This is a genomic window from Hymenobacter ginkgonis (genome assembly GCF_009755225.1).
Classification (GTDB): Bacteria; Bacteroidota; Bacteroidia; order Cytophagales; family Hymenobacteraceae; genus Hymenobacter; species Hymenobacter ginkgonis.
Genome location: NZ_WQKZ01000005.1, coordinates 1 through 115343, shown reverse-complemented (window position 1 = coordinate 115343; position 115343 = coordinate 1). Strand labels below are relative to the sequence as shown.

Here is a 115343-nt window from a genome sequence, read left to right as displayed (position 1 = left end):
GGCACACGCTCACCGACGACAGCCGGGCAGCCAAAAAGAACGTTATCCAGTGCGTGGCTACTAGCGCGCCGGTACCTAGCAGCTTTAGGGTTTCGGGCCAGCTGCCAGCACTGCCCGGCCGCCGCCGTGCCAATAGCAGCAGGCCCAAGCCTAGCGTGGCTAGCCCCGTGCGCCACTCCACCAGCTCGACGGGGGGTAGGGACAATAGCCGCCCCAGTATGGCCGTGAAGCCCCAAAGTAGCACGATGAAGTGAAGGCGCAGGTAGTCTTTTAGCATAACAGATTTGTCCTTGCGAGGAGGAGCGACAATGAGTGCGGGCAGGCAGCCTACCCCCTTACTTCGGCACCACCCGGTATAGCCCCAGCCCAATTACGGTGAAAACCATGCCCGGCACCCACGCCGCCAGCATGGGGGGTAGGCTGCCCACCGACGCCAGGTTGCGCGAGAGCATCACGAAAATGATAAAGATAAACGCCAACACGAAACCCAGCGCAATTTGCCCGCCAACGCCGCCACGGCTTTTGCGGGCGCTCAGCACCACGCCGATGAGCGTGAGAATGATGATATCGAAGGGGTAGGCGTAGCGCTCATACTTCACGCTCAGGTACTGGGCCGTGTCGTTGGCGCCGCGCAGTATCTTGGTTTGGATGAGGTCGTTTAGCTGGGGCGAAGTCAGGGTTTCGGCCAGGCGGTAGGTGCTGGCAAAGTCCTTCGGGTAAAGATTGAGTGTGGTGTCGCGGGCCGGAATGGTTTGCAGCATTTCCTCCGTTTGCCCGCGGAAGGTGCGCACGATTTGCGGCGTCATGTGCCAGTCGTGCTTCACCGAATCCCAGGTGATGGCGTCGGCCGTGAGGCGGCGGCGCAGCACCGTGCTGTCGATGGTTTCGAGAGCGAAGCGAAAGCCGATATTGTGCACATTATCATAGCTTTCGAGGTAAGCGTAGCTGCGCGGCCCAATCTTAATGTGCACGTTGCGGCCCTCAAATTTCCAGGGCTCCTCCACGTGCAAGCTCTCAAAATGCACTATCTCTTTAGTACCCTTTGGGATAACCCAGCTGATAAGCCCAAACGTGAAAATGGCGATAATGCCCGCCCCTACCGTGTAGGGCAGCAGCAGCCGTTCAAAGCTCATACCGCTCGCCAGCATGGCCACCAACTCGGTGCGCGCCGCCAGCCGCGCCGTCACAAATACCACCGCAATGAAGATGGTAATGGGCGCTAGCAGGTTGGCAAAATACGGGAAGAGGTAGACGTAGTAGTGCGTGAAAACGTGCCAGAACGTCAGATTGTGGTGAATAAAATCGTCGTTCTTCTCGGTATAGTCAATCACGCAAATCACCGACACCAGCATCACTACCGTGAAAAAAAACGCGGTGAGAAACTTGCCAATGATGTATTTATCGAGAATCTTCATGAATCGCAGAGTTAGAGGCGCCGCATCAGCTTCTCGGCCATTTCGGTCTTCCAGGGGCCAAACGTGCCGGCTACGATTTGCTTGCGTGCTTCCTTCACCAGCCAGAGGTAGAAGGTAAGGTTGTGCTGCGAAGCAATTTGGGCGCCCAGCATTTCCTTGGCCTGCATGAGGTGGCGCAGGTACGCTTTGGTGTAAAACGTGCTGGCATGGCCGCCCAGTTCTTCGTCAATGGGCGAAAAATCGGCGGCCCACTTCTTATTTGTCACGTTAATAATGCCTTGCGTGGTAAACAGCATGCCGTTGCGCGCGTTGCGGGTTGGCAGTACGCAATCGAACATATCGACGCCCAACGCAATGTTTTCCAAGATGTTGGCGGGCGTCCCTACCCCCATCAAGTAGCGCGGCTTGTCTTGGGGTAGAATGTCGCAGACCAGCTCCGTCATCTCGTACATCAGCTCGGCGGGCTCGCCCACGCTCAGGCCCCCGATGGCATTGCCGGCGCGGCCCTGCTCGGCAATAAACTCGGCCGACTGCACGCGCAAATCCTTGAAAGTGCTCCCCTGCACGATAGGAAAAAGCGTCTGCTCGTAGCCGTAAAGCGGCTCGGTGGTATCGAGGCGCTCGATGCAGCGCTTGAGCCAGCGGTGCGTCATATCCAGCGAGCGGCGGGCATAGTCGTACTCGCAGGGCCAGGGCGTGCACTCATCAAAAGCCATGATGATATCGGCCCCAATGCGGCGCTGAATATCCATCACGCCCTCGGGCGAAAACAGGTGCTTGCTACCGTCGATGTGCGAGCGAAACGTTACGCCTTCTTCCTTAATCTTGCGCGTGCCGCTGAGCGAAAACACCTGGTAGCCACCGCTATCAGTGAGAATAGGCCGGTCCCAGCCATTGAATTTGTGCAAGCCGCCGGCAGCTTGCAGCACGTCGAGGCCTGGGCGCAAATACAGGTGGTAAGTATTGCCCAGAATAATCTGGGCTTGCACGTCGTGCTTCAGCTCGCGCTGGCCCACGGCCTTCACGGTGCCGGCCGTGCCAACGGGCATAAAGATGGGCGTTTCGATGCTGCCGTGCGCCGTAGTAAGCAGGCCGGCGCGGGCCTTGGTGCCCGCGTCGCGGGCTTGGAGGTCAAAAGTCATGGCAAGAAATAAAGATGGCCTCGCCCGCCACCTTCCGGCAAAGGTACGGCGGGGGTAGGGGCCGTTTTTTAAGAACTGGCTTAGCCACGGCTCCTACCCCGCCGTACCTTTGCGGGCTCGTCCCGTGGCATTACCCGTTCTCCTTTCTTTACCTCCTTGCTTGCTGCTGCTGCCGCTGCTCTTGGTGCAGCTGTGGTTTTGGGGGCGGTATTTCCGGCCCTTCACGCGGCGGCCGGCCGAGCTGCCCGCCGAGGCGCCAGGCCCCGACGACGAGCCGGTTTCCATCATGCTGTGCGCGCACAACGAGCTAGAAAACCTGCGCGAACTAATACCTCTGCTGCTGCGCCAAGACTACCCCGCCGGTTTTGAGCTGGTCCTCATCGACGACCGCAGCCAGGACGACACCTACCTCTACGCCCAGCAGTTGGCGCAGTACTACCCCACCCGGTTTCGGCTGGTGACGGTCACGCACACGCCGGCCGGCTTTTCGCCCAAGAAATACGCCCTCACGCTCGGCATCAAGTCGGCGCGCCACGAGCGACTGCTCTTTACCGACGCCGACTGCCGCCCCACCGGCCCCGATTGGCTGCGCCTGATGCAACGCGGCTTCAGCCAAAAAAATGGGGCCGATATGGTACTTGGCTTTTCGGGTTATGCCGAGCAGCCGGGCCTGCTCAACCAGCTTATCCGCTACGAAACACTTCTTACGGCGGCCCAGTATTTGGGGCTGGCGTGGGCTGGCCAGCCTTACATGGGGGTAGGGCGCAACTTGGCTTACACGCGCGCTACCTTTCAGAGCACCAAGGGCTTTGCCAGCCACATCCGCCGCCTCAGCGGCGACGACGACTTGCTGGTTCAGGACGCAGTGGCCCAGGGCGCCCGCGTGGCCGTAGTAGCCGACCCGCTCGCCCAGACCCTGAGCGTGCCGGCCACTACCTGGGCCGCCTGGTGGCGCCAAAAGCGGCGGCACCTGTCGGCCGGCAGCCGCTACCAGCCGGCCGACCGCCGCCGTTTGGCCTTTTTTATGGGCAGCAATGCACTTTTTTATTTACTCAGTCCTGTCCTGCTGGCGGCTGCAACTACGCCCAAAAATTTGCTATCTTTGGGATTAATCTGGTTGGCCCGAACATTGTGGCTGTTTGCGGCTTATTTACCGCTAGCGCGTCGGTTAGGCCAGCACCTACCTGCAGTAGCTATTCCACTGCTTGATTTTCTGTACTTTGTTCTTTATTGCGCCTGGGGCAGTTCCCTCCTTTTCCGGCGCCCGCTCCAATGGAAGTAAACTCCTCTGATATTCAGAAGCAATTTTCGTCCAAAGCCCGGCACGATTTTAAGCTCATTCGCGCGGCCGTAGACCACGGCGATGAGAAAGCCTATGCCGAGTTGATGCACATTTATAAGAAGCCGGTGTTTCACGTCGTGCTCAAAATGGTGCGCAACCCCGACGACGCCGAAGACCTCACCATTGAAGCCTTTGCCAAAGCCTTCAAAAACCTGCACAAATTCAACCCTGAGTTTGCGTTCAGTACCTGGCTTTTCCGCATTGCCACCAACAACTGCATTGACTTTATTCGCAAGAATAAAATCAAAACAATGAGTATTGATTCAGCCGTGAAAATGGGTGATGGCGACGAAATTCAGCTGGAGTTTCGCGACAATGACCTCAACCCGGCCGACACGACGATTAAGAACCAGAAAATCGAAATCATGCGCCACGTTGTGTCGCGCTTGCCCGACAAGTACCAGCGCCTCGTGAGCCTGCGCTACTTCGACGAGCTGAGCTACGAGGAAATCGCTACCGAGCTCAAAGCCCCGCTTGGCACCGTAAAAGCGCAGCTGCACCGCGCCCGCGAGCTGCTCTATGACATGGTGAAGGACAAAAAAGAGTTTATTTAATTCGATTGCTATTACTTGGCTTGACCATAAGAACGTCATGCTGAACAAAGGGAAGCATCTTGGCCGCTTCGTTGGATTAGCCCCCAATCAATGCGGCCAAAATGCTTCCCTTTGTTCAGCATGACGTTCTGCTTTAGCATTTCCCTACCCCCCGCTTTCACCCCACCTTGATGCAGCTTCTCACCCAGCACTTCCCAGCCCTCACCAAGCACCAGCTCGCGCAGTTTGCGCGCCTCGAAACCGAGTTTAAAGCCTGGAATGCGCAAATAAACCTGGTAGCCCGCACCGATACCGACAATTTGCTTGAGCGGCATATTCTGCATTCGCTGGGCATTGCTAAAGTCGTTGAGTTTCCGAAGGGTAGCGCGGTGCTTGATGTGGGTACGGGCGGTGGCTTGCCGGGCCTGCCACTGGCCATATTATTTCCGGAAGTGCGGTTTCACCTCGTCGATAGCATTGGCAAAAAGATTAGAGCTGTGCAGTTTATGGCCGCTGACCTGGGTCTGACGAACGTTACGGCCGAGCAAACCCGCGCCGAGCAGGTAAGCGAAAAGTTTGACTTTGTGGTGAGCCGCGCAGTGGCGCGCCTTGCCACCTTCCACCCCTGGATAGCCTACCGCTACAAAGCCAAGCCAGCCAAGGGCGCTGGCCTTTACTACCTCAAAGGCGGCGACTTGAGCGAGGAAATCGCCGAAAGTGGCCTAGTAGCCCGCGTAGTGGCGCTGAGCGAGTTCTTCCCAGAAGAATTCTTTGAAACCAAAAAAGTAGTGGTAGTGCCTGTATAACAGCCCTACCCCCTCCTGCTACGCCGAGGCTGCCTCTTGAGGCTTGGCCAGTAGCAGTTGTAGCTGCTCGATGAGTTGGTTGCGCACGGCGGCCTCTTGGCCCGGCAACGTGTAGACTTGGAAGGCCACCTGCATGGTAGCGCCTGGCTTGAGCGACACAATGCTGAGTTGAGGAGTAGGCGTATCGAGCACTTGGTCAAGGCCTTGCATAAGGGGTAGGGCTTGGTGGCGCAGGTCGGCGAGGTCGGTGGCGCTATCTAGCTCCAGTTGCACCTCTACCTGCGCCCGCTGGGGGTGCGCCTTGTTGGTGATTACGCCGTTGGAAGTAGCGCCATTGGGTAGAATTACGGTATCGCCTTGGGGCGTGAGTAGCAGGGTATTAAAAATTTGAATGGCTTGCACGGTGCCGCTTTTGCCCTGGCTTTCAATAACATCGCCCACCGTGAAGGGCTTGAAAATCAGGATGAGGACGCCGCCGGCGAAGTTGGCCAACGTGCCTTGTAGCGCCAAGCCCACGGCCAAGCCCGCTGCCCCAATAATAGCGACGAAGGAAGTCGTTTGGAAGCCTACCATGCCCGCCACCGTGATGAGCAGCATTACCTTGAGGGCAATGCTAAACATGCTGGTTAAGAAGGAACTAAGCGATACATCGAGCCGGTTGGTGGCGGCCGCTACCAACCGGCTCGCCCACCCAATAACCCACCAGCCAATTATCAGCAGCACAACGGCCGTCACTACTTTGGGTAAGTAAACAATGGCTATCGTTTGCAGACGAGCAATAAAACTATCTAGTTGGCTTGCAGAAACAACGGGGGCAAAAGGCATATTTTTCACGCTTATTAAAGAACACCTTGCGGCGCGCGGCAGGGGCAAAGCACCGTTTTACGACGCGGCTACACTACGGTTTTAGCAGCTCGACGCGCAGCATTTTATCGCCGATTTCGAGGCGCTGCACTACATCCAGGCCGCTCACAACTTGCGCAAAAATGGGGTAGCGGCCGTCGAGATGGGGGGTAGGCTCGTGGGTGAGGAAGAATTGGCAGCTCTCGGTGTCCTTGCCCGCCGAGGCTAGGCCCACTGCCCCAGCGCCGTAGTTGAGCTGCGCAAACTCGGAGCGCAGCGTGTAGGGTACCCCGCCCGAGCCGTCGCCGCGCGGGTCGCCGCCCTGGGCCACAAAGTCGGGCACCACCCGGTGAAAATATAGCCCGTCGTAAAAATGCTGTCGCACCAACGCCACAAAGCTGGCAACAGCGCCGGGTGCTTCGGCTACTTTCAACTCTAGTACAATGACGCCCTGCGTGGTCGCTACGCGCACCCGCTGGCCTACCGGCACGCTTTGTACCACCGCCCAATCAATGGGGTGCTGGCGAGCGGTGCCGCGCGGGGCGGGGGTAGGCGTCGCGGTTTTTTCAATTTTGTCCAGAGCTTGCTGCAAGCCAATCCAGGCTTCAATCTCGCGGGGAAGCACGAGTTTATCGCGGGCTTGGCGCAGGGCAGCCAAGTCGGCGGGCTGAGGCGCGGGCACCAGGGTAGGGTTGCCGAAGGCCTCAGCAGCCGTACTCAACTGGGCCTCGTCGCCGCCCGCCAGCGCCCGGCGCAGGGCAGCCGTAAAATCGGCCTGCCGGGCAACCGGAAAGCTTTTATTGCCCCGCAAGCTTACGAGCGCGGCCAGTGCTGTACCTGGCACTACGGTCGGCCCACTCGTGGCGGCCGCTTCTTTGGCCAGAAAACCGAACTGCTTCACGTCTTCGCCCAATGCCGCAAGCAGTGCGGCCTTTTCATACTGATTAGCGGTTTTTTGGTAACGCAGCCGAATGCTATCGGCTATAACCGAGCGGAAGGCCACACGGGCATGGCGCAGCGCGGCTTGCAGCAGCGTGGCACGGGCGCGCCAGTGCTGCACCCGCCGGACATCCGCAAAGTCACTGGACGCTATGGTAGCCGTATCTACCTGCACTTTCAGCAGCCACTCGGCGGCGGTCAGGGCCTCCTGGGCCAGCGGCCGAACCAAAGCTTCCTTGACTACGGCAAAGCTCTGTATAGAAGGCTCGCTGGGCAACGCCCGTAGCGCGGCAATGCGCACGCGATGGTCGGCGTCGGTATTTGCCGCTTTCAGCAAAGCCAGGTAGGCGGCGGGCCGCGCCACCCGGCCCAGGGCCGTGGCGCAATTGGCTCGCACGTAGTAGTTGGGGTCCGTGGTCACGTCTTTTAGGAGCACCGGCAGCGCTACGCGCGCCAGCACCGAGTCGAGGCCGCGCATGCGCGTGAAAGCGGCGGCAGCACCCATGCGAGCCGCCAAGTTTTGCTTAGGCTGGCTTAGCAGCTTAGTGGCTTGGCTAACTGCCTCAGGTGTAGCTAGTCCGCGCAGGGCAATTCGGTACATTGCCCAGGCGCGGCCGGGTGCGGCGGCGCTGTCGGGGCCAGGCGGCGCCATCGTCCACACCTGCCCCACCGAGCGCTTTGTGACGCAACGGCCCAGCGCCTCGTAGGTAGCGCGGCGGGCTGGGCTGTTAGGTTCAGGCTGCGCCAAGCGCTGAACCAGAGCAGGCACGGCGGTGCTGTCGCCGGCTTGGCCCAGGGCGTAGGCGGCGGCGCGGCGCACGGCGGGCGTGGCGTCGTGCAGCAGCGGCAGCAGGGCAGGCACGGCTTTGGTATCTTGAACTGAACCCAGCGCCTCGGCAGCGGCGGCCCGGTAGGCGGGGTTTTTATCGACGAGGAAGGGCAGCAGGGCAGTTGTTTGGCGCTCGTCTTGGGCGGTGGCGATGCGGCAGCGCGTGGCGTCGGCGTACGGGTGCGCGGGCTTGGTGGGCGGCGCGGCGGCCAGGGGCGGGGCCAGGAGCAGGGATAAGAAAAGATGAATCATCAGCCAAAAGACAGGTTTGCTTCCGCAAATAGCACCCGCGCGGCCCGACCTTTGCGCCGCCATGCCTACCCCCCCCAACCCGCGCGAGCTGCGCATCCAAGATTTTCACTACCATTTGCCCGCCGAGCGCATCGCGCCCGAGCCCCTGGCTGACCGCGCCGCCAGCCGCCTGCTGGTGAGCCGTGCCGGCGTTATCAGCGATAAAACCTTCCGCGATTTACCCGGTGAGCTGCCCACCGACTCACTGCTTATCTTCAACAATACGCGGGTGGTGCGGGCCCGGCTGCTAGCTAAGCGCCCCACGGGCGGCGCCGTCGAGCTGTTTTGCCTAGAGCCCGTGGCGCCGCATCGGGCCCTGGAACTAGCGTTGCAGCAAACCGAAAGCTGCACGTGGCGTTGCCTCGTTGGTAACGGCCGCCGCTGGAAAGAAGGCCCAGTTAGCCTCGCGTTCTCATTTGCTGGCCAGCCGGCCACGCTTTGGGCCGAGCGCCAGGCGGCCGAAGCTGGGGGCGAGAGTTTAATTGATTTTCGCTGGCAACCGGCTTCGCTGCCTTTTGCCGAAGTATTGCGCGCGGCCGGCCATCTGCCCCTACCCCCCTACTTGCACCGCCCCGATACGGCCACCGACGCCGTGCGCTACCAAACCGTGTACGCCGCCCACGAAGGGGCCGTGGCTGCCCCCACCGCCGGCCTGCACTTCACGCCCGAAATTATTGCCGAGTTAGCGGCGCGTGGCATTGCTACCGGGCACGTGACACTGCACGTGGGCGCGGGCACCTTCCAGCCCGTGAAGGCAGAAGCGATGGCCGACCATCCCATGCATTCCGAGCCGATTATTGTGCAGGCCAGCTTGTTGCAACAGTTGCTGGCGCACCAACCCCGGCCCGTCATGGCAGTAGGCACCACCAGCTTGCGCACTCTCGAAAGCTTGTATTGGCTCGGCGCCGCGTTGCTGCAAAATCCAGGTACTACACCCGCCGAACTGGAAGTAAGCCAGTGGCAGCCATACGCCGATGGGCTGGCCCCTACCCCCTCCGAAGCGTTGCAAGCGCTCCTGGCTTACCTAGATGCCACTGGCTCGGCGGCGATAGAGGCCCGTACGCGGCTGCTCATAGCGCCTGGTTATCGCTTCCGGTTGGTGCAGGGGCTAATTACTAATTTCCATCAGCCCGAAAGCACTTTATTGCTGCTAGTAGCTGCCTTGCTGGGGCCGGGCTGGCGGGCTGTGTACGACCATGCCCTGGCGCATGGCTACCGGTTTTTGAGTTACGGCGACTCTTCGCTGCTATTGCCGGGGTAGAAAAGATGCGCTCGTCAGGTTTGGCACGTGCTTTGGAAAGAGCCGGTTTGTGGGCCACTAGTTGGGCCGACAACTAACACTTTGGGAACCCGTAAAAGGACCTGAAAATACATTCTACCCAATTTTCACTCATGAAAAAAGTAACTTTGTTGCTCGCCGCCTGCGCTTTCGCTACTGCTTCGTTTGCTCAGACTACCCCTACTACTGAAGTTAAAGTGCGCGACAACGGCACCAAAAAAGTAGTTACCAAAACCGGCAAAACGAACGTAGGCCAAGCCCTCGAAAACACCGCTGATGCTGCTGGCAACGTAGCTTCTAAAGCTGGTCATGGCATCAAGAAAGGCGCTAAAAAAGCTAGCCACAGCGTAAAACGCACCACCCAGAAAGCTGGTAAGAAAACCGTAGAGGGCACCGAGAAAATGGAAGCCAAAAGCGAATAGTTTATCGCTCTTCGTCTATAAAAAAAGCCCGGGCTCAACAGCCCGGGCTTTTTTATGCACTGCTCACAGCTGTTGTTTTAAGCCACGCTCACTTTTACCATGTTCGTTTTGCCCTTTTCGTTGATGGGCATGGAGGCAGTGTTGATGAACACGTCGCCCTTCTGCAAATTGCCCGTGGTGGTGAGGGCGTATTTGATGTCCGAGATAGTGCCGTCGGTGCTCATCATGCGGTCGTAGTAGAAGCCGCGCACGCCCCACACTAGGCTAAGCACCGTCAGCAGGCTGCGATTGTCGGTGAAGACGAAGATGTTGGCTTTTGGGCGGTACTTGGCAATCTGGAAGGCCGTATAACCGCGGTGCGTCAAGCCCGTAATGGCCTTAGCCCCCGTGTTGCGCGACAAGTGGCAGGCTGCCGACAGCACACTTTCAGCCATAAAGCTCGGCGACTTGGAATCGACGGGGTGGAAGCGGTGGAAAATCTGGTCGGAGTTCATTTCCACGCTGCGGATGATGTTCACCATCGAGCGGATAACTTCTACCGTGTAAGCACCCACGGCCGTTTCGGCCGATAGCATCACGGCGTCGGTGCCATCGAGCACAGCGTTGGCTACGTCGTTGGTTTCGGCACGGGTAGGGCGCGGCGCCGTTATCATGCTCTCCATCATCTGGGTAGCGACAATAACGGGCTTGCCGGCCTTGTTGCACTTTTGGATAATCATTTTCTGGGCCAGCGGCACCTCGCCGCCGTTAATTTCCACGCCCAGGTCGCCGCGCGCTACCATTACAGCGTCGGTAATGGCAATAATCTCGTCGATGTTGCGTAGGCCTTCGGGCGTCTCAATCTTGGCAATCACGCGGGTTTGCTTACCCGACTCCGCAATCAGCGACTTAATAAAGCGAATGTCATCGGCACGGCGTGCAAAGCTGAGCGCCACCCAGTCCACGTCATTTGCCAAGCCAAATTGCAGGTCTTCAATATCCTTCTCCGTCATGCTCGGGGCCGACACGTCCGAGTCGGGCAGGTTGATGCCTTTACGGGGCTTCACAGTGCCACCATACACTACCTCTACATCTACCTCACGCTCGCGGTCGGTAGCCAGCACGCGCAGCTCCAACTTGCCATCGTCGAGCAGAATCATGTCGCCGGGCTTCACATCGCGCGCTAGGCCCATGTAAATGGTGCTCAGGCGGGTAGCCGTGCTGATTTCCTTTTCGCCGCACACCAGTTTAATCTTATCACCAGCTTTGATTTCAACCTGGCCGCCTTCTACATCACCCAAGCGAATTTTGGGGCCCTGCAAATCTTGTAGTAGGCCGACGTTCGTGCGCAGGTCTTTATTGAGGCGGCGCACGGTGTTAATCACCGAGAGATGCTCTTCGTGGGCGCCGTGCGAAAAATTGAGGCGAAAAACATCCACCCCTTCGCGAATCAGCACATTGAGCTTTTCGTAGGTGTTGGACGCGGGGCCCACGGTGGCCACGATTTTCGTGCGGTTGAAGGAGACGACGGGCGTCTGAGTGGTAGGTTCCATGAAAAGTGAGGTAGAAACGGCCGGCACACGCCGACCAGAGCAGGTTTCTTAATTTGAGAAAGCGAAGTACAGCATAGCTAGTTAAACTTGCCGGAAGTTAGAAAATTAAATTTTCCTTGTATTTGAGCTCCTGTGGGTCGAGTTCGCTGGCGTATTGCACGGCGGGTAGAGCGGTGAGGCGGTCAAGTAATTCGATACCCGCCAGCTCGTCGGAACCACCGTACACTTGCAGCAGATAGTCATACTCCCGAATATCAGGCGCTAAAAAAGGCTTGGGCAGCACTGAGGGCAAAATTGCCCGATTGCGCAATAATCGCAGCGTAATCGCCTCTGTACCATGCAAATAATAGCTAAAGGCTAATGGCCCTTGCTGCACTAGGTGCAGTACAAAATCGGGCTGGCGCACTAGGCGCAATCGTAAGCCTCCGTTCAGGCTCCAGGCCAAAGTGTAATCATGGGAGTTGGAAACCAGGCCAAAAAGCGCAAAATCACAGTCGTACTCAGCGTCCAGAGTCAGGGTTTTCATAACGTAGCGACGGGTAGCGGCAAGCCGCAAAGCTACGGCTTTTGGCAGGTAGGCAAAGTAGCACCAAAACCCGTGGGCCAAAATCTTGTACGTCGTATCAAGGGGGAGTTGGCGGCACGGTTGCGAAAAGTAGCGTTACTTTGCAGGCAAGTTTCCCCTTAACCACGACTGCAATGTCTGAAATCGCCGAAAAAGTAAAAGCCATCATTATCGACAAGCTGGGCGTTGAAGCCTCGGAAGTAACTCCGGAAGCCAGCTTCACCAACGACCTGGGTGCCGACTCGCTCGACACCGTTGAGTTGATTATGGAGTTCGAAAAGGAATTCAACGTCAGCATTCCTGACGACCAGGCTGAGAACATTCAGACTGTAGGACAGGCTGTTAGTTACCTCGAAGAGCACGCAAAGTAATCTTTTGCGGTACTTCGCCCGGCGAAGTATCCGAAGAATAAGTTGCCTATACCGGCCGGCTAGCCGCCGGCCGGTTTTGCTGTTTTAGCTTATCTGTGGTATTTAAATTACGCCGCCCACCGGCGCTTAGTCTATGTCGTCCATCCGACGCGTTGTCGTAACCGGCCTTGGAGCCATTACCCCACTGGGTAGCACCGTTTCCACCTACTGGGAAGGTCTTAAGAATGGGGTTAGCGGCGCTGCCACCATCACCCGTTTCGATGCTACCAAGTTCAAAACGCGCTTTGCGTGCGAAGTGAAGGACTACAATCCTGACACGTATTTTGACCGCAAGGAAGGCCGTAAAATGGACTTGTTTACGCAGTTTGCCGTTATCGCTGCCGATGAAGCTATTGCCGATGCTGGCCTGCTAACGGACGGGGTCGATAAGGACCGCGTAGGCGTTATCTGGGGCTCAGGCATTGGCGGGCTGCGCTCGCTGCAGGAAGAATGCTTCCAGTTTGAGCGGGGCGACGGTACGCCGCGCTACTCCCCTTTCTTTATTCCGCGCATGATTGCCGACTCGTCGTCGGGCAATATTTCCATCAAAAATGGCTTTCGCGGGCCCAACTTCGTCACTACTTCGGCCTGCGCCTCGTCGAACGATGCGCTGATTGCCGCCTTCAACAATATCCGCCTGGGCTTAGCAGATGCCATTGTGTCGGGCGGTTCCGAAGCGGCCATCACCGAGTCGGGGGTAGGCGGCTTCAACGCGCTCAAGGCCATGAGCGAGCGCAACGACGACCCCGCTTCGGCCTCGCGGCCCTACGACAAGGAGCGCGACGGCTTTGTGCTGGGCGAAGGCGCTGGCGCACTGGTACTTGAAGAGTACGAGCACGCCAAGGCGCGCGGTGCCAAGATGTACGCCGAAATTATTGGCGGTGGCATGTCGTCTGACGCTTACCACATTACGGCGCCCGACCCCACCGGTTCAGGCGTGGTGCTGGTGATGCGCAACGCCCTGCGCGACGCAGGCATCGAGCCGCAAGAGGTTGATTATATCAACACCCACGGCACGAGCACGCCGCTCGGCGACGGGGCCGAGATTAAGGCCATTGAAACCGTATTCGGCGAGCACGCTACCAAGCTCAATATCTCGTCGACCAAAAGTATGACCGGCCACTTACTGGGTGGTGCGGGCGGTATCGAAGCAGTAGCGTCCATTCTAGCTATCAAGTACGGTATTGTGCCGCCGACTATCAACCTGCATACGCCCGACTTGGATATCAACCAAGCGCTGAATTTTACGCCCAACGTGGCGCAGAAGCGAGAGGTGAATATTGCGCTGAGCAACACGTTTGGCTTTGGCGGGCACAACACGTCGGTGCTTTTCCGCAAGCTGGCCGAGTAGCTAGGTAGCTTTTCGCAAAAATTCAAAGAACGTCATGCTGAGCTTGCGAAGCATCTCTACCGCACCGTTAGCTTACCTAACCAGTAGAGATGCTTCGCAAGCTCAGCATGACGTTCTTTTTAGACTTACTCGGTAGCTTTTTGTAATTCAATTCATGTCCCTACCCCTCTTTGGCTTGTTTCGGCGGCTACTGGGCAGCGATAAGCAGTTTCGGCAAGCAGTAGCCACCCTTATCGGCCAAGACCCGCAGAATGCGCGGCTGTACCAGCTAGCATTTACGCACTCATCGGTGGTGAAACAGGACCCCAGCGCAGGCCGCCACCAGAGTAACGAACGGCTTGAGTTTCTGGGCGATGCGGTACTGGGCACGGTAGTAGCCGAGTATCTATTCCGCAAGTATCCGTATGAGCAAGAGGGCTTCCTGACTGAAACCCGTTCGCGCATCGTCAACCGCGAAAGCCTGAACGCCATCGCTCTCAAAATGGGCCTCGACAAGCTGGTGCAGCTCGATACCGCCCAGAGCCGCGTGGCCCGCTCGCGCTCTGTAAATGGCAATGCGCTAGAGGCGCTGGTCGGCGCCGTATACCTCGATTTGGGCTATAAAGCGGCGCGCAAATTCGTTTTGAAGGGTTTAATCAAGCCTTTTGTAGATGTTACGACGCTCACTACCACTACTTCCAATTACAAGAGTAAGCTTATTGAGTGGGCGCAGCGCCAAGGTAAAGCCGTGCGCTACGAAATAAGCGGCGAGCCCCGACCAGGCGGCGTAATGGAGTTTACCGCCACTGTGCTGCTAAACGAGGAAGTAGTGGCCACCGGCATGGGCCTCAATAAAAAGCAGGCCGAGCAACTGGCCGCCGAGCGAGCCTTACAGGCGCTGGGCGCTTAATTTGAGTACTAAAGAACGTCCTGCTGAGCAAAGCGAAGCATCTTGGCCGCTTCCTTGGTTACTATCCAAAGACGTGAGCAAGATGCTTCACTTTGCTCAGCAGGACGTTCTTTACTTTTAGTAATTCAGCTAGTATTTCTCTTTGTTTCTATGCGCATCGCCGGAGCCGCTCTCAACCAGATTCCCTTCGACTGGGCCCACAACCTACGCACCATCGGCATTGCCATTGAACAAGCTAAAGCTGCGGGCGTAGAACTGCTATGCCTGCCTGAATTATGCTTGAGCGGCTACAATTGCGAAGATTTGTTTCTAAGCGATTGGCTACCCGCCACGGCGCTGGCGCAGCTTCAAAAAATCAGGCCGCTTACCCAAGGTATTTGCGTGGTGGTAGGGCTACCGGTGCGGCTGCATCACCGTACCTACAACACGGCTGCGGTACTGCGCGACGGCCAGATTTTAGGCTTTGCGGCGAAGCAGTTTCTAGCCAACGACGGTGTGCACTACGAAACGCGCTTTTTTGTGCCGTGGGTGGCGGGCGAAACGACCACCGTGGAGCACGAAGGCGAAACCTGGCCGCTAGGCGACCTCATTTTTGAGCACCAAAGTGTGCGGTTTGGCTTTGAGATTTGCGAGGATGCTTGGCGGCCCGACGATGTGCGGCCTGCGTGCCGGCTCATGGGCAAGGTTGATATGATAGTAAACCCGTCGGCCAGCCACTTCGCCATGAGCAAAACCGACCTGCGCTACAAGCTGGTACTCAATGGCTCGCGCAAGTTTAACTGCACCTATCTCTACGCCAACCTGCTGGGCAATGAGGCGGGCCGCATCATCTACGACGGCGAAATACTTGTGGCGCGCAACGGGCATTTGCTCAAGCGCAACCAACTGTTAAGCTTCAAAGAAGTGGATATGGAGTGGGTAGACGTAGATTTTGCTACCCCCCTCGAACCGATTGAGCTTGTGCACCTGCCCGAGCCCGACGAGTACCGCGAGCTTAACCAGGCCATGAGCCTGGGCTTGTTTGACTATCTGCGCAAGGCTCGCAGCCGCGGCTTTGTGCTAAGTCTCAGCGGCGGGGCCGACTCGTGCTTTTGCGCCGTGGGCGTGGCCGAAATGGTGCGCTTGGGTGTAGCCGAGTTGGGCGAAGAGGAGTTTAAGTGGCGAAGCGGCGCTTTTGAAGCTGCTAAAACCGAGGTGGTGCAAGCAGGGGCGGGCGGGGCGGCCCATCAGCAAGCCACAGATGTAGATAACCCAGCGGAGGCGGAAAATCAGAAGCCAATTACTACTAACCAGCAGCTCGTCAACCACCTACTAACTTGCGCTTACCAGGGCACTGTTAATTCTTCGGATGACACCTTGAATTCGGCTAAGGAACTGGCTGATAGCATTGGGGCCCGCTTTTTCGACTGGACCATTGACGAGGAAGTGAGCGGCTACGTAGGCAAGATTGAGCACGCCCTGGGCCGCGAACTGACCTGGCAAACCGACGACCTGGCGCTGCAAAATATTCAGGCGCGGGTGCGGGCCCCCGGCATCTGGCTGCTGGCCAACGTGCAGAACTGCCTGCTTATCACCACCTCCAACCGCTCGGAGGCCAGCGTGGGCTACTGCACCATGGACGGCGACACGGCGGGCAGCATCTCGCCCATTGCGGGCGTCGACAAGGATTTTGTAAAGAAGTGGCTGCGCTGGGCCCAAACCGAGCTGGGCTACGAGGCCCTGCGCCACGTCAACGCCCTGCAGCCCACCGCCGAGCTGCGCCCGCTGGCCGATAAGCAAACCGACGAGCGCGACCTCATGCCCTACCCCCTGCTCAACCGCATCGAGCGGTTGGCCTTCTACGACCGCCTACCCCCCGCTGCGGTGTTGAGCCAACTCGTAGCCGAACAGCCGAGCTATGAGCTGGAGCAGCTGCGCACGTACGTGCGGCGCTTCTACACGCTCTGGAGCCGCAACCAGTGGAAGCGCGAGCGTTACGCGCCCAGTTTTCACCTCGACGACTACAACGTGGACCCGCGCTCGTGGCTGCGCTTCCCTATATTGAGCGGTGGCTTTAGTGAGGAACTGGCGGCGCTATAAAGGGAGGTAAACTAAGGCGTTTTGTTGTTGAATGTGATGAGCGAAGCCAGAGAAAAATACTTATTTTTCTCTGGCAGCCAATAGGTTATTTGCACAAATAAGAAAACTGCGCAAGTTTTGGGAGGAGATGGCACCTAAGCTTGCAGAACGCCGACCACTGGGCAGCACCAGCGCGGCATTTGCTTTCTCTCCTACTTGTTGCCTTGGTTTTTTATGGCTTATAGCCTATCGCTGCGCGCTACCTCTGAGCCGCCGTCGCTTGGCGCTGGCGCTTCGGCCGCCGACGCTTCCCTGGTAGCGCAGCTTCAGCAGGGTAGCGAGGCGGCGTTTCGCACCTTGGTAGCGCGCTTCCAGGACCGGGTGTATAGCACAGCATTTTCGCTGCTGCGCTCGCCCGAAGAGGCCGAAGACGTAGCCCAAGAGGTTTTTGTGGAGGTATACCAAACCGTTGACCGGTTTCGGGGGGAGGCAGCGCTAAGTACTTGGCTCTACCGGCTGGCCACGTCGCGGGCCTTGCAGCACCGGCGCCGCCTGAGCGCCCGGAAGCGGTTCGCTTTTTTCACTAGTCTGCTGGGTTTCGCCAACCACTCATTGCCCGAGCCGCCCGACCACGCGCACCCGCAGGCCTTGCTAGAAGGCGCACAGCAGCTACAGCAGTTGCAGCAGCACATTGGCCGCCTGCCGCCCCAGCAGCAAGTGGCCTTTACGCTGCGCCACGAGCAGGAGTTGAGCTATGAGGAAATAGCCGCCGTGCTTGGCACTACGGTTGCGGCGGTAGAATCCTTATTATTTCGGGCGCGCCAAACGCTGCGCCAGCACCTTCAGCCCTCCTTCCGCTATGTCTAATCCTGACTTTCGCCCCGGCTCCGATGACGAATGGGCCGGATTGCTGCGCCAGCTTCGGCTGCAAGCTAAGGCCCAGCCCCAACCCTTTTTTTACGCCCGGGTGCACGCCCGACTGGCGGCTGAGCGAAGGCCAACTATTGCTTGGCTACCTGCCTGGGTACGCCGCCCGGCCTATGCTGCGCTGCTGGGAGCGCTCGTACTGGCCATGAGCGGCGACGGCCCAGCCCTACGCCCGGCCTCACCGGCCAGCCAATACGGCGGCTACCACCCGGGCCAACCGGCCCCGCACTGATTGTGTAACTCGCCCAGCGGCTTTCGCGCCCGCCGCCCCTGCCCGAAGTACCTTTGACCCCTCTTGTTTTTCGCTACTTATGATTGCATCACTCGCCTACGTTACTTGGAACGTCTCCCCTATCATTGCCGAAGTCGGCCCGCTGCTGCTGCGCTGGTACGGCGTGCTGTTTGCCGCGGGTTTTGTGATTGGGTCGTTTGTGCTCACCCACATCTATAAGAGCGAGGGCGTACGGCCGTATTGGGTCGATGTCATCACCTTTTATATGGTGGTAGGCACGGTACTGGGCGCCCGGCTGGGCCACGTTTTTTTCTACGACTGGGCTTCGTACCGCGAGCATCCGGGCGAGATTCTTAAAATTTGGCACGGCGGCCTGGCCTCGCACGGCGCCACAATTGGCATTTTGCTGGCCGTGTTCATCTTTAGCGTTCGCAACAAGTTTGATTACCTGTGGGTGCTCGACCGCATCGTGATTGTGGTGGCCATTGGTGGCGCTTGCATCCGGCTAGGTAACCTGATGAACTCCGAGATTGTGGGCAAGCCGACTGATGCGCCCTGGGCCTTCGTGTTTCCACGCGATACCGAGCACCTGCAAGCGCCCGTAGCGCCGCTGCCCGCCGGCGCGGTGCTGGTGCAGCGCAGCCGCCTGCCCAACGGCGAAGACCACACCGAGATACTGCCTGCCAGCACTACCCCCACTCCCACCCTGGAGATGGCCGTGCCGCGCCACCCCACCCAGATTTACGAATCCCTGTTCTGCGTATTTCTCTTAGTGCTGCTCTACGGGCTGTGGAACAAATACAAGGAGCGCACGCCACGTGGCCTGCTCTTTGGCTTGTTTGTGGTGCTGCTTTTCACATTCCGCGTTTTGGTCGAATTCCTTAAGGAAAACCAGGTTTCGCAAGAGTCGGGCATCATTGCACAGTACCACCTCAATATCGGCCAGCTACTAAGTATTCCGTTCATCCTTATTGGCTTGTGGGTGCTACTGCGCGCCGGCAAAGACCCCAAGAACCCCTACGGCTTCGCTCCCCGCGACTTAGCTGAGGAAGAAGCCGCTGCGCTGCCAGTAAAGAAGTAGAGCCAACCAGAACATCATGCTGAACGCAAGTGAAGCATCTCTAGCGCACTAGTGGGTGACTAACCCAATCGGCGTGATAGCGATGCTTCACTCACGTTCAGCATGACGTTTTTTAAGTAAGCGGCACTTATACTACCAGTTTACAGCGGCAGCTCATACACCGAACCTTCCTCGGTAGTAATCAGCAAAGTATGCTCATCTTTGAAAGCGGCGCCTTCCGTTTGGCCGGCGCCCTTGAGGTCGATGTGACGGGGGGTTGCCTTCAAGATGGCGTCCCACGAATTGCCATCGAGCACGAATAGTTCTTGGCGGGCCATCAGTACTAGGCGCTGGCCGCTCGGCGACAGCGTAGCATCGGTGACTTCGCCCGGAATGGCGAGTTTGGTCACGAGCTTGGCCGTATAGGTGCCAGGCGTTTCGGGCACGCTGTACACCTTGCAGGTGCTGTGGGTAGCCCGGTCTTTGGTGAATAAATACACCTGGCCACCGTGCCAGAGGCTAGCCTCGCAGTCGAAGTTGCGCTCGCTCTTGCTGGGCGGAAACGCGGTTTGGTCAGGGTATTTGAAATTGATTTTGCCTACCTTATCAGGCTGCTCGGGGCGAAAACGTAGAATAGCCAAGTTTTGGCGGTCAGAGTTGTTATTGCCGCAGTCGCCCATAAAGTAGTTGCCGCTGCCATCGCGACTCAGGCTTTCCCAGTCGTGGTTGGGCGCGCCCAGCGTAAACTGGTCTACCTGCTGGCCCGTGGCATCGACGCGGTATACCAAGGGCTGCTGCCCATCGTCACCGAAGGTGAAATAAGTGCCCGCCTCCGGGGCTGCGCACAAGCCCGAGCTTTCCAGAATACCGTCGGTGAGCTTGCCTACGCGGCGTAGGTCAGTGTTAGCAATTTGCTTTTTATCACCTTTTTTGCCTTTGCCCTTTCCCTTTTTGCTCTTTTGGGCAGGCTGCGTAGCTTGGTCCGTTTGGTCGGGGGTAGCCCCCGCAGTGGGGCGGTCGCCCTGCGCTTGCGAGCAGGCGGCCAGCAACACGCTAGCCAATAGTAGCGGACGAACCGCGAAAGGAAGTTGCAGCATAAGATGCGTTTGTACGCAAAATGCCGCTTTGGGTCTAAGCTGGCTCTTACGGCACGGGGTCGTAGCCGTGCCCACCCCAAGGGTGGCAGCGCCCTATGCGGCGCAGCGCCAGCCTACCCCCCCGCCACGCCCCATACTTGCCAATAGCCTCGGCGGCGTAGGCCGAGCAAGTGGGCGTGTAGCGGCAACTAGGAGGCGTAAGCGGCGAAATAAACAGCTGGTAAAAACGAACCAGCAGCAGTAGCAAACGGCGAAACATGATTCATCAAGCTTAGCAAGGCCCCCAAAGTTCGCCGGAAAGCTTCTTAGCCAAGGGGTGCCCCTATACATAAATCGGGCTTTATTCGAGTACTACGGTTATATTTCGACTTTCTTTAACTGTTGTCTGCCTATGGTTCATTATTTACGTTTATTTATTTTTACTTTACTCTTCTCTCCTACTTTGCTGCTAGCCCAAGGCAACGGCCCGGCAGGGCACGGTGGCCGCGCCCTGGCCTTGGGCAATGCCTCGGCTACGCTAGGCGGCGATGTATGGGCCGCGACCAATAATGCTGCTGGCTTGGGCAGCCTTACCCGCCCCACGGCGGGAGTATACCTCGAAAACCGCTACCTCATCCCGAGCCTCAATGTGGCCGCCGCCGCTTTGGCTGTGCCGCTGGGCGCGATTGAGCCCGCCACGGCCGGCGTGCCAACCCGCGCTAGCCAAGGTGTAGTAGGCATTGAAGCGCAGCGCTTTGGCGGAGTTTTATATAATGAAATTCGGCTGGGTGCAGTCTATGGCTACCGGCTGGGGGTAGTAAGCGTGGGTGGGCGCCTCGACTTGCTGCAAACTAGCCTGCAAGACTTGGGCAGCCAGCGCACAGTAGTGGGCTCGCTCGGCGGGCAGGCCGACATACTGCCGCAGCGCCTCAGCTTTGGCGTGTATCTGTATAATATCACGCAGGCGAAACTAGCTGACTACCAAGACGAGCGCGTGCCTACCGTGCTGCGCGCTGGCCTAGCCTACCACCCCGCCAAACAAGTATTGTTGCTGGCCGAAGCCGAGAAAGACGTGGAGCACGATGCCGGTCTGAAAGCTGGTATGGAGTACCTCCCTACCCCCGCCGTGGCAGTGCGCCTGGGCTATACCAGCTTAAGCCAGCAAACTACCGGCGGCGTGGGCGTGCGGGCCGGCGACTTCCAGTTTGACTATGCCGTGGGCTGGCACAGTGCGCTGGGCCTCAGCCAATACTTCAGCACGAGCTGGCAGTGGGAGCGCAAGCCATGAGCCTGATTGCCAACACCAGTCAACTCGCCTCTGCCTGGCAAAGGGGGGTAGGGCTTGCCGCTGGGCTGTTAGCCTTGCTTTTGCCTAACTTGGGCGCGGCGCAGGACTACCCGCGCCGAGCGCCCAACTTCGACGGGCTGGCGCAAGAGCTTTTTGCTGAGGTGCAGTCCGACCAGATTCCCTATGAAGACCTCTACGGCACGCTGCTGCAATATTACCAGTCGCCGCTCAACCTCAATACTGCTAGCCAGGAAGAGCTGCGTGCCTTGCCCCTGCTCTCCGAAAAGCAGGTAGCGGCGCTGGTGCAGCACCGCACCACTACCGGCCCGTTGCTGAGCGTGTACGAGTTGCAAGCCGTGCCCAACTGGGATGTGCGCACCATCGCCCGGGTGGCGCCCTTCGTGACGGTGCAAACGACTAGCCCCAATGCGGCCCGCGGGTCGCTGAGCCAACGCATTAAAAATGAAGAGAATAATGCGTTCATTTTGCGCTACGAGCGCGTATTGCAGCAGCGCAAAGGCTACTCGGCCGTCGATACTTTTCAGGGGCGGCCCACGCAACGCTACCTTGGCTCGCCCGATGCCTTGGTGCTACGCTACCGCGTCAGCCACGCCCACGATTTTAGCCTGGGCTTCACGGCAGAAAAAGACGCCGGCGAACCTGTAGCTTGGCGGCCCGGCCACGGCCAATATGGACCCGATTTTTTGTCGGCGCACTTTGTGGTGCACGAGCAGGGCCGGCTTAAAACGCTGGCCCTGGGCGATTACCAATTACAGTTTGGCCAAGGCTTGCTTTTATCATCGGGGCTGGCGGCGGGCAAGGGCGCCGAAACTATCACCACGCTGCGCCGGGCCTCGCTGGGCGTGCGGCCCTACGCGGCGTTGCTCGAAAACACCTTCTTTAGGGGGGTAGCGGCTACTTACCAAGTAGCGCGGCGCTGGGAAGCAACGGCATTCGCTTCGCGTAAAAACATCGACGCCAATGCGCAAGTGCGCGCCGACTCGCTGGCGCAGTACGATGAGTTTAGCAGCAGCTTGCTATACACAGGCTTTCATCGCACTAGCACCGAAATCGCTAACCGCCAGCGCCTAGCCGAAACCGTGGGCGGCGGCCACTTCGGCTACCTCAGCGCCGACGGCAACCTCGCTATCGGCTTTACGGCGGTGGGCACGCACTACGGCATGGCATACCTCAAGCGTCCCGAGCCTTACAATCGCTACGAGTTTAGCGGCCAAAACAACCTGGCGCTGGGCGTGCATTATAGTTACGGTTGGCGCAACCTGCTGCTCTTTGGCGAAAGCGGGCGCAGCCAGGGCGGCGGGCTTGGTACCGTCAATGGTCTGCTCGCTAGCCTAGGCCCTGCTGTCGATGCAGCGGTGCTGGTCCGCCACTACGACGTGGACTTTCATACCTTCTACGGCAATGCGCTGGGCGAAAACAGCCGCAACATCAACGAAAGCGGCATTTACGTAGGGCTAAAAGTGCGGCCCATTGCCCGCTGGGAAGTGTCGGCGTACTTCGACCAGTTCTCGTTTCCGTGGCTGCGCTACCGGGTAGGCGCCCCCAGCCAAGGCCGCGACGGGCTGCTGCGCCTGGCCTTCACACCTACCAAAACCAGCGTACTCTACGCGCAGTACCGGGCCCGCCTTAAGCCGCTTGACCTGCCCAGCAGCTTGGGCCGGCCGGTGCCGCTACCGGGCCAGCAGCTGCGCCACTCGCTGCTCGTGTACTACGACGGCCAGCCTACCCCTCGCCTGGGGCTGCGCACCCGCTTGCAAGCCACCTACTTGCGTGCCGACGATGGCCAGCCCTGGCGACGCGGCTTTGTGCTCAGCCAAGATGCGTCGGTGCAATTGGCGCGCCGGGTGCAGTTGTCGGCTCGCTACGCCGTGTTCGATACCGACGATTACGACACGCGGCAGTACATGTTTGAGCAAGATGTGCTGTATGCCGTGTCCCTACCCGCCCTATACGGGCAGGGTACGCGCGCCTACGTTCTGGCGCAAGCCACTTTCAATAAGCATTTTACGGGCTGGTTGCGCTACGCCGAAACGCGCTACCGCCACCAAAATACCATCGGCTCGGGCCTGGAAGAGATACAGGGCGCGGCCCGCTCGGAAGTGACGGCCCAGGTGCGCTACCGCTTGTAGGCGGCAAGCCAGCGGCCGGCGCGTTAGCCTCGGCGGTGGCAGCTTTGTGCCTGAAAAATGCGTTTAAGTGCATGTCTCTCTTGGCAGACAAGTACTTAATCTCCTCCTTTCATTTCCTAAGTTCCTATGGAAAAGCCTATTTCCCGTCGTCAGCACGGCTTCACCGACTATAGCTACATTCCACTGGCGCTAGCTATTCCGAAGCTGGCGGGTTTCACCGACGAAAAAACGGCGACTACGATGACGCGCGTTTTGGCCGGCAATATTTTAGTTTCTAGCTTATTCACGCGGGCCGAGTGGGCGTATTCAAGAAGTTACCGTTTAAAACGCATTTGGTGCTAGATGTGGCCGTTGGGGCGCTGGCCACTAGCTCGCCTTGGCTGTTTGGCTTTGCTAAAAATAAAGCCGCCCGCAATGCCTTCTTGCTATTGGGCACCTTTGGTATCTTGGCCGGCACACTTTCCAAGCCCGAAGAAATGCCCCAACGCTAGTTTGGCTCAACAACTACTAAGGCCCTTCGGAGGCTGGCTTATCTGCATTAAGCAGACCGCCAGCTTCCGAAGGGTCTTACCAATTATTATAAGTTGGCTCACTTACGCGTCGTTTTTCATCAGTACAACTTGAGCGTGGTCGGCCTGGCTTATTTTGCGGCGAAAAGCCTGATACTCGGTGTAAGCAGCGGGCGGCAGGGTAGCGCCGGCGGGACGGCGGGTTTCGAGTTGACGCACGTATTGCAGAGTGCCATCGGGCAGGGCCGTGCAGGTGCTGGTATAGGTGCCGTAGGCCGAGGTAAGCTGGGTAGGCTCGGGCAGATTCTCGACGCGAAAGCCAGTAGGCAAGTGCAGCCGCACGGTATCCTGGCTGAGGCTGGCGGGCGGCAGCGCCAGCGGCGACTGGCGTGGCCCCACCTGGGCCGGCAGGGCACTGAGGCGCCCCAGCACGTTAGGCTCTACTAGTAGGCGGCGGCCAGCGGCCGTCGCCATCGCGGGCAAGTCAAGCCCTAAGGTTTCGACCACGGCCGGCAACGCTTGCGGGGTAGTGGCGGCGGCCAAGCGCAGGTTGGTAATGGTGAAATGACTCAGCCGCAAGTGGTTCGATACGTATTTTTTCTGCTCATCAGGGTCGGCACCGTGCAGAAGCTGAGCATAGAGGTCCTGGGCTAGGCCGACGCGGCGGGTGCGCACAGTGGCCTTGGCGCCACCAGCGGCATCAAGCCAGAGGTCGGTCCGGCGCTGCTGGCGGTTGGCTTGCGCGCCGTAGCGGGGGGTAGCCACCAAGCGGCCGCCCTCGGGCGTGAGCAACAGGGCGTGGCGATTGCCAGTGAAAGACCCCATGTAGCCAAACGCGTCGGTCTGGCTGGTGCACTCCAGCCAAACCGTGTCGGCGGGGGTAGCCCCGTGGGCGGCCAGCGGCATACACAAAATAGCGTGATTGAACTGGCTGCTCGGAAAACTGGGCCGCACGTCGGCATGGTCGGTGCCTGCCCCCACCAGCGCTACGTAGGCAGGCAAGCCCGCAGCTTTTAGCAGGGCGCAGGTGTAGTTGCTCAGCGCCTTGCAATCGCCGTAGCCGCCGCTGGCCACGCTACTAGCGGGGGCCGTTTGCCAACCGCCCAGGCCCAGCTGCACCGATATATAGCGCGTCGAGCTTTGCAACAGCTCATACACCTTGCGGGCTCGCTCGCGCGGGTCGGGAGCCGTTACCATCAGCTGGGCCATCTTGGCGGTGAGGGCGGGGGGTAGGGCATCGCGGCCCTGCCCGAGCTGGTACGTCCACAGGCCCAGGCTTTGCCACGACGCCAGCGAGCCGGCGTGGCCCTGCACCTCGAAGGTGGCCGGCGCCAGGCGCACGGCCGGCAGCAGCTCATCTAGCGAAGGCGCCAGTGGCTCTTCTTCTACGGCGGGGCGGGCGGGTAGCTGCCAGCGGTAGGTGGTTTGGCTGCCCACCACGGTGGGCGCGCTGGCCGCACCAGCCGGCAGCTGCTGTTCCTCAAAGCGTAGGGGCAGCGCGGTAGGAGTAACCACTTGCAGCGTAGCGCCTTCAAGCGACACTTTTTCGGCGCTTTGCGGCTGCCAATTGGGGTAAAACAGCGTATTCTCCGACACTACTTCGTAGTTAAACTCTACGGTGTAGGGCGTGGCTGGCTGGCGCAGGTCGGCGTAGCGCACGCGCAGGTCGGTCATGAAACTACCGCCGTCACTGCCCATGCCTTGGTCATGCACTTCGGCGGGACGCAGCTGGTGCAGCAGGTTGCCTTGGGCATCGTACACGGCCCCATGCAGGTAGCTGATGCGGTTGAGGGCATCGTAGCTCACCACTAGTTGGCCGTAGTCGTCGCTGCCTGCTTCATTCAGCACCGTCACTACTTTATGCACCGTCTTGACAAGTTGGCTCGCCGATTTCACCGTCACCACCTCGTCGTAAGCCCGCACCACAGCGTGGGCGTTCTCGCGCAAAGCCGGGGCAATGGCATCAGCCGGATACTTAGGGGCAGGTGAGCCCAGCAGGGTCAGCGAAGCGAATACCGGTAATAGCATAGGGGGTAGGGCCATAAGGTAAGAAGCGTAAAATTTTATCAGGCAGCAAAGCGTTAGCTGCCCGTCTTTTTAATCACCAAAGCTTCGGCTTGCTTCGCAAGCATTTGGCGGTAAAGCTCGCGTAGGCCCGCGTACTCGGCAGCACTGTACACGGGCTTATCCAGCGTGAGGCGGCTTAGGAGCTGCACCGTGCCAGGGGTAGGGCTGGTGGCCGAGTACACGTAGCGCCCCCCCTTATCGGGTAGCAGCAGCGTGGCCGGCTTGGGCAACTCGGCGGTGTAGCCGGGGGGTAGGGTTAGGGTGAGGGTAATGATATCTTGCTGCAACATGCCCACATCAACGGGGTAGGTGCGCTGCTCGGACCGAAATGGGTTTTGCCGTTCCCCAAATGCCTCTAGTGGATTGAGGTACAGCTCAGGGGCTGCCTTGCCTGTGCTAGCTGGTTGGCGCAGCTCGTAGTTTAGGGCCAGCGGCTGCGTTACTTCACCTTGCCCGCTAAATATGTAGTTTGGCACTTCCCAGCTGGGGTGCGTGCTAGCCAGTTCGCTCAGGTACTTCTTTTCGCCTAATTGCTGCAACTTTTCGCGCGCTTCAAGTCCTGCGTAGCCGCCGTGCTCTTCGTGCACCTGCCCGCTAAGGTTGCCCTGAGCATCGAGGGTTAGCTTCACTGCTTGGTAATGGTTGTAGCGTTCGCTTGGCACCAGGCTCACCCATCGGCCCTCCCCGGCGGCGGGCACCGTGTGCCCCACCGTGTTGAGGCAGCGTGTGGGCAGAACGTTGGCGGGCAGCAGCGGCTCGGTGGCATCAAGTAGCAGGTCGGGCTGGCCAGGTAGCTCTACCAGCGCCACAACGTAGTTAAACTGGTCTAGCTGCGGATATTCTTGGCTTACGCGCCCGTGCTGCCTCGTGCTCAGCAGCAGGGGTAGGGTGCTGAGGCCAGCTTGGCGCAGGGCCGCAATGAGCAGCAGGTTCACATCCGCCGACGTGCCCCGGTGCAGCTCGTAGCTGCGCTTGAGCGGCGCGCTGGCCGAGTAGTGGTTGGTGCCGTCGTACTTCACGACTTTAAGCACCAGCTCGCGCACAGCGGCCGCCCGGGCCGGCAAGTCGGGGTATTGGGCTACCAAGGGGTCGATGGCAGCCTCCAGAAAATCGACGTGCTGCAAGGCTTGCCCAAAAAATTCTTTACTCAGCAGCAGCTTATTCTTCTTCGGCCAACTGTCGCTCAAGTCATTATACTTCTCGTTGGGCCACTGCTCGCCGGCTAGCTCAAACGTTAGGCGCGCTAGGTAGTCGTCGGAAGCCGTCATGTAGGGCTCGCGCCGAAAGGCCGGCGCGTTGCGAATTATCCAGCGGTGCTGCTCGGTGCTCATGTTCACGCTCGCATTGCCCATCTCCGTGCCCGTGAGCACTCCCGACGTGACCCGATTAGTGAGTAGCATATTCACCGAGCCCACGCTCATTTCGTTGGTGGCCATCGGTAAGTACCCGTGGTAGAGCCCTTTGTAGTGATAGACCTGCGGAATACTAGTGCGGTACTCACTCCAGCGGGTGGGTATTTCGCGCTGAAACGTCCAGTCCTGAAAATTGGCGAAAAAAGAAGACGTCACGGTGTAGGCGTACTCTATCACGGCGCCTTCCTGCACGTGGGGTAGGGTAAACTTGAGCACCCGGAGGTAGTCGCTGCGCTTCTCTTCAAACACGCCGCTCGCATCAAGCTTGGTTTTAACTATTTTGCCGTCCTCCCCACGCAGGTAAGTGAAGCCGCGCAAGTTGCTTAGCTTCTCAGAAGCATCCCCGCTGTGGTACAGCGGCACCTCTACGGTGGCGTAGTCGTAGCCTGCCTTTTTCAGGATTTTAAGGCGGGTCGTGCGCTCCGAGATGACGTTCATATTGCCGGCCGTGCTGCCAAAGCGCGCCGTACCAAAATCGCACAGCACTACGGCTGCTGCGCCACTATCGGCCACAAAATTCTTAGCTTCGAAATCGGCCGCCTCGGGCTGGCCAAATTGCAGGGGTAGGGGCGCCACCTTGGGAGGAGCCAGTACCTGCGCGCTGGTAGCTAGCGGCAGCCCACAGGCCAGCACCAAGCTACCGGCCCACTTTAGGGAGCGTATCATGCAATAGTTCAGTAAGGCAAACACGACTTGTGCGGCCCCAGCTGGCGCACCGCGCTGGGGCCGCACAACTAGCCTATATTTTTTTCAAGACCAATGCCTCGGCCTGCTTGGCCAGCGCCAAGCGGTAGAATTCGCGTAGCGAGGTGTACTCTTGAGCACTATAAACCGGCTTATTCAGCGTGAGGCGGCTCATGAGCTGCACCGTGCTAGGGGTAGGGCTGGTAGCCGAATACACGTAGCGCCCTCCCTTCTCGGGCAGGTCGATAACGGCCTGCTTGGGTAGCTCGGCGGTGTAGCCGGGGGGTAGGGTCAGCGTAAGCATAATGACATCCTGCGTAGAGGCGCCAAAATCGATGGGATAGTTGCGCTGCTCGTGCCGGAAAGGATTCTGACCTTCGCCAAAGGCCTCTAAAGGCTTCAGGTACAACTCCTGAGCAGTTCCGGCCGTGCTGGCCTGCTGGCGTAGCTCGTAGGTGAGGCGCAGTGGCTGGCTCATCTCACTCACCGAGGTAAATGCGTAGCTCGGCACTTCCCAATTGGGGTGCTGGCTGGTGAGTTCGGTTACGTATTTTTTCTCGCCGAGCTGCTGCAGCTTTTCGCGGACTGCCGCGCCGGTGTAGCCGCTAAACTCGTCGCGCACCTGCCCACTGAGGTTACCCTGGGCATCCACAGTCAGTTTAATGTCCTGAAAGTGGTTGTGGCGCTGGCTGGGCGTAAGGTCTACCCAGCGGCCTTCCTCTTTATCCATCACTAGGCGGCCTACCTGGTTGAGGCAGCGCGTGGGCAGCACGCCGCAGGGTAGCAGCGGCTCGGTAGCATCGAGCAACAGTTCCTGGTTGTCGGGCAGTGGCAGCATACCAATCACGTAGTTGAACTGCTCCAGCAACGGGAAAGTCTGGTTTACGCGGCCGTGGGCCCGCGTGCTCAGCAGCACGGGCTGGGCTGGCAAACCCGCCTGGCGCAGCGCCGCAATAAGCAGCAGGTTGATGTCGGCAGCCGTGCCGCGGTGCAGTTCGTAGCTATGCTTGAGCGGGCCACTAGCCGAGTGGTGGTTGGTGCCGTCGTACTTCATCGACTTCACTATCAGGTCGCGTACGGCGGCGGCCCGAGCGGCCGGGTCGGGGTACTGCGTCATCAACGGCTTCACGGCCAGCGCCAAGAAGCTGGCGCGGTTCAACTGGCCGCCAAATTCATCACTGCTTAGCAAGTCAGCATTGATTTTCTGCCAGGTGCCGGCCACGTTGTGGTAGCTTTCGCCGGGCATGCGCCGGCCCGCCAACTCGAAATTGATGCGCGCCACGTAGTCCCGGGGCGTCGTCATATAGGGCTCGTCGCGCAGGGCCGGCACATTTTGCATAGCCCAGTGGTAGTTGGTTACCTTGGGCGTGATAGTTTCGGCACTGGCCGCTACCCGACCTGTATTCCCCGAAAGTGCGCTCCCGCCACCTTCCACAAAGCCGCCCTGCGACCGAACGGTGTACTGCGCAATGCCGTCTTCGCGCGCCTGCAAAGCCAGCGGCTCGTAGCCTTGCATCAGCATTTTGTAGTCAAAATATTCGGGAATAGTGGCCCGGAACTCGCTCCAGCGCGTGGGTATTTCGCGCTGAAATGTCCAATCCTGAAAATTGAACAGGAAGTCCGACGTCACCGTGTAGGAGTATTCTATCACGGCGCCTTCGCGCACGTTGGGCAGCGTAAACTTGCGCACCCGCACGTTTTTGGTGCGTTCCTCTAAAAAGGAATTGCTGGTTTCGAGCTTCACTTTTTCGAGCTTGCCGCCCACCTCGTTGTAAGTGAAACCCCGCAGGTTCGTGATTTTCTCCTCGCTACCATCGCGGTGGTACAGCGGCACCTCCACGGTGGCCACATCGTAGCCAGCTTTTTTAAGCACCTTAATGCGCGTCACCCGCTCCGATTCTAGCTGAAAGCTATTGCCATTGAGCTGGAAGCGCGTGGCGCCGAAGTCGTACAGCACCACGGCGGGCGCTGCGCTGTCGGCCACGAAATTTTTGGCCACAAAGTCGGCCGGCTCGGGCTTGCCAAATTTTATTTCTACCACCTTCACCGGCGCTTGCTGCGCACTAACGGCTCCGCTTAGTAGCGCTGAAATTCCTACCGAAACTTGGGTTAGAATAAGTATTTTTTTAATCATAAGCAGAAAGAGATGTAGGGAGTGAGCAAGAATTGTATATAGCCCACCACAGCCTGGCAAATGTATGTGGCGGCTAATCAATTACCAACTTCTGCTCACCCTAGCTACACCACTTCTTCGGGGGCAGCTACGGCCATCGCCTTGGCGGCTAGATTGGTACTATCGCTGGGGCCACCAGGCTGGATGCGCACGCCCAGCAGCAAATAAATCAGCGCCAATAGCACACTAGCCAAGCTTAGGGCGTGCACCCAGGGTAGGCGGGCAGGCTGGTTGTCAAAAATCCAGCCGGCCAGCAGGGCCCCTACCCCTATGCCTAGCTCCAAGGCAATGTACATGGTAGCCACGCCCCTACCCCGGCGCTCGGGGTGGCTCAGGTCAATAGTCCAGGCATAGAGCGTAGGCGAATTCAGCCCCGTACCAATGCCAAAAACGATGGCCCCCGCCAAGAAAACCGGCACCGACGGCGACCATACCAGCACCGCCAACCCCAGCGCCAGAATGCCCGACGACCAGCGCAGCACCGGCACCCGCCCGTGGGTGTCGCTAGCCTTGCCGGCCACCAGCCGCACCCCCAGCGAGGCCACCGTGTAGCAGATGTAGAACAAGCCTTTGGTGGGGCCGGCTAGGCCCAGCAGCCGGCTTTGGTCGGGTATTACGGTGAGCACTGCGCCATACGGAAACAAGCACAGCAGCGTCACCAGCGCCGGGTGCAGCACGCGCGGCTCCAGCACTTCGTTCCACTTCAGCTTTAGCAGGCTCAGGCTAAAGCTTCGGCGCTGGGCGGGGGGTAGGGTTTCGGTGAGCGTACCCTGCACCAGCACTGATAATAGCGCCGCCGCGCTCGAGCAGTAGAACATGGTATTGAGCGAAAAATGCTCGGCCACCCACGAGCCAAAAGCCGGCCCCGCGGCCATGCCCAGGCTACCCGTAACGCCGAGCAGCCCCATGGCCTCGCCCCGCTTCTCGACGGGTACGATGTCGGCAATAAACGCCGCCGTGCCCGTGGGCTTGAAGCCCGTGCTGAAACCGTGCAGCAGCCGCAGCAGCAAAAAGCTGCTTACCGTGAGCGCCCAAGGGTAGGCAAAGCCGCACACAAAGCACACAAGCGAGCCAAATACCATCACCGGAATGCGCCCTACGGTGTCGGCCAGCTTGCCCGAAAATGGCCGCGAGATAGCCGCTGTCAGCGTAAATAAGGCAATGATAAAGCCTTTATACTCGCCCCCGCCTAGCTGCGTGAGGTGGTCGGGCAACTCGGGTAATAAGAGGTTGAACGATAAAAAAAACAGAAACGACGACAGGCACATCAGCCAGAAGCCGCGCGAATACGAGCTAGACATAAGTCCTGCAAAGGTCGAGGAATAATGCGTAACGGGGAGTAACAACTGCTTACTGACGGCCGCCGCAACTACCAGCCATCCCTTCACTGAGCAGTGGTTACTCCTTGTTAGCCATTGGTACTGCTCTGCCAAAACGGCCACTTCCCTACCCCGGCCCCAAATGTGCCATATCATTAGCCTATGTCTTGGTTAACTTCTTTAGTAACAAAAATCTCTGCCAAAAACCCCGGCCACTCGCGTGGCGCCGACAAGCCTGCGGTGAGCGTGCGCGAGCGGGTTTCGGCCCTGCGGCACCTGCCCGCTTTTCTCAAGCTTATCTGGCAAACTTCGCCGGGCCTTACACTGGGCAACATTGCGCTACGCCTGCTGCGGGCGGCGTTGCCGCTGGCAATGCTGTATATCGGCCGGCTCATCCTAGATGACATTGTGCAGCTGAGCCGGCTGCCAGCCGCCGGCCGCGCCCTACCCCCCGTATTTGGGTTGGTGGCCCTAGAGTTTGGCCTCGTGCTGCTGACCGATGCGCTCGGCCGGGCCGTGGCCCTGCTCGACTCGCTGCTCGGCGACCTGTTTGCCAACGCCAGCTCGGTGCGCCTAATGCGCCACGCGGCCGAGCTGGACCTCGACCAATTTGAAGACAGCACCTTTTACGACAAGCTGGAGCGCGCTCGCCGCCAAACGCTCTCTCGCTCGGTGCTCATGAGCCAAGTGCTGGCTCAGGGCCAAGATGCCGTTACGCTGGTGCTGCTGGCGGGCGGGCTGGTAGCCTTCCAGCCCTGGCTGCTGGGCTTGCTATTGCTTGCCGTAGTGCCCGCCTTTCTGGGCGAGAGCCACTTCAACGAACGCAGCTACTCCCTCTCGCACTCTTGGACGCCCGAGCGCCGCGAACTCGACTATCTCCGCCAAACCGGCGCCAGCGACGAGACAGCTAAGGAGGTCAAAATCTTTGGCTTATCTGACTTTCTAATCGCGCGCTTCGAAACGCTGTCTGACCAGTTTTATACCCAAAACAAAGCGCTGGCGCTGCGCCGCGCCAGTTGGGGCACGGTGTTCGCGGCCATTGGGGCGGCGGGCTACTACGGCGCCTACCTCTACATCATTAAGCAAGCAGTGGGCGGCACCATTACCATTGGCCAACTCACGTTTCTGGCAGGTTCGTTTGCCCGGCTGCGAGGCTTGCTCGAAGGCATTTTGAGTAGGTTTAGCCAAGTAGCTGACGGGGCGCTCTATTTGCAGGATTTCTTCGACTTTTTCCAGATTGAGCCGCGTATTGTTCGGCCCACCGTTGGGCAGGCGGTGCGGGCATTTCCGCGGCCCATCCGGCAAGGCTTCACGTTTGAAGACGTGGGTTTTAAGTATAAAAACGCCGAAAAGTGGGCGTTGCGCCACCTCAGTTTCGAGCTGCGGGCCGGCGAGAAGTTGGCGCTGGTAGGGGAAAACGGCGCCGGTAAAACCACGCTCGTCAAGCTGCTGGCCCGCCTCTACGACCCCAGCGAGGGCCGCATTTTGCTCGATGGCCACGACCTGCGCGAGTACGACCCCGCCGAGCTGCGCCAGGAAATCGGCGTTATTTTTCAAGACTTTGTGCGCTTTCAGCTGCCCGCTGGCCAAAACTTGGCCGTGGGCCGAATAGAGGAGCGTCAAAACCAACCGCGCATCGAGCAGGCCGCCCATCAAAGCCTAGCCGATACGGTGGTTGCCAAGCTGCCCCTGGGCTACGACCAGATGATTGGCCGACGCTTCAACGGGGGGGTAGACCTGAGCGGCGGCGAGTGGCAAAAAATCGCGCTGGGCCGTGCCTACATGCGCGAGGCGCAGCTGCTCATCCTCGACGAGCCCACGGCCGCCCTCGACGCCCGTGCCGAGTACGAAGTATTCGAGCGCTTCAAAGAATTGACCCAGGGTAAGACGGCCGTACTTATTTCGCACCGCTTTAGCACCGTGCGCATGGCCGACCGCATCTTGGTAGTAGAGCACGGCCGAGTGCAGGAAATCGGCTCGCATGAAGAGCTGCTGGCCCAAGGCGGGCGCTACGCCGAGCTATTCCAACTGCAAGCGGCAGGCTACCGCTAAGGCCCTTATAAGCTGAGCAGTAGCGCAAAAATAAATTTATTGGCGTAGCTTAGGGTATTCTTCAGAATTCCCTACCCTACCTCCATGAAGCTTACATCTACTCTCGTTTTTGGCTGCTTGTTAAGCCTTGTGCTGCTCTCCGGCTGCTTCACCTCCCGCGAGGCGCGCATCGAATCTAGCTACAGCTACCGGGGCCGTTTTCGCCACTACCGCACCTATGGTTTCCTAACCGGGGCGGGCCTCATGGCCGATAGCACCCGCCTGAGCGAAGCCCTGCGCGATGCCATTCGGCAGCGGATGCGCCTGCAAGGCTACCGCTACTCCCGCAAAAACCCCGACCTGATGGTGAGCTACAAGGTGTTTGAAGGCGATATGCGCTTCCCCGGCTTTCATCAAGAAGACATTACGCAGTGGGTGAAATACAACGAGGCCGAAGACGAAGAAACGCCCGAAGAGCAGCGCCACGCTTACCAGCCTACCCGTATGCTCCTACTCGACGGCACCCTCATGGTGACGCTCATTGACACCCGCACCGACAACGCCATTTGGAACGGGTTTGCCTCGGGCGTAGCCGTGCCCGAAGGCGTGCGCGGCGAGTACGTGTTGGTACGCTCGGTGCGCTCCATCTTCGACCGCTACCGCATTTTCACCGAGAATTATTTTAACGGCGGCAACCTCGACGGTGCCATGAACGGCGAGCCCAGTGGGCCGCAGCCCACCGAAAACCCCCATTAGGCGGCTACTTGCTACCCCCTACATTTTTGCTCAAACCGGCGCCGGTGTACCTTTGCCTGTCCGCGCCAGTGCGCCCGTTTGCTAACCAGCTGACTCTTATGCTTCTCGCCGTCAATTCTTCTTACCAGCCCAGCGACTACCTGCCCATTCTCATTCAGTTTGGGCTGGCTGTAGCTTTCGTAGCCTTCGCCATGGTGGTTTCGCACCTTGTGGGCCCCAACCGGCATAGCCGGGTAAAAGACGCTTCATTTGAGTGTGGTATCGAGAGCGTGGGCAATGCGCGCACGCCCATCTCGGTAAAATATTTCCTTACTGCCATCCTCTTCGTGCTGTTTGACGTGGAGGTTATTTTTATGTATCCGTGGGCTGTCAACTTCCGCCAGCTTGGCACGGCTGGTTTTGTGGAGATGATAATCTTTATGACCTTGCTCATGGCGGGTTTTGGCTACGTTATCAAAAAAGGCATTTTGCGCTGGAACGAAGCAGTTCCTACCCAAACTTTCGCTGCAAAACCGGTGTTGGCCAAGCAGCCTGCTGAAGTTGCGCAGGCCGCTTAATTCGCTATAGTCTCTATGGATACCCGCGTTCCTGAAATTAAATCTGTGCCGGCCCCCGAGGGCGTCGAAGGCGCTGGCTTCTTTGCCACGTCGCTGGAGAAAGTAGTGGGTATCGCCCGCGCCAACTCGCTGTGGCCCCTGCCCTTTGCTACCTCTTGCTGCGGTATCGAGTTCATGGCTACCATGGGCGCACACTACGATATTTCCCGGTTTGGCTCCGAGCGCCCCAGCTTCTCGCCCCGCCAGGCCGACCTGCTGATGGTGATGGGCACCATCGCCAAGAAAATGGCTCCCATTGTGAAGCAAGTGTATGAGCAAATGGCCGAGCCCCGCTGGGTGCTGGCTATGGGTGCCTGCGCTTGTTCGGGTGGCATTTTCGATAGCTACTCGGTGCTGCAAGGCATCGACCGTATCATTCCGGTTGATGTATACATTCCGGGTTGCCCGCCCCGCCCCGAGCAAGTGCTTGATGGTTTAATGCGGGTGCAGGACCTCGCCAAAAACGAAAGTATCCGCCGCCGCAATTCCCCCGAGTATCAAGCCTTATTGGCCTCCTACAATATTAAGTAAGCTGCTAGCCATTAGCCGGGGCCACTAGGCGGCCCTTAGCTGTCGGTTTCTATTTTAGAAGCTCAGCTAAAAAGCTACATTGCTATTAGCTAACAGCTCTTAAAAAATGGCTGACCCCACGAAAGAAGAATCTACTGCTGCGCAGGACACCGCCGCTGCCCAAGATCCTACTGCGCAGCAAAATGCGCAAGTATTGTCGCTGCTTCACAGCTTGTTTGGCGAGGCTACGTTTAGCGACGTGCACGAGCCCTATGGCTTGCTTACCGTCACTACCAAGCGCGAGCATATCCATAATATAGTGGCTGGCTTGCAGAAAGATGAAACACTCAAATTTCACTTTCTGACCACGATGTGCGGCATCAATTATCCCGACAACCTGAATCAAGAGTTGGGAATGATTTATCACTTGCACAGCTTAATACATAATATTCGGCTTCGCATCAAGATTTTCTTTCCGGTAGCTGACCCAGTAGTGCCTACGCTTACTGACCTCTATGCTACCGCCAATTGGATGGAGCGGGAAGCCTACGACTTTTACGGCATCATCTTCACGGGCCACCCCAACCTGCGCCGTATCTTGAATGTGGAAGACATGGACTATTTCCCCATGCGGCGGCAATATCCGCTTGAAGATGGCACCCGTGAGGACAAAACGGACCTTTTCTTCGGTCGCTAATCTATTCTGTCATGCTGAGGAGCCAGGCATCTTATCACCGCTACCCTCCTCAGGTTTACTAAGCACTGCGGCGCGAATGTGATAAGGTCCTTCGCTCGCTCAGGATGACAACTATTCAAATGGCAGTAAACGACGCCTTGGCAGGCACTCATAAAATTATTCAGGAAGCGCAGGAGCAACAGGGCGGCCAGCTCGTACCGACGCTCAACGACTTCTCGCAAGAGCTAACGACCCTCAACCTAGGGCCCACGCACCCGGCTACGCACGGTATTTTCCAAAACATCCTGCAAATGGATGGCGAGCGTATCATCTCGGGTGTACCAACCATTGGGTATATCCACCGGGCTTTTGAAAAAATCGCCGAGCGGCGGCCTTTCTACCAAATCACGCCGCTAACGGACCGCATGAACTACTGCTCGTCACCCATCAACAACATGGGCTGGCACTTGACGGTAGAGAAGCTTTTAGGAGTGCAAGTGCCTAAGCGTGCGCAGTACATGCGCGTGATAATGATGGAGTTGGCTCGTATAGCCGACCATCTTATCTGCAATTCCATCTTGGGGGTAGACACTGGTGCTTTCACCGGTTTCCTCTACGTATTTCAGGAGCGCGAGAAGATTTACGAGATTTACGAAGAAGTCTGCGGCTCGCGCCTAACCACCAATATGGGTCGGGTAGGCGGCATGGAGCGCGACTTTACCCCGGTAGCTATCGAAAAGCTTCGCAAGTGGCTCAAGGAGTTTCCGGCCGTGATGAAGGAGTTTGAGGAGATGTTCAACCGCAACCGCATTTTTATGGACCGCGTGGTAAACGTGGGCCCTATTACGGCGGAAAAGGCGTTGAACTATGGCTTCACTGGTCCTAACCTGCGGGCGGCGGGTGTTGACTACGACGTGCGGGTGATGAACCCTTATTCGTCGTACGAAGATTTTGAATTTGATATTCCGGTGGGTACCAACGGCGACACCTACGACCGCTTTATGGTACGCAACGAGGAAATTTGGCAGAGCTTGCGCATTATCAATCAAGCGCTTGACAGACTACCCGAAGGTCCATTCCACGCCGACGCACCGCACTACTACTTGCCCCCTAAGCAGGCCGTGTATAAGAACATGGAGGCCTTGATTTATCACTTCAAAATTATCATGGGCGAAATCGACGCGCCGGTGGGTGAAGTGTATCAATCAGTGGAAGGTGGCAATGGGGAGCTAGGCTTTTACTTGATTTCGGACGGTGGACGCACGCCCTACCGCCTCCATTTCCGTCGGCCGTGCTTTATCTATTACCAAGCCTATTCAGAAATGGTAGTGGGCACGAGCCTCTCAGATGCCATCGTGATTCTATCGTCGATGAATGTGATTGCCGGCGAGCTGGACGCCTAGTTTTAATAGTTGAAAGTGAACGATATGGAGCCAACTACCGCGCCTGCCAAACCCCGTTTTTCTCCTGCTGCGCAAGCTGAAATCAAGCGGCTGCTCGCGCATTACCCCGACGACCGCAAAAAATCCACCTTGCTGCCAGTGTTGCACATTGCGCAGGCTGAATTTGGCGGTTGGGTAAGCCCTGAAGTGCAAGACCTCGTGGCCGAAACGCTGGGTCTGCGGCCGATTGAAGTGTACGAAGTGAGCACGTTTTACACGATGTTCAATCTTAAGCCAGTTGGCAAGCACGTACTGGAAATCTGCCGCACGGGCCCCTGCATGCTACGCGGCTCCGACGAGTTGACGGCTCACCTCGAGCGTATTACTGGCGCCAAAGTGGGCGAAACTTCGCCTGATGGCAACTTCACTTTGAAAGAAGTAGAATGCTTGGCAGCCTGCGGATTTGCCCCAGTGGTACAGGTGCGCGAGAAATACTACGAATCACTCGATACGGTGGAAAACGTGCAAGCGATGCTGAATGAGTTGCACGGCTTAGTACACCGGCCGATATTGCCTTGGGAAGAAACCGGTTTGCCGACTTCACTACAGAAACAGCATAATTAATAGCTACTCTGCTAAAAGCTACTAGTTCAACGATATGGGACGCAAGCTATTAACTGAACATGTGAACGTCGAAGGCATCGAAACCTTTGCCGTGTACCGCAAGCATGGCGGCTACCGCGCGGTAGAAAAGGCGTTAAAAATGACGCCCGATGAAGTAGTAGAAGAAGTAAAAAAATCGGGCCTGCGTGGGCGTGGTGGCGCGGGCTTTCCTACTGGCCTGAAGTGGAGCTTTCTGGCGAAGCCAGAAGGTGTACCGCGCTACCTCGTTTGCAACGCAGATGAGTCGGAGCCAGGCACCTTTAAGGACCGCTACCTCATGTCGAAGCTGCCGCACTTGCTCATCGAGGGCATGATTGCTGGTAGCTACGCCTTAGGCGCGCGCACTAGCTACATTTATATTCGTGGCGAGTTGTTGTACGTGCTGCGGATTCTGGAAAAAGCGATTGCTGAAGCCTACGCTGCTGGGTTTCTTGGTGAAAATATTCTGGGTTCAGGCTATTCACTCGATTTGCATGTGCATCCGGGCGGCGGCGCTTACATCTGCGGCGAGGAAACGGCTTTGCTGGAGTCGCTGGAAGGCAAGCGTGGCAACCCACGCAACAAGCCCCCATTTCCGGCTGTACAAGGTCTCTACGCTCGCCCCACTGTGGTGAATAATGTGGAGAGCATTGCTACCGTAGTGCCTATTTTGAACATGGGCGGCGATGAGTACGCTAAGATAGGGGTGGGCAAAAGCACCGGCACCAAGCTATTCTCCGCTTGCGGCCACCTCAATAAGCCAGGCATTTACGAACTGGAATTAGGCGTGCCAGTAGAAGAGTTTATTTACTCCGATGAGTACTGCGGCGGTATCTGGAAAGGGCGTGAGTTGAAGGCCGTAGTAGCTGGGGGCTCATCCGTGCCGATTCTGCCGAAAGAATTAATTCTCAAGACTGCAGCCGGTGAAAATCGCCTCATGACGTATGAGTCGCTCAGCGACGGAGGGTTTGTGACAGGCACTATGCTTGGTTCGGGAGGCTTTATTGCGATGGACGAAACTACGTGCATCGTGAAGAATACCTGGAACTTCTCGCGCTTCTACCACCACGAAAGCTGTGGGCAGTGTTCGCCCTGCCGCGAAGGCACGGGTTGGCTCGAAAAAGTGCTGCACCGTTTGGAGCATGGCCACGGTTCTATGCATGATATCGACTTAGTTGTGAGCGTGGCCAAGCAAATTGAGGGAAACACTATTTGTCCGCTCGGCGAAGCAGCAGCTTGGCCAGTTGCTGCGGCTGTTCGCCATTTCCGCGATGAGTTCGAGTGGCACGTTACGCATCCGAAGGAGGCTACCCAACCTGGCGCAGTATACCGCGGCAACCTAGTTATGGCCTAATTCACTTATTAATTAACACTTATCAGAAATCGGCGGACCTCTGCGTAAAACTCTGCGACCACTGCAGGAAATACCTTTGGCCTACTTCTGCTACTTCTTGACCTAATGGCTAAAATAACCTTCGATGGAATTGAGGTAGAAGTGCCCGACGGCACCACTATTCTCAATGCGGCCCGCAAAATCGGGGGCGGCGTGGTGCCGCCCGCCATGTGCTATTACACACCACTAAAAGGCAGCGGTGGTAAATGCCGGGCGTGTTTGGTCCGCGTGGCCGCGGGCTCGGCCAAAGACCCACGGCCCATGCCCAAACTAGTGGCCTCGTGCATTACCCCCGTTCAGGATGGAATGGTAGTAGAAAACACGACCAGCCAGCAAGTGCTTGATGTGCGCAAGGGTATTGTGGAGATGTTGCTCATCAACCATCCGCTCGACTGTCCCGTTTGTGACCAAGCCGGCGAATGTGACCTGCAGAACTTTGCTTTCGAGCACGGCGTGAGCACTACGCGCTACGAAGAGGAGCGCCGCACATTCGAGAAGATTGATATTGGCCCGTACGTGCAGTTGCACATGACGCGCTGCATCCTGTGCTATCGTTGCGTGTACACTGCCGACCAGCTCACCGATGGCCGCGTGCACGGTGTGCTGGGACGCGGTGATGCCGCTGAGATTGGTACGTATATCGAAAACGCCATCTCTAATGACTTCAGCGGCAACGTGATTGATGTGTGTCCAGTTGGTGCACTTACTGATAAAACCTTCCGCTTTAAGCAGCGTGTGTGGTTCACCAAGCCGGTAAATGCCCATCGTGAATGCGGCCATGAGAAGTGTACAGGCCATGTAACGCTTTGGTACAAAGGCAAAGACGTATTACGTGTAACTGCTCGCAAGGACGAGTATGGCGAAGTAAAGGAGTGGATTTGCAACGAGTGCCGCTTCGAGAAGAAGGAAACGGCCGACTGGACGATTGAAGGCCCTGCCCACATCGACCGTTCGTCCGTTATTTCGGCCAACCACTACGAATTGCCCGTCATCAACCCACAAGTGATTGCTGACTTGCCCGAGAGCACTGTGCGTGAGCTAGAGCAAAACCCACCACTAAAGCTTGGCGGTCCCAACGGCACGTCGTTTTAGTTACTTACGCTGCTGAGGAATAAAGCAGCTTTCACAGCTAGCTTCCTCAGAAATAAGTTATTATCCAAGCCCTGCGAACGTAATAAGGCGTTTCGCAAGCTGATGCCAGATATGGCTTGACCCTCTCTACCTTATGTCTCTTGAATCTTTAGGCTGGCAAGGCCTCGTTGTTTTGGTAGTCTTCGGCATTTCGCTGCTGATTGCTACTTATTGCACCTACGCTGAGCGCGTCATCGCAGCGTTCTTGCAAGACCGGGTAGGCCCGGACCGCGCTGGTCCTTGGGGCCTTGCACAGCCATTAGCTGATGCTGTGAAGCTATTCACAAAAGAGGAATTTTTCCCGAGCGGTGCTAATAAAGCGCTGTTTATTTTTGGACCTTGCCTAGCCATGATAACGGCGCTGATGTCATCGGCCGTTATCCCTTTTGGCAGCTTCCTGAAATTTGGCGAAACTGTCGTGCATTTGCAGGGCATAGAAATCAACGTAGGTATGCTCTACGTGTTCGGCATTGTATCGCTGGGCGTATATGGCATTATGATTGGTGGTTGGGCGTCCAACAACAAATTTTCGTTGCTTGGCGCTATTCGGGCGGCTTCACAAAGCATCAGCTATGAACTCGCCATGGGTTTGTCGCTGATTGCGGTACTCATGATGTCTGGCTCGCTGTCGCTGCGCGACATCACCTTGCAACAGTCGGTACCTGGCGAGTGGCACTTCTGGAATATCGTGAAGCAGCCGTTGGGCTTCCTCATTTTCATCGTTTGTGCCTTCGCCGAAACTAACCGTACGCCCTTCGACTTGCCTGAGTGCGAAACCGAGCTAGTAGGAGGCTACCACACCGAGTATAGCTCGATGAAAATGGGTCTTTACCTATTTGCTGAGTATGTGAACGTGTTCGTAGCCTCGGCCGTGATGAGCGTTATCTATTTTGGAGGTTTCAACTTTCCCTTCCAATATGAACTGCGCGAATGGCTTTCCGCTTCGCGTGGCTTCTCGGCTGATGCGGCCCAGAACGTCGTTGCCATCTTGGGGGTAGTGGCCGTTTTTGCGAAGATTTTTTCCTTTATCTTCTTCTTCATGTGGGTGCGCTGGACGCTGCCACGCTTCCGCTACGACCAACTGATGCGCTTAGGCTGGACTATCCTCATTCCGCTGGCTATCTTCAACATCCTGCTTACTGGCGGCCTTATCACTGCCGGTGTTATTCCGGAAATCAAGCAGTGGTGGTAAGCGGCATCCCTGTCGGCCCTACCCCCCTCTCCTTACCTGACCTATGCAATCGCTAAGCAACCGCGCCAAAAAACTGGAAAAGAAGCCGATGACGCTCGCTGAGCGGGCTTATCTGCCGGCGATTTTCCAGGGCCTTACCATTACTATGCGGCACTTTTACCGGGCCGCCACTAAAAAACAGGTTACTATTCGTTATCCTGAAGAGACGCGACCTTTTTCGCCCGTTTTTCGGGGTTTGCACGTGCTCAAGCGCGACGAGCAGGGCCGCGAGCGCTGTACAGCCTGTGGCCTTTGCGCCGTGGCCTGCCCCGCCGAAGCCATCACGATGGTAGCTGGCGAGCGCAAAAAGGGCGAGCAAAATCTTTACCGCGAGGAGAAGTACGCCGTTAGCTACGAGATTAATATGCTGCGCTGCATTTTCTGCGGCTTATGCGAAGAGGCTTGTCCGAAGGCGGCTGTTTACCTGCAAGCTGATAAAATGGCGCCGCCGCGCTACGAGCGCGACGAGTTTATTTATGGTAAAGACCGGCTTGTGGAGCCTGTGTCGCCGGATAATCGCTCGAAGCGTGGTATTCAGCTCACGCCTGAGCAAGCTGACAAGCTGCGTAGCCAGATGCAACCGGCTTAAATTTTACCTGCGTCAGCACGACGTTCTTTTAGCTTCTATGTCCCTCTTTCTCTTCCTTGCGTTTGTAGCCTTGCTGAGTGCCCTAGGCGTGGTACTGGCCAAAAACCCAGTGCATAGCGTGTTGTTCCTCATCCTCACGTTCTTCACGCTGTCGGCTCATTACCTGATGCTTAATGCGCAGTTCTTGGCGGCCGTAAACATTATCGTGTACGCTGGTGCCATTATGGTATTGTTCCTGTTTGTGATAATGTTCCTGAACCTGAATGAGGATACGGAGCCACATAAGCCTGCCCTCGCTAAAATTGCCGCTACTATCGCCGGTGGTTCGCTGTTACTCATCATGGTTGCGGCCCTGCACAAGGTGCAACCAACTGGTTATAATGCCGATACCTTCGACTCGCAAGTGGGCATGGTTGACCGACTGGGCTTGGTGCTTTTCAAGCAGTATTCCCTACCCTTCGAATTGGCATCTATCCTGTTGCTAGCCGCCATGGTTGGCTCCGTAATGCTAGGCAAGCGCGAAACGGGCGAACGAAACTTCTAGAGTTTTTCGCTAAACGCAAACGAAAGCGGCGTCTGATAAATCAGGCGCCGCTTTCGTTTGCAATAGCTTTTCCGCTTACTTCCCTACTACGTCCGTCTTAATACTCAGCTCCTTCAGCTGTACTTGCGAAATAGGCGAAGGCGAGTCAATCATCACGTCGCGTCCCGAGTTGTTTTTGGGGAAGGCGATGAAATCGCGGATGCTGTCGGCACCGCCAAAGAGCGAACACAGGCGGTCGAAGCCGAAGGCAATACCTCCGTGGGGCGGGGCGCCGTACTCGAAAGCGTCGAGCAAGAAGCCAAACTGGGCCTGCGCCTCCTCGGGCGAGAAGCCGAGCAGCGAGAACATACGGGCCTGCACGGCGCGGTCGTGGATACGGATGGAGCCACCACCAACTTCGACGCCATTGATAACCAAGTCGTAGGCGTTGGCACGGGCTTGGCCGATGGTTTCGGGGTTATCAAGCAAGTGCAGGTCGTCGGGCTTGGGCGAGGTGAAGGGGTGGTGCATAGCGAAATAGCGGCCCTCCTCTTCGATGTACTCTAATAATGGGAAATTAACTACCCACAGTGGAGCGAAGGTATCTTTGTCGCGCAGGCCGAGGCGCTGGCCCATTTCGAGACGCAGCTCGCTCAAGGCTTTGCGGGTTTTATCGGCGGGGCCAGCTAGGATAAGCAGCAAGTCGCCCTCGTTAGCATTGAGCGCTGTTTTCCACTTCTGCAATTCTTCCTGCGAGTAAAACTTATCAACGGAGGATTTTACTACCCCCCCTGCTTCAACGCGGGCATATACGAGGCCGGTAGCGCCAAGCTGCGGGCGTTTTACGAAATTGGTTAGCTCGTCGAGCTGCTTGCGAGTGTAGGCGGCGCAGGTAGCGGCGTTGATGCCCACCACCAGCTCAGCGCTGTCGAAGACGGGAAAGCCCTGGCCTTTCACTACCTCGTTTAGCTCCACAAACTTCATGTCGAAGCGCACGTCGGGCTTGTCGTTGCCATACCAACGCATGGCGTCGGCGTACTCCATGCGGGGCACGGTAGGAAAATCGAGGTTTTTGATTTCCTTGAACAAGTAGCGCACCAGGCCTTCGAAGGTGTTGAGGATATCCTCTTGGGTCACGAAGGCCATTTCGCAGTCAATCTGCGTGAACTCGGGCTGGCGGTCGGCGCGCAGGTCTTCGTCGCGGAAACACTTCACAATCTGGAAGTAGCGGTCGAAGCCCGACACCATCAGCAGCTGCTTAAACGTCTGGGGCGACTGCGGCAGGGCGTAAAATTCGCCGGGGTTCATGCGCGAGGGCACCACAAAGTCGCGGGCGCCTTCGGGGGTGCTTTTAATGAGCACGGGCGTTTCGACTTCGATAAATTCTTGGCCATCGAGGTAGCGGCGCACAGCCTGCGCCATCTTGTGGCGCAGCATCAGGTTGTTGCGCACGGGGTTGCGGCGCAAGTCGAGGTAGCGGTACTTCATGCGCAGTTCGTCGCCGCCATCGGTGTCGTCTTCGATGAGGAAGGGCGGCAGCTTGGCAGGGTTCAAAACTTCGAGCTTTCCGACCCGGATTTCGATGTCGCCAGTGGGAATGTGCGCGTTTTTGGAGTAGCGCTCGGCCACGGTGCCGGTGACGCTAACTACGAATTCGCGGCCCAGGTGGCGAGCGATTTCGCGCACTTCTTCCGATTCAACTCCTTCTTCGAGTGCGAGTTGGGTAATGCCGTAACGGTCGCGCAGGTCAATCCAGAGGATGCCGCCTTTGTCGCGGGTGCGCTGGACCCAGCCAACGAGGGTAACGGTTTGGCCGACGTGTTCTTGGCGAAGCTCGCCGTTGGTGTGCGTTCTGAGCATAAGTAGGTTTGCCGGCTGCGGTTGCCTCGGCCCTACCCCCCTGGCGGCTGGCCAGGGGGGTAGGGCCGAAATAGCTTGGCAGTAGCTACAGTTTTTCAGGGGCGAAAATAACGCCTCTTTAAGGGCGGCGCGGCAGAAGCAGACAAAATAGTCGGCGGCCAGTTTGGTACGGAGTATGCATAAGGGGGTAGGGAGGGCGTTTCTTCGCCTCCTTCACCCCTTTTTTCGACCATGAAACTTCTTCCCTCGCTGGCCCTAGCGGCCGCTTTGCTCACGGCCGGCGCGGCCCAGGCCCAAACCAAAGTCAAGACCAAAAACAAGTATGACGGCGGTACCGAAATCAAAACCAAGGGCGAGGCCCCGGCCGTTACGCTCGATGGCCCTATAAAGCGCGTGGAAACGCTTTCGGGCATCGACATTTTCCCGAAGCCCAATTCTAACAGCGTGATGCTGAGCTTCACGCAGCAATTTACCAAGCCAGGCACGCTCGTAATGACCGACTACCAGAAAAAGGTGGTGTACCAGCAAGAGCTTGACCCCCAAAACAACACTGGTGAGCCGGTTGACCTGGGCCACATCTCGGCGGGCACCTACTTGGTAGAAGCCAAAACGGGCAACTATGTATACTGGAAGAAGGTGCGCATAAAGTACCCGACCGTAGTGCGCCGCTAGCAAGCAGCCGGCGGACCTGCTTTAGCCTGCCCGTCTCTTTGGTAAAAGAACGTCATGCTGAGCCTGCCGAGGCATCGCGCTCGCGCCGCTGGGTTAGTAATCCAACGATGCGAGCGCGATGCTTCGCTAAGGCTCAGCATGACGTTCTAGTTTTTTCGCCTTTCAGTGCCTGCAGCGCCTCCCCTACCCTTATCTGCTTTCTTCAACCTCCCGTATTTTTGCCGCTGCTTATGAAAACCCTACCCCTGCTCTGCGCGCTGCTTGCCCTCACCAGTTTTGGCCCGAAGCCCAAACTGACCTCAACGAAGCTAGCACCGGGCCTCACAGTAGGAGTGCCGCAAGGCTTTACGCCACTGCCGGACGAAGGCATTGCGATGAAGTTTCCGTCGCCGCGCAAGCCCTTGGCGGTGTTCAGCAGCCCCAACGGACGCACGGACTATAGCGTATCGGTGCGGCCTACTACCTTCGGGCCCGACTACAACGTGCTGCTGCCTATGTACAAAGCCAGCGTGCAGCGCCTGTATACGAAGGTCGAGTTTCTGACCCAGGAGGTACGCAAAGTGAATGGCCGCGACTTCGTGGCGCTCGAATTCATCTCGACGCTCAACGACTCGCGCCGCGCCGCCGCTCTGGCGCCACTTAAGAAGTACGAGTTTATCGAGTACGCCGTGCAGGGCGAGCAGCTGTACATTTTTTCCTTCTCGGCCCCAGCCGAAGAGCAAGCCCAATGGCGGCCGGTGGCCCAAGCCGCCCTGAGCGACATTAGCCTAAAATAGGCCCAATGCCCCCTCCCCCTCTCCTACTCGGCGACGACTACTTTATGCGCCAAGCGCTGGCCGAGGCGCGCCGGGCGCTGGCGGTAGGCGAAATTCCCATTGGCGCCGTGGTAGTGCTTGACGGGGAAATAATTGGCCGCGGCTATAACCAGACCGAGCAGCTGCGCGACGTAACAGCCCACGCCGAAATGCTGGCCATCACGGCGGCCGCCAACTTTTTAGGAAATAAATACCTCACCGATTGCACGCTCTACGTGACGGTCGAGCCCTGCGTGATGTGCGCCGGCGCCAGTGCCTGGGCCCAACTGGGGGGGGTAGTATTTGGCACCGCCGAGCCTAAAACTGGCTACCAGCGCCACAGCCTGGGGCTACTGCACCCACGCACCAAGGTGCGGGCGCAGGTGTGCGCCGCCGAATGCGCGGCCCTGATGCAGGAGTTTTTTCGGATGAAGCGGGGGTAGGCTACATTTGGGGCGCGCCCCGCGGGCCGCCGTAACCCCGGCGGCCGGTTGGGGGTTATACTGCTAACCTACCCATTTTTCACTTTAAAACACCCACACCATGGCTTTTGAACTGCCCAAGTTGCCGTATGCTTACGACGCCCTCGAACCTACGTTTGACGCGCAAACGATGGAAATTCACCATACCAAGCACCACCAGGCCTACGTAACTAACCTCAACGCGGCCATTGCTGGCACGGCAATGGAAAGCCAGAGCCTAGAGGAGATTTTGCACAACATTGCGGCAGCGGCCCCGGCGGTGCGCAACAACGGCGGCGGCCATTGGAACCACTCGCTATTCTGGACCATCCTGTCGCCTAACGGCGGCGGCCAGCCTACTGGCGCAGTAGCCGACAAAATCACGGAGGCTTTTGGCTCGTACGACAACTTCAAAACTGAATTTACCAAGGCCGCTACCACGCGCTTTGGCTCGGGCTGGGCGTGGCTGTGCAAGCAGCCCGATGGCTCGCTGCAAATTTGCTCGACCCCGAACCAAGACAACCCACTGATGCCCGACGCCGGCTGCAAAGGCACTCCTATCTTGGGCCTCGACGTGTGGGAGCACGCTTACTACCTCAAGTACCAGAACCGCCGCCCCGATTATATCGCGGCCTTCTTCAACCTCATCAACTGGGAGGAAGTGAACAAGCGCTATGCCGCAGCGGCGTAGTGCCTAGCCATTTGATAGTAGCTTTAATGCCCTCCTGCTTGGTGCAGGAGGGCTTTTTTGCGGCCCATTCTGAGCTAGCCAGCGGCTAAATAGTGTTAGGGCTATGCGATGCGCCTTGCGCGGCACCTGCAAAAATTAGTGTAACTTTAGGCGCAAAAGCCTCCCTCTCAAACGTTAAATCTAAGCCCGCATGAATACCAAATTGCGCCTGATAGTACTGAGTTTCTTACAGTTCTTTATCTGGGGTGCGTGGCTGATTACGATTGGTGCGTACTGGTTTCAAACCAAGCACTGGTCGGGCGCGCAGTTTGGGGCCATTTTCTCCACCATGGGCATCGCCTCCATTTTTATGCCCTCGCTCATGGGCATTGTGGCCGATAAGTGGGTGAACGCCGAGAAGCTTTACGGCGTGCTGCACTTGCTGGGAGGCGTGGTACTCTGCACCATTCCCTTTGTTACCGACCCCAACATGTTCTTCTGGGTCATCCTGCTGAACATGATTTTCTACATGCCTACGCTGGCGCTGTCCATTGCCGTGTCGTACTCGGTGCTGAAGGGCGAAGGCTTGGATGTGGTGAAAGACTACCCCCCTATCCGCGTGTGGGGCACCATTGGTTTCATTGCGGCCATGTGGACCGTTACATTTTTGGGGTTCGAAAAATCGGCCAATCAGTTTTACGTAGCCGCCGGCGCGGCGCTGCTGCTGGGCGTGTACTCGTTTACCCTGCCCAAGTGCCCGCCGCCCTCCCAAGGCGTATCGGGCCGCTCGCTGGTTGATGCACTGGGCCTAAAGTCGTTTGCGCTGCTGCGCGACCGCAAACTGGCTACCTTCTTCGCCTTCGCCCTGCTACTTGGGGCCGCTTTGCAGCTCACCAACGCTTACGGCGACACCTTCCTGCACGACTTCGACAAAGTGCCAGCTTACCGCGATACGCTGTCGGTGCAGCACCCGGCGTTCATCATGTCGATTTCGCAGATTTCCGAAACGCTGTTTATCTTGGCTATCCCCTTCTTTTTGCGGCGCTTCGGCATCAAGCAGGTGATGCTATTTAGTATGATTGCCTGGGTATTGCGCTTCGGCCTGCTGGCTTATGGCAACCCCAGCGGTGGCCTATGGATGATTATTCTCTCGTGTATTGTGTACGGCATGGCCTTCGACTTTTTTAATATTTCGGGCTCGCTGTTTGTCGAAACGCAGACGCAACCTAGCATTCGGGCCAGTGCCCAGGGGCTATTCATGATGATGACCAATGGGTTCGGGGCCGTGCTGGGCAGTTCGGTAAGCGGCATCGTCATCCAGAATTACTTCACCGACGCTGCGGGCAATAAGGACTGGCACGGCATATGGTTGGCATTTGCGGCGTATGCACTGGTTATTGCGGTGCTGTTCGTCTTCATTTTCAAGCACAAGCACGCCCCGCAGGTAGCTGAAAACCCTCAGCCTGAGTCCCGTTTATCGGCCGAGCCGGCGTAACTGGTGCGCACCAGCGTGCCCAAACCGGCGAAAGCGCTTTTTTGACTTTTAGAAGCTTCTGGTTCTGGGCGGCCACGCCCCCTACCCCCCGCCCCAGGCTCTACCTTATTTTTAGCGCGTATTGTTAGTTATGATGCCCACTCCGACCCCGGCGGCTACTCCCGACCTGTCGGCTACCTTCACTGCCTACGGTGATTTTGTGCCAACCAAGTGGTTTTACGCCACCTTTGGCGTGCTGCCACTGCACGAAACCTATCAGCTGGCTACGGCCGAAGCCACCAAAACAGTGTGGCAAGAGTTAGCCAAGCTCTGCGACCTCGACCAGGCAACTGTGGTGCACTCGGTGTTCATAGAGGAAGTCGAGAAAGAGCCCGAGCTAAACTTCTACGCGCTGCGGCCGGGCCCGCACTTATTGCTGCTGTTCGATGCCCAAGGCACGTACGGCGACCAGGGCGCGCAGCTCTTTTACTCAGCCCACACCGATGCTGCGCAGCTGGCCCAGGTGCGGGCGCTGCTCTTGGCGCAGTTGGCCAAGGGGCAAGTAGAGCGGCAGCGTATTAAGGTGCTGCGGCTGGCTAATAAGGACCTGGACTTTTCGCCCCTACCCCTCAAAATTCCGGCCCTAGACCTGGCCCTGCACTACAACGACGACCTACCACCCGTGCACGAGGCCATTGTGAAGCGCTTGCAAAAGCAGGATGACAAGGGTTTGGTTATTTTGCACGGCCCACCTGGCACCGGCAAAACCAGCTACATCCGCCACTTGTGCGGCCTTACGGATAAGCCCAAACTGTTTATTCCGCCCAACCTGGCGCTGCGCATCGCCGACCCAGAGTTTATCAACCTGCTGCACGATAATACCAACTCCATCCTGCTCATTGAGGATGCCGAGGAGCTGCTTACCAAGCGCGACGCCAGCGGCAGCAACGCCGTCAGCAACCTGCTCAACCTGAGCGATGGCCTGCTATCTGACGGCTTCCACATTCAGATTATTTGCACATTCAACGCCGACCTAGCCCGCATCGACAAGGCGTTGCTGCGCAAGGGCCGCCTCATTGCTTCTTATGCTTTTGAAGCCTTGACGCAGCCCAAAGCACAAGCTTTGGCCACGGTGCTCGGCCAAACGGCTCCTATTACCGAAGCTACCACCCTGGCCGACATCTACAACCGCGAGGAGATTACCTTCGTGAGTGAGCCGAAAAACGCGGGCCGCATTGGCTTTAACCGCTGAAAAGTAAGCCCGACAATACAAAAAAGGTATAAAATAAGTCTGGTTTAGGTATAAAGGAAAAGCCGCTCTGCACGATGCAGAGCGGCTTTTTTAGCTTCAATCCCGGTGAGAGGGTAGGGCTTACTTACTGAAGAAGAACTCGCCTTCAATCTGCGCATTCTCGTCGGAGTCGGAGCCGTGCACAGCATTGGCTTCGATGCTCTTGGCGTACTTTTTACGAATGGTGCCTTCTTCGGCATTGGCCGGGTTAGTGGCACCAATGAGGGTGCGGAAGTCGGCTACAGCGTTGTCTTTCTCGAGGATGGCTGCCACGATGGGGCCGCTCGACATATAGGTCACGAGGTCGTTGTAGAACGGACGCTCTTTATGCACGGCATAAAACTGGCCGGCGCGCTCGGGAGTGAGCGCTACTTTTTGAAGCTCCACGATGCGGAAGCCGCCCTGCTCAATCATGCTCAGGATGCCGCCGATGTGATTTTCGGCCACTGCGTCGGGCTTAATCATCGTGAAGGTGCGATTGGTTGCCATTCTTTTAAAAATTTTAGTTGGTGGCGCAAAGGTAGGCGGATAATGCCCAGGCGCGGCGCTGGGGGTAGCAAAGCGCTTTTAACCTCCTTATACAGTGCCGGTGTGGGCGATACTTGCCCGAACCTTCCCGACAGGTTCGGGTGTTGAACGCCAATTCATGCCGACCTTTGCCGGCCGTTTGCGCTGGAAATTATTCCAACGCTCTTTTCTTCGCATTCGCAGGCCATTCACGTAGTCGATGTTTCCTTCAATAGCCGAACTGCAAACTTTGCTGGCTCAGCCCCGGCAGATTTTTATTACCACGCATCATAAGCCCGACGCCGATGCGCTGGGCTCGTCGCTGGCTTGGGCCACGTACCTCAAGAAAAAAGGCCACTCTGTGACGGTGGTGACGCCTTCCGACTACCCCGCTTTTCTGAATTGGATGCAGGGCAACGACGAGGTAGTGGTGTACGAGCCACGCCAAAACGAGCGCCAAGTACGCGACTTGGTAAACCGGGCCGAAGTCATTTTTTGCCTCGATTTTAATTGCCTTGGCCGCATCAACGAACTGGGCGAATACGTGCGGCAGGCGCCGGGCACCAAGGTGCTCATCGACCACCACCAGCGCCCCGAAAACTTTGCCGACGTCAGCTTTTCGGAGCCCAAGGCGGCGGCTACGGCCGAAATCATTTTTGAAATTATCCGCGCGCTCGGCGACCAGGGGCTTGTAGACCAGGGCATGGGCGAGGCGCTCTACGCGGGCATCATGACCGATACGGGCTCGTTTCGGCACCCCAGCACCTCGCGCAACGTGCACCTTATCATCGCCGAACTGCTCAGCACGGGCATCGACTTGGCGGCCGTGCATCGCCGCATCTACGACTCGCATTCTGAAATTCGGTTGCGCTTCCTAGGCTATATCCTGAAGGATAAGCTGGTGGTGCGCCGCGAGTTCAACACCGCTTACATCGCCGTTACCAAAGAGGAGCTGCGCGAGTACGAAAGCAAGACCGGCGACACCGAAGGCCTTGTGAACTACGCGCTGAGCATTGAAGGCATCGTGTTTGCGGCCGTGTTTATCGACCGCGGCTCGGCCGTTAAAATCTCGTTCCGCTCGGTGGGCGACTTCTCGGTGAGCGACTTCTCGCGCAACCATTTTGAGGGCGGCGGGCACCACAATGCCTCGGGCGGCATTAGCCAGCAGTCGCTAGACGCTACTGTAGAGCGCTTTTTGGGGCTGCTACCCCAGTATCAGGCACAGCTCGTGAGCACGCCGGCCGTGCCGGTAGCGGTTGCGCCCCCTATCGCCTAACTTTGAGGCCGAATTCGTCTTTATTCCAACTTTCTGTTTTCATGCAGTTTTCTCTTCGGCCCGGCGCGGCCCGGCAGCTGGTCCTGGCGGCCAGTGTGCTCAGCGCAGCTTCCTTCCTGTCTTCGTGCAATAAAGGCGCAGACTTTACCAAGACTAAGTCGGGGATGGAGTACAAGATTTTCAAGAACGTAAACAGCAAATACGAGTCGCGCGAAGTGGCGGGCGGCGAAGACCCGACCTACAAGGACCGTGTGGGCAAGGTGATGTCGGCTCACATCGAGTACCGCACTGCCGGCGACTCGGTGATGATGAAATCGCGCGAGCGCCAGTTTGGCGTGCCCGTGCGTATTCCGCTCGAAGCGCTGGCTGCTAAGCAATTGGGCGCCGAGCCTGAAGCTTTCTCGTTGCTCCAGCCCGGCGATAGCGGCGTGTTCCGCTTCAATGCCGACTCGCTCTACAAGCGCAATGCCCACCAGCTGGCCCCAGCCAACCTGAAGAAAAAAGGCAACTTCATTGTGCTCACCGTGAAGGCGGTAGCCCTGCAAACCCGCGAGGTAGCCATGGCCGAAGCTATGGCCGACCAGCAGAAGATGATGGGCGAGCAGCAGCGCCAGATGCGCGCTTACGCCGAGGTACAGGACAAAAAGGACGACGCTACCCTGCAAGAATACCTGAAGAAGAACAACCTGACCAACGCCAAGAAAACGCCGGGCGGGGTCTACTACATCATTACGCAGCCGGGCACCGGCGCCACGGCTAAGCCCGGCCAGACGGTGACTGTGCAATACCGCGGTTCACTGCTCGACGGCAAAGAGTTTGACTCGTCGGCTAAGCACGGCGGGCAGCCGTTCTCGTTTCCGCTGGGCCGCGGCCAGGTTATCCCGGGCTGGGATGAGGGGGTAGCGCAGCTTAACAAAGGCAGCAAGGCTACGCTGCTCATTCCATCGTCGCTGGCGTATGGCAAGCAAGGCTCGCCGCCCGTTATTCCGGCCGACTCGCCCCTGCGCTTCGACGTGGAGCTGTCGGACGTGAAGTAGTTCGTTGCCTGATTTTTATCTTTGCCGCCGCGCCACTTGGCGCGGCGGTTTTGTTACCCGCTTTCGCTACCGGCTTTCCTATTCTATGAACGTACGCCAACTTTTCTCCTTTTTGCCGGTGCTGTTGCTGGCGCTCACGGCGGCCGGCGGCCTCAGTAGCTGCGGCGACAACGCCATTACGCGGGCTACCCGTGAGCACCAAGACCAGTACGCCGTCATCGACGACGATACCATTCAGAGCTACCTGAAGAAGAACAATTACACTACCTACACGCGCACCGACGATGGCGTATACATTGTGCCGCTGGTGAAGGGCAGTGGCCTGGCCGCCACTACGGGCAAGCAAGTACGCGTGAAGTACGTTGGCCGGGTGCTGAGCGCCAACCCCGATTATACGTACTTAGGTAGTGGCCCTTTGCCAGGCAATGTTTTTGATAATTCGACCGAAAACCATACGGCCTGCGGCTGCGCAGTTTTCACGGTTGGCACGGGCTTGGTAGCGGGCTTCAGCGAAGGCTTGACGTATATGCGCCAGGGCGACCGCTCGCTGCTGCTTATCCCTTCGCGGCTGGCGTACGGGCCCACGGGCAGCGTTTCGGGCTCGGCCTACAGCATTTATCCCGACTCCTCCTTGTTGTTCGACGTGGAGGTGCTGGAAGTATCTAACTAACAAGACTTATTCAGCAGTAAAGTAGTTAGGCGGTGATGGTGCTGAGCTGGCTAAGGCCGGGGCATCGTCACCGCTTTTTTTGTAAAGCCCGTTGCGATGGGCATTTAACAGCTTGCAGCTTCATGCGTTTCTTCCCCTTTTTACTAGCAGCGGTGGCGCTGCTACCCCCCACCCTGGCCGCCGCCCAGGTAGCCCCTACCCCCGGCTTTGAGCGCCTGCCCAGCGGCACCGAGTACCAGCTGTTTCGGCGCGATGCGGCCGGGCACTACGCCCCCCGCCCGCTAAACCCACCCGGCGATGCGCCCTACGCCAGCCGCCAGGGCCAGGTGTTGCTCATCAATTTGCAGTACCGCACCGACCGCGACTCGGTGCTTATGGACACGCGCCAGATGCAGGCGCGCCAAGCGCCGGCCGGCACCAAGCCGCAGCCAGTGCCCGTGGGCCTAGGCCCCAACCCCGGCAAAGGCACCCCCGAAGAGGCGATGAGCCTGCTGCTGCCCGGCGACAGCGCCGTGTTTCGCTTCAACGCCGACTCGTTATTTGGCAAGGCGGGCCAACCTATCCCCCCGTTCATCAAGCGGTCGGGCAATGGCTTTCGGTTTGTAGTGGCTGCTAAAGAGCTACTGACGGCCGACCAGATGCGCGCCCGCCAGCAGGCCATGCAGGCCGAGCAGCAGCGCCTAGCCAAAGCCCGCTCGGCCAAGCAGTTGCTGAAGGACGACGCTACTATTCAGGCGTATATCAAAAAGAATAAGCTCACCACTAAAGCCAAAAAGACGGTGGGCGGCACCTGGTACGTCATCACGGTGCGCGGCAAGGGCGTGCTGCCCAAAAAAGGCCAGACGGTGAGCGTGAAGTACCGCGGTACGGTGCTGGCTACCGGCAAGGAATTTGACTCGACGGCCAAGCACGGTGACACGCCGTTTGACTTCGTGCTGGGCCAGGGCCAGGTGATTCAGGGCTGGGACCAGGGCATTGCCGCGCTACCCAAAGGCAGCAAGGCCATGCTGCTCATTCCGTCGCCGCTGGGCTACGGCGAGCGCGGCGCGGGCGCTGATATTCCGGCCAACGCCGTGCTGCGCTTCGATGTGGAGCTGACGGGAATTAAGTAGGGTAGGGAAGGCTCCTAAAAAAGAACGTCCTGCTTCGACAAGCTCAGCAGGACGTTCTTTTTTAGGACCAGATTGGCAATTGCTCCTACCCCCCTAGTACCTCGCTGAGGATGTCGAGTGACTTTATTTCGCCCATATTCTCGACGTGCAGCTGGTAGTAGCGGATGAGCACCGCTAGCAACTCGCGGCGCACCGTGCCGTTGGGGATGGCGGTGCCAGCCGGGGCGCGCAGGAGCTCATCAAAATACTGCTCAAACTCGCGCAGGCGCAGCGTGGCGGGGCCATTGCCCAAGCCGCTCCCCACCGGCGCCGGGCCGGCCAGCGCTACCTGGTCGATGATTTCGCCGCCGGTTTCGGCGCCGAAACCCAGGTAGTTGGCTAAGTGCAGCAAGAAAAGTAGGGCAAAATTTTCGGTGCCCACCGTTTGTTCATCGAAGGCCAGGATGGAGTCGTGCAAAAAGCGGAACAGGGCAGGATTTTCCTCTTCTTCACGCACCGATTTGCCCAGGACTTCTGATAAAAACAGCGCGACGCTGCTCTTGCGCATATCGTAGGGTAGGGAGCGGTAGGGTTCGGCGCAGCGAAACTCGGACAACCGGGTGAGGCTGCCCCCTTGGCGCGGCACGTAGGCCACCAATTCTAGCAAAGTAAGGGGCTGAAATAGGGCGATGCGCCCCGGCGGCTTGGCCTTGCGCACGCCGTTGACGAGGTAGCTCTGCACGCCGCGCTGCTCGGTGTAAACGCGGGCGATAATGCTGGTTTCGCGGTATTTGAGGAAGCTTAAGACAATGCCGCGGGTTTTGATTTGCATAAAATATAGAGGGAATGGGCAATAGAAAAGAACGTCATGCTGACGAAGGAAGCATCTTTACTGCAGCAGTAAAACTCAATCGCCGAGGTTAGTTACGCAGTAGCGATGCTTCCTTACGTCAGTATGACGTTCTTTTTTTGCTATTCTTTAACAACACTTCCTCCCCACCAATTCCTTATTTGCTGAGCACGGCGACCTTGCTGACGCAGGTATTTTTGCCGTTGGCGTCGGAGGTGAGCACCAGGTACACGCCCGAGCGCACGCGGCGGCCGTCGGCGTCGTTGAGGTTCCAGGTGACGGTGCCGCCCGCGGCCTGGGTGCTGTAAACCAGGTGGCCGGCCACGTCGGTTATTTTCACCAACCCATTATTTACTACCCCACTAATGCCCACAGTGCCCGCAAAATCGGGCCGCACGGGGTTAGGAAATACCTGAGCGCAGCTGGGGGCCGCTTCCGTGACGGTGGCCGAGCCGCGGTAGCTAACTACGCCGCCGTTGGTGGCCACGAAAACCTCGCCGGTTTTGTCGTTCACGGCCACATCCACAATGCCGTTGCTAGGCAGCGGGCTGTTGGCAGTGGTAAAGTTGAGCAGCGCCTCGGAAGCATCGGCGCTGAACAGCCAGAGGCCGTTGGCCGTGCCAAACCACTTGCGGTTGGCCCCGTCGATGGCAATGCACGTCACGGCTTCGTTGTAGAGCGCCTCGAAGCCCGTACCGGCGCCGCGCGTCACCAAGGGCTGGGTGAAGCCGCTGGGGGCCGTGCCCGTGGCAGCAGCGCTCACCAGTTGGCTGGGGTCGTTGAAGACGGCCACGCCCGCGCCGGTACCAATCCAGATGGCGCCGGTGCGGTCGCGCGCAATGCTGTAGAGCGCGTTGCTGGAGCGGGTGGGCAGGCCGTTGCCCACCGTGAAGTAAAAGGGCGTGCGGCTAGTCGTGTCGTAAGCCACCAGCCCTACCCCCCCCTTGCGCGATTCGGTGGCCCAGGGGTTGCCAAAATTGTCGATAACCACCCGGTCGAGGTTTTCAAAACCTGAAAAAGCGGGGGCAGCATCCCAGGTAGCATTGCTGGGGCGGAAGCGCAGCAGGCCCGGCGCGCCAACGCGCTGGTGGCGATTTACTACCCACACGCGGCCGTTGGTGGGGTCGGCGGCCACGTCGGTTACGCGCACGGCATTAGGGTAAAACGGGTCAGCCGGCTCGGAACTGCTGCGCAAAAGCGAACCAGGCGTGCCGGCCGTAAACTGCCGGTACTGCCCTACCCCCTTCCATTCGAGCAAGCCGTTGCCGTAGCTGGCCAGGTAGAGCGTGCCATCGGGGGTGCGGGTGCCGTGCGACAGGTCGAGCAGGTTGGGAAAGTCGGTGGGGTTGGGGTAGTTCGTAGGGTTATAATTGGTCCACTGCCCGTTCTGGTATTCGTAAAACCCGAGGCGCCGGCCGAGCTGCAAACCGCTATCGCTGGAATAGCCGCCCGTAAAAACGTCTACGGTGCTGGTTTTGGCGTCGGCTAGCAAGCCAAACGCCGCCGTGGTAGCCGGCGCATTGGGCCGAATGACTTCTGGGTTGCTGGTGATGCCGGGCCCAAAGCGCAACAGACCGTTGGTGTAGCTGGCCACGAAATACGTGCCGTCGGCCTGGCGGGCCACATCGTATACGTCGCCCACGGCCGCGGCTGGCAGCACGGTGCTCACTAGGCGGGTAGTAGCGTCGTAGCGGCGCAAGTCAGCACCTGCGAAGGATAGCAGCAGCCCCACGGCGCTGGGGCGCAGCCGCCGGGCATCGTTGCCGTAGCTATTGGCCAGGTTGCGCCAGCTGCGAGCGGCCCCTACCCCCGCCAAATACTCGATGCCCCGAAAGCTGCTGGCTACATACAAATGACCGCGGTAGGCGGCGGCCTGCAAAAATACCTGGGTAGGCACGTTGCCAATGGGAAATTCCTGCGTCCAGCTGCGGTAGTCGAGCAGGTTGACGGCCGAGCTGAGACGCCCGCGCAGCACGCCCCGCGAGGTAGCCGCAAAAATGGTATCGTGCAGCACCACCGTGGCGTAGGCGTTTACGGTGGCCCCGCCGGCCCCGATGGCCGCGTAGGTATCGCGCACTTCCAGCCGGGCCAAGTCGAGCACCACCACGCCCAGGGTAGTACCGATGTAGGCCAAGCCATTGTAAATCTGCACTTGGTTGATGACTTTGGCCGTCTGGCTGTCTTTGCGCAGCAGGGCCGTGACGTTGCGTACCGTGCCGGTGCTACCCACCACGTCGATGTTGCCGTTGCGATACACCACTACCAGCTGGGCCGAGGCCGAATCGTAGGCGAGGGCCGCCACGCCCACATCGCTCAGGCCATCGCGGCGCGAAAGCTGTTGGGTGCTATTGGTAGTTTTGTCGTAGAAGTAGAAGGATGCCTCGTCGGCCACGTAGAGCCGGCTGCCGGCGTCGGCCAATACCAGCGGGTGCTGGGCGGGCAGATGCAGCTGCCAATCGCCGTAGGCCACGCCCTGGGCCCGCGCGCCGGCCCCTACCCCCACCAGCAGTACGATAGTCAAAACCCAAGTGGAGAAGTGGCGCATAGAAAGCGTGTTGTGTGGTAATCCAGGGAGAGAATCTTTATAAGAACGTCATGCTGAACGTAGGGAAGCATCGCTACCGCTTCGTTGCCCGGCGCGGATGAAGCGGTAGCGATGCTTCCCTACGTTCAGCATGACGTTCTTAAATTTTATTATGCACTACTGACCAGCCAGTAAGCCAACGCCCAACTGCCGCTGCTTAGTGCGCGGTGCGCTGGCCGGCCTCGGCGCGGTGGGTGTGGGCGGCCTCACCCGCTAGGAAGCAGGGGCGGCAACGGGCCTCGTAGGCATCGGTTTCGCCTAGCAAAATCTGGCTTTCGCTGGCCGCGATGCGGTACGAGTAGGCGGCCAGCTCGCCGCAGCACACGCACACGGCGTGCACTTTGGTTACGAACTCGGCCGTGGCCAGCAGCGCCGGCATGGGGCCGAAAGGCCGGCCGAGGTAGTCCATATCGAGTCCCGCCACAATGACGCGGGTGCCCTGGTTGGCCAACTGGCGGCACACTTCCACCAGGCTCTCGTCGAAGAATTGGGCTTCGTCGATGCCCACTACGTCGGTGCTGCCGCCGGCCAGCAGCAGGATTTCGGAGGGCGACTGCACCGGCGTCGAGCGGATGCTATTCTGGTTGTGGCTCACCACATCGTCGGTGTGGTAGCGCGTATCGAGGGCGGGCTTGAAAATCTCGACCCGCTGCCGCGCAATGCGGGCGCGGGTGAGGCGGCGAATCAGCTCCTCGGTTTTACCCGAAAACATGGAGCCGCAAATAACTTCCAGCCAGCCCCGATGGCGCGGGAAATCGGCAAAACGGCGGGGCTCGGTGAACACGGGTCGAATTAGGAGTTAGAAGTTCTAAAGTAGGAGTTCGGAACACCCCCTACTTGCGTAGCTAGCTAAGGTACGTCTTACAAAGTACGGCATTGCTCCCCGATGCGCGGCTGGCTTCGCCACCAAACTAGCTAACTCTCGCCGCAGATTTTTGGTCCATGAAACGCAGTGCGCAGTGGGCACTGCGACCATTTTCGGCTCACAGCTAGTACAGCATTACTCAGCCGTGGCCCGCACCTGGCAGGCCAGGCGCTCGGTAGGGCCGAGGCGGCCAGCGGCGCGGTAGCGCAGCTCGGGCTCGGTGGGTGGGGTAAGGAATTCGGTGCCAGCCAGCACCCGTACGCGGCAGGTGGTGCATCGGCCCTTGGCCCCGCAGGCGTGCCACCAGTCGTACCCGGCGGCATGAATGGCAGCCAGCACCGTGGTGCCGGCCGGCACAGAGAGCGGCGGGCCAGGCAGGCCCTGAACGGTCAGGAGGGGCATTTTGTGGCTAACTTGGCGCACGAAACCGGCCCAACGGCCGGCGCAAGCTATGCAGGACAAATATAGCCTCGCCAAGTGCGAGCAATACGGCCGCCGGCTAGCCACCCGGCTTAGCCAGCAATTTTTTGGCCCCCAGCCCGACGCCACCCTCGACGGTCCGGCGCTGCTTAAATTCACGCCCATCAAGCAGGTTAACTTGCTGCTAGTTCGCCAGTTGCTCGGCCGCTGGCAACAGGAGGCCGAGCAACTACGCAGTCCTTACTTCAATTTTGAAGCTGCGCCCGTGCGCGCGGCCCTCACCCAATTTATGAACGTGCTCTCGCGGCACATTCGCCTCGACCGGGCGGCCCTAGAGCCCCTGCTGGCCCAGGCCGCGGCCGATACGCTGCTGCTGAGCACCGACCCGGCCGCTGCCTTCGAGCGCCTGCTCCTGCCTACCCCCGAGCTGGGCGCCGCCCCCGCCGTGTACGACCCCGACGAAGTTATTGCGCTGCCTTACCTGCGCGAGCACCTGCGCTACCTCGACCAGAGCAGGCCGTTTTTTGAGGGCTTTGTGGATAGCCTGCCGGGCGGCAATGCGCCGCTCAGCCGCGAATTTTTGCGCCAGCGCTTCGACCTCTACCTCACGGCTCATGCGAAAGGCCTCCCCCCCCTCGACAAGCTGGTGGCCGAGTTCAGCGCGCTACTACCCCTCACCGAGGCCGACCTCTGGGGCGATGGACCCGCCAAGCCCGCGCCCGAGCCACCCAAACCCGCGCCGCAGCCGGCCCCAGCGCCGGCACCCGCTGCACCGGCCCCCGTGCTGAGCGCCCCTGCGCCAGCACCGAGCCCTGCTGTGCCTGCGCCAGCACCAAGTATTGCCAAGCCGGAGCCGAGTACAGCCACAACGGCGCCAAGCCCGACTACGCAGGCCCCCAGCCCGGCCCCGCCCACGCCAAGCCCAATGCCGCTGTCTGCTGGCTCGGAGCCGTTGGCGGAGGCGCCGCTTTATGAAAAGCTGAAAGCCACCCAACCCACCGCGTCGCCGCTGGCCGAGACGCTGCGCGGGGCGGCCCACGCTGGCGCGGCTACGTCGCTGGCCGAGCGCGGCGCACCCAAGGTGGGTAGCCTACGCGAGGCCATTTCTATTAACCAGCGGTTTAGCTTTATCAATGAGCTGTTTAACGGCGAAAACACTGAGTACCACGCCGCCATTCAGCACCTCGATTCGCTGCCCACCGCCGAAGACGCATTTGCTTACGTACGCGAGGAGCTGAGCACCAGCCACGACTGGAGCCGCAAGGAAGAGCACGTGGCCAAGCTGCTCAAACTCATCGAGCGCAAATTTGCTGGGGCCTAAATGCAGGCGCTAGCGGGGCCAATACCGGGCTGGGTACGGCGCTGGCTGCTGCCTTGGGCGCTGGGGCTAGGCCTGCTGCTCAACCTGGCCTACCCCATGTACCGGCACTACGATTTTTCGCACTCGCTCGATACCCGCAGCTACCTGCGCCTGGCCGCCGGGCGCTTCGACAGCGTGAACGTGACGCGTCGCTACCGGGTGCTGGTGCCGCTGGCGGCCGGTGCCCTGGCGCGGCCCCTGGCAGTGCTAGGCAGCCCGGCCAGCAGCCCCCGGCCAGCCGGCGAATGGCCGCTACGGCTGGCTTTTTACCTGGTTAATTGCCTGCTGCTAAGCGCAGCCGGCACTTTGTGGTACCGGGCCGCGCGGCTAGCGGGCGCAGGGGCGGGCGCGGCCGCCGTGGCGCTGGCAGCAGTGCTCAGCAGCCGCTGGGCCGAGTATGCGGCGGGCCTACCCCTCACCGATAGCCTGTACCTCCTCGTTTTTGGGCTGAGCTACTACGCTTGGCGGCGCGGACTGGTACCCGGCCGGGTGGGTGCTGGCTGGGCCGTGGCACTGGCCTTGTTCCTTGGGCCGCTCGCTAAAGAATCGTTCGTTTTCCTGGCGCCCTGGGCCATGTGGTATGGGCGGCGGGCGCTGGGTTGGCGCGGGCAGGCCGTTGCCCTGGCTGCTGGGGTGCTCGCGTTGGCGGCCGTGCATTATTTCCTCGATAAAGCTACCGGCAGCCCGCCTACTGCCACGGTTACCAATGCGCTTTCGCACGTTGACAATCTTACGTACTCGCTGCGGCGGGCAGCTTCGGTAAAGGGGGTAGGCGAGTTATTCAGCATTTTTGGCCTCTTCGGACTGCTGGTGCTGGCGGCGGCGCTGCACCCAGCCGGCCGGCAAGTGCTGGCTCCCGTGCTGCGCCCAGCCGAGGTGTTGCTACTGGCTGTAGTGCTGGTGCACATGCTGCTTTCGGGCGACCTGGGGCGCATGGGTTACCTGTCGGCGCCGTTGTTCACGGTGGCACTGGCGCTGGCTATTGAAGCTCTGGGTAAGCGAGTGGTGGTGCCGGGCAAGCAGGTTGGCTCGGGTGGTGAAGGGCATTCTTAAGTACTCGTGCGGGAGTAGTTAGGGGTGATGCCCTCCGCAGGCGCCTCCCCCCAACTACTCCGCACGAGTACTCAACTGTCTGTCTGATTAATAAAATACAGCTCTCATTCATTATTTCAAATAGCCCCTCAACGCCCTACCCCTGGCTAGTAGCGGGCGGGCTTAGCGTCGGGTAGCCCGCGCAGGGCTAGCGCCAGCAGCAGTGGCCAACCGGGCACCAGAAACCGCGCCGCGCCCAGCGGACCGGTCAGCACTGCCAGGTAGAGCAGCAGCCCGGCCGCCACCCAGCGCCCGGCGGGGGTAGCAAAGCCCAGCCAGTCGGGGCTGGTTGGCGCGTGGGCGCTGGCAGTGCGCAGCCCGCGCACTGCCAGCGCCAGGCGCAGCACATTGGCCACCGCCGTAATCAGCAAGAGCGCCAATAGCCCCCAGGGCTGCTGCGCCAGTGCCCCAAGCAGCCCCGCTGCCCCACCGCCACGCAGTTGGTTTAGCAACCCGGCGGCCTGCGTTTGGCCTAAGAACACGCTGGCATCGAACCGCCCGGGGTCCAGAAAAAAAGTGGCCATGCCCAGTGCGTGCTGCCCGGCGTAGAGCAGGGGGTAGCGCCGCAGCACGGCCCCCGCCGCCGCGTCGATGAGGCGCTGCCGGGCAGCAAAAGTGGGCGCGGCGTTGGCGGCGCGCAGGGTGCGGGCCACCCAAGTGGCTTCGGCCGCGGGGCCTTGGGCCTGGCGCAACACCCCAGCGGCATTGTAGTGCAGCAGGTTTATTTCGGCGATGCTGGAGAAATGGAAGTAGCCGGTGCGCTGCGCATTCCAGCCCATGTAGGCCAGGGCCAGCAGCAGGGGTAGGGCCCCAAACAGGGCCAGGATTGGGCGCCGCCGTTGCCAGGCCAGCCAGCTGCTTATTCCCAGAAAAACCAGGGTGAATGGCGCCAAAACCGGTTTCAGCAGCCACGCGGCAACTAGCGCGGTCGCCACGCCGGCCAGGTAGCGCGCCCGGCCAGTCCGGGCAAAAGCCGCCGCCAGCCCTACTCCCCCCAGCAGCACTGCTTGCAGCGGAATTTCGCTCATCACCACGTTGGCATAAATGAGCTGGGCCGGAAAGCTGAGCGCCAACGCCAACGCCACGGCCCATTCTGGCGAGCTGGGCGGGCGGGCGCGGGCCGCCGCCCAGCCACGCAGCACCACGGCCAGCGCGCCCAGGCTAAGCAAGTTTTGGAGCAGCAAAATGCCCACTGGGGCACCCACCGCCAGCACCAGCAACGGGTAGCCCGGCGGCCGAATGGTGAACTCCTGCACATCCTGGCCGGTGGGGGGGTAGGGCGGCAGCGGCCGGGCGTAGAGCTGCCCGTGCTGGCCCAGGTTTTGGGCTACTTGCCGGTAGCGGCCAGAGTCGGGAAAGGTATAGCGACCGGTGCGCAGGGCATAGGTACCGGCTAGCGCGTGGGCCAGCAGCAAGGCGAGCCACACGGCGGCGGGCAGGCGCCAGAGCCCGTTGCTACTAAGTGGAAGCTTGCCCACTGACAAACCAGGCGGGTGCTTCACCGGCTTACTGCGCTTTGGTGAAAAGCAGCGTAATAACGCCCCCGGTACTCTGCGATGCAGAAGTACTCATGGTGCTCTGTAGCGTGTAGCCTTCTTGGTAGAGCCCATAAAATAGCTTGTGGTACGCTTCGCTAACTTGTGCGAACTCCTTGTTGAAATTTCCTTTCGTATCGATTTCTACTAGTTCGCTTTTGCCTTCGCCACGCGTGATGACGGCTGTTGCGCTGGTTGAAAATTCCCGAATTCGGACTACTACAATGTCGGGTGGGCCCGCCATGGCGTGCATTGGCGCGGCCAGCGCCAGCAAATAGGCACCTAGCAAGATGAGCTTTTTCATACCGGCTAAGATACTGCGAGCTGCTACCCCCCTACCGCAGCAAATCCTGCTTGCGGTGGGCATCTAGGGCGAGCAAGCTGAACAACAGGATAGTGAACGACCACAGCGACGAACCGCCGTAGCTGAAAAATGGCAGCGGAATGCCCACCACCGGCGCCAGGCCCATTGTCATGCCCAGGTTCACGGCGAAGTGCACAAACAGGATGCTGGCCACGCAGTAGCCATAGGTGCGGCCAAACACCGATTTCTGGCGCTCGGCCACAAATAATATTCTACCCAGTAAGGTCAGGTAGAGCGCGATGACGACCAGGCAGCCCGCCCAACCCCACTCCTCGCCCACGGTGCAGAAGATAAAATCGGTGCTTTGCTCGGGCACGAAATCGAACTTGGTTTGGGTGCCATTGAGGAAGCCCTTGCCAAGCCAGCCGCCAGAGCCGAGGGCGATTTTGCTTTGCGTCACGTTCCAGCCCTTGCCCAGCGGGTCTTTGCCGGGGTCGATGAGCATTTCGATGCGCTGGCGCTGGTAGGGGTGCAGCACATTGTTGAAGAAGAAATCGACGGCGAATACCATGCCCACCACGGCCACCCACACGCTGATACTCAGGATGAGGTGGTGGCGCCAGAGCTTGGCATTAAGCGCAAATGCCGCCAGCAGAATAACCGTGAAGCCGCCCAGCAACCACAGCTTGGGTACCAGCAGCGCCAGCAATAGGATAATGCCGCCCGCCGCCAGCAGTAGCAATATCAGCGGCGACATGCCCTCGCGGAAATACGCCAGCAGCAGCGCGCCAAACACCAGCGCCTGCCCCGTCTCGTTAGATGCCAGGATGAGCGCCACCGGCAGCAGTGTGATGCCGGCCAGCACGGCCTGGTCGCGCCAGTTCTGGTTGCGCAGGTTGATGCCCGCCATAAAGCGCGAGGCCGCTAAGGCGGTGGTAAACTTGGCAAACTCGGCCGGCTGCAAGCGCACCGGCCCAAACTCGAGCCACGAACGCGAGCCCGCAATGGGCCGCGCCACCACTAGCGTTATGAGCAGCAGCACTATCATTACGCCATACAGCACGTAGGCAAACGTATCATAGGCCTTATAGTCAACTACTAGCAAAATACCAATCAGCACCACGGCGGTACCTATCCAGATGAGCTGCTTAAACCAGTTGAAGGCCATCAGCTCGCCAAAAGGCAGCGTGCTAAGCGGGTGCGCCGGCGCATCGGGCGAGTAGCTGGCCGCGTACACGGCCACCCAACCCAGGCCCACCAGCACGAGGTAGAGCAGCAGGGTAGGCCAGTCGAGGCTACGGGAAGAACGGGTAGTAACGGGGGACATTCAGAAAGCTTTCCGCAAAGGTCGGGGGTAGGGAGGCAGTGCGAGAGGCTGCGAGGGGGTGGGGCCGTTGGTGCGTCCGGCTTCGGCAAACTCAGCCGGATGTACCACGGCTTTTGCCCTCTTTCCCTCTCGCCTCGCAGCGTCCTACGCGTGTTAGTGGTGGGTAGGCGCCACGCCGTACTCTACCCAGTTTTCCCAGCGCTGGCGGCCGGGGGCCACTTTGCCGCGCAGGTACTTTTCTATCATCAGGCCGGCGGCGGGGGCGGCGAAGGTGCCGCCAAAGCCGGCGTTCTCGATAAACACGACGATAGCGATTTTGGGGTCGTTGGCCGGGGCGAAGGCCGCGAAGGTGGAGTGGTCGGGGCCGTGCGCGTTTTGCACCGTGCCGGTTTTGCCAGCCACCGAAATGCCGTACTGCGCCAAGCTGGCAAACGAGCCGGTGCCGCCACGCCCATCCACCACGGCCTGCATACCGGGAATAAGGTACTTGAAGAGCGTGGTATCGACGGCTGTGTAGTGGCGCTCGCGGTACTGCGGCAGCGGCTGCCCGGTGGCCCCAATGCCCCGCACAAAATGCGGCGCGTAGTAGTAGCCACGGTTGGCAATGGTGGCCAGCACATTGGCCATTTGCAGGCCCGTGATGCCGATTTCGCCCTGCCCGATGCTGAGCGAGTACACCGTTTTGTAGTTCCAGTGGTGGTAGCCGCGCAGCTTGTCGTAGAACTCGGGCGACGGAATGAGGCCGCGCTTCTCGTGGCCCATGTCTACCCCTAGCCGCTCGCCGAGGCCGAAGGTTTTCACCATTTTTTGCCACTGGCCCAGGCCCAGGCGGGCATCCTCGAAGCGGTTGGGCGACTGCCCGCGCAGCACCGCCGCCCGCATCACTTGGTAGAAATACGGGTTGCAGCTGTTCTTAATGGCAATGCTCACGTTGGCCGGGTACTCGTGGCGGTGGGTGCAGTGCACCAGCTTCTGGTTGCACTCGAAGCCCGTGTTGGGGCCCACCACGCCCAATTGCATGGCCACTAGCTCATTCACTAGCTTAAAGACCGAGCCAGGGGGGTAGGTCGCCATCAGGGGGCGGTCGAAGAGCGGGCGGTCGGGGTTGCGCAGCAAATCCATGTAGCGGTTGCCCATGCCCTTGCCAGTCAGCATCTGGGGCTCGTAGTGCGGGGCCGACACAAAGCACAGGATTTCGCCCGTCTTGGGGTCGAGGGCCACAATGGAGCCGCGGCGGCCGGCCAGCAGCTTTTCGCCGTAGGCTTGCAGGCTGGCGTCGATGCTGAGGTGCAAATCTTGCCCGGCCTGCGAAAGCGTGTCGAATTCGCCCCCGCGAAATGCCCCTTTATCGATGCCGCGCACGTTCACGAGCCGGTATTGCACGCCACGCCGGCCCATAAGCACGGGCTCATAAAACGACTCTAGGCCCGAAATGCCCACGTTTTCGCCCGGTGCGTAGTGGGCGTATTTGGGCGCTTCAAGCAGCTTCGGGGTGATGGAACCCACGTAGCCCAGGGCGTGGGCTAGGTTTTGGGTGCGGTAGGCGCGGGCCATGCGCGCCTGCGTGCGGAAGCCCGGAAAGTCAATCAGGTTATCCTGAATAGCCGCCATTTCGGGCGTACTCAGGTTTTGCACCAGCGGCGAAGGCTTCACCCGCGAGTACACTTTGGCGGCTTTCAGGCCCAGGCGCAGGTCTTCGATGGGCATCTGCATCAGGCGGCAAAACTTGGTCGAATCCAAGTGCTTCACCTCGCGGGGCACCACCATCAGGTCATATACCGGCGTATTAGTTACCAGCAGCGAATCGTGCCGGTCATATATCTGGCCGCGGTACGGCACCTGCACCTGCCGCTGCAAGGTGTTGCGGTCGGCCGCCACCTTGTACGAGTCATCCAGCACCTGTAAGTAAAACAATCGCCCGGCAAACAGCAGCCCCACCAACGTAAAAATTGCCAGCACCACGTAGCGCCGGCCCTCCAAGTATTGCATACTCAAAGTTACGCCCCAATAAAGCGCGGCGATACCCGAATCAGGCAAGCGGCTCGCTCAAAAATGCCATTCAGGCAAGCCTCACTGGCAATAATTGGCCGTGGCTAGCACAAAAAGAAGCCCACCAACACAGAGCTGGTGGGCTTTTTCAATAGCAGGCGAGGGGCAGCAGCTTAGTTAAGCGAAGCCGAGTGCATCTTCATAATTTGACGGGCCTGGGCCAGGTTGGTATCTTTTGAGTTAACGGCCAGATAGATAAACTTGCCACCGTCAGCTGACAGCTTCAGCAAATGCAGCTGGTCGGTTAGGGTCAGGAGGATATCCTGTACGTTCTGATTCAGCTTCAGGGCCTGGATAGCTTTTAGCTTCGACTTTACTACTTCCGTGTTATAGGCGGCGGCCGTTTCGATATCGAATTCGGCAATGTTGGTGTGCGAGGCCAGGGGCATGCCGGTTTCTACTTCTACTACCGCTACGGCTAGCAGGGTAGGCAATTCGGCCAAAATGCCTTGTACAGTTTGCTTGGGGGTAATCATACAAAAAAAGTAAAAAGAAGATGAAGAAAGAGAAAGAAAACAGCGTAAACGAACAGTAAAAGCTAGCAAACCGCAGCTCAGCTACTGCTTATTGAATTAAATGAGAACACGATTCAGCAGATGAGCTCAGGAAGTACAGCGGCGCACCACTTCCTTCACTATGCCCAGGTTGGCATCGACGAGGCGCACGGCCACAAAGCAATATTGACCACCCTCTTTCAGGGGACGCAAGTGATGAAGCTGGTCTTCCAGAATAATCGACACATCGGTGAGGGGGCCCCCAATCCAGGCTTTCGCAGCCACTCCTTCCTGCATGGTGCGCAGCAGCTTGGTGTTGCGTAGGCTGAGCTGGTTGGGGTTGTAGCTGTTGCTAACCGTGTAGAACGCCAGCACATTTGCCACTTGCGTATCAACTATGTAACCGAGCAACAGCTCAGGCAGCTCCGCTAGGATCCCCTGGAGCATTTTCTCAGCTTCGCGGCTTGGCTCGCTAGCGGTAGGTACAACTATTTTTTTGAGTTGCAACCGGTTAAAGAAAGGAAAATTCATGTGCAGAAAGCGAGGAGAATCCGTGGCACTTATTCCACGCCGGAGGCTACTTTTTACTCAAATAGCCACCGCCAATCACTCTCAGGCGAGCTTGCTGGCCGCATTGGGGGTAGGGCGGCGGCACTAGGCAACTAAGGCTGAGCGCTCAGCTCTAAGTATTGGGTTGCACCGCCCTACCCCCACACCAGTACCCAAGCAGCACGCTAGCGAAAGCGAGTGAAAAGGAGAATAGGCCTGGCACGACTTCATGCCGAATAGACTACTGGGCGGGCTAAAACGGCCACCAATGGTGCTTCTTTTTGATATCGGTGCGGGGCAGCAGCGTTACGTTGTGCACACCCTGGCCTTTTACCTGCACCTCTTCTTCGCTGTAGCCGCCATAGCCAAACTGCAGTTGCAGGGCCTGGCTTGCTGGTACCACCAGCGTGTACTTGCCGGTGGCATCGGTGCTTGCTCCGCGGCCGTTGTTTTTATCTAGCACCGTAGCACCCACCAGTGGGTGGCCGTTTTCATCCAAGATGCGGCCTTTCACGGTCATCATCTTGCTGGCCACCATTGCCTCGGGTGCAATTTCGGCAGTAGCAACTGCCTCTACAGCCGGCGCAACAAGCTTAGCTGTCGTCGGATTTATCACCGAGCGGCTGCCAGCGAAGGCTGCACCACTCAGCAAAGCTCCTACTACTAATAAAGAACCGGCGCGTTGCCGAAAACGCGCTGGCTCGGTGCGAACCAGGTGAAATTGCTGCTGCAACCAACCTACTGGCTGCACCGCGTGGCCTTTACTTTGTAAGGCATGGAAACGCTCAAATGCTTCCGTTCCTTTAGCCGGATTAGCCTTGAAATAGGCATCTACCAATTCTGTATTTTTACTGGATAAATCGCCGCGCAAATACGCATCACGATAGCCAGGTAGAAGCTCGGCAGTAATGGGATGAAAGGGGTTTGTACTTAACGCCATGAAATGTGAAGAAAAAAGGAGAAGGGGAAGGGAGCGCGAGTGATAATAACTTACTAATGATATGAAGGCACGGAGCCATCCATGTGCTTTATAATGCCTTACGCCACAAATGTAGTAGCAGATTTAATATACTGATTCCAATACAGCACAAAATTCTTAATAAACTAGTTGGGTTTAGTCAATATCTATCTAAACGCTAGGTTTTCGTCGTTAAAGCGAATCAAGCATACATAAAACCGGTCGTCTAAGAAATAAGTCAAATGGCATTTAAACAATTTTAATTATGCTTAAACACATTAAATAAGGTACGCTATCAAATACTTCTGCTTATGCTACTAGCAAAGCATTAGATAGGCCGTTCCGAACCTGCCGCCGGACCAGCTAGTAACTTTGTGTTTTCCTCGTGTTCCTATGCCTCCCCTCGCCATCCCTACCGCCAACACTGCTTTTGCCGGCCTCATCTCGGTAGTAGCCCCGCTCTACAACGAGGCCGATACGGTGGCCCAGCTCGTGAGCCGCGTGGCCGCCGTGATGCAGCAGCATGGCTACGACTACGAGCTTATCCTAGTCAACGATGGCAGTTCAGACCGCAGCTGGAGCATTATGCAGGACCTGGCCGCCCACGACCGCCACTTGGTAGCTATCGACCTGGCCGGCAACTATGGCCAGACGCTGAGCTTGCGCGCGGGCTTTGCCCAGGCCCGGGGTGAGGTTATCATCGCCATGGACGGCGACTTGCAGCACGACCCAGCCTACATTCCGCAGTTTATCAGCCTCATCAACGAGGGCTACGACATGGTGGGCGGCGCCAAAGCTAAGCGCCCCGAGGGCGCCATTGCCACGGCGCTGGCTACCACGGCGCACGGCATCATCCGGCAGCTGTCGGGGGTGCAACTGCGCTATTTTGGAGCCACTTATAAGGCCTACCGTAGCTACCTGGTGAAGAATGTGGAGATGCTCGGCGACGCTCACCGTTTCTTGGGTGCGCTGGTGGCGCGCAAGGGCTTGCGCTACTGCGAGTTTCCAATTGAAATTCACGAGCGGCAATTTGGCCAGAGCAACTACAAGATTAGCAAGTTGTTCTACGTCATTCTCGACCTGTTTATTCTGCGGTTTTTCATTGTGCACTCGCGCAAGCCGTTCCGGCTGTTTGGCCTGGCCGGACTGCTGAGTTTGTTCACGGGTAGCCTGCTGGCGGGGCAGTTCTTGGTGCGCTCCATCTTCTTCGGGCTGAATATCGAAGGCACCTACCCCCTCGAATTTATCTTTAGCCTGTTTCTCATTATGGCGGGCATTTTCCTGCTCTGCTTCGGCGTACTAGCCGAAATTGGGATGTATAATTACTACTCGCGCCGCACCCGCACACCCTACATTGTGCGGCACACGGCGGCCTCGGCAGTGGTGGGAGAACAAATAAAATATTAATTCCTACCCCTGCTAACGCGGAACAGTCGAGGCAACTCGGTGTGCCTGCTCGGCGGTCGCGCTAGGAATCGAACCTAGAACTAGCGCTTCGGAGGCTCCCATACTACCTGCTGTACTAGTTGAAAAAGCTCATTATCAACTGCGACGACTACGGCTGGGATGCGCCCGCCACCCAGGCCATCCTGGAGCTGGGCGCAGCCGGGCAAGTAAGCAGCACCACCGTGATGGCCAATTTCGCCAGCGATGCTGAACTGCGGGCGCTGGCAAAATTGGCTTCCCCTACCCTCTCGGTGGGCCTGCACCTTACCCTAAATGCGGGCCAGCCGCTGAGCGCCGCCTCGCAAGTACCGTCGCTGGTTGATGCCAACGGGCAGTTTTACTCATCGAGCCAGCTATGGCAGCGGTTTTTGCTGGGCCAAGTGCGCTCCGCCGAGCTGAAGCTGGAAATAGCCGCCCAACTGCGCCGCCTCGCCGCGGCCGGCCTACCCCCCTCGCACGCCGACAGCCACCAGCACTTGCACCAGTACCCGCTGCTGGGCCCAGCGCTGCTGGGCAGCTTGCGCGAGTTGGGCGTGCGCCGGGTGCGCCGCCTCACGGCCGCCGGCCGCCTCGACGGGCGCGGGCTGGTGCTGCAAGCTTTTGCCCTGAGCAGCCGGCGGGCGCTGCGCGGCTTCGCTACGCCGGGGGCGCTGGTGAGCACTTTTTCGACCGAAGCGGCGAGTGCCGCTGGCTTTCGGCGGGGGGTAGGGGCCGCGTTTGGGCAGGCGCAGGTAGTAGAATTTATGAGCCACCCCGGCCTGAGCGAGCGTCCCGGCTCGCCGCTGATGCGGGTGCCCGAATATACGTTTTGGCGCAGCGGCGAAGCACACGAACTGCTGCGCGAACTAGGCGGCGAGCTAGTGAGCTACGCTCAGTTCGCGCAGTGAGCAGAAAACTTGCTCATTGCTCATTGCTCACTTTAACAAAGGCTCCTACTAGCGATACCAGCGCCGAGATGACGTAAAACAATACGCTCACGCTTACTGCCACTGGCACACTGAGGGCAAATAGCTGGGCGCCGTACAAAAAAGTTAGTTCGCGAGCGCCCAGGCCGCCCACCGTCAGGGGCAGCACCGCTACTATCGACGAAGCCAAAAATACCAGCAGGTAGGGCAGCACCGGGCCACCACTGGCGCCCAGCGCCGCTAGTAGTGCCCACGCACACAATACCTGCGACCCCTGCACCCCCAGCGCTTGCCACGAAGTGCGCCCCAACGCCCCCCGAAATTCCTTAAATAGCCAGCTGGCCAAGCCGTAGCTCAGGCCCAGGCCCAGTGGCACCAGGGCCAGTGCCCCTACCCGCCACCAACCAGGGTAGGCAGTGCCCCCAAATAGCAGCAATAGCAGCACCAGCAGCGCCACCATGCCGCTGATTCTATCGAGCAGTAGCGCCCGAAAAATGGCCGCCCGCCGCCCCGGAAATTCCTTCCCCAGCAAATACACCTTGTAGCCATCGCCCCCAATACCACCCGGCAAAAACAGGTTGTAGTACATTCCCAGCCAGTACAGCCGCAGGTTGTAGCGCTCCGAAAGCTGAATACCGACGGCCTGAAAAAATGTATTAAGCCGCACCGAAGCAATGAGCTTGGAAAGCGTGAAGAGCGCTACCGCCAGCGCTAGCCATCCTGGCCGCGCCTGGCGCAGCGTGCGGCCCAGCAGCGGCAAATCGAGGTGGCGCGCCACCAGCCACAGGGCGCCAGCCATAAAGGCCAGCTTGGCTAGCAGCGGGAGGTATCGGCGCCAGGCGGGCATGCGAGGGGGTAGGGAAAACGGTAACAGAAAATGATAAGCGGCACTCTTACCGACTACTGGGCTCAGGGCCAGCAGCGCCTATTTCATCTCGACGACCCGAAACACGATGCCTCCATCAATAGTAAACTTGTCGAGCGTGCGGTAGGCAAGGCCATTCAACATACGCTCGTCGGCCAGGTAGAGCGTGCCGGGGCGCGGGGGTAGGGGCCCAGTAATAAGCGTTTCGCCGCGCTCGCGCGAGATGTAAAACGCCTCCACATTGTCGAGCAGCGAATTGGGCCAGAGTACCAGCGGGCGGCCCTTGGTTTCGCGGCCCACGCGCACAGCGTCGGTGCGGTAAGCTACCTCGGGCGAAGTTTGGATGCGCGCCGGGAAGATGAATACATCGAACGCTAGCCGCAGCACCAATAAATAATAGCCCAGCACTAGCAGGCGGTAGTCGGCGAGGCGCCAGAACAGGTACGCCAGCAACGCCAGCGGCGCAAACAGCACTAGGCTCAGCAACCACGAATCGGGGACGCCACGCATAAAAGCCAAGTGGGCTGGGGCTACCAGTCCTAGCTTGGCCGCGGCGCGCAGCAGTGGCGGCCCCAGCACCCCGAGCGTAGTAGCCGCCAGCAGCAGCAGCCACGAGGCATCGAGCCAGCGCACCTGCCAGGCCCGGCGCGCCCACAGCTCGTGGTAGAGTGGTACCACTACGGTCAGCCCAAGCGGAATCAACATAAATAAGTAGCGCGGAATAGTAGCCGGCGACAGCCAATACACCGGCAGCACCGCCAGAAACAGCAGCGCATTATAACGCCGAAACGCAGGCCCGAAAATGGCCTGTCGCCAATCGCGCCGCAGTAGGCACACGCCAAGCAGCGTCCAGGGCAAGAAATGCTTGATAAAATCGAAGGGAAATAGCAGCACGTACCGAATCGAATCGGCCACAGGCTGCTCGGCCACGGTACGTTGGCTCGACTGCGACCAGAGCGTAGCCAGGGCCGTTTCGAGTGAATTGTGGTGGCTATAAATGGCGAAGTACGTGCCCAGGATACTAGCCAACACCCCTACCCCCAGCACATGCTGCCAGCCAAAAAGCCGCCGCCACTGCCGAGTATCGAGGCAGTACACCAGTAAGGCGATGGCCTGAAACACCAGCGACGGCAGCCCTTTTAGGAGGAAGCCAATGGCCACCAGCACGTAGCTCACCACAAATAGCCGCACCCATTGCCCACGCTGCCCATAGTGCCAAATGGCCATAAAGCCCAGCCACGTTAGGCCAGCGTGCCATAAGTCAATCAGCCCCAGAAAGGAATCGTAGAAGAGCACCCGGCCCGTAGTGGCAAAAGCCAGCGCTACCGTAAATGCCAGCCGGCTGCCCAATTGCGGACGCAGCACCCGCCAAATGGCCGCCGCGTACAGCAGCAGCGCCGCAATGGTGGGGAGGCGCAGGATAAACTCGTCCTGCCGCCCCGTTATTCTGAATAAGGCTATTAGCAGCCAGTTAAACAGGGGCGGCTTGTTGTAGTAGGGAAAGCCTTGCAGTGTAGGCGCAAAAAACTGGCCCGAGTGGTGCATTTCCAAGGCCACCAATGCCCGAATAGGCTCATCAACCAGCAGCGGCATCCAGCCTAGGTGCAGCAGCAGCGCCGGCAAGGCCACGGCCAGCGTAAGCCCGGCCACCCAGGCGGGCCGCTTGCTCAGCGCTGCTAGAGCCCGGCGGGCCAACGATTCTACCACGATGCGTGTTCTTAAAGTCGATAGCTGGCCGCTAGTGCGCCAAGCTCCGCAAAGGTACGAGGCAGCCCTCCGTAGCAGTTTGGCTTGGCTGACTTCCTTTTAGTAGTATTTGTAACTTTTCGTAAGTTTGACGCATGCCCGCCGCCCCTACCCCCACCACTGCCCCCGACCGCCTCACCCAAACCCTCCTACGCCACGGCCTGCGCCAAACGCCCGTGCGCCGCGCCGTGCTGGCCGCCGTGTCGGGCAAGGGCTACGCGCTCACCGGGGCCGAGATTGAGCAGGAAATCGGCGCTGATACCGACCGCATCACGCTCTATCGCACCCTCAAAAGCTTCGAGCAGAGCGGCCTCATCCACCGCGTTATCGACGATACTGACGTGCTGCGCTACGCCGCCTGCTCCATCGAGTGCTCGGCCGGCGCCCACTTCGACAACCACGTGCACTTCAAGTGCGGCGTGTGCAGCCACACCTACTGCCTAAGCCAAGTGGCCATTCCGGCGGTGCAGCTGCCGGGCGGCTTTCAGGCCGAGCGGCGCGACTTTTTGCTGTCGGGCGTGTGTCAGTTTTGCCAGGCTGGCTAGCAAGGGGTAGGGCTATACCCAGCACATAGCAGGATTTCTTCACCAAGCATCAACAAAAAAGGCGCCTGCAAGCTAGCTTGCAGGCGCCTTTTAAGCGGAAACGGGAGTGGAGAATATCGGAGTCGAACCGATGACCTCTTGCATGCCATGCAAGCGCTCTAGCCAGCTGAGCTAATCCCCCATTTTTTGTTTGGCCGCGGCGCCTATTGCGCGTTGGTTCTGCAAAAGTACGGTAGCTTTTCACTTGTGCAAGGGGTAGGGCCAACATTCTTCGCAACTCCCCCGCAATCAGGCCCAAAAAAAATGGGCGGGGAAATTTCCCCGCCCATTTAAGGTAGCTAGTGGCCGGGTGGCCGCCGCTATTAGTTGAAGCTGTAGCGCACGCCCAGCTGCCCCTGCCAACGCGACAGGAACGGCGCGTAGTCGTACGACCGGTTGGTAGTCGTGAACGAAGTTGGGAACGAGAAGGTCGGCTGTACGCCGGGGCCCGTTGCCTCGGGGCGCAGTAGCTCCACGGCGTTGTTGGACACGGTGTACTGGCGGCCCCAGTTGTTGTTGAGCAGGTTGCCCACGTTCTGCACGTCAAACGTTACCTGGATGGTGTTTTTCTTACCGCCGGCAATAAAGTTGAAATCCTGGGCGATACGCATGTCAATCTGGTGCGTCCAGGGCAGGCGGGCAGCAAAGCGCTCCACTACCTGGCCGCGGTGCGAGCGCAGGTAAGGGTCATTCTCGATGAAGGCATCCAGCTGGTCCTGAATCTGCGCTACCGTGCGGGTATCGGTGGTGCTACTGCGCACGAGCACGATTTGGCTGGCGTCACGCACGTTGGTCGGCACGTAGAGCAGGTCGTTGCTGGTGTTGCCATCGCGGTTCACGTCGGCGCCCTGGCCGTAGATGTAGGTCAGGGGCTGGCCCGACAGACCTTCGTAGAATACGGTGAACGTAGTGGCCATCGCGTCATTAGCGTAGCGGAACGTGTAGCCGGCGCTGCCGATTACGCGGTGGCGCTGGTCGTTGCGCGAGTAGCCTAGCTCGGGGTTGTTGGGGTCATAGGCTACCTGGTTGAAGCCGTAGTTCGACGAAGCCGTGCTGCTGATGCCGCTGTTAACTTCTTTCGACACGCCGTAGGTGTAAGCAGCCGTCGTGTTCAGGCCGCCCAAGAAGCGCTTCTGCAGCTGGAAAGTGGCATTGTAGCGGTAGCCCTGGCTGGTGTTATCGAGCAGGTATACGTTGGTGTAGCTCTGGTTAACGCGGCGGGCGGCAGTAGTAGCCGCGTACACGGGGCGTTGGTCGGGGCCAGCCAGGCGGCCTACTGGGGCCGTCAGGTTCAGGTCTTTGTAGTAGATATCGTTCAGCGTCTTGGAGTAGATGCCTTCCACCGTAGCAACTACGTCGCCGGGCAGGCGGAAGTCAACGGCCAAGTTCGAGCGCCATACCTGCGGCAGCTTGAAGTTGTCGCTCACCAGGTTAATCTGGGTAGTGGGCACGTTGCTGTAAGTAGTCGCGATTTTGGTGGGGTCGATTTGCACCGGCAGGGTGGTCGAAGCAGGGGTAGTGCCGCTGGCTGGCGTACCCGTCTGGTTTACCGAACCCTGAATCAGGCCGCTGTTGGTGTAGCTGTTCGAAATCCACACGAAAGGCACGCGGCCCGAGAAGATACCGGTACCACCGCGGAGCTGCACTTTCGAGTCGTTGTTCACGTCCCAGTTGAAGCCGATACGGGGCGAGTACAGCACCTGCCCGTTGGGGGTGTTGCTGGTGTGGTACTGGCTGCCGAACTGCGTAGCTACGCCTTCGTTGTTGCCGGGCTTATCCGCAAACACGGGTACGTCGATGCGCATCCCCAAGGTCAGGCGCAGGTTCTCGGTGGGCGTGTATTCGTCCTGAGCGTAGAAGCCCAACTGGGCTGCTTTAAACTTGGCCTCGCCATTGTTGGCGGTAGCGTAGCTCGACTGCACCTGGGTAGCACGGCCAGCCGCGAAATTATCGATAGACGTGAAGGTGTAATAACCAGCGCCGTTATTAAGGAACAAGTTGCGGAATTTGTAGCCTTCGTTGTGCGTGCCTAAGGTGAGGGTATGCTTGCCGAACTGCTTGGTCAGGTTGTCGGTGATTTCCACGATGTCCTGGTCAAGCTGGTTAGCGACCGAGCTACGCTCCTGGCCCAGCTGGTAGGTGATACCGTTGTCGACAATCTGGTAAGCCGGGCCGGGAGCCCCTACCACGTCGCGCGAGTCGCGGATGGCGCTGTAACTCAGAATCAGCTTATTAGAGAAACCACCCGTGAAACGCGAGTTCAATTCAGCTACCGTATTATTGGTGATGTTGCTGAATTTATAAGCGTTGTTGCTGAAGCGCACGTTGTTGGCAGTGCGGGTAATGTTGTCGTCAAACGCCTTTACGAAGTTGTGACGCAGCGTCAGGGTGTTATTTTCCGAGAGGTTGAAGTCCAGACGAGCAAAAATCTTGTTGCTCTCGGTGCGGCGCGTGATGTCGCCGTACGAACCAGCGTCATAGTTGCCGTAGAGGGGCGAGTTCGCGATAGCGGCAATGCGATTCAGGCTTTCAATAGGAGCGCGCGAGTCGGCGGTGCCGGGCACAAAGCCCAGCGGGGTGTTTACGCGAGCAATTTCGCCGTTCAGGAAGAAGAATACCTTGTCTTTCACCAGGGCGCCACCTACCCGGAAACCGGTAGTGTAGTTCGAAAACTTGTCGGCCTTGGTGCGAGGCTCAGTTACGCTTTTACCAATCGAATTTTGGTTGCGGCCAAAACCGTAGATAGAGGCCGATACGTCGTTCGAACCCGAGCGGGTAACAGCGTTTACGCCGGCGCCAGTGAAGCTACCCAGCGTTACGTCGTAGGGCGCCAGCACTACCTGAATCTGGTCGATAGCATCGAGGGCGATAGGGTTGGTGCTTGCTTGGCCACCGGGCGTACCCGAAGCCGCCAGGCCAAACACGTCGTTGTTCACAGCACCGTCGATGGTGATGTTGTTGTAACGGTTGTTGGCACCGCCAAACGAGGAGCTGCCGCCGCCGCCCGCTTGGGGGGTAAGACGGGTAAAGTCAGTCAGGTTGCGGTTCAGCGTGGGCAGTTGGTTGATTTGGGCGCGGCTCACGTTGGTTTCCGCACCGGTGCGGCCAGCGTTGATAACCGGGTCGGGGCGGCCAGTTACGACTACGTTGCCCAGTTCGGTGGTCGAAGCGCTCATGGGCACATCGAGGCGCAGGGTTTCGCCCAGCGACAGGAAAATCCCCGTGCGGGTTACATCCTGGTTGCCTACGAAGCTCACTTTAATCGTGTAGGGCCCGCCAACGCGCATGCCCTGAATGTTATAGCGGCCGTCGCCGTTGGTACCCACGCCATATTGGGTGTTGGTAGGCGTGTGAATAGCTAGAACCGTGGCACCGGGCAGCGGTTCGCCCTTTGCATCGGTAACTGCCCCGTTGATGGAGGCGGTGGTAGCACCCTGGCCCCAGCTAAGCTGGGTTGTGCCAACAGCGAGCACCAGCAGTAGCAGGTAGCGTAAAACTTTCTGAATCATACAGAAAATGGTTAGTGATTAATGGTGACATGCCTAACAGCAAGGGCAAAGTTACGGGCAGCGCGCCGCTAGCCCCGTCATTAATGCTTCACGAGCCGCAAAAAAGGAGGCTTTCCGCGTATTTGCCTTACCCCTCATTATTCGGGCAGGGTGCCTGCTAGTGGCTGTCATCTTCCGCAGTCCCAGTTTTTATCCAGGTTTCTTCGTCAAAAATTAAAAAACTGGACCGTTTAGCGCAAAAAAAGGGCGGGAAATTCTTCCCGCCCTTTTCTCAAAAAAAATCAGTTTGCGTAGCTCAGCTCTCCACTAGTTGAAGATGTAGCGCACGCCGAGCTGCATCTGCCAGCGCGAAGCGAGGCTGGTTACGTCGTCGCGGTAGGTGGTGCTGAGCGCCGTGCCGGGGGTAGCAATGATGCCAGGCGTGGTGCCGCTGCCGCGCGTCACAACCGGAGCCGTGAGGTAGGGGAAGGTGAAGACCGGCTGCCCGGCGGCGTTGTAGCCCTGGTAAGACAGCAGCGCCGTACGATTGGCGAACTGCGCCTTGCCCCAATTGCTGTTCAGCAGGTTGCCCACGTTGAAGATGTCCACCGTCAGCTGGAGCGTGTTGCGGTCTTTGCCGATGTTGGTGAAGATGTCTTGCAGCAGCTTCACGTCAATTTGGTGCTGCCAAGGGTTTTGGGCGCCGTTGCGCTCCATGTACTCGCCGCGGTGCTTGCTCAGGTAGGGGTCCTGGCTGATGTAGGCGTCGAGGTCGGCGTACTGCTGGGCAGCAGTATAAGTGCCAATGCGGGCCGGCGTGCCCCCACCCGTGGCGCGGGTGTCGGTGATGGCAATATCAATGAGGTTGATATCGGTGGCGCTGCGCGGGATGTACACCAAGTCGTTCACCGTCTGGCCATCGCCATTCATGTCGCCAGCGTAGGTGTAGCTAAAGCGAGTGGAAAGGCCATTGAACGCCGGCGCGCCCACGTAGAAGGCCGACAGTGTGGTGCCCAGGTGCCCGAGGTACTCGCGGCGGTACGAAAGCGCGGCCACAATGCGGTGCTGCTGCAGGTACGACGAGTAGCTGAGGGCGTCCGCATTTGGGTCACCGCTCACGTAGCGGTCACGCCAGATGTTGGTGGGCGTCGAGCCGCCGTCGTTCACCGAGCGCGAGTCGGTGTAGGTGTAGGCCGCGCTGGCAAACAAGCCGTTGCTAAAGCTCTTCTGCAACTGGGCCGTCAAGGAATACGAGTAGCCCTTGTTGGTGTTCTTCATCAGGATGGCATCCGTGATGTTAGGCGTGCGGGCCGTGTTGGTGGGCGCCGACGAAGTGCCGAGCAAGCCGTAGATGCGGTTGTAGGGCGTAGCCGTAACCAGGCCATTGGCATTAGGCGTGCCGCTGAAGTTGTAGAAAATCGGCCGGGCATCGCCGCCCTGCTGGCCCTGGGCCGCATTGGCGTTGCGCACGGGGTTGGGCAGGTTCACGTTTTCGAACGCTAAGGCATTCATGTCCTTGGTGTACAAGCCTTCAATGGTAGCCACAATTCCGCCAAACAGCTCTTTGTCGATGGCCAGGTTTGAGCGCCACACCTGCGGAAACTTGAAGTTTTGGTCCGTCACGGCCAGGTTGTAGCCCGTGGGGGCGGCGGCGGCCGTGGTGGGGCGGTAGGCGTTTACGTTCGGATTGAAGGGGTAGGCCTGCGTGGGGCTAGCCGCCGGGCCCGTCAGGATGTTGGGGTTGCCGCTGGCCGTGGCGTCGAGGGCGCCGAAGAGAATACCGTTGTTGCTGGCCTGGTTGGAAATCAGTACGTAGGGCACGCGGCCTGTGAAGATGCCCGTACCACCACGCACTTGCGTTTTGCGGTCGTCGTTCACATCCCAGTTAAAACCGATGCGGGGCGAGTACAGCACCTTGCGGACCGGAATCTGGCCGGTATTGAGCTGCACGCCGTTGCGGAACGTGAGGGCGCCGCCAGTAGAACCCGACGCGTCGGCGCCGCCGCCCACGTACACGTTCTGCACCAGGTTGTTGCTGATAACGGGCAAGTCACCGCGGATGCCCACCGTGAATTTCAGGTTTTGGCGAGGCGAATACTCATCCTGCAGGTACAGGCCGTACTGCTGGGCATTGACATAGGCAAACGGAATCTGGTCGCTGCCGTTAGCGTTGTACTGCAGGCGGTACACCGAGGCGTTTTCGCGGCCGGGGCTGGGGTTAGTGGTGGTGTTGTAAGCTGTGTACTGGCCGTTGGTGCGGTCATAAGAGTAGCCGTTGGCGTTGTAGAAGTCCTCCAGCGAGTTGTAGCGGTACAGGCCGTTGTAGTTCGGGGCAAAGCCGTTGGTGAACTTGTAGAACTCGTTGTAAGTACCCACCGTCACGTTGTGCTTGCCGAGGTAGGCCGTGAAGTTGTCGCCTACCTGGTACACGTCGGTGTTCAGCACGTTGCCGGCCGTAAAGGGCTCGTAGCCAAACGAGGTGAGGGTAGCCGTGGGCGCCGAGTACGCGGGGTTGTTATTGGTAGCGGTTGGGAAGGCCGTCAGGCCCACGTTGGTGCCAATATCCACCAGCGGAAACACCGAAGAGAGCGTCGAACGGAAGTCGCGGAACGCCGAGTAGCCAGCCGTCAGGTTGTTCGAGAATTTGCCGGCGCCCAGCGTCGAGTTCAGTTCGGCGATAAACGAGTTCAGGTTGTTGTTGATGGTGTAGTAGGCCGACTGGTAGGGCAGGCCAAACTGGCTCTGCGAGCGGGTGCCTACCGCGCCGCTGGCGCTCGGCGCGATGTCGGCGTACGACTTCAGGTAGTTGTACTTAATGTTGAAGCGGTTGTTGGGGCTGATGTTCCAGTCCAGGCGCGCCGTAATCTTGTCGCTGTTCTGGCGCAGTTGGTAGTTCTGGTAGGCGCCGGTTTCATAGCCGTAGCGCTCGCGCAGAAAGTTGGAAAGGGCCGTCAAATCCTGGCTGGTCGCGGCTGAGGTAGTGGCCGTAGCCGCTTGGCCCGCTACCGAAGCCTGGTAGTTGCCGGTTGGCGGGGCATTGCGCAGCTCGCGCTCGGCGTTCACGAAGAAGAATAGCTTGTCCTTCACGATGGGGCCACCCACGCGGAAACCGAAGTTCTTGAGGTTGAAGGGGGGGTAGGCGGAGTTTACGTCGCCTACTTTGCTACCTACCAAATCCTGGTTGCGGTAAAAGCCATAAACGGAGGCCGAAACCCGGTTGCTGCCGCTACGCGTTACGGCGTTGATGCCGGCGCCGGTAAAGGAGCCCTGGCGCACGTCGTAGGGCGCAATGCTCACCTGAATCTGGTCGATGGCATCAATCGAAATTGGCTGGGCACCCGCTTGGCCACCAACCGTCGAGGCCAGACCAAACGAGTTATTGAAGATTGCCCCGTCGATTGTGATGTTGTTGAAGCCCGTGTTGCGGCCGCCAAAGCTCTGGCCACTAGCCTGGGGGGTAAGGCGGGTAAAGTCGTTGAACGAGCGGTTGAGGGTAGGGAGGCGCTCAATGGCTTCGCGTTGCACCGTGGTAGCAGCGCCCGTGCGGTCGGCGTTGATAACCGGGTTCTGGCGCCCGCCCGTCACGGTTACTTCGGCCAAGGAAGTGGTAGCCTCCCCTAGTTTGGCATCGAGGCGGTAGTTCTCGGCTAGCGTCAGGTTGATGCCCGTGCGGGTGTAGTCCTGGTAACCTACGAAGGTAACTTTTACCGTGTAGGGGCCACCCACGCGCATGTTCTGGATGTTGAAGCGGCCCTCGGCGTTGGTCGGAGCTACGTACTGCGTGTTGGTGGGCGTATGCACGGCAATGACCGTAGCGCCTGGCAATACTTGGCCTTTATTGTCGGCAATAGTGCCGCTCATGGCCGCGGTAGTAGCGCCTTGGCTCCAGCCCAATTGGGCCGTAAGTAGGGCTACCAGCAGCAGCAATAATCGATGGTATGTATACTTCATAAGCGAAAGATTGTGATTTAAAGGAGAAGTTAACAATCCCGTCAAAGGTAACTATCCTCTGGAAATCACAATATTACGCCAATGTTAAGAATGAATGACCCCTCTACAGAGCCAGATTTATTGTTCTGGTAATCAATAATCTACAAATCTTAAAATCGCGGTCGCACAGCGCGCACAAAACGGCTCAGGTAGTAGTCCGACTCGAAACTATTCTCGACTACGCCCAGCGAAGTAGAGGCGTGAATAAACTCTACCCCCTCGTTATCGACCACCGTTACCATGCCCACGTGGGTGATGGTGCTAGAGCCCGGCGAGGCCCCAAAGAAGATGAGGTCGCCCGGCCGCAACTCGGTCGGCTTCACGGGGTCGCCCCACACGGCTTGCTCGTTGGAAGAGCGCGGAATGGTAACGCCCGCCTCGGCAAATGACAATTGTAGCAGCCCCGAGCAGTCGAGGCCCAGGCGCGTGGTGCCGCCAAAAAGATAGGGCACGCCCTGGTACGAGCGCGCCGCCTCAATCACCGAAGCCAGCGTGCCCGTGGCGTTGCCCATGCGCGTGACGTGCTTGGTTTTGGTAGTAGTAGCCACGCTGCCGGCCGAGGAGGGGGTAGTAATTTTTGACTTACTCTTGACCACCGGCGCGCGGCCGGGGGCGTAGCGGCCGCGGCGCTCGGCGGCTTTCTGGCGGGCCAGGTCGCGGGCCGAGTAGTAGCGGCCGTTGCGCTGGTTGAGCTTGTGGCTACAGCTGCTGCCTAGCAGCAACAGCACCAGCATCAGGCCGTAAGCTACCCACCACCCGCTACGGGCGGCCGGGCGGCGAGGAGCATTTTTTGCTTTCGTCATCGGCCGTACCTTCGTTTTCTCACGCTGCATTACTGGCAAATATAGCCTGGCGGCTAGTAGCCGCCCTTTTCATTTATGCAATTCAACGCCCTTACGCCCGAGCTAGTATCTGCTTTCGAGCACATTCTGAGTTCGGCGCACGTCCTCCTACCCCAGCACACCGAGGCCGACCAGTACGAAGCCTACGGCCGCGACCACACCGAGGACTTCCACTTTCCGCCCGATGTGGTGCTGCGCCCCGGCACCACCGAGGAGGTGAGCGCCATCATGCGCCTCTGCCACGAGCACCGCGTGCCCGTGACGGCCCGCGGCGCGGGTACGGGCCTTAGCGGGGCCGCCCTGCCCATCCACAAAGGCGTGCTGCTGAGCATGGAGCGTTTCAATAAAATCCTCAAAATCGACGAGCAGAACCTGCAAGCCACCGTCGAGCCGGGAGTAGTGACGGAAGTATTTCAGAATGCGGTGAAGGAAGTGGGTCTGTTTTACCCGCCCGACCCGGCCAGCAAGGGTTCGTGCTTTTTGGGCGGTAACCTCAGCCAGAGCAGCGGTGGCCCTAAAGCGGTGAAATACGGTACTACTCGTGACTATGTACTTAACCTGCAAGTAGTTTTGCCTAACGGCGACGTTATCTGGACGGGCGCCAACACCCTCAAGTATGCCACTGGCTACAACCTCACGCAACTCATGGTGGGCTCGGAGGGCACGCTCGGCATCATCACCCGCGTAGTATTCCGGCTCCTCCCCTACCCCCAGCACAACGTGCTGATGCTGGTACCGTTTCGCCAAGAGGCTGAGGCGGCACAGGCGGTGTCGGCGGTGTTTCGGGCGGGTATCATCCCGTCGGGCATGGAATTTATGGAGCGCGAGGCCATCGCCTGGTCGTCCGATTACCTAAAAATTCCGCTCACCTTGCCCGAGGATATTACCGCCCACTTGCTCATCGAGCTCGACGGCCAGGACTTGGAGCAGCTCTACAAAGAAGCCGAGCAAGTGTACGGCGTGCTGGAGCACTACGACGTGGGCGAAATCCTGCTCGCCGACACCGCCGGCCAGAAAGACGACCTCTGGCGCATCCGGCGCAACATCGGCAATTCGGTGCGCTACAATTCGGTGTATAAGGAGGAGGATACCGTGGTACCGCGCGCCGAGCTTCCCACCCTCCTCAAAGGCGTGAAGGAAATTGGCCGGCGCTACGGCTTCAAAAGCGTGTGCTACGGCCACGCCGGCGACGGCAATCTGCACGTCAACATCATCCGCGGCGAACTCAGCGACGAGCAGTGGAATGTGGGCCTGCGCGAGCCAATTTCAGAAATCTTTGAGCTTTGCGTAAAGCTTGGCGGCACCATCTCGGGCGAGCACGGCATTGGGCTGGTGCAGAAGCCCTACCTGCACATCGCCCTTAAAGAAGCTAACCTCAACCTCATGCGCGGCATCAAGCAAGTATTTGACCCACATGGAATTCTAAATCCGGGGAAGATATTTTAAGGCAGCTTTACAAGGTCAGCTTCTTAAATTAAAGAACGTCATGCTGAGTAAAGCGAAGCATCTCTGCCGCTTCATTGGGTTATTAATCCAAGCGGCGTGGTAGAGATGCTTCGCTTTGCTCAGCATGACGTTCTTTTTTACTCTAATCCCAACTTCTTACCCCTACCCCACCACCGCCTGGAAAGTCGGCGCCTGCCGGTGCTTGGTCGCCTGCTCATAGGCGTAGCCCAGTGCCAGTACTTCGGCTTCTTTATAAGGAGCGCCCACAAAGGACAGGCCCACCGGCAGGCCATGCACGTAGCCCATGGGCACCGTGAGGTGGGGGTAGCCGGCCATGGCCGCCGCGCTCGAGTAGCCGGGGCCGGTGCCGTACTCGCCATTCACGAGGTCGATGCAGGCGGCGGGGCCCGTGGTGATAGCCACGATGGCGGCCAGGCCACCTTCCATTTTGAAGGCCGTATCGAGGGCCTGGCGCGAGGTATCGACTACTTTGCGCAGGTCGGCTTTGTATTTCTCACTGCTCAGGCCGTCGGTTTTTTCGGCGGCTTCCAGTGTTTCCTGCTGGAAGAAAGGCATGGCCTTCGCGGCATTGGCCTTGTTGAAAGCGATGACGTCGGCCAGCGTTTTAACGGGCGCTTGGGTCTGGGCCAGGTATTTATTCAGGCCATCCTTAAACTCATAGAGCAGCACACTGTACTCAGAATCGCCGATGGACTGCGTAGCGCCGCGCACGTCTACCTCTACCAGCGTGGCGCCCTGGGCTTTGAGCACAGCCACAGCTTGGCGCAGCAACTCGCCGGCGGCGGTTTGGCTGGCCAAGTGGCCTTTTTCTACGCCTAGCTTCCGGCCTTTTAGGGCATCGGGGCGCAGCAGAGCGGTGTAGTCGATGGCCTTTTTATTGGTTGGGGCGGTTTTAGTGGCGCTATCGGCCGGGTCGGGCCCGGCGAGCGCGCCGAGTAGCAGGGCAGCATCGCGCACGGTGCGAGCCATAGGGCCGGCCGTGTCCTGGGTGGCCGAAATGGGAATGATGCCGGTGCGGCTCACTAGCCCCACGGTGGGCTTTAGGCCCACCAAACCGTTGCACGATGACGGCGACACGATGGAACCGTTCGTTTCGGTGCCCACGGCCGCCGCGCAGAGGCTGGCTGCTGCTGCCGCGCCCGAGCCGGCGCTGCTGCCGCTGGGCGTGCGGTCGAGCACGTAAGGATTGTGGGTTTGGCCGCCGCGGCTGCTCCAGCCGCTGGCTGAGTGCGTAGAGCGAAAATTAGCCCATTCGCTTAGGTTGGTTTTGCCTAGAATAATGGCCCCAGCTGCCCGCAGCCGCTGCGCCACAAACGAGTCTTTGGCGGCGTGGTGGCCGGCCATGGCCAGCGCGCCGGCGGTGGTTTGCATTTGGTCGCCGGTATCGATGTTGTCCTTTATAAGTACCGGAATACCGTGCAGCGGGCCGCGCAGCTTGCCGGCTTTGCGCTCCTTATCGAGCGTGTCGGCGATGGTCAGCGCGTCGGGATTGAGCTCAATCACGGCGTTGATGGCGGGGCCCTTCTTATTCATGGCCTCAATGCGGTCGAGGTATTGCTGGCACAGGTTGCGGCTGTTGCCCTTGCCACCTTGCAGGTAGGTTTGCAATTCGGCAATGGTACGCTCACTCAGGTCCAAGTCCTTGTCCAGTGGCTGGCTGGCGGGTTGGGCAGGGCTGGCCAAATTACCGGGGGTAGGGCCGGCCGCGGGCAACGCGTTAGCGGCCAGCGGCAATAGGGCAGAAGCCAGGGCGGCTTGAGTACTCTGGTGTAGAAATTGGCGACGCTTCATAAGCAGGATTATTCGGCTACTAGGTTAAGGATTTCAAATGTAAGTGCCGGGCTGCGCCGGCCCACCCTTTGGGGGCGCTTTCAACCACCTATCCCGGCCCGGCGTATAGCAGGGCAGCTACTTGTTTTGACTTTCCCACCTTACCTCTTTTGATATGCCCAGCAACGAAGACCAGGCCGGCCTCAACTCCATTGCCGGCAACGGCGGTGCCCAGCCCGCCAACGCCACTACCAAGATGGGCGCCGACGTGCGCAATACCAGCGCCAACAGCTCGCTGCAACCCGCTACCCCCGCCATGCAACCCGACGAAGCACCGGCCAGCGCCGACGGCACTACCCCCACGCCATCGACCGAAGAGCTGTTTGATAGTGAGCAGGGGGTAGGCCAGGGCGCTGTGGAAGCAGGTGGCGAGCGCGAAAACGCCGAAGCCAACCCCGCCGACGTAACCGCCGCCCCTACCCCCCCCACCGACTCGAAGCAGCCCAATAGCTACGGCGGCAACTTCGGCAACGACGTGCAGAGCAGCTTTGAGGACCACGACCGCAACAGCAACCAGCGCGCCGACGCCAACCGCGGCGAATTTGGCCAACAAGAGTATAACCAAGGCGTTACGCACGGCGGCTACGGCAACCAGTACCGCGAAACCAACTACGCCGCCGAGCACAACGCCGCGGCCGAAGCTACCCAGGGGAAATATTACGGCCAAGGCTCGGCCGAGCCCGGCCCGCAACACAACTCGTACCGCGCCTACGATGGCCGCGACCTCGCCCCAGACCAGCAGGGCCACGCTGTGCGCGACACACCCGCCCAGCCTGCTGGGCAAACAGGCGCCAGCTCGAATACCGACGGCCGCGGCAATACCCAAGATAACCGCAACTTGCCCGGCAAATCGGGCGAAGCGGCTGCTTTCCAGAACGATAATGGCTCGGTAAAAACCGGTGCGGGCTACGCCGCCGACTACGGCCACACTTCGGGGGTAGGGCTGCCCGCCGGCACCGCCGATAACCACGCGGCCGACGGCCCCGCTGGCCGCAACCAGCAGGAAGACCAGCGCTCCTCACGCGGGGGCTATGACAACCAGGGCAGCCAGGGCGGCCGCAGCCACGACGAGCAGCCCGGCGGCAACGCCCCAGCCGGCCAGCAAGCGCCCGCTCCTATAGACGCGCCCGGCGCGCCCCAAACCGAAGGCTATGGCTATGGCCACGCCCGCAGCGAAGAAACGGCCCCCGGCAACCCCAATACCGGTGACTCGCGCAATGGCTTCGGCGCCGGTGGTTCTAAGGAGGGCAATACCAGCCAGGGCCACGGCTCGAAAGGTGGCTCGTACGATGATGAAAACCCCGGTGCTCGCGGCCCCGAATACGACAACTTCTCCCAACAGGACAAGGCCAAAAATTACGGCCAGGGCCAGCGCGACGACTACCGCCCCGCCGAAGATGAGCCCAACGATGCCGACTACGGCGCTGCCCCGCGCCGCAATGCCGGCCGCGATGAGCCAGCCCAGTAATTGACCACTGTTTGAAGCACAAAAAGGGCTTTCCGAAGTAGGAAAGCCTTTTTTATGTGCATCAGTACCAGCATCCTGGCTTAGCGATGCACTTTCATATCAATGTCATACTTGTAGCGCGGGGGGCCACCCAGGGGCACTGCGAAGAAAGGCAACGCCTTGTCGTACTGGTCGGTGACGTAGAAAACCATGTCGTTGAAAACCGTCGCTTTGCTGGTGAGGCGGAAGTCAAGCGACAGCCCATGCTCTTTCACATCGACGGGTAGCACGCTGCTCGTCCACTGCCCATCGCCGCTCACGGGCGACTCATGGCCGTTTTTCGCAACGCTAAAAACGGTGAGCTTAGCACCGCTATCCATGTCAAAATTGCTTTGCTTGATGCTGACCACGTGCTCATTAGCAAATGGATAGAGGTGCACCACCACGGGCCGCCCCGACGGCGGCGCGGCTGGCAGCCGGAAGCAATACTCATAAGTGAACGCGTTGCCACCCGGTATGGGTACGTTCAGGTTGGGGCTGCTGCTGAGGAAGAACCGGTAGAGGTTGCCATCGTTGCCGCTAAGGCCGCGCACCACCACCTTGAATACGTAGCCTTCAAACTGCTCCACTAGCTCACCTTCGAGAGGATTGAGCGGGCCAAAATTGACATACTTGCCATCAACAGCGGGGTCAACGCCGTAAGTTAGCTGCTTGATGAGGCGGCCGGTAGGGGGCGCGGTGGGGCTGGCGGGCCGGGGGTCGACGGCGCCCTTGCCCGAGTGGGTGTCGGGCCCACCGTAGAGACTAAATTCGGTGCGGGTGTTGAACTCGCCCACCTTGGCATCGAGGGTGCCACCGCAGTCGGGGTCAAATACCCGGATGTAGAACGGCCGCCGCTCGGTGGCTGGCACCAGGAAGAAAAATGTTTGCGTAAAGTCATCGTCACCTACGTTGGTAGGGGCCTGGGCACCAAACGTAATCAGGCTTTCGATGCGCTCGGCCGGGTTGGGAACGGCTTGGGCCTTAGTCGTAGTTACTGTACTAAGCAACAGCCCCGCTAGCCCTGCCAACCAGTTCAAGCAATATCCAGATTTGCACATAGCAAAGGAGTAGTGGGTTGCAAGCTGGCGACATTATCCCACCCTGCGCCGTAATATTACAACCCAAACTTACTGCTCAGCCTGCCCCCTGTCACTATGAGTGATTCCGTGCGCGATACCACCGAGTTCTTCGACCAGCTCACTAATCAAGTGCTGGCCATGCGGGTGCTATCCCACCAGCGACTGCGCCCGCTCAGCTCCGAGCAGCTTAACCGCCGCCCCAGCTACGACGAGTGGAGCCCCGGCCAGTGCCTGGAGCACCTCAACATTGTGGGTGGCTACTACTTGCCCAGCCTCAAGGCGCGTCTCCGGCTGGCCCATGCCAAGGGCTCGACGGCCAGCCCCCAAGTACGCAGCGGCTGGCTGGGCCGCCTGTTCACCGAAACCACGCGCAACAACAAAGGCATTGGGGCTACCATGCTGCGGCAGCCCAAGCAGTTTGCGCCCACTGGCGTGCGCCTCACCGGCACGGTGGTAGAAGCCTTCAACCGCCAGCTCGACGAGCTGCTGCGGCTGCTGCTGCTGGCCCGCCAGGTCGATGCCGGCGCGGTGCGCGTGCCCAATCCGCTGCACCCGTGGCTGCGCCTGCGCCTCACCGATGTGCTCGAAGCCCTTATTGCTCACGCGCATCGCTACATCAAGCTGGCCGAGCAAGCCTTGGCCGCTTCGGCCGCTAAGCCTGGCCAGCGAGTGAGTGGGTAGGACTTAGGAACTCAACTTGATTGGGGACGCTCAACTAATAACACGTCCTGCTGAACGCTAGTGAAGCATCTCTACTGCGCTGGCAAACTCACTCGTTGAGATTAGCTGTGCGGTAGAGATGCTTCACTAGCGTTCAGCAGGACGTTCTTTAGTATTTGCTGCCTTGCTATTGAACTGACGCAGGACTTCCTACCCCCCTACTCCTGGTATAGCACCTGCAGCAGTGTCTGGCCTACGGCCTTCATCGTTTTGCGGTCGATGATGCCCATATTGTCGGCCGTAGTATGGTGGTAGGCCGGGAAAAAGTCGTTGCCGTACGGAGGGTGGTCGTAAATATCGACCGTAGGCACGCCCGCCTGGTTGGTGTACACGTGGTCGTCGACGATGCCGCTGGTGTCGGTGAACAGGAAGTAATCGGAATAGCCGATTTTGGCGGCCGTATTCCAGATTTTGTCCACCACCGAACGGGCCTTGTCCAGCGACACCCCTTCGCGGGTGAAGCGGCCGCCCTTGGCGCCTACCATATCGAGCAGCACGCCGTACTGGGCCTTGTAGCCGGTAGGCACCACGTGCTTGGCCCAATATTGCGAGCCCAGGCACCACGAATCGGAGCCGCTGCCTTCGAGCTGGTTTTTCACGCCGGCCTGGAACGTTTCGTCGTGGCCCCAGTCCTCAGCGTCCATCAGCATCACGTCAACGCCCACGTTGGGAGCCATTTTTTCGGGCTGTAGGCTGAGTTCGCGCACTATTTCGAGGGCCGTAGCTACGGCGCTGGCGCCGTCAGAGGCTCCATCCATAGGTGCATTCTTGTGCGCCTTATCGGCATCGGCAAAGGGGCGCGTATCCCAGTGGGCAAACAGGGCGATGCGCCGCGCCGCCTGCGGCTGGTATTGCGCAATAATATTACGGGCACTAATCTGCGTGCCATCAAACGTCATGGCCTGAAACGGCTGCTCGCGCACCGTAAGGCCAAAGCGCTTCAGCGTAGCCACCAAGTAGTTGCCACAGGCAATGTGGGCCTTCGAGTTGGGCACGCGCGGGCCAAACGCCACCTGTCGCGCCGTGTAGGCATAGGCCGTGTCGGCATTGAAAACCGGCACTTTGGGCAGTTCGGCAGCGGCGGGGGGGGTAGCCGTTTCGGCCGGCTTTTTATCGGCGGGGCAGCCGGTAAGAAGCACGGTAGCAGTGGCCAAAAGACCGAGGCGGGGCAGGAGATTTTTCACGCAGAATTTGGCTTACGCCGACTGTCAGTTCGCAGAGTTGTAACGCAGGGTTTCGTGGTGGCTAGTAAATACTTACTCCTCGCTATACGCCCATTCTACGCCGGTTTTGGTATCTTTAATAACGATACCCTGGCCTTTGAGCGCGGCCCGAATCTGGTCTACTTTATCGTAGGCTTTCGACGTTTTGGCTTCCTGGTAAAAGTCCAGCGTTAGGTCCAAGAGTTCCTCAGCGCTGACGCGCGGCTCGTCGCGCAGGCCCAAAATGCCGGCCACCACCGTGCGGTAGGTCTGCGCAGCTTCGGCCAGCGTGGCGTGGCTTACCTCGGCCAGCGCGGCGGGGGTAGCGGCCAGCGTGTTGAGGCGCTTAAGTAAGTCGAACAACGCCGCCAAGGCGCGGGGCGTGTTCAAGTCATCATTCAAAAACTCGAACGGCTTGCCGGCTAGGTTGCGCAGTTGCTGCTCGGGCGAGGGCGGGCCCGGCTTGGCGGGCTCGGAGGGGGTAGGCACTTCGGCGCGCTCGACTTGTTCGCTCAGAGCCAGCAGCTTATCGAGCAGGCGTAGGCCGTTCATGAGCTTGCGGTAGCCTTTGCGAGCCGCTTGCAGGGCGTCGTCGCTAAGGTCGATGGGCGAGCGGTACTGCGCTTGCAGGAAGAAAAAGCGCAGCGTCATGGGCGAATATGCCTGCGAAAGCGCCTCGCTCTGCCCTTGAAAAAAGCCATCGAGCGTAATAAAATTACCCAGCGACTTACTCATCTTCTGGCCGTTAACGGTCAGCATGTTATTGTGCAGCCAGAAGCGCGCGCCGGTGCTGGGCGTGTTCGAGGCCTCGCACTGCGCAATTTCGCATTCGTGGTGCGGAAACATCAAATCCAGCCCGCCGCCGTGAATATCAAATTCGGCGCCGAGGTATTTGCGGCTCATAGCCGAGCACTCGAGGTGCCAGCCGGGGAAGCCGTCGCTCCAGGGCGAGGGCCAGCGCATAAGGTGCTCAGGCGAAGCTTTTTTCCAGAGAGCGAAGTCGATGGGCGAACGCTTTTCGTCTTGCCCGGCTAGCTCGGCGCGGGTGCCGGCCAGCAATTCTTCCACCACGCGGCCCGAAAGGCGGCCGTAGTTTAGGCCTTCGGCGTTGTACTTGGGCACGTCGAAATACACTGAACCATTGGCCTCATAAGCCAAGCCGCGGTGCAAGATTTCTTCAATCAGCCCAATTTGCTCGGTGATGTGGCCGCTGGCTTGGGGCTCGATGTCGGGGGGTAGGCAGCCGAGCGCGGCCATGGCCTGGCGGTAGCGCACGGTGTAGTGCTGGGCCACTTGCATAGGCTCAAGCTTCTGGGCGCGAGCTACTTTGCCGAGTTTGTCTTCGCCTTCATCGGCATCGCCTACGAGGTGGCCCACGTCGGTGATGTTGCGCACGTAGCGCACCTGGTAGCCGAGGTGGCGCAGGTAGCGCGTGAGCACGTCGAACACGATGGGGCCGCGGGCATTGCCCAAGTGAGCATCGTTGTAGACGGTGGGCCCGCACAGGTAGAGCCCCACCAACGGCGGGTGCAGGGGCTCAAAAACTTCCTTTTTGCGGGTAAGCGTATTATAAAGCGTCAGCGACATGACAAGTAAGTAACGAGGAGCAATTAGCTAGGTATAATTGCTGGGGGAGGCGCCCTAGTAGCGGACCAACAGTAGCGAACGCCGAAGTTCGGGCAAAGTTCAGCAGTAGCGCTGATTTTGTGGCGCGCGCTGTTGCGAGACAACGGTAAGGGTAACTAAAAGCACGACGTGTTTTTAGTTACCCTTGTTGCTTAATGATTAGTTGATAGTTGGTATAAACCCTCGACGGGGAAGTGGTCAGAATACGGGATTTCGGTGTGAATGCGGCAGTCCACCACCCGCCACTGCGAGCTGGCAAACTGCTGGTCGATGCGCAGCAAGGGGGGTAGGCGGCCGTGGTACGTATTGCCCACTCCGAAGCCTATGGTGGCCCAGGCATTTTGCAGGGTGCTGGCCAGCCGCTGGTAGGCGTAGGAGTAGGGCAGGTCGTTGAGGTCGCCGGCCAGTAGCACGGGGTAGGGCGAGCGTTGCACGTGAGCCAGCAGCGTATCGGCCTGCCAGGCCCGCGCCGCCGCGCCACGCACAAAGCGGCCGAGCAAGCCTCTACCCTTCTGCTGGAGGCCGGTGCGCGACGAGCCGGCGGCCACAATGTCGCCGTCGTCGATGCTCATGCTTTGCAAGTGCGTATTGAAAATGCGGATGGTATCGTGCGGGCCAGGGCCTACCACATCAACCCACATGGCGTGGTTTTGGGTGAGGCGTCCAAACGAAATTTCACCCCGCCCCACAATGGGCAGGCGCGAGAAGATGGCAATGCCGAATTCAGCCCCGGCGCTGTTGGTCAGGGTTTTAGAAACAAAGACCTGGCGCCCGCTGGCCAGCCCCAGCTTGTCGCTCACGTTGAATAAGTTGCCCTCGCGCGAGTGAGTGCCGGCCGGTTCCTGGTAGTATTCCTGCAAGCACAGCACATCGGCCGGGCTGGTGGCCAGCCAACCTATAAACTTGGCGGGCGCGGCTGGGTCAGGCTTGCGCAACTGCGCATACACGTTAAAAATTCGCACGTTGGCCGAAAGCAGGCGCACCGAGTGCGGCACGGGTGGCCCCTCCAAATAACCCAGTGCGCCCCAGCCAGCCACCTGCGATTGCCACCCGGCCCAGTGCAGCGGCAGCCCGCGCTGCACCTGCGGCCAGGCCAGCACCAGCCCGGCCAGTGGTAGCAGTGCCACCCAGCGGCGGCGGCTCAGCCAATACAGCCCCACTGCCGCCACCAGCCCCAGCCACCCCGGCACCGTGAGCGCTAGCAGCGGCGCCAACGCAAACTCGCCAGCCGGCACGCGCTCGGCGGCCGTGCTTAGCAGCAGGCCCAGCAGCACCAGCAGGGTAAAACGGTAAGAAAGCAAGCGATGCGCCACGGGCCAGTGGCGCGCCAAGTGGCCGCCGGAACCGCAAAAATACGCCCACTCCCCCGGCAGCCAGCTACCAGCAACCAAATGCCTGCGGTAGGGCGCAAAGCAGGCCTTGGGCCCTACCGCGCTCTAGTTGTGGCTTCCGCCGCTGAAGCCTAGCTTTACTAAGAGGTTTATGAAGGTTTTTCTATGCAGCAAATTTTTTACGCACTACTTCTTACGGTACTCGGGCTGAGTAGCTTGCCGGCCGCTGCACAGCCGCAGCCGGCGCCTACCCCCTTCCCGCTGGCCGGGGTGCCCCCCGCCGAGGCTTCGCTGGAGTTTGTGGCCAACAAAGGCCAATGGCCCGCCGAGGTGCGCTACGCGGCCGCCGTGCCCGGCGGCCACTTGTGCCTAGAGCCGGGTGGCCTGCGCTACGTGTTTTTGCAAGCCATTGAGCACCCAGCCGGCGGGGCGCCTACCCCTGCTTCGGCCACCAAGGCCCCCGCTCCACCCGCCGCTACCGATGTGGTGCGCGGCCACCAGCTGCGGGTGCGCTTTGTGGGGGCTGATGCCGCTACCCCCCTGCTGCCCGCCGACGCCACAACCGAAGTGCGCAACTACCTGCACGGCAACGACCCCGCCCACTGGGCCAGTGCCGTGCCCAGCTACCGGCAGGTGCGCTACCAGGCGCCCTGGCCGGGGGTAGGCGCCCGGTTTTATGAGAACGCTACCCAACACTTGGAGTATGATTTTGAAGTAGCGGCCGGGGCCAGCGCCGACCGTATTCAGCTGCGCTATGAAGGCGCTACCAGTCTCACGCTCAGTGCTGATGGGCAGCTGCACGTGGGCACTTCGGTAGGCGATATCACCGAACTAATGCCCCAGGCCTACCAGCTCGACGCGGCTACGGGGGCGCGCCAGCCGGTGGCCTGCCGCTACCAGCTGCGTAGCGCCGATGCCACGGTCTCCTTCACACTGGGCCGCTACGACCACCGCCGGCCGCTAATTATCGACCCCACTGTGGTATTCTCGACCTACTCGGGGGCCAAGGGCAGCAATTGGGGTTTTACCGCGACCTACGACGCGGCCGGCAATATGTACTCGGGCGGCATTGTGCTCAACGACATGACGGCCCTCGTGAGCTACCCCACCACTGCCGGGGCGTTCCAAACTACGTTTGGCGGGGTCATCGACATTGCCTTAATTAAGTACAACACGGCGACCAACGGCGCGGCGGCGCGCGTGTGGGCTACCTACCTGGGCGGCGACCGGTCTGAGTTTCCGAGCAGCCTCGTGGTGAATGCCCAAAACGAGCTATTGGTGCTGGGCAGCACTTCCTCAAGCAACTACCCTACCACGCGCGGGGCTTTGCAGCGCACCCAAAGAGGCGGGCCGCTGGCGCACCCCTTTGGCAACTTTGGCTCATTTTATGACGTGCCCACCGGCACCGATATCGTAGTGACGCGCCTTGCTGCCGACGGCGGCTCGCTGGCGGCCTCGACCTACCTGGGTGGCACGGGCACCGATGGCTTAGTTGCGTTCGAACCTAGTGTGGCTACCCGGCAACTACCTCAAAACTACGGCGATGCCTTGCGGGGCGATATCATTACCGACAGCCAGGGCAACGTGTACATCGCCTCGGTGAGCGGCTCGAATAACTTTCCTACTACGGCCGGCAGCTTTGGCCCCACTTACCGGGGCGGCACCTGCGATGCCGTGGTGTGCAAGCTGCCCGCCGACCTAAGCGGCCTCACGTGGGGCGGCTACTTGGGTGGCACGGCCGCCGATGCGGCCTACTCGCTTCAGCTCGATGCGGCGGGCAATGTGTACGTGGCAGGCGGCACGCTCAGCCCTGCCCTGCCGGGCACCGCGGGCGGGCTGATGCCCACGGCGCGCGGCAACGTCGATGGCTTTGTGGCGCGCATTGCGGCCAATGGCAGTGCCGTGGAACGAGCTACCTACCTGGGCACCAGCAGCTACGACCAAGCATTTTTCGTGCAGCTCGGGGCCGATGGCGGCGTGTATTTGCTGGGCCAAACCTTAGGCAGTTGGCCAGTATCGGGCGGCGTGTACAGCAACCCGGGCAGCCGGCAATTTATTCAAAAGCTGAGCCCTGATTTAGATAAAAGCCTCATCAGCACCGTTTTCGGCAGCGGGCGCAGCACGATTGATATTTCGCCCACAGCTTTCTTAGTAGACCAATGCGACCGAGTGTATGCCTGCGGTTGGGGCGGGCAGGTGAATCAGTACGTGTACGATTATGCCACCTACGTGCCCACCAATGGCTACACCCACGGCATGGCCACCACGCCCAACGCCGTGCGCACCACGCCCGACACCCCGGGTTTTGGGTCCGATTTTTACTTGGCTCAGTTTACGCCCGGCTTGGGCAGCCTGAGCTATGGCACCTACTACGGCGACGCTACCCCCAACTCGGAGGGCGACCACGTAGACGGCGGCACTTCGCGCTTCGACCCGCGCGGCGTGGTGTACGCGGCGGTGTGCTCGTGCTTTAACCGCAGCGGTTTTCCGGTGCCGCCGGGCGCTTACACATACTCGCCTACCAACGGCGGCGTGGCCCAGCCCGGCTATGATGTGCCGTGTAATAACGCGGCGTTTAAGCTCAATTTTGAACCCACTACGGCCACCGTGGGCCAAAGCCAAACGGTGTGCTCCACGGCCGCAGCCATTCCGCTGAGCGGGCTACCGAGCGGCGGCGTCTGGACGGGGCCGGGTGTATCGGGCTCCGTGTCAGGAGGCTTTGTGTTTACGCCTACCCCCGCGCTAGTGGGTGCCCAAACGCTGACTTACACCGTGGCGGGCGTCACGGCGGCTTGCGTAGCCACTGGCCAGCAGGTTATTACCGTAGTGCCTACGCAAGTTGCCACTTTGGCCGCCCCGCCCCAGACGGTGTATTGCCTACAGGCGGGGGTCACGCCGCCGCTTATTACGCTGCAAGGCAGCCCAGCGGGCGGCACCTACGCCGGGCCGGGGGTAGTAGGCAACACATTTTCGCCCTTGCTGGCGGGCGGGGGCATCCACACGCTCACTTATACGGTGGGCGCGGGCTCGCCTTGCCCTAATACGGCCAGCATTCAAATTGCCGTAATTGGTGCTTCGGCGGGCGCCGACTTCACGCTGTGCTCTAGCAATGGCCCAGTGCGGCTGCCCAGCGGCCAGCCGGCGGGCGGCACGTGGTCGGGGCCGGGCGTGTCGGGCTCCGCAGCCACGGGTTTTATCTTTACCCCCGACCCTAGCTTGGGCTCAGTAAAACAAACCCTGACGTACTCGGTGGCTTCGCCTACGGGCACTTGCACAGCTACGGCCCAGGTGATTGCCACCGTGGTAGTGCCACCCGTGGCCAGTGCGGCGCCCCTACCCCCCGTATGCGTAGGCAGCGGGCCGCTGGTACTCACGGCGGGCAGTCCGGCGGGCGGCGTCTGGACGGGTGCGGGTGTGAGCCCCGGCTCTACGCCAGGCACCTATGTTTTCACGCCGACGGCGGGCTTAGTCGGCACCCAGGTGCTGACTTACACCGTGACGGCCAGCCAGGTATGCGCCAGCCTCAGCAGCCGGGCCACCACCAGCATTCAGGTATTACCCGTAATTGCCGTGGCCCTACCCCCCGATACGGTGCTGTGCCCCGGCAACACGCAAGCTTTTCGGCTGCGGGCCTCGCCCTCGGGTGGCATCTGGAGCGGACCGGGGGTATCGTCGGGCAATTTATTTACCCCGCCTACCCTGCCCAGCACCGTAGAGCTAACCTACGTGGTGGGCCTCGGCACGCCCTGCCCCGTCACCACTACGCGGCGCATTACGCTACTAGCCCAGCCGGTGCTGGCCCCGGCACTGGTGGCGGCAGCCTGCGTGCCCAGTGCCGTGGCGCCGCTGGTGGTGCACTACCGCCAGCCAGCTACCACCATCCCGGCCGATGCCGTGCTGAGCTGGAATTTTGGCGACGACAGCACGGCCGTTACCACTGGCCCCGACGTGACCCATACGTATACCCAGGCGGGCACTTACCGCCCCCGCGTGACGCTGCGCTTCAACCAAAGCCGCTGCGTGCAGCAACTCGATTTGCCGGCAGTGGAAGTGAAGTCGATGTTTATTCCCAACATTGTGACGCCCAACGGCGACAAGCAAAACGACGTATTTGCGCCGCGCCTGGGCGGCTGCCCGGCCCGCCTCCAGGTCTTTTCGCGCTGGGGCCAGCGCGTGTACGAAGATGCTGCCTACCAAAATACCTGGGGCGGCGCCGACCTGGCGCCCGGCATTTACTACTACCTCCTTACCCCCCCCGATGGCAGCCAGGCTATCAAAGGGTGGGTAGAGTTGGTGCGGTAACAGCGAAAATAGCCAAGCAGTTAGTTAATAAATAATGTCCTGCTGAACGCCGGAAAACCTCGCTACCGTGTCCTTCAACGATGCGGCAGCGAGGCTTCCCGAAGTTCAGCAGGACGTTCTTTTTCAGGTTACTGTTTCCCTACCCCCCTACTTCCGCCCCAACCAATTCTCGGGGTTGAGATTGGCTGAATTGCGCCACACCTGAAACTGCACCTGGGCGGTGCCATCCGAGTCAGTAGCCGCGCTCCCGATGATGTCGCGCGCGTCTACCTGCTGGCCTTCGTGCACATTCACGCCGCGCAGCTTAGCATACACTGTAAAGTATTCGCCGTGCTGAATCATCACAATTGTGTTCATGCCCGGCACCTGAGCCACCGTGAGCACGCGGCCCGCAAACACGCTACGCACTGGTTCACCTTGGTTAGTTTGGATATCGACGCCGCGGTTATCCACCGTCACGTGGCGCAGCACCGGGTGCGGGTGCCGCCCAAAGTGCTGGCTCAGAAAGCCGTGCGCCACCGGCCAAGGCAGCCGCCCGCGGTTGCCAGCAAAGCCCGACGATACCAGCGCGGTTTCGGGGGTGAGGGCCACGCGGCTGGCGCGGCGGTCGGCGGTGGTTTCTTCGGGGGCGTCGCTTTCGGGGTTGGCGCCAGCGTCGGCGGTGGCATCGTCGCTGTCGGCGGCCGGCTGCTCGGTGGCGCTACTGCCTCGGCGCCGGCGGCCGGCGCTGGCGCTAGCGGCGGCCGTGGCGCGAGCGGCGCGGCGGCGGGCGGCCGCGGCGGCTAGGCGAGCGGCGTGGGCGGCGCGGGCTATTTCTTCGCGCACACGCTGGGCAATCAGTTCATCGAGGCGGGCCACGGCTTGCTGGCGCTGGGCCAGCTCTTGGCGCAAGCCTTGCTCTTGCTGGCTCAGTTGCTGCACCACTTCATCCTGCTCGCTTTTGAGGCCTTGCAGGTTACGGCTCTCTACTAACTGGCTGGTTAATAACTGCTTTTGGCGCTGGCGCTGGCGCGTGAGGCCCGTGAGCTGGCTATCGAGCTGCTGCTGGGCGCCCAAAATGCGCTGGGCCTGGCGCTGGCGCTCCTCGGTATACTGGCGCACGTAGCGCAGGCGCAGCACAAACTGATTGAACGACTCGGCCGCAAACAAGAACATGAGCTGGTTGAACCCGCTGCTGGTTTTGGAAGCCGCATACATCAGCTTGGCATACTCCACCTTGAGGTCGGCGAGCTGCTGCTGGGTCGTGAGCACCCGGCGCACGGTCTGGTGCACGTTGGTTTCGATGCCTTCGAGCTGGGTCGAGATGTGCTCAATCTGGCCCTGCTTCACCGTCAGCTTCTCCTTAATCACGTTCAGCTGGCCCAGCGATACCTGCTTTTTTTGGGTGGTTTGCGTCAGCACTTCGCCCGCTTCCTGAATGCGGGTCAGGTTGGCCTGGCGCTCGCGCTCCAGCTGCTCCTTGCTTTTGGGGCGGCCCGCGCGGTTGCGCCGGCGGGGGGGGGTAGGCTCCGCAGCGTGGGCCGTGCGGCCGGTTTTGGTGCTGCGGTTTGCTTTGGCGGGCCGGGCCGAAGTCGTGGTTTTTTTCTTCGACTTAGCGTCGGGGCGGTGGCGCTGGGCGGCGGCGGGCAGCGCCAGCACCGTTAGCAGCAGCGCGCTACCCAGGCCGCGCTTCAGGCAATTAAAAAGTAGGCTACAGGATAGAATCACGAAAATACGGGGGCAGGCCAAGCAGATAAGCCCCACAAAATAACGGCATATACACCCACATACCCGCCAAATGCCAAGCGGAGCCTACCCCACGGCGCGGCTGGTAGCTGCTCCCGGCCAGGATTAGCGACGCAGACGGGCTGCTTTGGCAAGCTCCGCTTGGTATTTTCTAATAAAAGCAGGTGGCTACTTTTTAATCTTAGTTTCCTTCTTATAGCCCTTCGGAATGCTAAATGGGAAGTCAAGGTGGCCCGAGCCAACTTCTACTTTCTGGTAGTTGAGCGTGGCCGAGGTGCTTTCGGTGCCGCCCTGCTGGCCCAGCACATTGGTGGTGAAGGCAAAAGGCAGGTCGGCGCCGCTGGGCTTCTGAAAATCTTCGTAGCCCACGGTTAGGCTACGCTGAGCAGCCGTTTCGCTTACTTTAAGCTGCTGCAAGCGGCCGGTGCTCAGGCTCACGAGCTGCTCTAGGATTAGAGGCGTCTGGGGGTAAGTAACGGTCTGGCTATCACCCTCCTTTTTCACCACTGGAATCGCACCTTTGGGTGCCGACTGGTAGTCGCCGAGTAGGATGGCCTGCATCTGCGGGTAGCTCACGGGCACGTTCAGGAGCTGGCTCAGGTAGGCATAGTCGCCAGCGAAGTAGCTCTTTTGCAGGCGGTTCACTACGCGCACCGAGTCGGGCGTGAGTAGTGCCCTTACCCCTTCAATTCCGAGCAAGGAGCCCGACAGCCAAATGGCCGAGTCGCGGCGTATGCGCAAGCTAAAATTGGCCGACTGGTCGGTGTTTTTGTGCTTGAAGTGCACCTTGCCGTGGCCGCTGAGGTACTGGAAGCTGGTATTGGTGGCCTTCACGCCGTTGGGCGTTTCGACGGGGGTAGCTACGGGCGTGGAAGTAGAGGCACTAAGCGAGCCCTTGCTGCTGGGTACGCGGTGGCAGCCCACGAGGGCCAAGCCGGCCAGCAGAATAGCTGATTTATTCATACAGTTTTTGTTCTTTGATTTTACGGTCGAGCAGCGGCGAGGTGCCGGGCCCGGCTTTGCGGGCGCGCTGCCAGGCCGCTACGGCCCCTGGGTGGTCACCGAGTTGCCACAGTACGTCGCCGTAGTGCTCCAGGATGCTGGCGTCCTTGGTAGTTTTCAGGGCGCGCTCCAGGTTTTGGCGGGCGCCAGCGTAGTCTTTCTGCTTGTAAAGCACCCAAGCGTAGGTGTCGAGGTACGTATCGTTGTCGGGAAACTGTTTCACGGTGCGGCCCGACATTTCCTTGGCCTTGTCGAGTTTTTCGTTGCGCAGGCTGAGGTAATAGCTGTAATTGTTGAGGACGCCGTAGTTATTAGGGTCGTTGGCCAGTGCTGCGTCGTAAGCTGCATCCGACTTCGTATAATCCTTCAGTTCTTGGTAAGCATCACCCAGTTGCGCATCAAATTGCCCCAGCAATTCGGTATTGGCTAGCGCCAACTTGCGGCCGTGCTCCAACGCCTGAACGGCGCGCTGAGGCTGCTTTTTCAGCAAGTGCCCTACCCCATTATAAAACCACAAGGGCGCCTGGTTCGGAAACAACTCTAGGGCACGGTCGCTGTGCACGAGCAGCGAGTCGGTCTGGTTAAGCTCGGCATCGAGTACCACCACCTGCTGCCAGAGTTGGTACTTCGAGTTGTCGTATTTGAGGGCGCGCAGGTAGGTATCGCGGGCTTCGCGCTTTTTGCCGGTCAGCGTCTGCACATCGCCCGCAATGCTATAAGCCTTAGCTTCTTTGGGGTGGCTGCGCACGGCGGCAGCGGCTAGGTCAAGCGTCAGGGCGTTATATTTTTCATCGGGCAGCTGCTTGAGGTAGCCCACAATGATGCGCACCTCCTGGTCGATGTCGAGGCTAGGGTTTTGGAAAGCCAGTCGCAACTCTTTTTCTACCTCAGCGGGCTGGTTTTGCTGGCGGTACACATCGGCCAGAATCAGGCGGGCTTGAGGGTTGTCAGGGTCGAGGCGCAGGGCCTGCTGCGCTACCCGAATGGCATCGGGCAGGCGGTTATTAGCCGCGTACATCTCGGCCTGAGCCAGCACGTAGCGCGGCTCGGTCGGGTTGGCGGCAATGAGGTTTTCGCCTTCCTTCAGGGCCAACGGCAGGTTATTTTGGCGCAGGTAAATTTGCTGCTTCTTAAACGAAATCTCGTCCATTGCCCCAAACTGCTGCTGCGCTTTATCGAGGGTAGCCAGGGCTTCGGGCAGCTTGTTTTGGGCCAGGTACAGGTCGGCTAGCTGAAACAGGTAGTTGCCCGAGTTGGGCACCTCGCGCACCAGGCTGGCGTAGGTGGTAGTAGCTGCCTCATACTGCTTTTGGCTGGCCTGAGCCTGGGCCAGCAGCAGGTAGTAATACGGATTTTTACCGTCGAGCCGCACGGCGCTTTCGGCGTAGCCGGTGGCATCGCGCAGGTTGCCGCTCAGCAGGTTAGCTTCGGCCAACTTATAATTAACGGCCGGGTTGTCGGGCATCAGCGTGTAGGCTTTTAGCAGCCGCTCCAGCGCTTTGGGGTAGTCCTCCAAAATCACGTATTTCACGCCATCCACGAAAAGTGCCTCGCCCATTTCGCGCTCTTTGGGCGAAAGGGCGGCCACCTTGGGGGCCACGCTCACTTGGCTGGCGCTACGAGCCAGTTCGCGGCGCTCTTTGCGGCTCAATTTTACTGGCTTGCGCGCAACGGCCGAGTCGGCTGCCCCGCCCCGGCCAATACCCTGCCCTTGGCTTGCCGAAGCCAGTAGCAGCAACACACACACATAAAGCGCAACCTGACGCATAAGCAAGGACGCCACGCATCTAGCGCGGCTCACGAAAGTACGGATTCCAATTAACGAAACGACGCGGCCCCCACTGGGGGCCGCGTCGCTAGTAACGCAACTCGGGGCTAGAATATCACACCCGTAGCGTATTAAAATCGCCCAGGCTCAAGTCCGACGGCTGGCCGATGAGCGTGGCGTTGTTGCCGACCATGGAGTTGGCCACGTTGGCGTGGCGCACCACGGCCGCCGTTTGCACGATGGAGTTCGACAGGCGCGAATCTTCTACGATGGCGCTGCCGCTCAGCGATACGTGCGGGCCAACTACTGAGTTGATAATCACGGCGTTTTCGCCAATGTATACTGGCTCGATGATAACCGAATTGGTGATTTTGGCCGAAGCGGCTACTAGTTTCTCGCCGCGCTCTTTCAGGTACTCCAGGTAGCGCTGGTTGGTAAATACCGTGGCGTCTTTATTGCCGCAGTCGAGCCACTCAGTTACTTGGCCGGGCACGAAGATGGTGCCCTTGTTCTTCATGTTTTCCAGGGCGTTGGTGAGCTGGTACTCGCCTTTGTCCTTGATGTCGTTGTCGAGTAGGTATTGCAGCTCGTCGCGCAGGTAGTCGCCGTCCTGGAAATAGTAAATGCCAATGATGGCGAGGTCCGACACGAAGGTTTCGGGCTTTTCCACGAAGTCCGTAATCTGACCTTTTTCGTTGAGTTTCACCACGCCAAACGGCTTAGGGTCGGCCACTTTCTGCACCCAAATAGTGCCGGGCACCGAGCTGTCGAGTGTGAAATCAGCTTTGAACAAGGTATCGGCAAAAGCCACTACCAGCGGGCCACTCAGCGAAGGTTTGGCGCACAAAATGGCGTGGGCCGTGCCTAGGGGCTCGTCCTGGTAATAAATAGTGCCTTTGGCGCCCACCGACTCGGCAATGGCCACCAGGCTTTTTTCCACCGCTGACCCAAAACGGCCCACGATAAAGGCTACTTCTTCGACCGGCTCGCCGCACACCCGGGCAATGTCCTCCACGAGGCGCTGCACAATAGGTTTGCCGGCAATCGGAATCAGGGGTTTGGGTACGGTAAGCGTGTGGGGGCGCATACGCTTGCCCATACCGGCCATGGGAACAATTATTTTCATGGTGGGGTCTGGTAAAAAAGGTGAAGTCAGCTAGGGTGCCAGCAGATACTTGTTCTGGCGCAAGTTCGTTGCAGAAATGTGGGCCGCAAAGATGCGTCTGAATACTACAAACCCTATCCTGGCCCCAAACTTAGTCGCGCAGCAACTCTATTAGGGTAGCCGGGTCGGCATTACCCCCACTGAGAATGAGAACCGTATGGCGGCTGGGGGGTAGGGTGGCGCGGTGGCGCAGCAGCGCGGCCAGCGGCAGGGCGGCGGTGGGCTCAATTACCAGCCGGGCTTCAAGTAGCAGGCGGCGGGCGGCGGCGCGCAGGTCGGCCTCGCTCACCGTCACAATATCGTCGGCATATTGGCGCAAGTGCTGAAAGGTCAACTCGCTCAGGGCCAGCGTGCGTACACCATCGGCCAGCGTGCGGTTGGTATCAGCGGCGGCCCACTCTACTACCCTACCCGCCCGCAACGACGCCTGGGCATCGGCGGCCAGCTCGGGCTCGACACCAATTATTTTCACACTCGGTTTCAAGAGCTTAAGGGCTGCTGCTACCCCCCCTAGTAAGCCGCCACCGCCCACGGGCGCCAGCACTAGTTCGACTTCGGGCAGGTCGGCGAATAGTTCGAGGCCCACGGTGCCCTGGCCGGCTATCACGTAGGCATCGTCGAAGGGGGGCACCAGCACGGGTGGCTCGGGCGCGCTGGCTAGCAGGCGGGCGGCCACGGCCTCACGCTTTTCCAAGGCGGGGTCATAGAGAATGACTTCGGCACCGAGAGCCCGGGTGGCCGCGATTTTCACCTGCGGCGCATTGGTAGGCATTATAATGGTGGCGTTTATGCCCAGCTGCCGCGCCGCGTAGGCCACGCCCTGCGCGTGGTTGCCGCTGCTGTACGCCAGCACACCGCGGGCGCGCTCGGCTTCGCTCAGGGCCAAAATGCGGTTGCCGGCGCCTCTAATTTTAAAAGAGCCAATGGGTTGCAAGCTTTCAGGCTTGAGGTATACTTGCTCGGGAGCCAGCTCGGGCAGGGGGTAGGGCAGCAAGGACGTATGGCGCGCCATGCCGCGCAACCGCTGCTGCGCCTGCTGTAAGTCGGCCAGGTCAATAAGTTTCATACAGGAAGAAGGACTACGGCTGCAAAGTTGGGCCAAAACTGCTGGGCGGCGTTCTGCGTTAGCCTCTCCGTTACGTACTTTGTGCTATGAATTATTTCTCTGAAATCGAATCCGGCATCCAGAGCTTGTTTGCCGCTACCAGCGTAGGCTTTCGGCAGGATAGCAGCGTGGGCCAGAACCACGTAGCCAACTGGCTCGGCGAGCTGCAAAATAGCAACGACCCCGCGCTGCGCCCCGTGGCCTTGGAGCTCGAAAACCTTAGCCGCGCCATCGGCAGCAACGACCCAGTGGCCATGTCCAAGTCATTTTTCTTGCTTGGCCACCTCACCAGCACCGCAGCGCTCAACCTGCACGGCTTCGCCGGCATTGGCGACAAGCTGCGCGAACTGAGCCAGAAACTCATTGCGGCCGGGGGCAATATGCAGATTATCGCCAAGCACCAAGGCAACGATACAGTGCTAGCCCACTAGTAGTCACCACATAGTTACCTAAAGCACGTCCTGCTGAGCCTGCCGAAGTAGCTCTACCTCACTGTTTGGTAGAGCTGTTTCGGCAGGCTCAGCAGGACGTGCTTATTTACACCCTTTTTACTTGCCAGTGCTGCCGTAGCCGCCGGCGCCGCGCTCGGTAGCGTTGAGGGCTTCGGTAGGCTGCCACTCGATGGTTTCGTGGCGAGCCACTACAAGCTGCGCAATGCGTTCGCCGTCTTGCACGGTGAATGGCTCCTTGGATAAATTGACCAGCAGCACCCGTATCTCACCCCGGTAATCGGCGTCGATGGTACCGGGGCTATTCACAATGCCAATGCCGTGTTTGAGGGCCAGCCCACTGCGCGGGCGCACCTGCGCCTCGTAGCCGGGGGGTAGGGCCAGGCTCAGGCCCGTGGGCACGAGCACGCGCTCCAGCGAATGCAGGGTGATAGCTCCGTTGGGCAAGTCGGCGCGCAGGTCCAAGCCCGCGGCGTGGGCCGTTTGGTAAGCCGGCAGTTCGTGCCGGGAAGCATTGATGACGGGTATTTTCAGCATTCTTTGAGTTACTAAGCAACTAATAAAGAACGTCATGCTGAGCTTGTCGAAGCATCTTGCTCGCGCCGTTGAGGTGCTATCCAACGGCGCGAACGAGATGCTTCGACAGGCTCAGCATGACGTTCTTTAATTAGTAAAGATTTAAGCTTAACGGTTTACAACGCCGCCATTTCTTCACGCACAAAATCAGCCAATTGGCTGAGGTATTCGGTGCTGAAATCAAAGCGGATGCCGGCCGCCGCGTATACCTCGCCAATAGGCCGGGTGTAGCCCAGCGAGAGCGCCCGCTGGTAGCCGGCCAGGGCAGCCGCCGGGTCTTGGCGGAAATTGCGCCACACGGCAATGGCTCCCAGCTGCGCCAGGGCGTACTCGATATAGTAAAACGGCACCTCGTAGAGGTGCAACTGCTTCTGCCACAAGTAAGGACGGAATTTATCTAGCCCGCTCCAGCTTACCGTGCGCTGGTTGAAATGCTGAAAAATTTCGGTCCAGCGCTGGTGGCGTTGGGCTTCCGTATGCTCGGGATTCTCGTACACCCAGTGCTGAAATTTGTCGATGGTAGCCACCCACGGGAAGGTTTCGAGCACGCTTTCGAGGTGCGTTTTTTTGGCGCGCCGCAGTTCGGCGGGGTCCGTAAAAAACACGTCCCAATGGTCCATGCTCATCAGCTCCATGCTCATGGAAGCTAGCTCGGCTACTTCGCTTGGCGGGTGCTTGTCGGCGGAGAGGGGTAGGCGCCGAGTTAGGAACGAATGCACGGCGTGGCCGCCTTCGTGCAGCATCGTCACTACATCGCGCAGCGAAGAGGTAGCGTTCATAAAAATGAACGGCACACCGGTTTCGTCAAGCGGGTAGTTGTAGCCACCGGGGGCTTTGCCCTTGCGGCTTTCGAGGTCGAGGTGGCCCATCTGGCGCATGGTGCGCAGGCAGTCGCCGAGGAACGGGTCGAGGTGTTGGAAAACAGTAATCGTCTTCTCAATCAGCTCCTCACCCGTCTGAAATGGGCGCAGCGGCGGCTGGCCGCTGGGGTCCACATCGAGGTCCCAGGGGCGCAGAGCGGGCAGACTCAGCGCCTTGCGGCGGGCTTCGTCAAACTCGTTGATGAGCGGCACCACCGTGGCCCCAATGGCCGAGTGGAAGTCGAAGCAGTCCTCGGCCGTGTAGTCGAAGCGGCCCAGGGCGGCAAACATATAGTCGCGAAAATTGGCGAAGCCGGCGTTCAGCGCTACTTGGTGGCGCAGGTGCACCAGCTCGGTAAAGAGCTGGTCGAGCGGCCGGCTATCGCGCAGGCGGCGCTCCTGGATGGCGCGCCACGCCTGCTCGCGCACCGGGCGGCTGAGGCTTTTGAGGCGGTCGGCGGCGCGGGGTAACGTTATTTCCTCGCCATCGAGCGTCACCGTCATGGCGCCTACGGTGGCGGCATACTGCTGCTGCTTGGTCGAAATTTCGGTTTTGAGGGGAATATTTTCTTCCCGATAAATTTCGGAAGCCCGGCGCACCGAACGCAAAAATACGCCGTAGCGCGCTTGGTCGAGTTCGGCGAGGTAGGGATTAGCTAATAGTTTCTCGTTAAGCGCGTGGTCGTAGGGCGCTACTTGAGGCTCAATTTCCTGCACAAAAAACTGGAATGCCTCGGCACGGTCGGTGGCCTGGGTATCGCACGTCATGCGGATGTAGCGCCAAGCTAAATCCTCGCTCAGCACCGATTCTAGCTCAGAACGGTCGAGCAGCCAGCGTTCCAAGGCAGCCGCATCGGCCACTACGCGGCCTTGCAGTTCCTGAAAAAATGGCTCCAGCGACGCCCATTCAGTTACAAAAAATTCTTCGGGCAGATACTGGCGCGGCGGACGCGCCATATCGGTGGCCAGCGAAGTGGCCGGCAAATCGACTTCGGGTAGCAGCATAGGAAATAAAGATACGTAACTGAAAGTTGGATAGATGGGTGTAAGTTTCGAGATAAGCGCACAAGTAAGCGAATAACTGCCCTAGTCGCTGGCCAGCTTTTCCTACCCCCCTCCCAACTTCGCAACGCTCCTTAGTCAATCTCAATTACTACGTCGGCCGTGAGCGGGTGGGCCACGCACGTGAGGATGTAGCCCTTGGCCAGTTCGGCGTCGGAGAGGCCTTCGCGCTCGTCGAGATGCACTTTACCCGAGAGGCACTTGCCCCGGCAGGCGGTGCACAGGCCCGCCTGGCACGAGTACGGCAGGTCAATATCCTGGTCGAGCGCGGCATCCAGAATCGTCTGGTTGGCGGGCACTTCCAAAATATATTCGCTGCCCTCGTACTGGATAGTGACCGTGCGGTTGACTACCGCACCGTCGCTGGCGCCGGCCAGGGCATCGCCGTGCGCATCGCCGGCTTCGGCCGCGTCGGCGGCGGCCACAAAGCTCTCGCGGCGGATACGGCTGGTAGGCACACTCAGGAGTTCGAGGGCGGCCTGGGCTTCGGTCATCAGGCCCTCGGGGCCGCAGATGTAGTACTCGGCTTGCGGGGCCGGAAACTGGTGGCGCTGCTCCAGTATCCGCAGCAGGGTGGTGCGGTTGAGGCGCCCCGTGTGCTGGTGTGGGCCGGCCGCGTGCAGCGGCTGGCTGTACACGTGCTCGACCTGCAAGCGGCCGCGGCTGCTGGCTTCCAGCTCAGTTAGCTGCTTTTGAAAAATGACGGATTCCTCGTTGCGGTTGCCATAAATAAGCAGCACGTGGCTTTGCGGCTCCTCGGCCACCACGGCCTTGAGCATGCTCATGAGGGGCGTAATGCCCGAGCCAGCCCCGACGAGCACCAGCGAGCGGGCCGCCTTGGGGCTGGGCTGCACCACGAAGTTGCCGGTAGGCGGCAGCACTTCATATTGCTGGCCTACGCGCGCGTTATCAAGCAGATAATTACTTACCAAGCCGCCCAACACGCGCTTTACGGTCACGGACAGGCGCGGCGCCTCGGTGGGCGTGCTGCTGAGCGAGTAGGCGCGGCGCTCGGGCCGGCTGCCGGCCGGGCCGCAGGGCACCAAAATGGTCAGAAACTGACCGGGCTTGCTGGGTACCTTTTGGCGGTCGGGCCGCTCAAAATGAATGGTGACGGTATCAGGTGTTTCCTGGGTGAGGGCAACGACGGTAAGCGTCAGGTATGACGACATGGGGATAAACTAGTGTAGAAAGCGCAAATTTACGGCGGCCGGCGCGGGTACGGGTAGCGTACCGGCGAGGGGGTAGGGCTATTTACCTACTGCCGCTTAGCTTCGTTTCATAATGGCTGAACTTTCTACGCTTCTGGCCCGGCACCGCGCTTCGTTTAGCCCGGTGCTGCCCCAGCTAACCGGCGCCAACGTGGTACCCCTCGATTTTACGGCGGCCAACCCGCGCCTGGCTCACCCCGAGCGCCTGCGCGACACCGCCTTTTTTACAGAAGTAGTAGCTGCGATGCTAGCCGAGCAGCACGCCAGCACTGGCATCGGCGGCTACCTCGAAACCCGTGTTATTTACCGCCGCAGCCCCCACTTCGACGCTGCCACCGAGCCGCGCTCGCTGCACCTAGGCGTGGATGTGTGGGTGCCGGCCGGCACGCCCGTGGCCGCGCCGCTGCCCGCCCGAGTGCACAGCTTGGCTGATAACAATAACTTCGGCGACTACGGCCCTACCCTGCTGTTGCAGCACGAGCTTGAAGGGGTCACGTTCTACAGCCTCTACGGCCACCTTACCCGCACCGACTTGGCCGGGCTGCACGTGGGGCAAGCCATTGCGCAAGGCCAAGTTATTGCCCACGTTGGCCCCTACCCCGAGAATGGCGACTGGCCGCCGCACCTGCACTTCCAGCTCATCGCCGATATGCAAGGGCGCTGGGGCGATTTTCCGGGGGTAGCCCCGCCTAGCGAACGGGAGTATTGGGCGGCGCTGTGCCCCGACCCCATGCTGATACTCGGCAGATAGTGCGCTAGGTTTCAGCAGCCGCAAGCGCTACTATTTCCCAACTCAGATTAATCTCAAAGCGAGAAGCACGCATTTCTAACGCAATACTTTATTCAACCACCTCGTTAACAAACAATTAATTAGTAACAAGTTTATCCTCGCGATAACTTTTAACTTGTCTCTGTCAGTGCTTCGCTTATTTCTTCTTAGTGGGCTACTTGCGCTGGCTAGCCCGACTTTTGCGCAAGAAGTTGGTGCGGCGGCACTGCCCTCCGCGGGGCAGTATGAGTACGTGACGCTGGTTACCGTCAATGGCGGGAGCGCTTTGCTGGATTATGGGCAGTTGAAAGAACTCGGCAAGCAAGCCCCAGTCACCGAACTAGAAAAGGAATTCGTAGCCGTGCAAAACCTGCGTAGAGCTATGCTAGCGCTTAATTACCTCACTGGCCGAGGCTGGGAATACGTGGGCATGAGCAGCCGGCAATACAGCTCGGGCGAAACCTCCAGCGGCACCTTCAAAATTTTTAGCGGCACCGATTATCTACTGCGGCGGCGCAAGCCGTAGCTGGCCAGCGGCTATTTTTCGCGCTCTATCGTGTAGTTTATCAGCGCTTCGAGCGAGGTGCGGGCCGCCGAGTCGGGGAAAGTGTGCAGGATGGCCAGCGCCTCGTCGCGGTAGCGCTCCATGGTGCGCACGGCGTAGTCGAGGCCGCCCGAAAGCTTCACGAAGTCGATAACCTGCTGCACGCGGTCGCGGTGGCCAGCGTTGTTCTTCACGTTGTAGATGACGCGGCGCTTATCGAGCCAGCTGGCCTGCTGCAAGGCGTAGATGAGGGGTAGAGTCATCTTTTTTTCCTTAATGTCGATGCCCACCGGCTTGCCAATTTCGGCGGTGCCGTAGTCAAACAAATCGTCCTTTATCTGGAACGCCATGCCTACTTTCTCGCCAAAAAGGCGGGCTCGCTCGATGGTTTCAACATCGGCGCCCGAAGCGGCCGCCCCCACGGCCGTACAGGAGGCAATGAGCGAAGCAGTTTTCTGGCGAATAATATCGAAGTAAATATCCTCCGTGATGTCAAGCTTGCGCGCTTTCTCGATTTGCAGCAACTCGCCTTCGCTGAGCTCTTTCACGGCGTTGCTCACGATTTTGAGCAGCGTGAAATCGTCGTTTTCGAGTGATAGCAGCAGGCCACGGCTCAGCAGATAATCACCCACTAACACGGCTATTTTATTCTTCCACAGGGCGTTGATGGAAAAAAAGCCGCGCCGGTAATTGCTTTCGTCCACCACATCGTCGTGAACAAGTGTGGCTGTGTGCAGCAACTCGATAAGCGCCGCGCCGCGAAACACAGCCTCGGGCAGTGGGCCGGCGGGGTCGGCGGCGGTGGTGCGAGCGGTGAGGAAAACGAACATCGGCCGCACCTGCTTGCCCTTGCGCCGCACGATGTACCCCATGATTTTATCGAGCAGCAGCACCTTGGTCTGCATCGACTGCCGGAACTTGACTTCGAACTCGGCCATCTCGGCAGCAATAGGGGCCTGAATGTGGTCGAGCGGATTTGCCATGCGGGCGCAATGATACGGCGGCTGGGCCGCACTCCCTACCTTAGCCACATGCTCACTACTGTTGACTTTATCCTAACCGGGGCCGGGCACGGGCGCCCGTTTGCCGCCGATGCCACCTATCTGCCCAGTGCTCAGCCGCTGCCCGTAGTGGTGTTCGTGCACGGTTTCAAGGGGTTTAAAGATTGGGGTCACTTCGGGTTATTGGCACGTTTTTTTGCCGAGCGGGGGTTCGTGTTCGTTAAGCTCAACCTCTCGCACAACGGCGTGGTGGTAGGCGGCACCGGCGATTTGGAGGACTTGGAGGCATTCGGCCAAAATAATTTCAGCCTAGAATTGGACGACCTCGGCCAGTTGCTTGATGCCCTGCATACTCCCGGTGCTACCCCCCTCCCACCCGCCCAGCTAGACCTGGGCCGAGTGTACTTGGTGGGCCACAGCCGCGGTGGCGCCCTGGTGCTGTTGAAGGCCGCCGAAGACCCGCGCGTGCAGGCTGTAGCGGCCTGGGCTGCCGTGGCCAACCTATACCCGCGCTGGCCCGCCGAAGTGCTGGCTCAGTGGCAGCGCGAGGGCGTCCTCTACGTGCCCAACACGCGTACTGGCCAGCAATTACCTATGTACTACCAAATTGCCGAAAATTACTTTGCCAATCGTTCCCGCCTCGACTTGCCGCAACTGATGCCTGGCCTGCGCCAGCCGGTGATGCTCATCCACGGCGACCAAGACGAAACGGTGCCGCTGGCGGCCGTTTATGAGCTGCAAGCCGGCCAGCCCACGGCAGAGCTGCTCGTAGTGCCCGGCGCGGGGCATATGTTTGGCGGCGCCCATCCGTGGACTAATTCCGACTTGCCCGCGCCCGCTCGCCTCATTGCCGAGCGCACGGCCGATTTCTTTGTTCGGCACTGATGGCCAGCACCGTCGCCTACTTATTACTTGGCAGTAACCTGGGCGACCGAGCCGGCTACCTGGCCGAGGCGCGCCAAAACCTAGCGGCCACGGCCGGCCGCGTAGTTGCCGCGTCCGGCATTTATGAAACGGCTGCCTGGGGCGTAGAGGACCAACCAGCCTTCCTCAACCAAGTGCTGGCCCTCGAAACTTCCCTACCCCCCCTCGCCCTATTGGCGGCCTGCTTGGCCACTGAACAGCGGCAGGGCCGCGAACGGTTAGTGCGCTGGGGCAGTCGCACGCTCGACGTGGATATTCTGCTGTATGGAGCTGAAATACTGGCACTGCCCACGCTTACGGTGCCGCACCCAGCGCTGCCGGCCCGGCGTTTTGCGCTGGTGCCACTGGCCGAAATAGCGCCGCAGTTGGTGCACCCGCAGCTTCACCAAACGGTAGCGGCGCTGCTGGCCGCCTGCCCCGATGTGCTACCGGTGCAGACCTGGCATGGGCAATAGTGCCGCCGGCTCGGGCAGCGAAAAATGCCGATGAATGTGCATATCCGCAGCGGGTATGCTGCGCAATTGCTGCGCGTTGTGGCCCGCCCGAACGCCCTGGTATAGCACCCACGCCACCAGTAAATAGGGGCCAACTTTAGCCGCCCAGCGCACATTGGCAGGCCAAGCCAAGAGCACCAGCAGTACCACCGGCGGGTATAAGGGTGTGAGGTAGCGCTCGGCCTCAAACAAGCCGCTACCAGTACGCCCATAAGTGGCCGAAGCCGTTAAAATAACCACTGTCAGTACCAGTCCGGCAAGCAAGATGCGGGCACTTGCGAGCGCGTTGCTGCCGTTAGTTGCAGGAGTGCCGTGGCTAGTGGCCAGCCGGGGCCACAGCAAACCTAGTAACGCTACCAGCACTGCTACCCAAGCTACTATCGGCACTGCGGTGAGGGACGGGACCGGTAGCGGCCCCAGCCAACGGCCTAATACAAAGCCATATTCGCTTAGTATTTGAAGGGGGTTGGTGTAGGTGTAAGCCAGCCCGGCCCGGCTAGCCAGCGCCGATTGTAGCTCGCCGCGCAGTTGCCACAGCAGGATGCCTATTGCGGCGGCGGCTACGTGCGCTAGCTGCGCCCAACGGCGCGGCCGCACCAGCCGCGCCGTACCAGGCCACAGCAGCCCCACCCCTACCCCCATCACTAAGAACAAGCCGGCTATCCGCTGGAAGGGCAGCACGGCCCCTAGCAGCGTAGCCAGTATGCCTAGGCGCCATCCGCCGTGCCGCAGCCAGGCTAATAACACCAAAAAATAGCTGGCCCACAACAGGTTGAACAACGGTTCGGACCAGATAAACTTGCTCACTACCAGCGTTGGGCTACCCAAAGCCAGCAGCAACGGTAGCCCCCACCGCCGACTGGCCGGCAGCAATTCTCGTCCTACCGCACACCAAGCCGCTAGCGCGCCCACCAAAGCTGCGCCATTGAGCCAACGCACCGAGCTGGGCTCGCCTATCAAGCTGAGTACCACCGGGAACAGTGGCGGCCACGCGCGCATCGGTTCGCCATGGGGCATTAAAAGTTGGCCCTTCTGCCGCAGCGTTTCGGCAGCGTAGAGGTAGTGGTAACTGTCGCTAGTCAGGGCCAGGCCGGTGCTGGTGGCGTAGCCGTATAGCGCCAGCGCTACCAGGCTGGCTACCAACACCAGCCAGCCGTAGCCGATGCGGGGCGGTAAGCTGGCCACTGCGTACCTAGGCTACCGCACCAGCGGTGGCCGTGGGCTCAATTTTCTTCACTAAGCCTTGCAGCACTTTGCCGGGGCCGCACTCTAGGAAGGTAGTGGCGCCATCGCGAAACATGGCTTGCACGCTCTGCGTCCAGCGTACGGGCGCCGTGAGTTGGGCCAGTAGGTTGGCTTTGATTTCGGCCGGGTCGCTGTGCGGGGCCGCATCCACGTTTTGATACACCGGGCAGCGGGCCGGCGAGAACGCAGTGCGTTCAATGGCCTCGGCCAGCGCAGCCTGCGCCGACTGCATCAGCGGCGAGTGGAAGGCGCCGCCCACGGGCAGGGGTAGGGCACGCTTGGCGCCGGCGGCTTTCAGCGCTTCGCACGCCTTGTTGATGCCCGCCACTGAGCCCGAAATAACTAGCTGGCCGGGGCAGTTGTAGTTGGCCGCTACCACCACATCACCACCCGCCGAAATCTCTTGGCAGATGCGCTCGACCACCTCGTCGGCTAGGCCCAGAATGGCGGCCATTGTGCCGGGCTGCTCCTGGCAGGCCGCTTGCATGGCCTGGGCGCGGCGCACTACCAAGGGTAGGGCATCGGCAAAAGACAGCACCCCAGCCGCCACTAAGGCCGAGAGTTCGCCTAGCGAGTGGCCAGCCACCATGCTGGGCTGCACCGCGGGTTGCGCCACAAACTGCGCTACCGAGTGCACAAACACGGCCGGCTGCGTCACGTCGGTGCGACGCAGGTCTTCTTCGGTGCCTTCGAATAGCAGCTTGGTCAGTTCGAAGCCCACAATGTCGTTGGCTTGGATAAGTAAGGCACGGGCGGCCTCATTTTGCGCAAACAGTTCGCGGGCCATGCCCGGAAATTGCGAGCCCTGGCCCGGAAAAACCAGGGCCGTGGTAGTGGCCTCAAGGGGGTGGGAAGGAGTCAAAACGGCGAAATTCTTTAAAGCGGATACTACCCCACCCTCGCAGTGGGAAGAACAAATTAAAGCTAAAAAAGCCGCTCTGGTAGGAGCGGCTTTTTCAAACAATGAGTTTTAGAGACTAGCGCACGAGCTCGACCCAGCCCTTGAAGGTGCGGGTGGTTTTGGCGGCGTCGGCAAACTGCACCTCGGCCAGGTAGTAGTAAATGCCGCCCGAGACAAGGCCGCTGGTGCCGCTTTCGCCGGCCATGCCGCCGCCGGTCCAGTTGATGTAGGGGTCTTGGTCGCCTTCGTACACTTTGCGGCCCCAGCGGTTGAAAATCTGGATGTGCGTGCGCGTGATGGCGCTGGCCGTCTTGGGCTTAAACACGTCGTTGATGCCGTCGCCGTTGGGGGTGAAGATGTTAGGCAGCAGGAAGAAGGCACACTCGTCCTGGCAGACCGAGTTACTGAGCGCGCTGCGGATGCCCTGGGCGCTCACC

99 protein-coding genes, 1 tRNA gene and 1 pseudogene (1 of these 101 running past the window's edge) are annotated in these 115343 nt (G+C 59.6%); 52 read left to right on the top strand and 49 right to left on the bottom strand.

What is annotated here, in order from left to right:
• The 3 genes in view from GO988_RS19200 to tgt are tightly spaced (at most 58 nt apart) and all read right to left on the bottom strand, a layout consistent with a single transcriptional unit that may run on beyond the window.
• A protein-coding gene (locus GO988_RS19200) for a DMT family transporter (protein WP_157568606.1) crosses the window boundary here: on the bottom strand, positions 1-277 show its 5' portion. It extends 650 nt beyond the left edge of the window; 277 of the gene's 927 nt are visible here — the first part of the coding sequence; it begins with the start codon at positions 275-277; the stop codon falls past the left edge of the window.
• A 58-nt stretch (positions 278-335) separates the two neighbouring features.
• Complete coding sequence (locus GO988_RS19195; protein ID WP_157568604.1) at positions 336-1415, bottom strand: LptF/LptG family permease; 1080 nt, start codon at positions 1413-1415, stop codon at positions 336-338.
• 11 nt (positions 1416-1426) lie between these two features.
• On the bottom strand, positions 1427-2557 hold the full coding sequence (gene tgt, locus GO988_RS19190) for a tRNA guanosine(34) transglycosylase Tgt (RefSeq protein ID WP_157568602.1): 1131 nt from the start codon (positions 2555-2557) through the stop codon (positions 1427-1429).
• Between the two features lie 124 nt (positions 2558-2681).
• Between tgt and GO988_RS19185 the strand changes: the two genes are divergently transcribed.
• The 3 genes from GO988_RS19185 (at position 2682) to rsmG (ending at position 5238) form a co-directional block, all read left to right on the top strand.
• The gene (locus tag GO988_RS19185) at positions 2682-3839 is read left to right on the top strand and encodes a glycosyltransferase (RefSeq protein WP_157568600.1); all 1158 of its coding nucleotides are present in this window, start codon (positions 2682-2684) and stop codon (positions 3837-3839) included.
• Positions 3830-4453 (top strand): RNA polymerase sigma factor, encoded by a 624-nt coding sequence (locus GO988_RS19180; RefSeq protein WP_157568598.1) that lies wholly within the window; start codon positions 3830-3832, stop codon positions 4451-4453. The genes GO988_RS19185 and GO988_RS19180 overlap by 10 nt, the downstream gene beginning before the upstream one ends.
• 170 nt (positions 4454-4623) lie before the next feature.
• Positions 4624-5238: a 16S rRNA (guanine(527)-N(7))-methyltransferase RsmG gene (rsmG, locus tag GO988_RS19175; RefSeq protein WP_157568596.1), complete on the top strand. Its 615-nt coding sequence runs from the start codon at positions 4624-4626 to the stop codon at positions 5236-5238.
• An 18-nt stretch (positions 5239-5256) separates the two neighbouring features.
• On the opposite strand, the gene GO988_RS19170 is transcribed toward rsmG, so the two are convergent.
• Entirely contained in the window at positions 5257-6063 is an 807-nt protein-coding gene (locus GO988_RS19170) for a mechanosensitive ion channel family protein (RefSeq protein WP_157568594.1), read from the bottom strand.
• 73 nt (positions 6064-6136) lie between these two features.
• Positions 6137-8101: a peptidylprolyl isomerase gene (locus tag GO988_RS19165; RefSeq protein WP_198172911.1), complete on the bottom strand. Its 1965-nt coding sequence runs from the start codon at positions 8099-8101 to the stop codon at positions 6137-6139.
• A gap of 61 nt (positions 8102-8162) precedes the next feature.
• Here GO988_RS19165 and GO988_RS19160 point away from each other — a divergent pair, with 61 nt between their 5' ends.
• Positions 8163-9401 carry an S-adenosylmethionine:tRNA ribosyltransferase-isomerase gene (locus GO988_RS19160; protein ID WP_157568590.1) on the top strand — a complete coding sequence of 413 codons (1239 nt, stop codon included), beginning with the start codon at positions 8163-8165 and terminating at the stop codon, positions 9399-9401.
• A gap of 131 nt (positions 9402-9532) precedes the next feature.
• Entirely contained in the window at positions 9533-9841 is a 309-nt protein-coding gene (locus tag GO988_RS19155) for a hypothetical protein (protein ID WP_157568588.1), read from the top strand.
• Positions 9842-9918: 77 nt separating this feature from the next.
• On the opposite strand, the gene pyk is transcribed toward GO988_RS19155, so the two are convergent.
• The gene (gene pyk / locus GO988_RS19150) at positions 9919-11373 is read right to left on the bottom strand and encodes a pyruvate kinase (protein ID WP_157568586.1); all 1455 of its coding nucleotides are present in this window, start codon (positions 11371-11373) and stop codon (positions 9919-9921) included.
• Between the two features lie 97 nt (positions 11374-11470).
• Positions 11471-11899: an IPExxxVDY family protein gene (locus GO988_RS19145; RefSeq protein ID WP_157568584.1), complete on the bottom strand. Its 429-nt coding sequence runs from the start codon at positions 11897-11899 to the stop codon at positions 11471-11473.
• Between the two features lie 173 nt (positions 11900-12072).
• Here GO988_RS19145 and GO988_RS19140 point away from each other — a divergent pair, with 173 nt between their 5' ends.
• The 7 genes from GO988_RS19140 (at position 12073) to lgt (ending at position 18886) form a co-directional block, all read left to right on the top strand.
• Positions 12073-12309: an acyl carrier protein gene (locus GO988_RS19140; protein ID WP_068229068.1), complete on the top strand. Its 237-nt coding sequence runs from the start codon at positions 12073-12075 to the stop codon at positions 12307-12309.
• A gap of 133 nt (positions 12310-12442) precedes the next feature.
• A complete protein-coding gene (gene fabF, locus GO988_RS19135; RefSeq protein WP_157568582.1) occupies positions 12443-13699 on the top strand; it encodes a beta-ketoacyl-ACP synthase II in 1257 nt (418 codons plus the stop codon).
• 154 nt (positions 13700-13853) lie between these two features.
• The gene (gene rnc, locus GO988_RS19130; protein ID WP_157568580.1) at positions 13854-14588 is read left to right on the top strand and encodes a ribonuclease III; all 735 of its coding nucleotides are present in this window, start codon (positions 13854-13856) and stop codon (positions 14586-14588) included.
• 150 nt (positions 14589-14738) lie between these two features.
• Entirely contained in the window at positions 14739-16667 is a 1929-nt protein-coding gene (nadE, locus tag GO988_RS19125; protein WP_157568578.1) for an NAD(+) synthase, read from the top strand.
• 213 nt (positions 16668-16880) lie between these two features.
• Positions 16881-17513, top strand: a complete 633-nt coding sequence (locus tag GO988_RS19120) for an RNA polymerase sigma factor (protein ID WP_157568576.1) — start codon at positions 16881-16883, stop codon at positions 17511-17513.
• Positions 17506-17805, top strand: a complete 300-nt coding sequence (locus GO988_RS19115) for a hypothetical protein (RefSeq protein WP_157568574.1) — start codon at positions 17506-17508, stop codon at positions 17803-17805. Before GO988_RS19120 ends, GO988_RS19115 begins: the two co-directional genes overlap by 8 nt.
• A 79-nt stretch (positions 17806-17884) precedes the next feature.
• Positions 17885-18886: a prolipoprotein diacylglyceryl transferase gene (gene lgt, locus GO988_RS19110; RefSeq protein WP_157568572.1), complete on the top strand. Its 1002-nt coding sequence runs from the start codon at positions 17885-17887 to the stop codon at positions 18884-18886.
• A gap of 140 nt (positions 18887-19026) precedes the next feature.
• Here the strand turns inward: lgt and GO988_RS19105 are convergent, their stop codons facing one another.
• A complete protein-coding gene (locus tag GO988_RS19105) occupies positions 19027-19962 on the bottom strand; it encodes a hypothetical protein (RefSeq protein ID WP_157568570.1) in 936 nt (311 codons plus the stop codon).
• A 46-nt stretch (positions 19963-20008) separates the two neighbouring features.
• Positions 20009-20221, bottom strand: a complete 213-nt coding sequence (yidD, locus tag GO988_RS19100; RefSeq protein WP_157568568.1) for a membrane protein insertion efficiency factor YidD — start codon at positions 20219-20221, stop codon at positions 20009-20011.
• Between the two features lie 183 nt (positions 20222-20404).
• On the opposite strand from yidD, the gene GO988_RS19095 reads away from it, so the two are divergent.
• The 4 genes from GO988_RS19095 (at position 20405) to GO988_RS19080 (ending at position 23870) form a co-directional block, all read left to right on the top strand.
• Positions 20405-21229 carry a PorV/PorQ family protein gene (locus GO988_RS19095; protein WP_157568565.1) on the top strand — a complete coding sequence of 275 codons (825 nt, stop codon included), beginning with the start codon at positions 20405-20407 and terminating at the stop codon, positions 21227-21229.
• Positions 21226-23379 carry a ComEA family DNA-binding protein gene (locus GO988_RS19090; RefSeq protein WP_157568563.1) on the top strand — a complete coding sequence of 718 codons (2154 nt, stop codon included), beginning with the start codon at positions 21226-21228 and terminating at the stop codon, positions 23377-23379. The genes GO988_RS19095 and GO988_RS19090 overlap by 4 nt, the downstream gene beginning before the upstream one ends.
• Positions 23380-23505: 126 nt before the next feature.
• Entirely contained in the window at positions 23506-23721 is a 216-nt protein-coding gene (locus GO988_RS19085) for a hypothetical protein (protein WP_157568561.1), read from the top strand.
• Between the two features lie 2 nt (positions 23722-23723).
• Positions 23724-23870, top strand: coding sequence for a hypothetical protein (locus tag GO988_RS19080; RefSeq protein ID WP_198172909.1), 147 nt, complete (start codon positions 23724-23726; stop codon positions 23868-23870).
• Positions 23871-23972: 102 nt separating this feature from the next.
• Here GO988_RS19080 and GO988_RS19075 read toward each other — a convergent pair whose 3' ends face one another.
• The 4 genes from GO988_RS19075 to GO988_RS19060 all read right to left on the bottom strand — a co-directional run bounded on the left by GO988_RS19075 (position 23973) and on the right by GO988_RS19060 (position 31525).
• Positions 23973-25931 (bottom strand): DUF3857 domain-containing transglutaminase family protein, encoded by a 1959-nt coding sequence (locus tag GO988_RS19075; protein ID WP_157568557.1) that lies wholly within the window; start codon positions 25929-25931, stop codon positions 23973-23975.
• A 38-nt stretch (positions 25932-25969) separates the two neighbouring features.
• A complete protein-coding gene (locus GO988_RS19070) occupies positions 25970-28033 on the bottom strand; it encodes a DUF3857 domain-containing protein (protein ID WP_157568555.1) in 2064 nt (687 codons plus the stop codon).
• Between the two features lie 73 nt (positions 28034-28106).
• The gene (locus tag GO988_RS19065; RefSeq protein WP_157568553.1) at positions 28107-30185 is read right to left on the bottom strand and encodes a DUF3857 domain-containing protein; all 2079 of its coding nucleotides are present in this window, start codon (positions 30183-30185) and stop codon (positions 28107-28109) included.
• A 104-nt stretch (positions 30186-30289) separates the two neighbouring features.
• On the bottom strand, positions 30290-31525 hold the full coding sequence (locus GO988_RS19060; RefSeq protein ID WP_157568551.1) for an MFS transporter: 1236 nt from the start codon (positions 31523-31525) through the stop codon (positions 30290-30292).
• A 180-nt stretch (positions 31526-31705) separates the two neighbouring features.
• Here GO988_RS19060 and GO988_RS19055 point away from each other — a divergent pair, with 180 nt between their 5' ends.
• The 12 genes and pseudogenes from GO988_RS19055 (at position 31706) to GO988_RS19000 (ending at position 43024) form a co-directional block, all read left to right on the top strand.
• Positions 31706-33595, top strand: a complete 1890-nt coding sequence (locus GO988_RS19055; RefSeq protein ID WP_157568550.1) for an ABC transporter ATP-binding protein — start codon at positions 31706-31708, stop codon at positions 33593-33595.
• Between the two features lie 84 nt (positions 33596-33679).
• Positions 33680-34330 carry a DUF4136 domain-containing protein gene (locus tag GO988_RS19050; protein ID WP_157568548.1) on the top strand — a complete coding sequence of 217 codons (651 nt, stop codon included), beginning with the start codon at positions 33680-33682 and terminating at the stop codon, positions 34328-34330.
• Positions 34331-34428: 98 nt separating this feature from the next.
• Positions 34429-34806 (top strand): annotated as a pseudogene (locus tag GO988_RS19045) (NADH-quinone oxidoreductase subunit A); the annotation flags it as partial.
• A 96-nt stretch (positions 34807-34902) separates the two neighbouring features.
• Positions 34903-35457: an NADH-quinone oxidoreductase subunit B gene (locus GO988_RS19040; protein ID WP_157568543.1), complete on the top strand. Its 555-nt coding sequence runs from the start codon at positions 34903-34905 to the stop codon at positions 35455-35457.
• A gap of 106 nt (positions 35458-35563) precedes the next feature.
• Positions 35564-36133: an NADH-quinone oxidoreductase subunit C gene (locus GO988_RS19035; RefSeq protein WP_157568541.1), complete on the top strand. Its 570-nt coding sequence runs from the start codon at positions 35564-35566 to the stop codon at positions 36131-36133.
• A 119-nt stretch (positions 36134-36252) separates the two neighbouring features.
• Entirely contained in the window at positions 36253-37515 is a 1263-nt protein-coding gene (gene nuoD / locus GO988_RS19030; RefSeq protein WP_157568539.1) for an NADH dehydrogenase (quinone) subunit D, read from the top strand.
• 24 nt (positions 37516-37539) lie between these two features.
• Positions 37540-38118: an NADH-quinone oxidoreductase subunit NuoE family protein gene (locus tag GO988_RS19025; RefSeq protein ID WP_157568537.1), complete on the top strand. Its 579-nt coding sequence runs from the start codon at positions 37540-37542 to the stop codon at positions 38116-38118.
• A gap of 34 nt (positions 38119-38152) precedes the next feature.
• Complete coding sequence (gene nuoF, locus GO988_RS19020) at positions 38153-39490, top strand: NADH-quinone oxidoreductase subunit NuoF (RefSeq protein WP_157568535.1); 1338 nt, start codon at positions 38153-38155, stop codon at positions 39488-39490.
• Positions 39491-39595: 105 nt separating this feature from the next.
• Complete coding sequence (locus tag GO988_RS19015) at positions 39596-40621, top strand: 2Fe-2S iron-sulfur cluster-binding protein (protein ID WP_157568533.1); 1026 nt, start codon at positions 39596-39598, stop codon at positions 40619-40621.
• A 133-nt stretch (positions 40622-40754) separates the two neighbouring features.
• On the top strand, positions 40755-41852 hold the full coding sequence (nuoH, locus tag GO988_RS19010) for an NADH-quinone oxidoreductase subunit NuoH (protein ID WP_157568531.1): 1098 nt from the start codon (positions 40755-40757) through the stop codon (positions 41850-41852).
• A 43-nt stretch (positions 41853-41895) separates the two neighbouring features.
• The gene (locus GO988_RS19005; RefSeq protein ID WP_157568529.1) at positions 41896-42480 is read left to right on the top strand and encodes a NuoI/complex I 23 kDa subunit family protein; all 585 of its coding nucleotides are present in this window, start codon (positions 41896-41898) and stop codon (positions 42478-42480) included.
• A gap of 37 nt (positions 42481-42517) precedes the next feature.
• On the top strand, positions 42518-43024 hold the full coding sequence (locus GO988_RS19000; protein WP_157568527.1) for an NADH-quinone oxidoreductase subunit J family protein: 507 nt from the start codon (positions 42518-42520) through the stop codon (positions 43022-43024).
• Positions 43025-43099: 75 nt separating this feature from the next.
• On the opposite strand, the gene aspS is transcribed toward GO988_RS19000, so the two are convergent.
• Positions 43100-44863: an aspartate--tRNA ligase gene (aspS, locus tag GO988_RS18995; protein WP_157568525.1), complete on the bottom strand. Its 1764-nt coding sequence runs from the start codon at positions 44861-44863 to the stop codon at positions 43100-43102.
• Positions 44864-45094: 231 nt separating this feature from the next.
• On the opposite strand from aspS, the gene GO988_RS18990 reads away from it, so the two are divergent.
• The 6 genes from GO988_RS18990 to GO988_RS18965 all read left to right on the top strand — a co-directional run bounded on the left by GO988_RS18990 (position 45095) and on the right by GO988_RS18965 (position 50186).
• On the top strand, positions 45095-45535 hold the full coding sequence (locus GO988_RS18990; protein ID WP_157568523.1) for a T9SS type A sorting domain-containing protein: 441 nt from the start codon (positions 45095-45097) through the stop codon (positions 45533-45535).
• A gap of 230 nt (positions 45536-45765) precedes the next feature.
• Positions 45766-46311, top strand: coding sequence for a hypothetical protein (locus GO988_RS18985; RefSeq protein ID WP_157568521.1), 546 nt, complete (start codon positions 45766-45768; stop codon positions 46309-46311).
• A gap of 5 nt (positions 46312-46316) precedes the next feature.
• Positions 46317-46772, top strand: coding sequence for a nucleoside deaminase (locus GO988_RS18980; protein WP_157568519.1), 456 nt, complete (start codon positions 46317-46319; stop codon positions 46770-46772).
• Between the two features lie 100 nt (positions 46773-46872).
• Complete coding sequence (locus tag GO988_RS18975; RefSeq protein WP_157568517.1) at positions 46873-47481, top strand: superoxide dismutase; 609 nt, start codon at positions 46873-46875, stop codon at positions 47479-47481.
• Between the two features lie 190 nt (positions 47482-47671).
• Positions 47672-48955 (top strand): nucleoside permease, encoded by a 1284-nt coding sequence (locus GO988_RS18970; RefSeq protein WP_157568515.1) that lies wholly within the window; start codon positions 47672-47674, stop codon positions 48953-48955.
• 130 nt (positions 48956-49085) lie between these two features.
• Positions 49086-50186, top strand: coding sequence for an AAA family ATPase (locus GO988_RS18965; RefSeq protein ID WP_157568513.1), 1101 nt, complete (start codon positions 49086-49088; stop codon positions 50184-50186).
• A gap of 120 nt (positions 50187-50306) precedes the next feature.
• Here GO988_RS18965 and GO988_RS18960 read toward each other — a convergent pair whose 3' ends face one another.
• Positions 50307-50714, bottom strand: coding sequence for a nucleoside-diphosphate kinase (locus GO988_RS18960; RefSeq protein ID WP_157568511.1), 408 nt, complete (start codon positions 50712-50714; stop codon positions 50307-50309).
• 238 nt (positions 50715-50952) lie between these two features.
• On the opposite strand from GO988_RS18960, the gene GO988_RS18955 reads away from it, so the two are divergent.
• From GO988_RS18955 to GO988_RS18940, 4 genes are all read left to right on the top strand, one after another.
• Positions 50953-52008 carry a DHH family phosphoesterase gene (locus GO988_RS18955; RefSeq protein ID WP_157568509.1) on the top strand — a complete coding sequence of 352 codons (1056 nt, stop codon included), beginning with the start codon at positions 50953-50955 and terminating at the stop codon, positions 52006-52008.
• Positions 52009-52049: 41 nt separating this feature from the next.
• Entirely contained in the window at positions 52050-53045 is a 996-nt protein-coding gene (locus GO988_RS18950) for an FKBP-type peptidyl-prolyl cis-trans isomerase (protein ID WP_157568507.1), read from the top strand.
• 85 nt (positions 53046-53130) lie between these two features.
• Positions 53131-53715 carry an FKBP-type peptidyl-prolyl cis-trans isomerase gene (locus GO988_RS18945; protein ID WP_157568505.1) on the top strand — a complete coding sequence of 195 codons (585 nt, stop codon included), beginning with the start codon at positions 53131-53133 and terminating at the stop codon, positions 53713-53715.
• 122 nt (positions 53716-53837) lie between these two features.
• The gene (locus GO988_RS18940) at positions 53838-54827 is read left to right on the top strand and encodes an FKBP-type peptidyl-prolyl cis-trans isomerase (protein ID WP_198172907.1); all 990 of its coding nucleotides are present in this window, start codon (positions 53838-53840) and stop codon (positions 54825-54827) included.
• 85 nt (positions 54828-54912) lie between these two features.
• On the opposite strand, the gene recO is transcribed toward GO988_RS18940, so the two are convergent.
• From recO to GO988_RS18920, 4 genes are all read right to left on the bottom strand, one after another.
• Positions 54913-55638: a DNA repair protein RecO gene (gene recO, locus GO988_RS18935; RefSeq protein WP_157568501.1), complete on the bottom strand. Its 726-nt coding sequence runs from the start codon at positions 55636-55638 to the stop codon at positions 54913-54915.
• Between the two features lie 175 nt (positions 55639-55813).
• Complete coding sequence (gene porZ / locus GO988_RS18930; protein WP_157568499.1) at positions 55814-58201, bottom strand: type IX secretion system anionic LPS delivery protein PorZ; 2388 nt, start codon at positions 58199-58201, stop codon at positions 55814-55816.
• Positions 58202-58397: 196 nt separating this feature from the next.
• Positions 58398-59024 carry a thymidine kinase gene (locus GO988_RS18925; RefSeq protein ID WP_317164927.1) on the bottom strand — a complete coding sequence of 209 codons (627 nt, stop codon included), beginning with the start codon at positions 59022-59024 and terminating at the stop codon, positions 58398-58400.
• A gap of 216 nt (positions 59025-59240) precedes the next feature.
• A complete protein-coding gene (locus GO988_RS18920) occupies positions 59241-59507 on the bottom strand; it encodes a 2Fe-2S iron-sulfur cluster-binding protein (RefSeq protein ID WP_157568496.1) in 267 nt (88 codons plus the stop codon).
• A gap of 49 nt (positions 59508-59556) precedes the next feature.
• On the opposite strand from GO988_RS18920, the gene GO988_RS18915 reads away from it, so the two are divergent.
• Both GO988_RS18915 and GO988_RS18910 read left to right on the top strand, forming a co-directional pair.
• The gene (locus GO988_RS18915; protein ID WP_157568494.1) at positions 59557-60846 is read left to right on the top strand and encodes a hypothetical protein; all 1290 of its coding nucleotides are present in this window, start codon (positions 59557-59559) and stop codon (positions 60844-60846) included.
• The gene (locus GO988_RS18910) at positions 60847-61938 is read left to right on the top strand and encodes a hypothetical protein (protein WP_157568492.1); all 1092 of its coding nucleotides are present in this window, start codon (positions 60847-60849) and stop codon (positions 61936-61938) included.
• A 146-nt stretch (positions 61939-62084) separates the two neighbouring features.
• On the opposite strand, the gene GO988_RS18905 is transcribed toward GO988_RS18910, so the two are convergent.
• The 7 genes from GO988_RS18905 to GO988_RS23835 form a co-directional block, all read right to left on the bottom strand.
• Positions 62085-63479, bottom strand: a complete 1395-nt coding sequence (locus GO988_RS18905; RefSeq protein ID WP_157568490.1) for a hypothetical protein — start codon at positions 63477-63479, stop codon at positions 62085-62087.
• A gap of 4 nt (positions 63480-63483) precedes the next feature.
• A complete protein-coding gene (locus GO988_RS18900) occupies positions 63484-63816 on the bottom strand; it encodes a hypothetical protein (RefSeq protein ID WP_157568488.1) in 333 nt (110 codons plus the stop codon).
• A gap of 31 nt (positions 63817-63847) precedes the next feature.
• The gene (rodA, locus tag GO988_RS18895; protein WP_157568486.1) at positions 63848-65143 is read right to left on the bottom strand and encodes a rod shape-determining protein RodA; all 1296 of its coding nucleotides are present in this window, start codon (positions 65141-65143) and stop codon (positions 63848-63850) included.
• Positions 65144-65296: 153 nt separating this feature from the next.
• Positions 65297-67132, bottom strand: coding sequence for a penicillin-binding transpeptidase domain-containing protein (locus GO988_RS18890; RefSeq protein ID WP_157568484.1), 1836 nt, complete (start codon positions 67130-67132; stop codon positions 65297-65299).
• 173 nt (positions 67133-67305) lie between these two features.
• Positions 67306-67668, bottom strand: coding sequence for a hypothetical protein (locus tag GO988_RS18885; protein ID WP_157568482.1), 363 nt, complete (start codon positions 67666-67668; stop codon positions 67306-67308).
• Between the two features lie 126 nt (positions 67669-67794).
• The gene (locus GO988_RS18880; RefSeq protein WP_157568480.1) at positions 67795-68217 is read right to left on the bottom strand and encodes a hypothetical protein; all 423 of its coding nucleotides are present in this window, start codon (positions 68215-68217) and stop codon (positions 67795-67797) included.
• A gap of 271 nt (positions 68218-68488) precedes the next feature.
• A complete protein-coding gene (locus GO988_RS23835; protein ID WP_198172903.1) occupies positions 68489-69175 on the bottom strand; it encodes a carboxypeptidase-like regulatory domain-containing protein in 687 nt (228 codons plus the stop codon).
• A gap of 411 nt (positions 69176-69586) precedes the next feature.
• On the opposite strand from GO988_RS23835, the gene GO988_RS18870 reads away from it, so the two are divergent.
• Together GO988_RS18870 and GO988_RS18865 are read left to right on the top strand one after the other, a co-directional pair.
• Entirely contained in the window at positions 69587-70600 is a 1014-nt protein-coding gene (locus tag GO988_RS18870; protein WP_157568478.1) for a glycosyltransferase family 2 protein, read from the top strand.
• Positions 70601-70719: 119 nt separating this feature from the next.
• Positions 70720-71526 carry a carbohydrate deacetylase gene (locus GO988_RS18865; protein WP_157568476.1) on the top strand — a complete coding sequence of 269 codons (807 nt, stop codon included), beginning with the start codon at positions 70720-70722 and terminating at the stop codon, positions 71524-71526.
• 13 nt (positions 71527-71539) lie between these two features.
• Here GO988_RS18865 and GO988_RS18860 read toward each other — a convergent pair whose 3' ends face one another.
• Together GO988_RS18860 and GO988_RS18855 are read right to left on the bottom strand one after the other, a co-directional pair.
• Positions 71540-72391: a lysylphosphatidylglycerol synthase transmembrane domain-containing protein gene (locus GO988_RS18860; protein ID WP_157568474.1), complete on the bottom strand. Its 852-nt coding sequence runs from the start codon at positions 72389-72391 to the stop codon at positions 71540-71542.
• A gap of 78 nt (positions 72392-72469) precedes the next feature.
• Complete coding sequence (locus GO988_RS18855) at positions 72470-74116, bottom strand: ArnT family glycosyltransferase (RefSeq protein WP_157568472.1); 1647 nt, start codon at positions 74114-74116, stop codon at positions 72470-72472.
• A 134-nt stretch (positions 74117-74250) separates the two neighbouring features.
• Here GO988_RS18855 and GO988_RS18850 point away from each other — a divergent pair, with 134 nt between their 5' ends.
• Complete coding sequence (locus tag GO988_RS18850) at positions 74251-74700, top strand: Fur family transcriptional regulator (RefSeq protein WP_157568470.1); 450 nt, start codon at positions 74251-74253, stop codon at positions 74698-74700.
• Between the two features lie 107 nt (positions 74701-74807).
• Here the strand turns inward: GO988_RS18850 and GO988_RS18845 are convergent.
• The 4 genes from GO988_RS18845 to GO988_RS18830 all read right to left on the bottom strand — a co-directional run bounded on the left by GO988_RS18845 (position 74808) and on the right by GO988_RS18830 (position 83020).
• Positions 74808-74881, bottom strand: a tRNA-Ala gene (locus tag GO988_RS18845).
• A gap of 181 nt (positions 74882-75062) precedes the next feature.
• Positions 75063-78248, bottom strand: a complete 3186-nt coding sequence (locus GO988_RS18840) for a TonB-dependent receptor (RefSeq protein WP_157568468.1) — start codon at positions 78246-78248, stop codon at positions 75063-75065.
• A gap of 306 nt (positions 78249-78554) precedes the next feature.
• On the bottom strand, positions 78555-82178 hold the full coding sequence (locus GO988_RS18835) for a carboxypeptidase regulatory-like domain-containing protein (protein ID WP_157568466.1): 3624 nt from the start codon (positions 82176-82178) through the stop codon (positions 78555-78557).
• 149 nt (positions 82179-82327) lie between these two features.
• Positions 82328-83020, bottom strand: coding sequence for a C40 family peptidase (locus GO988_RS18830; protein WP_232341599.1), 693 nt, complete (start codon positions 83018-83020; stop codon positions 82328-82330).
• A 75-nt stretch (positions 83021-83095) separates the two neighbouring features.
• Between GO988_RS18830 and GO988_RS18825 the strand changes: the two genes are divergently transcribed.
• Positions 83096-84505 (top strand): FAD-binding oxidoreductase, encoded by a 1410-nt coding sequence (locus GO988_RS18825; RefSeq protein ID WP_157568464.1) that lies wholly within the window; start codon positions 83096-83098, stop codon positions 84503-84505.
• A gap of 162 nt (positions 84506-84667) precedes the next feature.
• Here the strand turns inward: GO988_RS18825 and GO988_RS18820 are convergent, their stop codons facing one another.
• Positions 84668-86317 (bottom strand): amidase, encoded by a 1650-nt coding sequence (locus tag GO988_RS18820; RefSeq protein ID WP_157568462.1) that lies wholly within the window; start codon positions 86315-86317, stop codon positions 84668-84670.
• 154 nt (positions 86318-86471) lie between these two features.
• Here GO988_RS18820 and GO988_RS18815 point away from each other — a divergent pair, with 154 nt between their 5' ends.
• Positions 86472-87824 carry a hypothetical protein gene (locus GO988_RS18815; RefSeq protein ID WP_157568460.1) on the top strand — a complete coding sequence of 451 codons (1353 nt, stop codon included), beginning with the start codon at positions 86472-86474 and terminating at the stop codon, positions 87822-87824.
• 80 nt (positions 87825-87904) lie between these two features.
• On the opposite strand, the gene GO988_RS18810 is transcribed toward GO988_RS18815, so the two are convergent.
• Complete coding sequence (locus GO988_RS18810) at positions 87905-88903, bottom strand: hypothetical protein (protein WP_157568458.1); 999 nt, start codon at positions 88901-88903, stop codon at positions 87905-87907.
• Positions 88904-88999: 96 nt separating this feature from the next.
• Here GO988_RS18810 and GO988_RS18805 point away from each other — a divergent pair, with 96 nt between their 5' ends.
• Entirely contained in the window at positions 89000-89605 is a 606-nt protein-coding gene (locus GO988_RS18805; RefSeq protein WP_157568456.1) for a DinB family protein, read from the top strand.
• Positions 89606-89802: 197 nt separating this feature from the next.
• On the opposite strand, the gene GO988_RS18800 is transcribed toward GO988_RS18805, so the two are convergent.
• The 3 genes from GO988_RS18800 to GO988_RS18790 all read right to left on the bottom strand — a co-directional run bounded on the left by GO988_RS18800 (position 89803) and on the right by GO988_RS18790 (position 93773).
• Positions 89803-90828, bottom strand: a complete 1026-nt coding sequence (locus GO988_RS18800) for a M28 family peptidase (RefSeq protein ID WP_317164926.1) — start codon at positions 90826-90828, stop codon at positions 89803-89805.
• Positions 90829-90900: 72 nt separating this feature from the next.
• Positions 90901-92433: a cysteine--tRNA ligase gene (cysS, locus tag GO988_RS18795; RefSeq protein WP_157568454.1), complete on the bottom strand. Its 1533-nt coding sequence runs from the start codon at positions 92431-92433 to the stop codon at positions 90901-90903.
• A 191-nt stretch (positions 92434-92624) separates the two neighbouring features.
• The gene (locus GO988_RS18790) at positions 92625-93773 is read right to left on the bottom strand and encodes an endonuclease/exonuclease/phosphatase family protein (RefSeq protein WP_198172901.1); all 1149 of its coding nucleotides are present in this window, start codon (positions 93771-93773) and stop codon (positions 92625-92627) included.
• 195 nt (positions 93774-93968) lie between these two features.
• Here GO988_RS18790 and GO988_RS18785 point away from each other — a divergent pair, with 195 nt between their 5' ends.
• The gene (locus GO988_RS18785; RefSeq protein ID WP_157568450.1) at positions 93969-98105 is read left to right on the top strand and encodes a DUF7948 domain-containing protein; all 4137 of its coding nucleotides are present in this window, start codon (positions 93969-93971) and stop codon (positions 98103-98105) included.
• Positions 98106-98252: 147 nt separating this feature from the next.
• Here GO988_RS18785 and GO988_RS18780 read toward each other — a convergent pair whose 3' ends face one another.
• From GO988_RS18780 to GO988_RS18760, 5 genes are all read right to left on the bottom strand, one after another.
• Positions 98253-99812 carry a murein hydrolase activator EnvC family protein gene (locus GO988_RS18780; RefSeq protein ID WP_317164925.1) on the bottom strand — a complete coding sequence of 520 codons (1560 nt, stop codon included), beginning with the start codon at positions 99810-99812 and terminating at the stop codon, positions 98253-98255.
• Between the two features lie 186 nt (positions 99813-99998).
• Positions 99999-100793, bottom strand: coding sequence for a DUF4292 domain-containing protein (locus tag GO988_RS18775; RefSeq protein WP_157568448.1), 795 nt, complete (start codon positions 100791-100793; stop codon positions 99999-100001).
• Positions 100786-102600: a tetratricopeptide repeat protein gene (locus tag GO988_RS18770; protein ID WP_157568446.1), complete on the bottom strand. Its 1815-nt coding sequence runs from the start codon at positions 102598-102600 to the stop codon at positions 100786-100788. The genes GO988_RS18775 and GO988_RS18770 overlap by 8 nt, the downstream gene beginning before the upstream one ends.
• Before the next feature lie 115 nt (positions 102601-102715).
• A complete protein-coding gene (locus tag GO988_RS18765; RefSeq protein WP_157568443.1) occupies positions 102716-103726 on the bottom strand; it encodes a sugar nucleotidyltransferase in 1011 nt (336 codons plus the stop codon).
• Between the two features lie 130 nt (positions 103727-103856).
• A complete protein-coding gene (locus GO988_RS18760; RefSeq protein ID WP_157568441.1) occupies positions 103857-104831 on the bottom strand; it encodes a threonine ammonia-lyase in 975 nt (324 codons plus the stop codon).
• An 86-nt stretch (positions 104832-104917) separates the two neighbouring features.
• Here GO988_RS18760 and GO988_RS18755 point away from each other — a divergent pair, with 86 nt between their 5' ends.
• Complete coding sequence (locus tag GO988_RS18755; RefSeq protein WP_157568439.1) at positions 104918-105301, top strand: hypothetical protein; 384 nt, start codon at positions 104918-104920, stop codon at positions 105299-105301.
• Positions 105302-105418: 117 nt separating this feature from the next.
• Here GO988_RS18755 and dut read toward each other — a convergent pair whose 3' ends face one another.
• The 3 genes from dut to GO988_RS18740 form a co-directional block, all read right to left on the bottom strand.
• Positions 105419-105853, bottom strand: coding sequence for a dUTP diphosphatase (gene dut / locus GO988_RS18750; RefSeq protein ID WP_198172927.1), 435 nt, complete (start codon positions 105851-105853; stop codon positions 105419-105421).
• Between the two features lie 158 nt (positions 105854-106011).
• Entirely contained in the window at positions 106012-107760 is a 1749-nt protein-coding gene (locus GO988_RS18745; protein ID WP_157568435.1) for a M3 family oligoendopeptidase, read from the bottom strand.
• A 131-nt stretch (positions 107761-107891) separates the two neighbouring features.
• Positions 107892-108989 carry a ferredoxin--NADP reductase gene (locus GO988_RS18740; protein WP_157568433.1) on the bottom strand — a complete coding sequence of 366 codons (1098 nt, stop codon included), beginning with the start codon at positions 108987-108989 and terminating at the stop codon, positions 107892-107894.
• A gap of 112 nt (positions 108990-109101) precedes the next feature.
• Between GO988_RS18740 and GO988_RS18735 the strand changes: the two genes are divergently transcribed.
• Both GO988_RS18735 and GO988_RS18730 read left to right on the top strand, forming a co-directional pair.
• On the top strand, positions 109102-109779 hold the full coding sequence (locus GO988_RS18735; protein ID WP_157568431.1) for a peptidoglycan DD-metalloendopeptidase family protein: 678 nt from the start codon (positions 109102-109104) through the stop codon (positions 109777-109779).
• Positions 109780-109945: 166 nt separating this feature from the next.
• Positions 109946-110323, top strand: a complete 378-nt coding sequence (locus tag GO988_RS18730; RefSeq protein WP_157568429.1) for a hypothetical protein — start codon at positions 109946-109948, stop codon at positions 110321-110323.
• Positions 110324-110334: 11 nt separating this feature from the next.
• On the opposite strand, the gene GO988_RS18725 is transcribed toward GO988_RS18730, so the two are convergent.
• On the bottom strand, positions 110335-111324 hold the full coding sequence (locus tag GO988_RS18725) for a polyprenyl synthetase family protein (RefSeq protein ID WP_157568427.1): 990 nt from the start codon (positions 111322-111324) through the stop codon (positions 110335-110337).
• 48 nt (positions 111325-111372) lie between these two features.
• Here GO988_RS18725 and GO988_RS18720 point away from each other — a divergent pair, with 48 nt between their 5' ends.
• Positions 111373-112227: an alpha/beta hydrolase family protein gene (locus GO988_RS18720; RefSeq protein ID WP_157568425.1), complete on the top strand. Its 855-nt coding sequence runs from the start codon at positions 111373-111375 to the stop codon at positions 112225-112227.
• On the top strand, positions 112227-112721 hold the full coding sequence (gene folK / locus GO988_RS18715) for a 2-amino-4-hydroxy-6-hydroxymethyldihydropteridine diphosphokinase (RefSeq protein ID WP_157568423.1): 495 nt from the start codon (positions 112227-112229) through the stop codon (positions 112719-112721). Before GO988_RS18720 ends, folK begins: the two co-directional genes overlap by 1 nt.
• Here folK and GO988_RS18710 read toward each other — a convergent pair.
• The 3 genes from GO988_RS18710 to GO988_RS18700 form a co-directional block, all read right to left on the bottom strand.
• The gene (locus tag GO988_RS18710; RefSeq protein WP_157568421.1) at positions 112692-113945 is read right to left on the bottom strand and encodes a hypothetical protein; all 1254 of its coding nucleotides are present in this window, start codon (positions 113943-113945) and stop codon (positions 112692-112694) included. The two genes, folK and GO988_RS18710, sit on opposite strands and share 30 nt — an antisense overlap.
• 7 nt (positions 113946-113952) lie before the next feature.
• The gene (gene fabD, locus GO988_RS18705; protein WP_262885709.1) at positions 113953-114867 is read right to left on the bottom strand and encodes an ACP S-malonyltransferase; all 915 of its coding nucleotides are present in this window, start codon (positions 114865-114867) and stop codon (positions 113953-113955) included.
• 115 nt (positions 114868-114982) lie between these two features.
• A partial coding sequence (locus tag GO988_RS18700; protein ID WP_157568419.1) for a T9SS type B sorting domain-containing protein occupies positions 114983-115343 on the bottom strand: 361 nt, incomplete at its 5' end.

Excerpts from the sequence above, each read along its gene's own strand:
- GO988_RS19195 (WP_157568604.1), bottom strand. The coding sequence starts at position 1,415 with ATGAAGATTCTCGATAAATACATCATTGGCAAGTTTCTCACCGCGTTT.
- tgt (WP_157568602.1), bottom strand. The coding sequence starts at position 2,557 with ATGACTTTTGACCTCCAAGCCCGCGACGCGGGCACCAAGGCCCGCGCC.
- GO988_RS19180 (WP_157568598.1), top strand. The coding sequence starts at position 3,830 with ATGGAAGTAAACTCCTCTGATATTCAGAAGCAATTTTCGTCCAAAGCC.
- rsmG (WP_157568596.1), top strand. The coding sequence starts at position 4,624 with ATGCAGCTTCTCACCCAGCACTTCCCAGCCCTCACCAAGCACCAGCTC.
- GO988_RS19170 (WP_157568594.1), bottom strand. The coding sequence starts at position 6,063 with ATGCCTTTTGCCCCCGTTGTTTCTGCAAGCCAACTAGATAGTTTTATT.
- GO988_RS19165 (WP_198172911.1), bottom strand. The coding sequence starts at position 8,101 with ATGATTCATCTTTTCTTATCCCTGCTCCTGGCCCCGCCCCTGGCCGCC.
- GO988_RS19160 (WP_157568590.1), top strand. The coding sequence starts at position 8,163 with ATGCCTACCCCCCCCAACCCGCGCGAGCTGCGCATCCAAGATTTTCAC.
- GO988_RS19155 (WP_157568588.1), top strand. The coding sequence starts at position 9,533 with ATGAAAAAAGTAACTTTGTTGCTCGCCGCCTGCGCTTTCGCTACTGCT.
- pyk (WP_157568586.1), bottom strand. The coding sequence starts at position 11,373 with ATGGAACCTACCACTCAGACGCCCGTCGTCTCCTTCAACCGCACGAAA.
- GO988_RS19145 (WP_157568584.1), bottom strand. The coding sequence starts at position 11,899 with ATGAAAACCCTGACTCTGGACGCTGAGTACGACTGTGATTTTGCGCTT.
- GO988_RS19140 (WP_068229068.1), top strand. The coding sequence starts at position 12,073 with ATGTCTGAAATCGCCGAAAAAGTAAAAGCCATCATTATCGACAAGCTG.
- fabF (WP_157568582.1), top strand. The coding sequence starts at position 12,443 with ATGTCGTCCATCCGACGCGTTGTCGTAACCGGCCTTGGAGCCATTACC.
- rnc (WP_157568580.1), top strand. The coding sequence starts at position 13,854 with ATGTCCCTACCCCTCTTTGGCTTGTTTCGGCGGCTACTGGGCAGCGAT.
- nadE (WP_157568578.1), top strand. The coding sequence starts at position 14,739 with ATGCGCATCGCCGGAGCCGCTCTCAACCAGATTCCCTTCGACTGGGCC.
- GO988_RS19120 (WP_157568576.1), top strand. The coding sequence starts at position 16,881 with ATGGCTTATAGCCTATCGCTGCGCGCTACCTCTGAGCCGCCGTCGCTT.
- GO988_RS19115 (WP_157568574.1), top strand. The coding sequence starts at position 17,506 with ATGTCTAATCCTGACTTTCGCCCCGGCTCCGATGACGAATGGGCCGGA.
- lgt (WP_157568572.1), top strand. The coding sequence starts at position 17,885 with ATGATTGCATCACTCGCCTACGTTACTTGGAACGTCTCCCCTATCATT.
- GO988_RS19105 (WP_157568570.1), bottom strand. The coding sequence starts at position 19,962 with ATGCTGCAACTTCCTTTCGCGGTTCGTCCGCTACTATTGGCTAGCGTG.
- yidD (WP_157568568.1), bottom strand. The coding sequence starts at position 20,221 with ATGTTTCGCCGTTTGCTACTGCTGCTGGTTCGTTTTTACCAGCTGTTT.
- GO988_RS19090 (WP_157568563.1), top strand. The coding sequence starts at position 21,226 with ATGAGCCTGATTGCCAACACCAGTCAACTCGCCTCTGCCTGGCAAAGG.
- GO988_RS19085 (WP_157568561.1), top strand. The coding sequence starts at position 23,506 with ATGGAAAAGCCTATTTCCCGTCGTCAGCACGGCTTCACCGACTATAGC.
- GO988_RS19075 (WP_157568557.1), bottom strand. The coding sequence starts at position 25,931 with ATGGCCCTACCCCCTATGCTATTACCGGTATTCGCTTCGCTGACCCTG.
- GO988_RS19070 (WP_157568555.1), bottom strand. The coding sequence starts at position 28,033 with ATGATACGCTCCCTAAAGTGGGCCGGTAGCTTGGTGCTGGCCTGTGGG.
- GO988_RS19065 (WP_157568553.1), bottom strand. The coding sequence starts at position 30,185 with ATGATTAAAAAAATACTTATTCTAACCCAAGTTTCGGTAGGAATTTCA.
- GO988_RS19060 (WP_157568551.1), bottom strand. The coding sequence starts at position 31,525 with ATGTCTAGCTCGTATTCGCGCGGCTTCTGGCTGATGTGCCTGTCGTCG.
- GO988_RS19055 (WP_157568550.1), top strand. The coding sequence starts at position 31,706 with ATGTCTTGGTTAACTTCTTTAGTAACAAAAATCTCTGCCAAAAACCCC.
- GO988_RS19050 (WP_157568548.1), top strand. The coding sequence starts at position 33,680 with ATGAAGCTTACATCTACTCTCGTTTTTGGCTGCTTGTTAAGCCTTGTG.
- GO988_RS19040 (WP_157568543.1), top strand. The coding sequence starts at position 34,903 with ATGGATACCCGCGTTCCTGAAATTAAATCTGTGCCGGCCCCCGAGGGC.
- GO988_RS19035 (WP_157568541.1), top strand. The coding sequence starts at position 35,564 with ATGGCTGACCCCACGAAAGAAGAATCTACTGCTGCGCAGGACACCGCC.
- nuoD (WP_157568539.1), top strand. The coding sequence starts at position 36,253 with ATGGCAGTAAACGACGCCTTGGCAGGCACTCATAAAATTATTCAGGAA.
- GO988_RS19025 (WP_157568537.1), top strand. The coding sequence starts at position 37,540 with ATGGAGCCAACTACCGCGCCTGCCAAACCCCGTTTTTCTCCTGCTGCG.
- nuoF (WP_157568535.1), top strand. The coding sequence starts at position 38,153 with ATGGGACGCAAGCTATTAACTGAACATGTGAACGTCGAAGGCATCGAA.
- GO988_RS19015 (WP_157568533.1), top strand. The coding sequence starts at position 39,596 with ATGGCTAAAATAACCTTCGATGGAATTGAGGTAGAAGTGCCCGACGGC.
- nuoH (WP_157568531.1), top strand. The coding sequence starts at position 40,755 with ATGTCTCTTGAATCTTTAGGCTGGCAAGGCCTCGTTGTTTTGGTAGTC.
- GO988_RS19005 (WP_157568529.1), top strand. The coding sequence starts at position 41,896 with ATGCAATCGCTAAGCAACCGCGCCAAAAAACTGGAAAAGAAGCCGATG.
- GO988_RS19000 (WP_157568527.1), top strand. The coding sequence starts at position 42,518 with ATGTCCCTCTTTCTCTTCCTTGCGTTTGTAGCCTTGCTGAGTGCCCTA.
- aspS (WP_157568525.1), bottom strand. The coding sequence starts at position 44,863 with ATGCTCAGAACGCACACCAACGGCGAGCTTCGCCAAGAACACGTCGGC.
- GO988_RS18990 (WP_157568523.1), top strand. The coding sequence starts at position 45,095 with ATGAAACTTCTTCCCTCGCTGGCCCTAGCGGCCGCTTTGCTCACGGCC.
- GO988_RS18985 (WP_157568521.1), top strand. The coding sequence starts at position 45,766 with ATGAAAACCCTACCCCTGCTCTGCGCGCTGCTTGCCCTCACCAGTTTT.
- GO988_RS18980 (WP_157568519.1), top strand. The coding sequence starts at position 46,317 with ATGCCCCCTCCCCCTCTCCTACTCGGCGACGACTACTTTATGCGCCAA.
- GO988_RS18975 (WP_157568517.1), top strand. The coding sequence starts at position 46,873 with ATGGCTTTTGAACTGCCCAAGTTGCCGTATGCTTACGACGCCCTCGAA.
- GO988_RS18970 (WP_157568515.1), top strand. The coding sequence starts at position 47,672 with ATGAATACCAAATTGCGCCTGATAGTACTGAGTTTCTTACAGTTCTTT.
- GO988_RS18965 (WP_157568513.1), top strand. The coding sequence starts at position 49,086 with ATGATGCCCACTCCGACCCCGGCGGCTACTCCCGACCTGTCGGCTACC.
- GO988_RS18960 (WP_157568511.1), bottom strand. The coding sequence starts at position 50,714 with ATGGCAACCAATCGCACCTTCACGATGATTAAGCCCGACGCAGTGGCC.
- GO988_RS18955 (WP_157568509.1), top strand. The coding sequence starts at position 50,953 with ATGTTTCCTTCAATAGCCGAACTGCAAACTTTGCTGGCTCAGCCCCGG.
- GO988_RS18950 (WP_157568507.1), top strand. The coding sequence starts at position 52,050 with ATGCAGTTTTCTCTTCGGCCCGGCGCGGCCCGGCAGCTGGTCCTGGCG.
- GO988_RS18945 (WP_157568505.1), top strand. The coding sequence starts at position 53,131 with ATGAACGTACGCCAACTTTTCTCCTTTTTGCCGGTGCTGTTGCTGGCG.
- GO988_RS18940 (WP_198172907.1), top strand. The coding sequence starts at position 53,838 with ATGCGTTTCTTCCCCTTTTTACTAGCAGCGGTGGCGCTGCTACCCCCC.
- recO (WP_157568501.1), bottom strand. The coding sequence starts at position 55,638 with ATGCAAATCAAAACCCGCGGCATTGTCTTAAGCTTCCTCAAATACCGC.
- porZ (WP_157568499.1), bottom strand. The coding sequence starts at position 58,201 with ATGCGCCACTTCTCCACTTGGGTTTTGACTATCGTACTGCTGGTGGGG.
- GO988_RS18920 (WP_157568496.1), bottom strand. The coding sequence starts at position 59,507 with ATGCCCCTCCTGACCGTTCAGGGCCTGCCTGGCCCGCCGCTCTCTGTG.
- GO988_RS18915 (WP_157568494.1), top strand. The coding sequence starts at position 59,557 with ATGCAGGACAAATATAGCCTCGCCAAGTGCGAGCAATACGGCCGCCGG.
- GO988_RS18910 (WP_157568492.1), top strand. The coding sequence starts at position 60,847 with ATGCAGGCGCTAGCGGGGCCAATACCGGGCTGGGTACGGCGCTGGCTG.
- GO988_RS18900 (WP_157568488.1), bottom strand. The coding sequence starts at position 63,816 with ATGAAAAAGCTCATCTTGCTAGGTGCCTATTTGCTGGCGCTGGCCGCG.
- rodA (WP_157568486.1), bottom strand. The coding sequence starts at position 65,143 with ATGTCCCCCGTTACTACCCGTTCTTCCCGTAGCCTCGACTGGCCTACC.
- GO988_RS18890 (WP_157568484.1), bottom strand. The coding sequence starts at position 67,132 with ATGCAATACTTGGAGGGCCGGCGCTACGTGGTGCTGGCAATTTTTACG.
- GO988_RS18885 (WP_157568482.1), bottom strand. The coding sequence starts at position 67,668 with ATGATTACCCCCAAGCAAACTGTACAAGGCATTTTGGCCGAATTGCCT.
- GO988_RS18880 (WP_157568480.1), bottom strand. The coding sequence starts at position 68,217 with ATGAATTTTCCTTTCTTTAACCGGTTGCAACTCAAAAAAATAGTTGTA.
- GO988_RS23835 (WP_198172903.1), bottom strand. The coding sequence starts at position 69,175 with ATGGCGTTAAGTACAAACCCCTTTCATCCCATTACTGCCGAGCTTCTA.
- GO988_RS18870 (WP_157568478.1), top strand. The coding sequence starts at position 69,587 with ATGCCTCCCCTCGCCATCCCTACCGCCAACACTGCTTTTGCCGGCCTC.
- GO988_RS18860 (WP_157568474.1), bottom strand. The coding sequence starts at position 72,391 with ATGCCCGCCTGGCGCCGATACCTCCCGCTGCTAGCCAAGCTGGCCTTT.
- GO988_RS18850 (WP_157568470.1), top strand. The coding sequence starts at position 74,251 with ATGCCCGCCGCCCCTACCCCCACCACTGCCCCCGACCGCCTCACCCAA.
- GO988_RS18840 (WP_157568468.1), bottom strand. The coding sequence starts at position 78,248 with ATGATTCAGAAAGTTTTACGCTACCTGCTACTGCTGGTGCTCGCTGTT.
- GO988_RS18835 (WP_157568466.1), bottom strand. The coding sequence starts at position 82,178 with ATGAAGTATACATACCATCGATTATTGCTGCTGCTGGTAGCCCTACTT.
- GO988_RS18830 (WP_232341599.1), bottom strand. The coding sequence starts at position 83,020 with ATGACGAAAGCAAAAAATGCTCCTCGCCGCCCGGCCGCCCGTAGCGGG.
- GO988_RS18825 (WP_157568464.1), top strand. The coding sequence starts at position 83,096 with ATGCAATTCAACGCCCTTACGCCCGAGCTAGTATCTGCTTTCGAGCAC.
- GO988_RS18820 (WP_157568462.1), bottom strand. The coding sequence starts at position 86,317 with ATGAAGCGTCGCCAATTTCTACACCAGAGTACTCAAGCCGCCCTGGCT.
- GO988_RS18815 (WP_157568460.1), top strand. The coding sequence starts at position 86,472 with ATGCCCAGCAACGAAGACCAGGCCGGCCTCAACTCCATTGCCGGCAAC.
- GO988_RS18810 (WP_157568458.1), bottom strand. The coding sequence starts at position 88,903 with ATGTGCAAATCTGGATATTGCTTGAACTGGTTGGCAGGGCTAGCGGGG.
- GO988_RS18805 (WP_157568456.1), top strand. The coding sequence starts at position 89,000 with ATGAGTGATTCCGTGCGCGATACCACCGAGTTCTTCGACCAGCTCACT.
- cysS (WP_157568454.1), bottom strand. The coding sequence starts at position 92,433 with ATGTCGCTGACGCTTTATAATACGCTTACCCGCAAAAAGGAAGTTTTT.
- GO988_RS18785 (WP_157568450.1), top strand. The coding sequence starts at position 93,969 with ATGCAGCAAATTTTTTACGCACTACTTCTTACGGTACTCGGGCTGAGT.
- GO988_RS18775 (WP_157568448.1), bottom strand. The coding sequence starts at position 100,793 with ATGAATAAATCAGCTATTCTGCTGGCCGGCTTGGCCCTCGTGGGCTGC.
- GO988_RS18770 (WP_157568446.1), bottom strand. The coding sequence starts at position 102,600 with ATGCGTCAGGTTGCGCTTTATGTGTGTGTGTTGCTGCTACTGGCTTCG.
- GO988_RS18765 (WP_157568443.1), bottom strand. The coding sequence starts at position 103,726 with ATGAAAATAATTGTTCCCATGGCCGGTATGGGCAAGCGTATGCGCCCC.
- GO988_RS18760 (WP_157568441.1), bottom strand. The coding sequence starts at position 104,831 with ATGAAACTTATTGACCTGGCCGACTTACAGCAGGCGCAGCAGCGGTTG.
- GO988_RS18755 (WP_157568439.1), top strand. The coding sequence starts at position 104,918 with ATGAATTATTTCTCTGAAATCGAATCCGGCATCCAGAGCTTGTTTGCC.
- GO988_RS18745 (WP_157568435.1), bottom strand. The coding sequence starts at position 107,760 with ATGCTGCTACCCGAAGTCGATTTGCCGGCCACTTCGCTGGCCACCGAT.
- GO988_RS18740 (WP_157568433.1), bottom strand. The coding sequence starts at position 108,989 with ATGTCGTCATACCTGACGCTTACCGTCGTTGCCCTCACCCAGGAAACA.
- GO988_RS18735 (WP_157568431.1), top strand. The coding sequence starts at position 109,102 with ATGGCTGAACTTTCTACGCTTCTGGCCCGGCACCGCGCTTCGTTTAGC.
- GO988_RS18725 (WP_157568427.1), bottom strand. The coding sequence starts at position 111,324 with ATGGCAAATCCGCTCGACCACATTCAGGCCCCTATTGCTGCCGAGATG.
- GO988_RS18720 (WP_157568425.1), top strand. The coding sequence starts at position 111,373 with ATGCTCACTACTGTTGACTTTATCCTAACCGGGGCCGGGCACGGGCGC.
- folK (WP_157568423.1), top strand. The coding sequence starts at position 112,227 with ATGGCCAGCACCGTCGCCTACTTATTACTTGGCAGTAACCTGGGCGAC.